Raw genomic sequence first — 115343 nt, 5'->3', positions numbered from 1 at the left:
CATCAACGTGAAAATGGAGTCCACTCTTCCTGGAAGCGGGAATGCTTATGTTTCCGGATGGATTTTTTATCCGAAACTGGAAATCATCGAAGTGAAAAAATTAGGCGGCCCTGATGAAGGAAAGTATTCCAACATAAACAAAGGAAAACACCAAAACTTGTTCAATCCTTCCGAAACGGAAAAAAGAAAATCCAAAAAGGAAGAATCGAATTAGGATTTTTAGAGAAACGGTTTTGGTTCTTTGTTTTTAAGTCGGGTGGGATGCCACTCGACGGTTCCTTGTTTGAGAGGAACTTTAGGAATCATCCAATGAAGCCCGCAAAATAAGGGCAAAAACCAAGAAGAAAAACCCATCACTCCCCAAACATCGAAACCTGTGGAAGCTATGACTTTCACTCCCGCATAACCGTCTTTATGAATTCTTCTCATCATCCATAAACCGGAAGTTTGGGTTTCCATAGTCACGTCGGAAACGATCATATCGTAAGTTTTATCCGCAGAATACAATCTCCATCCTTCCGCAGCATCCAAAGCTCTGTCAGAAGCGATTCCTTTTTCCTTAAAAAAAGAGGTCAGATTATTCGCATAACGATCATTATCATCTACAATCAGAACTTTTTTCATATTTGAACCTCTGCATCCGCAAATTGACTGTCATGTAATTTTCGATAAAGACCGTTTTTAGCAAGCAAAGAATCGTGATCTCCCTGTTCCTTAATTTCCCCTTCTTCCACAACCACTATGTTGGGAACTCGGCGAATCGTAGATAGGCGGTGGGCGATGATAAAAGTGGTTCTGTTTTTGAATAATCTTTCCAAGGCTCTGCTCACCAATCTTTCCGACTCAGCATCCAAGGCACTTGTCGCTTCGTCCAAAATCATAATTTCCGGGTTTCTGAGCAAGGCTCTGGCAATGACCAATCTCTGCCTTTGCCCTCCGCTGAGATCCAATCCTCTGACACCGATGACTGTATCGTAACCGTTTTCCATTTTCATGATAAAGTCATGTGCATTGGCCAAACGAGCGGCACGAATCACATCTTTTCTTTTTGCGGTGCCGGTTCCATAAGCGATGTTATCCGCAATGGTTCCGTGGAATAAAAAGATTTCCTGAGTGACGATCCCGATTTTGCTTCTTAAAGATTTAAGGGAAATATCTTGAATATCAATATCATCAATTGTGATTTTACCTTGAGTAGGATCAAAAAATCTAGGAATTAAATCCATAAGTGTGGACTTACCGCTGCCGCTGGTTCCTACGAAGGCATAGGTTTCGCCTAACTTGATATCCAGATTGATTCCTTTCAAAACTTCCTGATTGGTTCCCGGATACGCAAAATGGATGTTGTCGAACTTGATTCCTTTTTTAACGGATTCTAAAGTCACCTGCCCGTGTTCCTCTTCCACTTCAGAGTCACGATCGATGATTTCGAAAATTCTTTTGCCTGCGGCATTTGCCTGAGTGATTTTTCCTACCATTTGGGAAAGTTGAGTCAAAGGTCTGAGTAAAAATAATAAGATAAGCAAGAAGGCCATAAATTCACCTTGAGTGAATTTACCGTCGTAAATATATTTAGCACCTAATGCAAAATAAGCGAGAACCACCACCGAAGATGTGAGCTCTACCAAACTAGGAGCCATCTGCAGATAGAACTGTCCTTTGAAATTTCTTCTATATACCTTATGGTTTATATTTTGAAATTTGACGATCTCCGATTTTTCCTGGCGGAAAGTTCGGATCACTTTGATTCCCGAAATGAATTCCTGAATGTGACTGTTTAGATCGGCCAACCTTTCTTGAAGTCTGGTCGTGGAACTTGAAATCTTACGTGTGAACAGAGTGACAGGCAAAATCACAACAGGTATCGTCAAACAAGCCATCACTAAGAGCTGGGAATTCATATAGATCAAAATCAGCAAATGAGTGACTACATAGAAAAAATTAATGAGGGCGTCCCTGAAATTACTGGAGATGACCGCTGCTACGATCTCAGCGTCATTGATGACGCGGCTCATGATGAGTCCCGTTTTTTCCTTATAAAAATAAGTCAGAGGGAGCCTTTGTACTTTTCGGAACAGCTCCTGCCGAATGTCTCTGACCGCCTTATACCCCGAAGTCGCAATGCAATATACGGAAAGAAGATATGTGATGAGTTTCAATAGATAAAGAGGGAAAACAGCGAAACAAACCGCCCATACCACTTCCTTTGGCTCCATATCCTTAGTAACATCGTTGATTTGAAGTTTGGCGGAGATGATCAGAAGTTTGATTCGATCGAGTCCGTCGATAAAATCTTCGCCCAAATAAACTTCTTCGAACAAAATCGTTTTTTCCGGTCCGGTAAGTTCCAGATGAAATCGTTTGCTTTTATCGCTTCCCAAAGCATCGAATAAGGGAATGAGGGAAGTAAGAGAAATTCCGTTGAGGATAGCGGTTAACAGTGCAAATACCAATCCCAAAACAAAACGGTTTTTGTACCGTAAGGAATAGGACATCAATCTAAGGAAATATTTCATTTAACGAGCGATCTCACAAAAGTTTCGAATTAATTTTTTCCCGAATTCGGTCAGAATGGATTCGGGATGAAATTGAACTCCATATATATTCTCAATGGTTTTATGGCGGATTCCCATAATGACTCCATTCTCTGTCTCTGCTGTCACTTCCAATTCCTTCGGAAAATCGGAGGGAGATACCACCCAAGAGTGGTACCTATTGGCTGAAAAAGGGGATGGGATGTCTCTGAAAATACCTCCTTCTTTATGAAAGACGGAAGAAGGCCTTCCATGAAAGATTTCTCCCGCTTTTTCCAACTTTCCTCCGAAGGATTCCGCCAACGCCTGATGCCCCAAACAAACTCCTAAGATCGGCATCTTACCTATGAGAAAGGAAATATGATCCATAAGTTTGCCTGAAGTTTTAGGAAGACCGGGACCGGGAGAAAGTACCACACCTGAAAATTTCTGCAGAGAATTTGAAGGCAACGGATCCGAATTTTGAATCACTTCTACATCATCCCATTCTCTTAAATACTGATACAGTATATACGTGAAAGAATCGTAGTTATCGATGAGAAGGAGCATGGAAGGATTTAATTTACCGAAGGTTCCGTAGAATGGGAAGGAATTTTCCGCAAGCACCGCAAAGAATGCGATGTGCGGAAAATAGATCGAAGAGACAACAGATAGGCAAACGAACCGAATCTTTGTTATAGATTCGGATTTTCGATTCCTACTCCATCGTTCAAAAATTTAGAAATGATCACTCTTTGGATCTGAGAAGTACCTTCGTAGATTTGGAAGATCTTAGCGTCTCTCATCAATTTTTCTACAGGGTATTCTTCGTTGAATCCGTATCCACCGAAAATCTGGACTGCATCCGTTGTCACTCTCATCGCCATATCCGCACAGAAAGCTTTTGCGATGGATGCTTGGTATGTATTTCTGTGACCGCCGTCGATCAACCATGCAGCTTGCCAGCAAAGAAGCCTTCCCGCTTCGATGTCTCTTGCCATCTCAGCTAATATAAAACTTACACCTTGGTTTACTGAGATCGGTTTTCCGAATGCGTTTCTAGTATTTGCATAACGAACGGAATGATCCAATGCGGCTTTTGCAACACCTACGGCTCCGATCGCAACAGCAGGACGAGTTTGGTCGAAAGCGCCCATAGCGATTTTGAAACCTTCTCCTTCTTTTCCCACCATTTGCCATTTAGGAACTTTTACGTCCTCGAATGTCACCGAACGGGTGTCAGAACAACGTTGTCCCATATTTTTTTCTTTTTTACCTAGAATGATTCCGGGAGTTTTTGCATCTACGATGAAACCGGTCATACCTTTGTGACCTGCGTTTACATCCGTCTTTGCCAAAACAAAGAACCAATCCGCATGACCTGCGTTAGTGATCCACATTTTGGATCCGTTCAAAACGTAATCGTCACCCACTCGTTTCGCAGTGGTGCGGATTCCCGCTACGTCGGAACCTGCGCCCGGCTCGGTTACCGCATAGGCTGCAAGAGTGAAATTTTCACTCATTGGTTGGATGAATTTTTTCAAAATTTCGTCGCTAGCACCTAACAAAACAGGTGCGAGTGCCAAGTTGTTCGCAAGAATCGCAGTAGCAACTCCGGAACATGCGTAAAATAATTCTTCGGAAGCGATAAGTTCGTCCAAAACCCCTAGTCCCGCTCCACCGTATTGAGTAGGGATATGAAGATTCATCAGCCCGATATCGAAGGCTTTCTTCAAAATTTCCTTAGGATACTCACCTGTATGATCGTGGTGTTCCGCTTTGGGAGCTATTTCATTTTTTGCGAAGTCGCGGGCTAAATCCCGGAGAGCTTTTTGTTCGTCGGTTATGGAAAAGTCGATCATGACAGGCCTTATTTCAGTTTTTTTTACAGTACTTTGGATTTTTATCCTACCGTCAAGAAACTAGGCTAAAAGGGAAATCTGTTGAAAAATCCTGGATTTTAAAAAAATTTGCAATGGGAGCAAACTATGTCAGGACATTCGAAGTGGGCCACGATTCGCAGAAAAAAAGGGGCCATTGACGCAAAACGCGGAGCGATCTTTACGAGAATCGCCAAGGAAATTTCCGTTGCCGCAAAAGAAGGCGGTGGAGATCCGGAAGCAAACCCTAGACTCAGACTGGCAGTTACCAAAGCGAAAGCTTCCAATATGCCCAAAGATAATATCGAACGCGCCATCAAAAAAGGAACGGGCGGATTGGAAGGGATGGTTTATGAGGAATGCCTTTACGAATGTTACGCTCCCGGCGGAGTAGCCATTATGGTGGACGTTCTTACGGATAAAAAATCCAGAACGACTCCCGAAATCAAAAGCATTCTCACTAAAATGGGCGGGTCTCTCGCCAACTCGGGTGCAGTTTCCCGACTCTTCGAAAGAAAAGGCCAATTGACTTTGAAAGTGGAACAAATTTCGGAAGAAGCTCTTTTCGATTTAGCTTTGGGTGCGGGCGCAGAAGACATCCAAGTAGAAGAAGGGATTTATACGGTTCTCACTCCTCCAAGCGAATACGAAGCAGTTCAATCCGCACTTACTTCCAAAGGACTGACTATGGAAGAATCCGAAATCAAATACATTCCCATGACCACTGTGGAAGTGAACGATAAGGAAACTGCGGAAAAAATCATGAAGCTCATAGACAATTTGGAAAACAACGACGATGTGCAAAGTGTGAGTTCCAACTTCGAACCAGGGGATGGAATCGATTTGGAATAATTTTTTTCATTTAACCAACGTAAGGGACATAAGCTTACGTTGGTTTGGTTTTTTATTTATCTTTTTTTGATAAACCCTGCTACGAAAATCAAAAGAATCGATCCGACAACTGCCACGATCAGTTCCGCAATGAGGCCGTAAGTATTGAATCCGATCAGGCGGAATAAAAACCCTCCTAAAAAGGAACCGATCACTCCAATTACCAAATTCGCAACCAATCCGTAACCTCTTCCTCGCAAAATTCTTCCTGCGAGCCATCCACCGGCCAAACCGATCAATAAAAATAAAATAATATTCAACATAGATCTGTACTCCTACTTGCAATCCTGACGATTTCCGTTAGAATAAAGCGACTCGTTTCTTTATCAAACCAAATACGCAGGCATGTTTTGAAAAATCAGATTTTCACCGGACCATATTATTATGGAATGAAAGACTTGGATGTTTTTAAAAAAACATTCATCAATGAAAATAGGGGAAAACCTTTATTCCTCATTCGTTTCGAAAATATCACCGGAATAGAAACGCTCGGATTTTTAGATCTGCTTCGTGGCGATTTTTACGGCTGTCTGGATTTAGAGGACATTTCGTTCGGATTCCACTATTTCGAAAAAAAAGGAATTCTTCTTATGGGGATCTCTCCTCTCTTCGAATGGAACATAGAACGATTTCCCAATATAGAAAATGCAGTAGGTAAATTCCAACAGGAATGTATGCGGAACAAAGTAGCATCTTTCCACTTCGGAGTTTCCAGAACACAGTCTAACTTCATTTCGACGAACGACGAAATTTTCGAAGAACTATTTCGTTCCTCAGAAAAAAACCTAAACGACAACCTGGTTCGCTGGAGCTGGACCTACTACAACAAAGCGAACACTTATATCTCAGGATCCGTTCATGAAGCGATGATCCAGCCTACCGTCATTTTTAATCCGAAAGCAAAAACCTATTCCGTAAAAGGAGGAGAGGTTTTCGTAGGAGGAGGAGCTTACATCGGTTATAAGGATCTCATCAACGATATTCCGAACGACCAAGACATCAACCGAATCGAACTTTTGATTTTAGAAAAACTCATCGTAGCCTGCGACGGCGCTCCAGGTTTGCTCAAGTTCAACATCTCCCCTCAATCCCTCATCGATACTTTTTCCGTAAAAGAAAAAGTGGATCGTCTGAATAAACTCATCTATGCTAAAAACTTGAATCCTGAAAACGTAAGATTCGAATTGGTCGAAAAACCTTACGACGACTCCGCCTATCCGTTGAAAGACGTTTGCCAGGCGTTTTATGACCACGGAATGAGTTTTGCAGCGGACGACTTCGGAGTAAAAAGTCAATCCCACCAAATCGTTCTGGATTTGGGGATCATGATCAAGGAATTCAAACTCGATCCGATCAGCTTTAAATTCAAAATAGAAGAAGACCAAATCAAATTTTTGGACAATTTGGCGTTCATAGACTATTGCAAACGATTGGCGGATAACCGGGAAGCTGTGATCACTGCGGAAGCAGTGGAAGATTTCGACACCCTCCGTTTCCTGATGGAGCACCAAGTGTATCAATTCCAAGCCAATATTCTTTTCGGCAAAATGCCGATTTCCGATTATAAACGGGATTTCGATTCTTTGAGTTCTTTACCGGAAGACATCGTCAAAGAAGTATTGACAGATAAAATTTTAGCGGAAAAACAAAAGAGAATCGGGAATGTTTTCCGCGTTGCCACGGAAGCCGGACTCATTTAAACCTTATCCAAACACCATGCATTTTATAATGGCCATCGAAAACGATCCGTATTCCGCATCGGAATTAGAAAATATTTTTCAAGGTTTGCGGCAAAGGGTCGTCATTACAAAGTTCACTCAGACGGTTAAGGAATACGTAAAGTCTTCCAACCCGGACATCATCCTGCTCGGTCTTTCTTTCAAAGACAAAAAGGAATTGGAATTCGTCATCGAGTTGAGAAAGGATGTCATCACTCAAGGGATTCCCATCGTAGCTCTCATCCCCAAAGAAGATGAAAACTTCGTCTTCAATCATAAAATTCTAGGTTTCACGGAATACATGGTGAAACCTCTCTTCAAACAAAATCTTCTCGATCGAATCCAATCTTTGATCGAAGAACATAAGTTCAATGAAAACAGCAAAACAAGAGACAACGTTTCTCTCGTAAACGTGGACCGCAGCCACGGAAAAGTTTTGTTTCAATGCAGAGCCAATCTAAAACGATATATTTTCCCCGAATTCAAAAAGATATTCACTCCTAACTTTCTAAAGTCGATCCAAAACGAGTACATCTGTTTCGATATCAGAGGTGTTCCCGAAGTAGGAAAAGAAGAAGTGGAAGTATTCGAAAGAGTCGTCAAAATCTTTATCGGCCAAGACAAAGTTTCATTCATCGCAGGAAGACACATGGGAGCTTTCATCGAACATGTGCAAGATGATGATAAATTTGCGATCTATATGGCTCCCAACGAATTCGATGATTATTTGAAAATGGAAGAACAAAGAAAGGAAGAGCTAAGGAAAAAAGAGAAAAAGGAAAAATCGACTCCTTCTACTCCGCCAACCGGTGCCCAAACAACTCCTTCCGAAACTCTCCCGGAAAAAGAACCTCAAAAGGAAGATCACATAGAGACATGAGTTACAAAAGAGAAGAAATCACAGTCAGCGGCGGCAATGCGGAAATCATTCATTTTGAAATGAACGATCAAAACTCACTTACCGGCGCCAATATGCGCGAATTAGGTGCTATTTTAAAAGAAATCAATCAAGATCCTTCTAAAAAGGGAGTCATCCTTACATCCGATCACGAAAAATTTTTCTGCAACGGTCTCGATGCGGACAATCTTCTTTCCACATCGAAAGATAAACTATTGGATGAAGTGGGCGGAATCGTAATTCTATTCGGAGAACTCATCAAATTCGACAAACCTTTGATTACGGAAGTGACCGGTTATGCGATGGGCGGAGGTGCCGTCATCACTGTGGCCAGTGACTATAAATATATGTACGATGGAAAAGGCAGAATCGGTTTTACGGAAGTGAATGTGGGCCTTCCTCTTCCAGGAAGTTTCATCGACAGAATCAAAATGTGCGTCGAACCAAGATACTGGTCCGAAGTTTGTTTGGAAGGAAAAGTATACAAAGCGGGAGAAGCTAAAGAAATCGGTTTGATCGATGAAATCACCGCTTCCAGAGAAGACTTGAGAAAACTCGCTTTGAAAAAATTGGATTCTCTTTCTAAAATCCCGATGAGTGCTTATCGTTCCACTAAGAACATGTTAAACGGTCATTTGATCGCAAAATTGGAACAATACCGAAAAGAAACCATCACCGCTTTCCAGCAACCTGGAGTGGTTGATAATCTTTTGGAGGCGATGACCGCCCTCAAGGAAAAACGCAGACCCAATTTGAAATAAAAGAAACGCCGGAGAAACCGTTCTCCGGCAAAATTCTTACTTTGCAGGTACATCTACTAATTCTTCCCCTCCCCTCTTTCCCATGGAAAGTTTCAATCTCCTACCGCCTTATTAGTCTTTTCGAAATCGAAGGCTAAAATAATCTTGAAACGGAATGTCTAGACGTCTTATTTTTTTCTTAACGTTTCTGTTTTTCTATTCAAGTCAGACGTTCTCATCCGATTATCCCCAAGGTTTCGTTCTTACGGAACCTTATGTTTGGCCTGTAAAAGGTTTGAATACGATCACAGGCACGTTCGGTGAATTTAGAACCGGCCATTTTCACATGGGACAAGATTTTTCCACAGCCGGAAAAATCGGTCTTCCTATTTTATCCGTTTCCAAAGGAAAAGTAACCAGAGTTCAAAGAAAATGGACAAGCATCGGTTATGCGGTATTCGTACAACATGACGACGGTATGACTTCCAGATACGGCCATCTGCATAAATTCGCACCGAAAGTCGTTAAACAAATATTAAAGTCAAAACAATCCAGAAGGTTCAAAGACAGAGTCGATTTCGATATCGTGCTTCCGGAACCGGTTCCTGTAGAAAAGGGAGAGATGGTCGCCTATTCGGGAGATACGGGAGTCGGCCCTCCCCACCTTCACTTCGAATTATTCAAAGACGATATCTATTACAACCCGATGCATTTCGGTCTGGGTTACTCGGAAGGAGAAGAAGTAGTTTTCGATTCTCTTCGAATCACTCCTCAAACCTCCAGAAGTTTCATCAACGGAAAACACGAAACGATAGACATTCCTTTTTATCCTGTTGGAGGAAATAGATTCGAACTTTCCGAATCTCCTACGATTTCCATCCAAGGGAAGGTAGGATTTCAAATCGCAATCCATCAAAAATCCAATTCGAACCGATTGGGAATTTTCACATTGGATATGTCTATCGGTGAACAGTTGTTACAAGGTTTTCAGCTCTCTAAAATTTTAAAAAACCATTCCCGCAAAAACGTTCTTCTCTACGACAGCAGCATCAGTAAAGCGAATGGAAATCCTTTTTCCTATTTTTTGCATACGAGAGATGGAAACGATTTGTTGGGAATCCTGAAACCGGAAAGAGAACAAGGGTTAATCGATAGCGAATCCTTAAAAACGGGAGAACCGAAAGAAATACTCATCCGTGCCAAAGGCCAAGGAAACAGACAGGCGATGGCAAGTTTTTACGTAACCAAAGATCAGGGAGACTACAAACATATCATCACCAAGGAATGGACTTATAATGTCCAATTCGACAGATACACCACTTTCAAATCAAAAGATACGAGAGTGGAATTGTTTTTTCCTGTGAACGCCATTTATTCCAAAGGGAATTTCGAAATCGAAGCGAAAGAGAACGTGAAAATCAAAACGGAAGGATTAAATCAACTTTCTTCCGTATATGAAATCGGCCCTGAATTCAAAGATTTCAATCTAGGTTATGACCTTTACGTAAAGGTTCCTAAGTCAAGAGATATCAATTCCGCAGACTTATATGAAGTTCTTCCGGACGGTTCCGTCAAAAAAATCAAAGGATCTTCCTTCAGTTCTTGGGGAACTTTTTTCAAAGTAAGACTCAGAAAAACGGGACTCTTCGTCGTTTTATCCGACCAAACACCGCCTAATATCTATTTGCACGAATCTATGAACAAAACCGTTTTCCCCAAAGAGGATTTCGCTTTGATGCTGAAAGCGGTGGATGTCGGCTCCGGAATCATGCCGGAAGGTTTCGACGTCACAGTAGACGGAGTTCGAGGAAAAGCGGAATACTTTCCTAAAGACGGAAGGGTGGAAGTTTTCGAACCGGAATTATTGTACACTCCAGGTAAACATACATTAACTGCCAGCGTAAGGGATTATGCAGGAAACTGGAGCCAAACGGTTCGATACGATTATGAAATCGAAAGTCCTCCGATCGTTCCTGAGCCAAAAACGATAACCGTAGAACCTGTAAAAAACGTAGTCACCAAAGAAAAGAAAGAAACAAACACACCTAAGGCGACTCAGCAAAAGCAAAAATCGCCTAAGGCTAAAAAATCTACATCCCGATAGCGGCTCCGCCGTCTACTCTGAGGTAGGTTCCTGTGATGTAAGAAGCATCTTCGCTGAGAAAAAATTTCACAGCAGATGCGATCTCGGATTGTTTTCCAGGACGTTTCAAAGGGATCACTGCTGCATCCGTCAATTTTTCCTGAACTTCTTTTGTCAAAGAACCGGTCATCTCCGTTTGCACATAACCGGGACAAACTGCGTTTACAAGAACATTTCTTCCTGAAAATTCTCTGGCGGAAACTTTAGTAAGAGCAATCACACCTGCTTTGGAAGTGGAATAATTCGCCTGACCTGGCTGACCGGTAAGACCTGATACGGAGGAAATGTTTACGATTCTTCCGGAATCAGACTTTAATAAAAGTTTGCTGGCAGATTTGGTCATAAGGAATACACCCTTACAATTCACATCCATTACGAAATCGAATTCCTGCTCAGTCATTCTGATCAGAAGATTGTCTTTCAAAACCCCGGCATTGTTCACCAAAAAGTCCAGTTTGCCGAACACTTCTTTGATTTTGTTGATGGCAGCATCGCAGTCTTCCGGCTTCGTTACGTTCGCAGCGATTCCTATCGCCTTTACACCGTAAGCGGCTTCCACTTCTTTTGCAGCTTCGTCGATTTTTTCCTGATTCAGATCCACCAAAACCAATGTGGCTCCGTGTGATGCGATGCGGTTTGCGATGGCACGTCCCAGTCCGATGGGAGATGCGGCTCCGGTTACTAGCGCAACCTTGCCTTCGAATTCTTTGGACATATCTTCCTCTTTGATTATGATAATATGCACCTAAAAATGGATCTTGAACGTCGTTCTGCAATCGTAAAATTCACAGTTGAAACGAATGTTTGCACTGAAACTCTGCCCTTATGATCGATCGTTACAGCCATCCTGAAATCTCAGCCATTTGGGAATTAGAGAACAAATTTAAAATTTGGACAGATATTGAAATTTATGCCTGCGAAGCTCGCGCCAATAGAGGGGAAGTTCCCAAAGAAGATTTGGAAACAATTAAAGCCAAAGCAAAGTTCAATGTGGATGAGATTTTGGAGATCGAATCCAAAGTACATCATGACGTAATCGCCTATCTCACCAATTTGAATTCTTACATAGGACCGGCAGGAAGACATGTTCACTTCGGACTCACTTCTTCGGATGTAGGAGACACTGCTCTTTGCGTGCAGATGGTACAAGCCATCGACCTTTTGATCAAAAGAGCCAAAGAACTTTTAGCTACCACCAAACAAAAAGCAATCGAATATAAAGACCTTCCTTGTATCGGACGTTCTCACGGAATTCACGCAGAACCCATGACATTGGGATTAAAATTCGCACTCTTCTATTCCGAAATGCAGAGAAACATAGAAAGAATGGAAGATGCCAGATCCCAAATTGCCGTCGGAAAACTTTCCGGTGCGGTAGGAACCTATTCCAACATCGATCCCGAAATCGAAGAATACGTTCTCACAAAACTAGGATTAACCGTTGATCCTATCGCTACGCAAGTCATTTCCAGAGACAGACATGCATTTTATCTTTCCGTGTTGGGAGTCGTTGCTGCAAGTTTGGATCGAATGGCAACGGAAGTGAGACTTCTTCAAAAAACGGAAGGAAGAGAAGTAGAAGAACCTTTTGCCAAAGGCCAAAAAGGATCTTCCGCAATGCCTCATAAAAGAAACCCTGTCGTTTGCGAAAGAATCTCGGGGATCTCAAGAGTGATTCGCTCCAACGTAAACGTAGGTCTGCAAAACGTAGCTCTTTGGCATGAAAGAGACATTTCCCATTCTTCTGCGGAAAGAATCGTTCTTCCCGATTCAACAATCGCTCTCGATTATATATTGGAAAAAATGAATTTCGTATTGAAAGGAATTCATGTTTATCCTGATGCCACAGCACGTACGTTAAACGTAACGAGAGGGCTCATTTTCTCTCAAAAAGTGCTTCTTTGGCTGATCGAAAAAGGGGGAATCACAAGAGAGGACGCTTATGCTATCGTTCAAGAAAACGCAATGGCGGTTTGGGCGGATACGAACGCAAATCTAAGAGACAGACTGAAAGCGGATCCTCGTTGCTCTTCCATCCTGAAAGAATCCGACTTGGATGAGATTTTCCGAATCGAACCTTATCTGGAAAAAATCCCAGCCATCTTCAAAAGATTGGGATTGGAATAAAATTATTTCCACCGGCAACCAACCCCGTCGGTGGAACACTGTTTCCTAATATCATTTTTTATACATTGACTCTATAGACATTTTTTGCATAGTTTATCCGTTTTGGAAAAACTAAAGCTCTATATATTTTCCGTATTTATTTTATCAATTGCTAACCTCCATTGTACGGGAACTTACCAAAACCAGATAGAAGCAAAAAACGGAATTTTAGACCTTACTTCGGCGGATTACGATGCGCAAAACATCATCAAACTTTCCGGAGAATGGAAGTTATATTGGAAACAGTTCGTAACACCTAAAATAATCTCCTTATCGCCCCCAAACTCTGAGCGGAAATTTATTCTCAAACATTCCCCTTCCGTATGGAATGATACTCAATTTTTCGACGAAACGATCGGCAGTTACGGATACGCTAGTTATGTAATCGAGGTTAAGTTAAGGGAAAAAACTTCCAACTTGGCCCTATATATTCCGGACATCGGCACATCTTATGAAATGTATGTAAACGGTGAATTGCTGGCTTCTGCGGGTAAAGTCGGCGTTTCAGAAAACGAATCCGTTGCGAAATACAAACCCCAAATTGTCCTGCTTCCGGAAGGAGAACAATTCGATATTGTAATCCATGTTTCAAATTATACCAATCTATGGGGAGGTTATTGGTACCCCATTCTATTCGGCAAAGCAGAAACCATCATTCAAAGAAAACAAGTTCAATCTGCGATGAGCGTAGCAGTTTGTATTGCTGCGATGCTTATGGCTTGTTACAATCTTATATTCTATTCGTTCCGAAGAAAAGACCCTACACCGCTTCTTTTCGCGATCCATTGTATTTTGATTTTACTGAGGACGTTGACCACAGGGGAAAGGTTGGGACATTTATTGTTCGATTTCATCTCATGGGAAATTCTCAATCGTATCGAATATTTTTCCGTGTTCTGCTCCGGCCCCGTTTTATATGCTTTTTTATACAGATTTGTTCCCAACGAATTCTGGAAACGTTACGGATTATATTTCAATCTTCCCATATATACGATGTGTTTTTTAACCGTTGTGGCACCAAACTATGTATATGCGTCTTTTCTTAATCCGATGCTCGTTTATATCTTTTTTACGGTCATTCCCGGATGGATGATTTTTCTATTAGTGGGGATCGTTAAAAAACAAAAGAGTGCATGGGTTTTACTTATGGGTTATACAGGTTTGATGGCTGCTAATATAAACGATATTCTATTCACATTCGGAATTCTCGATAGTTTTTATATGATTCCTTATGGTCAGATTTTTTTAATCATATCTCATTCCGTTTTGATATCCAAAAGATTTTCGAACTCTCTAAACGAATCGGAAGACCTCTCCAGACAAATGAAGTCCCTAGTCACTTCCACTCAAAAGATCATGTCTTCATCTAACTATACAACTGCGACAAAATCCGATCCGCACTATCAGACTTAAGTAAATAACCATCAGCTCCTAACATTGCCGCTTTTTGGAGATATTCCCAATCTCTATGAATGGTAAAAAAAATAATTTTTAGATTCGGTTGCTTTTTTCGAATATTAGTAAATTCCAAAAGTCCATTTTCATCTTTCAACGAAATATCTACAACCAAGACATCGACCGCCTTGAATCCGATGATCGGCAAAGCATCCTTGATCGAGGAAGCTGATCCTATAAATTTCAAAGTAAGGTCGTTTTCAATCTCGGATTGTAGACCTTTCCGGATCATCGGGTGGTCATCAATTACAAAAACTTGAATCTTAGATCCTAAAGTCATATCATTCCAAGCCCGATTAGATTCGTGTTTAAGTGAAATATAACAACAGTTTGTTTTTAAAATGCGCCTTGTAGGAAACTTCCCTTCCAGGCAGATTTAGCACTCAGCTTGCATTCCGTTACTTCCGAATTGCAAGGAGTGGAGAAAATCTGATCGGTGCAGATTTTCACATCTGCCACCGCATAATAAGGCCCGTTGAACCTTGCTGTCTCCAAAGAATCATTGATGAATAAAACTTGTATGTCCGCATTTCTTCCGCAGGCGGCAAGCCTTGCCAGTTTGGCAGTACGAATTCTTTGTTGTGTGGTCTCTTTAGTCAGAACATCGGGACCGTTGATTCCCGCATCTGCGCAAGAGAGGAGATATAGAAAGGCCATTAAAAATAAATTTTTAGCCAATTGGAAGCTTATTTTTGATTTCGGCAAATCCATAAATCCCTCTTAAAATAACGATGGTTTGTTTTTAAAATTCGCCTTGCAGAAAACTTCCTTTAAAGGCAGATTTTGAACTCAAATTACATGGAGGCACTTCCTGGCCGCATGCAACGGAGAAAATTCGAAGCGTACAATCTGAAACATCTTTTTCGGAGTAAAAAGCTGCAGTGTAACCTGCAAATTCTATTGAATCATTGACGAACAAAGCTTGGACGTTTACGTTACCACCGCAAGCGGCAAGTCTCGCGAGTTTCGCAGAACGGATTCTTTTGATCGTAGTATCTTTAGTTAGAACGTCCGGGCCGTTGATCCCTTCGCTCGAACACGAAATCAAAAACAAAAGCCCGATTAGAAATAATTTTTTAGTCATAAAAACCTAAACCAAAACAGATGGTGTAGGTAAATTATATTTTACCTTTATCGCATCAATCTTTTCTTCCATTTGTTTCCAGAGAGTTTCTTTCTGAGGATGAAAAGTGCAATAAACGCTTTGTTTGACTAAATCGACGATCTCATCGATGGAAAAATCCAAAAAGCGGTACAATTTGAAATATTCGTAAGTTAAGTTCACATTGAAAATTTCAGGATCATCCGTATTGATGCATAAAGTCAAACCTTGGTCGTAGTAGTAACGAACGGGGTGATTTTGTTCTTTTCTTACATACTTTCCGGTAAACACGTTTGAGGTGACGCAAATTTCAATCGGAATTCGATTGTCTTTCATGTATTTGACGAGTTCAGGATCTTGGATGGCAGAAGTACCGTGTCCGATTCTTTCCGCCTTACACAAACTAACTGCATCCCAAATCGCCCAAGGACCGTCGTCTTCTCCGGAGTGAGCTACAGTTCTAAGACCTGCTTCTCTCGCCACCTTGAAAACTTCCGCATAATCTTTGGCAGGACCCATAAGTTCCGCACCGCCAAGTCCGATCCCGATCACTTCTTTTTGTTTGAGACCTAAAACTCGTTTGAGATTGTTCATCGCATTTTCCGGTCCGAAGGAACGGGAAACGTCCACCAAAAGACGAATTGTGATTCCGTCTTTTACTTCGATTTGGCGAATGCGTTCCACCATCACTTCCACCATCTCGTCAAAATCGAGACCGTTCTGGATGAACTTGGAAGGAGCGAAGAACGCCTCACAATAAACGATGTTATTCGAACGTAGGTAGTCGGCTAAACTGTCAATGAAGTAAGCCAAATCGCTTGCTTCTTTCACAGCACCTTGAACGAAGAAGAAAACTTGGATAAAACCCATCAAGTCTTTGAAGTTGTACTTATCTTCAAACTCTTTGTCCGTAACTTCAATTCCGTTCTTTTTGTATAAGAACTTTAAAGTTTCCTTATTTACGCAAGCCTCCAAATGGAGGTGGATTTCCGTTTTGGGAATGTCTCTGATAAAATTAATTACATCTTGTTCGTTGGGATGAGATACGGAAAGATCTCCGGCCAACAGCGCCTTACGTTCCTTAAGGAGAGACGTCTCTTCGGAAACGGAAAGACCCGGTTCCTTAGGAAAAAGCCAGATCGGAGGATTGACGACCGGCAATTCCATAAGCGCCACTCTTTCGTTCAAAAGAGTATTGATCTGCTTATCGAAAGTTAACTGCAGGGAAGGAGAATACGGTCTGTCCGCAGGCAAACGGCCTTTCAACCGATTGAGTTCGGAGATATCTCTGTCTATGACAGAAATACGATCTAAGATTTCGGAAAACTGAACTTCCATGTTCCAGGAAATTTTTTAACAGAAACCGGTCGCTACAAGAATATTTTTCAATAACTCGTGAAATTCCCTATATAGCCGGGAAAAATGCTTCCGATAGTTCCTTTAGGAGCGGAAAAGACTGGAAATTTTTCCGAATTATGTCGTTTAGATGAATATGCTGACCTCGCGCAAAACCTTTCTTCCCTTTGCCTTACCGTCCATCTCCGAAGATGCCATCGAAGAAGTAGCGGGTGTCTTACGCTCCGGCTGGGTCACCTCAGGCCCCAAAGTAAAACAATTCGAAATGGAGTTCGGTGACTTCGTCCGAGCCCCTCATTCTATCGCAGTGAACTCGGCAACTGCGGGACTTCATTTAGCATTGGAAGCGATCGGGCTTACGGAAGAAGATGCGGTCATCACGACTTCCATCACATTCACAGCAACAACGGAAGTTATCTGTTATTTTCACGCAGAACCCATCCTAACGGATGTGGATCCGATCCATAACCTTCTGACTCCTGCCACCTTACAAGAAACTATCGAATCGAAGTGCAAATGGGACGGCAAAGTACTTAGATCCGTAAAAACGAAAAAACAAGTAAAGGCTGTTATCCCGGTTCATTTGGCAGGATACACATGCAATATGGAAGAGATACTATCCATCGCAAAAAAATACAATCTCATCGTCATAGAAGATGCGGCACATGCATTCCCGGCCGTTCATAAAAATAAAATGATAGGAACTTGGGGCGATTACACAGTGTTCAGTTTCTATGCTACGAAAGGGATCACTACCGGGGAAGGCGGAATGATCACCACCTCACATGCAGAAGCTGCAGAAAGGATGAGAAAGATGCGCCTTCATGGAATCAACAGAGACGCATTCAATCGACCTGGTTGGTACTATGAAGTGGTGGATGCAGGATACAAATACAATATGACCGACATCCAAGCGGCGCTAGGAGTGGTTCAATTGAAAGAGTCTCATGCTTTCTGGGAAAGAAGAACCGAAATCGCAAAACATTATAATGAAGAATTCAAGTCCATCAAAGGTCTGACTCTTCCTAAAGAAGACAAAGACGGACAGCACAGTTGGCATCTTTACAGAGTAGAGTTAGATCCTAAAGTCGCAAAACTGGGAAGAGACTCTTTTGTTGAGGAATTGAAGGATAGAAACATAGGAACCAGTCTCCACTTCATTCCTATCTTCGAACATCCTTATTACAAAAAAACGTTCGGATTCAAAAGAGAAGAATATCCGAATGCGTGCAGAATGTACGATCGAACCATCTCACTTCCTCTATTTGCAGGAATGACGGAAAACGATGAAAAAGATGTGATCGATGCAGTGAAGGATCTTCTACTCTAACACTTATTTGCGGCAGAAATCCGATTAAGGTTTTGCCGCTTCCGTTCTTTTTTTATAAAATTCAGGATCGTAGGATTGTATCAAATCCTCGAGTCCTGAATAAAAAGAGTTTTCCGTTCCGTCGATCCGTCTTCGAATCCAAAAACCAACACATTGTTTTACAAGTACTGTGTCCGCATTTTCATCTTCTCTCCATACTTGAAATTTAGCCGACTCGGCTTCTTCTTCTCCATCCGTAAAATCAGGATGTAGAAAGAGATTGTATTTTTCCAAATAATAGGGTTCCAGTTGTTTTTCCGAAATCAGACGGATGTATCTTTCCGTTTCCGATTCGAAATAATTTTGATTAGAAATTAACTTTCGATAGGTGGCAAAAAAGATTCGAGCCGTTTTGGCTACATGCTCATCATAAACTTTCTGTGTTGCCGCACGAAAACCTGCGTTCGTTCTTCCCGGAATCATAAATTTCCGAAGACGAATTGGAAACTCAGGATGATAAAACCCGAAAGAATCAGAGGAATCGAAAACGATCTCATTTCCACGATGAGGCCCGCTGATAAAGACAGGAACACCTAACAACTCTGAAATTTGTTTCGGGGAGGAGAACCCAAGCAAATGACAATAATAGTTTTTGATTCCTTCCGTCTGGAGAGGAGTCTCCTTAAAAACGGTACATTGGGATTTTGTTTTGGGAAGTTGATTCCAAGCGGACTCCACAAGCAACTTCAGTCTGCTTTGGTTTTCAAAGCTTATGGGATAAATCGTGATTTTGTTCCACTCTTCTTGAAAAGAGGAAATACAACTCAAGAAGAGAAAGGAAAGAACAAAGAGACTACTTGATCTTGTAAGTAATCTCCGCAGGCAGATTTTCCCATTCAGAATTGGCATCTTTTTTAAAGTAAACAGGAGATACCGAAGGAGTCGAATTCAAACTTTGATAAAGAATTAAATCCGATTCTTTTTTTTCAAAATACCTTTTGTCGGCAGTCGAACTCGTTCCTATGTCCGCAACGGGAATCCAGCCATATCCTAGCAAAAACAAGGAAATGGAATCTTGAATCGATTTCGCCTTTCCTTTTTCGAAACGGATCATTCTGTAAGGCATCACAGGCACACCCGCTTCCATCATCTTGGATTTAAAATCTTGAAGGGAAGTGGATAGAAGACGATTGGAATGGATAATCTCCAAATAATCTCTGGCGAAAAGTTTTCCGTTTTCTTTCTGTTTATCGTAATAACTCGTAATGTCCGCAGGATAAGAAGTTTCCTTGTTCAAATAATCATCACCTACGTAATATTTGATGAACTGATTTCTGGAAGTAAACTTATACTTTAATACCTGTTCTCCGGGAGAATCCTCAATAGAAAGTTTTTTCAAATGGGCTCGGTTTCTTTGGATGAATGCAGGTTGAAAGCTGGCATCTGTAAATTTAACGGAACGGATACGTTGCTGCTCATTGGAAGGAGGATGCAGAACCGCAATCTGTGCTTTGGAAAGGGACACCGTATCGATTCTGAATTTTAAGGTTACTTCCAAAGTATATTCCTCTTCCCCGGAAGCGATGAAACGTTCCGTTTCGATGAACGGAATATTTTTGATTTCGTGAGCCTCCCGATCCACAACCCAAAGTTTGGAACCGCTGAGAAGAACTCCTCGAATCGCTTTTAAGCTGGTTTTGATGGAACCGGTGATTTTACCCGACTTTGCATCGTATCTATAAACAGTGTTATCTGCCGAATCGGAGATCCATAAGGAATCTCTCCCGAAACAAATATCTCTAGGTCTGCTTCGGTCGGTGAAAAACCCCCCTACTAAAATGGAACTGGCTTGGTCGAAGATCTGTACCTTAGCGTTGTCCAGATCCAACAGATAATAAAAATTTCCCACACTGGCGACCCCTGCCACATTCTGGATCGGAATATTGATTTTATCGGTAATTCCACCCGTGTTAGGATCGATCTTTAATATTTGTTTGGGAGCAACAACAAGTAGTTTTGCTTCTCTGGTGTCGAAGCTGATTCCTCTTAAATTCGCCAAACCAAGGTTATAAATTTCTTGTTCCCCGATTTCATTGATCTTGATCAAAGCTCTTCGGTTCGTATCTATAAACCAAAAGTTGACACCGTCCCAAGCAAGGCCGTATGCCTTGTCCGTAAGTTTATAGTCTTTCGCTTCTTGTGAAAAAAGATAAGATGCGGAAAATAAAATCAAAACATAAAAGAAGGATTGAATTCGTAATTTCATATTATAACTCTCCCAGTCTTTGAAGGAGAATCTCCCAGACGTCGGATAAAACATTGTTCCCCAGAGCCTCTGTCGCCACTACGATCGGCTTAGGGACGAATATAACTGCCAGAGAAATCAGCATAAAGAAACCCAAAGCTCTTCTGAATTTGGAAAGTCCTTCACTAGAATCTTTGACGAATGGATGTTCCACTTTTATCAAATAATAAATGATAAAACCCCAAAGCAGCCATGTGATGCTGAAAAAAGCCAAAAACAAAAACGCAATAAACAGCCAATAAATCCATTTTCTATAAGTTTCACCGAACAAAGAATAAATTACATGTCCTCCGTCCAATTGTCCGAAAGGAAGCATATTGATGGCGGTAATCAAAAGACCGACCCATCCTGCTTTTGCCAAAGGATGGGCTTCGATGTCCATAACGGAAAAATCGACAGGCCCTAAAATCCACTGACTTGTCAGATATGTAAATGCACTGTCTCCGAAAAGAAGGAACTGGGATTTATCCAAATCCGCAGGAAAAGCGACCACATGAGAAAGATGAATTCCGTATATCCATATAACAACCGATAGAATGAGGCTCATCAAAGGCCCGCCTACTCCTATATCGAAAAGAATCTTTTTATCAGGAATGGGGTCCTTGATTTTGATCACAGCACCCATCGTTCCGATCGGCCCGAAAGGAACAGGAATGAAATAGGGAAGGCTGGCTCTGACTCCATAGTACCTTGCAGGAAGATAATGTCCCATTTCATGAAAAAACAAAATGACAATGAGTGCCACGGAATAGGGCCAATTGGAGAAAAAGGCGGCGGAATATACTTCCCAAGTCTGGGGATACCTCGGATCTAAAAAAACATCGCAGAAGGTGATCGAAAGAAAAGTAAGTATAAAAAGGGAAATGTGAAGCGGATAGTTAGGTTTCAAGTGTAAAGCTTTCTATTTGGAAATTTGCTATCCTAGACGGTGCGTGAAAATTAGCCTGGAATCAATTCAATTTTAAAATAAATTTTTTATGAATCGTGTTCTCTCTCAATTCAGCGTCAAACTCAAGATTTATGGCTCCAATGCGATAAATCAAATATTAGTACTTATCATAACAATACTGGGTATTTACGGATTGAACCAGCTAGAAGAAGACCTCAATTCTTTAAAAACAATCTATGAAGATTCTTATGAAAAATCAGTTAAGATAGGCTACAATCTTGCAAAGATTCGAAATCTAACCGTTAAAATCATCAATGCGGAAGAAATTGACGATTTGGAAGAAACAAATTCCGAAATCGATCCTATCATAAAAAATACAAAACAACTATTAGGTGAAATTGAAAACTTTCTCAATATAGCGTTCTATGAAGCTACCGTCGAATTGGATAAAACAAAAGAAGCTCTTCAGGCAAATTTGAAAATCGAAGAGGAATTTGAAAAATCTCTGGAGACATTGGAACAACTCAAAACGGAAAAAGAGAAGTTTCTGCGAACCAAATCTCCTGCGGCAGCAAAGGCAGCAATTCAACTTCAGTTAGATTTGGTTCCAACCAACAAACAATTATTAAATGATATTTCCAACTTTGACGAAATGATGGGAGAACTCATCAAACTCAGAAAAGATAGATCCGAAAAGACGGCTCAAAATGTAAAAATACTTTTAATCGCAGGTTATGTAGTTTCTTTCGCAATCGTAATGATCCTTTCCTTTTTTATGGGAAGAAGTATAGCCAACCCGATCAAAAAAGCGGAACTCATCGCCAATCGTTTTGCGGAAGGTGATTTGACAGCAGAGGAAAATTTTCAATCCAACGATGAAATAGGAAGACTCATCAAAGCATTGAATCATGCATCCGTCAACTTACGATCTCTCATCTCGCAAATCAATTCCACTTCGGATCATGTAGCTTCTTCTGCGGATGAAATCTCAGCAACGGCACAATCTCTTGCGGACGGCTCCTCCAACCAAGCCGCTTCTTTGGAAGAAACATCAGCCGCAATCTCCGAAATTACTGAATCGATCAATCAAGTGGCGAAAACGGCAAAAGATCAGTCCATAGAAACGACTGCCACCATCCAAGAAATGACTTCTTTGTCCGATTCCATCCTAACAGTTACCAACAAGTCGAAGTTAGTAAACGACGGTTCCCAAGCAATGTTGAAAGAAGCGGAATCCGGCCAAATCAAAGTGGATGAAGCTTCCCGCAGAATGGGAGCGATCGAAGATAGTTCCAACGAAATCAAAGAAATCATCAATGTAATCAACGAAATCTCCGACCAAACCAACTTACTTGCATTAAATGCTGCAATCGAAGCCGCCAGAGCGGGGGAATCAGGAAGAGGGTTTGCCGTCGTTGCAGAAGAAATTTCCAAACTTGCGGGAAGATCCCAAGAGGCCACGAAACAAATCGAATCCTTAATTCAAGATTCCATCCAAAAGGTAAACGACGGGAAAGTAATTATTGAGCAATTGGTTGATGGTTTTAAAAGAATTTTAAACAAATCAAGAGAAGCCGCAACCTTAACAGAAGAGATTTCCTATGCAACAATGACTCAAAACCAACAGAGTCAAAAAGTAATGACTTCCGTATCGAATCTTACGAATCTTTCCAACTTCATTGCAGAAGCGACCAACGAACAGGAGACTTCTTCCCATGAAGTTGCGGGTGCCATCGAACAAGTGAATTCGATCTCTCAATCAAGTGCCGCTTCCGCAGAGGAACTTGCAGGATCAACGGTAAGTCTTGCACAATTATCCGAAAAACTCAACAGTCTAATCTCTAACTTCAGGATTCATTAAATATCATGTTCGAAAACATAAGAGTCATCCGAAAATTCGATCCGGCTGCCAAATCCTATTTGGAAATTATCCTCTGTTATCCGGGGCTTCATGCGATTTGGCTGCATAAAATCGCACATTTTCTTTATAAAATCAAATTTCCTTTATTCCCCAGAATGCTGAACTACTTCTCCCGATTTCTTACCGGAATCGACATCCATCCAGGCGCTCAAATCGCCAATGGAGTTTTTATCGATCACGGTACAGGAGTGGTGATCGGAGAAACAGCGATCGTAGGTTCGGGAAGTCTCATCTTTCAAGGTGTGACTCTGGGAGGAACAGGAAAGGAATCGGGAAAACGACATCCTACCATCGGCAAGAACGTGGTGATCGGAGCGGGTGCAAAGGTGTTGGGAAATATATTGATCGAAGATCATGTCCGCGTGGGTGCCGGATCCGTAGTGATGAGAAACGTCCCTGCTGGAAGCACCGTTGTGGGGATTCCCGGGAAAGTTGTGAAATCGGGAGAAGCATCCGATTCCGTAGAACAAATGTTAGAACACAATCAAATGCCGGATCCGATTGCGAAAGTGTTCTCCGTCCTTTTGGAAAAAGTGGAAACCCAACAGCAGTTGATCAATCAGTTGTATGAAAAACAAAGAGTCTTCGAAAAACAAAATTCAAACGTTTCATCAACAGAGACCAAAACGGAAAACGATTTGTTCATACAGGAATTCATTCACGGAGACGGAATCTAAAGTTCTTTCAGAAGTTCCTGTTTCTTTTTCTCGAAATCCTGCTCTGAAATAATTTTTTTCTTTCTCAACTCTTCCAAAGCTTCCAGTCGTTCAGGAACCGATCTCCATTTTTGATTCTGCAAGGCCTGGACTTCATCCTCTTCCGGAACTTTCAAAATCAAATCCTTAGGTAAAAGTTTCGGATCTTCCGAAACTATGATCCTTCCGTATATTTGAATTTTATCTTTCATTTCCGTTCTAAAAAAACTCATAGGAGGATTGTTCGGCCGAATCTTTAACTCTTGTTTGTAGGATGGATTCAATCTTCCTAATTTAAAAATCGCCCAGTCATCGAATTTATATTGGGATGGAAATGTAATGTTTTGTTTCAAATCGGTGAACCCGAACACCAAACCGGATCGAGTATGACCTACTAAAATGCTCGTTCGGAAAATTTTAGTCAGAGGAGATAAAGGATCGTCCTTTTTCACAAGAATCAAATACACTTTGGAAGATTGTTTCATTACGGCGGCGTTTAATAACTGTTCCATATCCGCAGTGACACGATCTTGTAATAAAACTTCCCAAGTATCACTGGAAAGAATACTGAGTCTAAGTTGGACTCGATCCAAAAGATTTTTAACGGTGATTTCTTTCCCCGAAGGAACAGGAACGAACTCGGAAACAAGAGATTCGGGAAAAATATCACCTAATATCGATTCGGATACAGAGAAAACGGCGATGTCTTCCGAAGAAGAAAGAAGTTGATAATGTGAAGCGAAAATCGGAATACTTTGGCATCTGCAAAAGGAAATGAAAAACAGATAAAATAAAAATGAACTTGCAGAATGGAGTTTCATGGATTAATCTTTAAGGGTGAGGATTTCCTTTTGTAGTCTTTTTTCCGGACTCGTTTTGTTTTTTTTCCTAACTCCCATTCTCGCAAACACCATTCCTAAATTTTCCATCGAAGACCAATACGGCAAAACCTTCACCCATCAATCGCAAAAAGGAAAACCAGTCCTCATATTAGGATGTGAATTGAAGGATATCGAACTTTGCAGAAAATTAGGAAGAAAGATCTACTGGAAAATGCAAAATTTACTCTGGAAAGATTCAAACAAAGTCAGCTTTTTATTCTATCTCAATCTTAAAGAAACCAACTCCCTTGTGGAAAAATATCTGGAAGATGCAAAATCAAAAGAGTTCGAAAGCGTTCTCCTCGACCGAAAAGGAGAACTCGCCGAAGGACTGCAGAGAGAAAAAGCATATCTGCGGATTTTCGATAAAAAGGGAAAACAAATTCATAGAGAATATCTATCGGAAGTCGATGAAACCAAAATCAAAGAAATACATTCCATTCTTAAAGAAGAAATCTAAACTTTTAAGAATCACATTCGTATGTTTGCTGTTTTTCTCAGCATGCACAAAGCCAAATCAAAACCATTATCAATTTTGGAAAAATTACGACTCTTTCCAAAAATCATACAGAACCCACTCATCCGGCAATGAAACGTATTTTTCCGCATTAGCGGGTTTATTATCCGATGAAAAGGAAAAAGAACTGAAACGAACCGAGTCGGGAAATCTATATGTTGAGTTAGGTGGCAAACAATCGGGAAACGGAACATGGTCTTTGCAATGGTATCCCGAACAAAAAGGAAATTACGACTATTATGCAAGAAGTGAATTTTCTCCCAAACTTTGGGGAGAGAAAGAGATCTATACGGTTGAAAGATCCCAAATTTCGCATTGGAAAGGTTTTTTACCCAGAGACTATTTTGTTTGGCTGAATGAATTCGCATTCATCGTAAACGATCCGAAATCTTTCGAAGCCTTAAAATCGAAATCGCAAAATCTAAAATTTTTATGTGAAACGATGACATGTTCCCTCAAACAAGAAGGGGGCTCCATCCTACTGGAATTCTCGATCGACGATATCACCAAAAAAAAATTTCCAGGCTTCTACAATCGGACGGGAGTTCGTTTAGAAAAAACGAAAATGACAATCGATATTTGGGATAAAACGAATCCTGAAGACAAAATCAAAATCACAAACTTGGGAAAAACCATTCAGTTCCATTTTCCAAGTCATCCTAGAAAACAGTTCTTTTTGAAACCGGGAGAGATTCGTTTTTTAGGGGATATAGAAATCAAATCCTTCGGAATCACTGCGATCATTTCCGATTTGGAATATAAACTCAATTACACCAGTTCGGCTAATGAAGATAAGTTGGTAGGAAAATACGTAAGAGTGGGGAAAAAAGAAATCACCGGAAGGTTTCTATATTTCATTCCTACGGGAGTGATCGACTTTTTTATTCCGGGGAATATAGACGAATTTTTTTCCGATATGATGACTTTGCAGGTTTACGGAACTCAAGGAAGAGGAGGAGCCGGTTTGCAAGCTGTCTATTCCTTACAAGGAAATACTCAAACCAATAAAATCACCACCTATAGCGAAATTATGCGAAAAAAATTCTCTCTATACGGAGCGGACGATTCCCAAAAAGCAAATCAAGATTTTGATTTTTACGCTTCTTGGGAAGAGGCCATGATGAAAGATTTCAAAGGAAACTGATCAATTCGTCAGAAAGTTTTTCAATAGAAGTTTGCCTTCTTCGGAACCGAACGATTCCGGGTGGAACTGAACTCCTTCTATTTTCAAAGACTTATGGCGAAGCCCCATAATTTCCCCTTTCCCTGTTCCGTCGCTCACTCTCGCAGTCACAAGCAAATCCGCCGGTAGAGATTTTTCCTCTGCCACCAAAGAATGGTATCTCATAATTTCTATATTCTGTGTTAGGTTGCGAAACACTCCTTCACCGTCATGAGAGATCGGGGAAAGTTTTCCGTGCATTGCGATTTGAGCCCGAACCACTTCACCGCCGAATGTAGTCGCCATGCCTTGCATCCCAAGACAGATTCCTAAAATGGAAGTTTTTTTCCCCAAATGGAGCAGAATGTCACTGGAGATTCCGAAGTACGCTTTGTCCGCAGGATGGCCCGGACCGGGAGAAATAATGATTCGATCGTATCCGGCGGATTCGATTTCCTTAAATTCTTTTTCATCGTTTCGAAAGACATCCAACTGGAAAGGTTTGCCGGTTTCCTCCAAAATCTCTCCTACGAGCTGATATAAATTGAATGTGAACGAATCGTAATTATCTAAAATTAGAACTTTCATAGTTTCGCCTACTTCTCCAAATGATCGTTTAAAGCTCGTTTTACGGAGGCCATTTTATTTACGATTTCCTGATATTCGGATTCCGCCAAAGAATCGTAAACGATTCCTCCGGAAGCTCTGGCGAAACCGTTTTCCCCACTCACAAAAAAAGTTCGAATCGGAATAGCAAACGTACAGTCCCCGTTAAATCCGAAAGTACCTACCGCACCTCCGTAAGGACCTCTAGGACTTTTCTCCGTTTTTTCGATGATTTTCATCGATTCGATCTTAGGTGCTCCGGAAAGAGTCCCTGCCGGAAAAGAAGCGGCAAGTCCCGAAAACATATCTTCGTTCGATTTTAGAATCCCTACTACTTCGCTGGAAATATGTTGCACATGACTGAATCTTTTCACATCGAAACGTCTTCTGACTTTTACGGTTCCGAATTTCGCCACCCTTCCTATATCGTTTCTGTGTAAATCGATGAGCATATTGTGTTCAGCGATTTCTTTAGGATCGGTTAAAAGTTTACGAGCCAATTCGGTATCTTCCGAGGGATTTGCTCCTCTTTTTGTGGTACCTGCCAAAGGAAAAGATTCCATTTCTCCTTGTCTGAGACGGAAAAGAAGTTCAGGGCTTGCGCCTAAAATGATTTTTTCTTTGAACTTCACATAATACATATGAGGTGAAGGATTGATTTTACGAAGAGATTCGTAGATGGCAAGAGGATTGCCTTTGACTGTGAACGTTTCTTCAAAACCGATTTGGCATTGAAAAGTATTGCCAGCTTTTACTTCTTCCAGAGTAAGCCGAACCATCTCTTTGTGCAGTTCTTTTGAAAAAACTTCGCTTTTGGCTTTTACTTTTACACTGGGAGCCAAAGTATCTTTCTCTTCCTTCACTTTGGAAAGAAGGGATTTCACTTCCGAAGAACGATCCTTTCCATTATTGAAATAAATCAGTTCGCCTGTGAATTTATCGTAGATCAAACCGTCCAAATACATCCCAAACTGCATGGATGGAAAATCAGGATGCGGCTCTATTTTCAATTTAGGCTCGAAAAACTGCATCGAGTTGTAACTTAGAAATCCTACAAGTCCTCCCGCATAACTGATGCTGAGTGAATTATAATCGGTAAGATCTCTTAAAGCATAATAAGGATTTTGAACTTTGTATTCTCTTCCGTCGAAAACCAAAGAGCCGGGATTTCCAACGATCAAATGTTCGGGGTCGAATCCTATGACCGAATAACGAGAGTCATATTGATTGTCTCCTGCGGATTCCAATAAAAAACAGGTGTCGTATTTTTTTTCGAAACTTCGAAACAATTCCCAAAATTCCAAACCGGAGGGAAGCTCGAGCTGAGTGTATTTGGGTTTTTTGGGGATCGTTATTTTAGGAAGACTCATTCATTACACCTTTCACTGGCAACAAAGCCAAGATTCTATATTCGTTTGTTTCTGAAATAAAAAAGGCAGGCTCGCTTTCGCTAACCTGCCTTTACTTTTCAGTAATTTGCGAAAACTTATTTGAAGTTTTGGTTAGCAAACTCCCAATTTACAAGGTTCCAGAAAGCTTCCACGTATTTAGGGCGAGCATTTCTGAAATCGATGTAATAAGCGTGTTCCCAAACGTCGATGGTGATCAAAGACTGAAGACCGTCTTTCAAAGGGGAACCTGCGTTGCTTGTGTTTACGATTTCAACGGAATCGCCTTTTTTCACGAGCCAAGTCCATCCGGAACCGAAATTGGTCACTGCAGATTGAGTGAATTTTTCTTTGAAGGCATCAAAAGACCCGAAAGCCTTATTGATTGCATCACCTACAGCTCCCGTAGCAGGACCGCCGCCTTTCGGAGAAAGGGAATGCCAATAGAAAGTATGATTCCAGATTTGAGCTGCGTTGTTGAAAATACCGCCGCTTGATTTTTTTACGATTTCTTCGAGAGTGGAATTTTCGAATTCGGTTCCCTTGATCAAATTGTTTAGATTAGTAACGTAAGTTTGGTGGTGCTTTCCGTAGTGGAACTCTAAAGTTTCTGCAGAAATATGAGGGGCAAGGGCGTCCTTTGCATAAGGAAGTTCGGGAAGTTTATGTTCCATGTGAATCGATCTCCAAGTGGATGTAAGTGTTATCTATTTTTCTATAAGCTTAAAAGAGAAAAGAGAATCGTAAACTAAAAAATATTCTGGAATGATTCTAATTTAGAAAGAGTCTCGATATTAATTTCTGCTTACGGAAGCACGAACCGTTTTTAAAAGGTTCAGTATCTCTTCATGTATCATTCCGTTAGAGGCAATGAGTTCGGGAAGCCCTGTAAAATAATGTTTTCCGTTGAGATCCGTCATCTTTCCGCCGGACTCTCCCAAAATTACGGAGATGGCGGAGACGTCCCAATGTTTCACATTTTTTTCCCAGATCGCATCCATCAAACCTTCCGCAATCCAACAACAGTCTAAGATAAAGGAGCCGGTTCTTCGGAATGACCTAGCGTATGTTAGAAAGCCAGAAAGATCCGCCATAATCTCTTGGATCATATGAGCTCTCTTCGTAGGCAGATTCGGGCTAAAAATCGCACGATTCAATTCGGAAACGGAAGAAGTGAATATGGTCTCTCCGTTTTTAGAAGCGCCCTCTCCTAATACTGCGGAATAAACCGAGTCTTGTGGAGGAACGATCACCACTCCCCCAACAGGTGTTTCACGGTGTTCCAATCCGAAAGAGACGGCATACAAAGGCAGTCCTCTCACAAAATTCATGGAGCCATCTACAGGATCCAGCACCCATCTGAAATCGTTGGAACCATCGATAGGATCTTTGTCTTCACAAAGGATACCGTCTTTAGGAAAAGCTTTCTGAAGAAACTTAGTGAATATATCACCTAATATGCTGTCGGCGGCGTGGATTCTGTCTTTTTCTTCCGCATCCGTTTTGGAGCGAATTCCTGACATTTCTTTTTGAATTTTTTTCGCTTCATGGATGATTCCAGTAGCATTTGATTTGATGAATTCGATTCTTTTGATCGTTTCATCAACAGGAAAGTTGATCGTAGGGGAAGAAATGCTCATGGCTAACCTTAATGCTAATGATGGTTGTTTTCAGTAAAGTTGATTTTCCAAAGCATATTGCCCGAAATAGATTGGGTTCTCTCGGTAGTATGTTTGGACAAGTAAGAATGATAGGCCTTTCTTGCTTCATCAGGAACTCCTGCATCGCCAGGATCCAAAACCTGATAAAATTTTCGAAATTCAGGGATGATTTTGGGAATGGAAGGAGTTAGAAAACGCAAAGACAATGCCAGATAATCGATTCCGATGGGATGGAACACTCTGCCCAAGCTCCAAACTTGAGGAGTGATTTCCAACTCTTCTTTGATTTTAATTTCCACATCCGAAAAATCGATTTCATCAAAGATCTCGGAAAAACGACGGACAGGTTTATCCATCTCTCTGTCTGATTCCACTCGAAACACTCCTCCTTTAAATCTTCTGGATTTAAAATCGGTGATGTGATCTCCTTCCCCGGTGACGGATTCGATCGGAACGATTTTCGTTTTGAAATAAATTCTATCGGTAAGAATGCTGGGAGTGAGATTTTGTGCGGCAGGTTTTTTGATCTGCTCGGGCGCCGCACCGCCTAAGTATTGCATATCGGCAGAAAATACATATAAGAATTGTTTGTTGCTGAAAGTCACCTGTCTTACGAAAAACAGTTTTCCTGTTTCCCTCTTCGGCCTCGCTTCGGGGAGAAGGCAAGTTCCTTCGATCGCCTCCGGCAAATATTTGATCAGAATATTTACGAATTCCCTCACTACTGAACTTTCCGGATGAGTGACGGAAGAGCCGGAGATCAGAAACTTTTCCTGAAAACGGATGTAAGGAGTATGCAGGTTATCTACATAGATATCTCCGGGAACGTTTTTCCCCGGAAGATCGGATAACATTTTATTGATACTTTTATAGTCTTTGATCAGCATTATTTGTTAATTTTAGTTATGCGAAACTCAAAAGGTTTCAAACGAGTGAACCCTGCCCATCTCGGTTTTCCGGAATGGTTCATAAGAATCTCATAATTATATTTTCGACCGATCCGGAAATGTTTTTCAATGGTTTTACCCAAAAATCCGAAAGGAACCTTCGCTTCCTTCAAAACCTTTCGATAAAAAAGCACAAAACTTTCAGGAGTTAGGGAAGTTCCCACATAATACACTTTCCCCTTCCCGTAAGAATTGACAGTGATGGCAGGTTTTCCCTTATAAAATTTATTTTTATCCGTATATTTGGCCACGACGGAAGCGGTAGTCGGCTCTAAAATCTCACAAAATTTATTTCCTTTCAGAGGAAAAATCCCCATCCCCACGGAAACCCTATCTTCTCCGACTGCTTCGAATTGATAACTTTCCACTCCTGCCATTTCTCGGAATCTTCCCGGAACAGGTTCTTCCACGATCCACTGGTTTTGGTCTTTGATTCCCGACCTGTATCCGATCACCAAAGTCCCTCCTTGTTTTACGTAATTGGACAATCTTTCCACTACTGCATCGTCAAACACAGTATAGAGGGGAAGAGAGATCACTTTATAACGGTTCCAATCCACATCCTTTGAAGCGGGAAAAGAATGAGTGTTTACGTTCAAAACGTTTGTTCCTGCGAACCAAGTTGCGATTTCGATATCATATCCTACTTGTGCAAAGGGTACCGGAGAAAATTTCAAACCGTCACTCAAAGGTTGATGTTTATAATTTCGTGCATTTTCAATGTCATGTAGGATTGCCACTTCCGCAGGATAGTTTTGATCCGAAATATCTTCCGCATACTCTTTGATTTCGGAAATGGTTTTCTGAAGTTCGAAATATTTTTGAGTGAGCCTTTTGCCATGATCTAAAATTCCATAACAAAGTTGTTCTTGCCCGAAACGCGCAGTTCTATATCTGAAAAAATAAATTTGATTGGCTCCGTTGGTGACCGCTTGTGTCAGCCAAAGACCGATTTGTCCGGGAGGAGGAAGATAACCTAAAGTATCGTGCCCTTGCACTCCTGAAAATTGTTCCATGACGGTGAAGTTTTGATCCTTCAAACCTCGGATGTACTGTTGAGTTGCGGAAACTAAAGGATGAGGATAAGGTTCTTTTTGATTTCCCCAAACAGGATAATTGTCCCAAGAAACATAGTCCATGTGACCGAATAACTCGTGCATATCGGTAATCGGCAGAAAAGGAGAAGGATAAAGATTTGTAGTGAGAGCTCTTCCAGGAGAATATTTGCGAACGATATCGATTTGCAATTTTAGATAAGAGATGAGTTCGTCCGATTGAAATCTATGATAGTCTTGGATCATGGAAGGACTGAAATCGCTGGCGACGTGCGCTCCCGGAACGGGAATCTCATTCCAATCCGAATACATGACTCCCCAAAAAACGTTTCCCCAACTTTCGTTTAACTTCTTTAAGGTTTTATATTTGTCTTTCAACCACTTCCGAAAATTAATCCCGGCTAAAGGAGAATAGTCGAGATCGGAACCTTCATGACCTGGTTCGTTGTCGATTTGCCAGCCCGTCACAACTGGATGTTTTCCGAAATGTTTGGCCATAGCGGTGACTATTTTTTCCGTCGCCTTTCGATAAGCAGGGGAAGAAAAACAAGCTTGGCGTCTTGTTCCTACGACTCTTACGATTCCTTCTTTTGAAATTTGGGAAATTTCAGGATGTTTTTTGAAAAGCCAAGGAGGGCAGGTCGCAGTAGGAGTTCCTAAAATAGCGGTCATTCCCGCTTTTCCGACTTTTTCCAGAACGGCATCAAACAAAGAAAAGTCGAACTTACCTTCTTTGGGTTCCATAAGTCCCCAGGCAAATTCTGCGAGTCGGACGGAAGTCAGTCCCATATCTTTCATGATACCAAGGTCTTCTTCCCAATCCTTCGGGCTCCATTGTTCCGGATAATAATCAACACCAAAGATCATAAATTTCCTTTTTCCGATTGCAGAATCTTTCTTGTGACAAAGACTGAATCTGAAAACACCCCTTTCAATCAAATAATGACAGATACAGTTATTTTAGGGATTCTTCCCGAATATCATTTTCGATTTTCCATAGTGGATCTTACAGAAACGGCGAAAGAAGTCGCTCTTTTGCACGAGCTAAACTCAGATATGTCCGTGTTTTTATCCAAAACGATGATGGGTGCGCTTTTTCTTGCGGAAATGACAAAGAACCAGCAGAGAGTGAGCATCCAATGGAAGGATGAAACGAATAAATCCGCTCTTGCATATAGCGACCGTTATGGCAAAATGAAAGCGGTAGGATACGGCGCCGAATTGGAAAAAGGCGATATACGAAACGAATTCATTTTAGGCCAAGGGATTATGAAAGTGATCCGTTGGGAAGTGGAATCCGATTTCTATCAATCCTACACGAATTTGGTAGAAGATACTTTTGAATTTAATTTTTTAAAATATCTAACCGAATCGGAACAAGTCAGAGCCATCGTAGGCATGGATGTGAATCCTTTGTTCCAAACAGACAGCGAATTCAAAGCGAAAGCGATTATGTTTCAAGCTTTGCCGGAAGCGGCGGAATCCGATTACAAGTACCTTTCAGAAAAGATCAATCCTGTCATAGCAAAGGAATCCTTCTGGGATTTAAGCATCGAAGAGATGAAGTCCGAACTTACGATTGCCATTGCATCCGAGTTAGTCGTTCTTTCCACGGAAGAACCTGAATTTTTATGCGATTGTTCTCGGTTTAAGGTTTCGGAGATCATTCTTTCTTTGGGAAGAATCGAAGCCGACTCCATCGTAGATGAAGTGGGACAAGTCGAAATTACCTGTGAGTTTTGCAAAAAGGCATATCAATTCAATAAGGAAGAAGTGGAGCATCTATTCAATCAATGAAAGATACTTTTTTAGGTCTGAAGGAATCGGAGTTGATCCGCCTTTTTGCCGTTTTGGATCATAAGATAGACACTCTTCTCAAAAATAATATATTCCCTTGCATTCTGCTTTCCGGAGATTTAGGAACAGGAAAAACCACTTTCGTACGAAAATGGATGCATCATAGAGGTTCCTCCGACCTAGTTAATTCTCCCACATTCGCCTTACAAAACGAATACGAATTGAACGGTCAACCTGTCCATCATTTCGATTTATACAGGCTCAAATCCGCAGAAGAATTGGAAGAACTGGGATTCTCCGAGATTTGGGGAAAAGAAGGAATCTCTTTCATCGAATGGTGGAAAATCGCAGATTCTTTCCTTCCCGAACAAGGGAGAATCTACCTTCAAATTTTCCATTCCGATTTCGAATCGAGAGACTACGAATTAAAGACCGACTCAGAATGAACCTACTTTATTTCGACACAACTCAAGATTGGATCCATGTTTCCTTAGCATCGTTAGAAGAGGGGAAACCTATAAAAATCATATATGAGTTATGCGAACACTCTCCGAAAGAATCTTCTTTTCGTTTGGTGGAAGAAATTCAAAAAGCACTTACATCTGCTTCCGTCTCCAAACCGGATCGTATTTTCGTTTTGGTCGGACCTGGTTCGTTTACGGGAATCCGAATCACAGTGACTACTGCTAGAAATCTTTCCCAACTTTGGAACATTCCTTGTTTGGGAATGGACAGCGTAGAAGCTTATTCCCGTTATTATCATTCACTGCATGGAAAGAGAACGGTCGTTTGTCTCGACGGCAAACAAAACAAATACTATTTCGGGACCTTTTCCGGAATAGATCCCTATACCGAAACGGTAGACGCCAAACAGGAATATATAGAGGAATGCCTAAAGGGAATCGATTTAACCGATGCGAAATTTTATCATTCGGGGAAAATTCCAGGCTTCTTTCCTTCCGATTCCGTAAAAATTGAAGAGACTTTACCGAAATCTATGCCTATGATAGAGGCTGTTAGGTCGGATTTGATTCGATCAAGTATGGAAAAAAATAATTATTCCTCCCTATTACCAAACTACATTCGGGGTACTTACTTAGAAACTAACAAGCAATAATGGATACTTATAAACTACAAAAAAAAATCATTGATTACTTAGATGCGAAGGCCGGTAAAGAGGTCAGCAAAGAAGAAATCAAAAAAAAATTCATCGACTCTGTCGAATCCAGAAAAAGGGAACCTTCCCAACAAAAAGATAAAAAGAAATCGAAAGGCAAAGTTAGAACTCCCAGAAGAGAAATCGAATCCGTCATAGACAATCTGCTTTTTTCCTTGGAAAGAGAAGGCCTTCTCAATACTCACAAAAAATCGATTTTAGTCGCTAAACCGTTTCGTTTCATGGGGAGAATTTCCATTTCCAGAAGAGGGGACGGGTTTCTCACCTTACCAAGTAAAAGCGAAGTTTTCATTCCTGGCCCGATGACGAACACCGCCATCACAGGAGACAAAGTAGAAGTTCTTCCTTTGGGAATCGGAAAAAAAGATAGATTCGAAGGTGAAGTCCTCGAAATCACAAAACGAGGCCGCCAATTCTATCGACTGAAAGTTAAGGAAAAAACCACCAAGTTCATATTCGGAAAATTCTTAGACATGTTAGGTGAAGAGAAGGAAGGAGTCATCCACACAAAATCTCTTCTCAAAGACACGATAGAAAATATCCAAATTGATGACGTGCTAGTCGTTAAATTGAAAGAAGGTTCTCGTCCGGACGATAATCTTTATGAAGTTTCTTTTATCAGATTCGAATCGGATACGAAAGAAGATCCCGATCTGCTGAGAATCTTAATGAAATACAATTACGATCCTCAGCATCCGGATGATGTGAAAATCGATTATCCTGAGGAAGTGGAAGAAAAAACAGTTTCCGATTGGAATTCACGCACCGATCTAAGAGATCTTTACAGTGTTACAATCGACGGAGCAACAGCGAAGGATTTCGACGACGCAATCAGTTTTACCGACGAAGGGAACCGAATTCGTTTTTGGGTTCATATTGCTGACGTTTCTCATTACGTGATCAAAGATACTGCGCTAGATGATGAAGCCTACCAAAGAGCAACCTCCGTTTATCTTTCCAACAGAGTTGTGCCAATGCTTCCTCCTGTTCTTTCGGAGAATCTTTGCAGTTTGGTTGCGAACAAAAACAGGCTCGCATTTACGGTAGAGATGGAGGCCAGTCATTCCGGTGAAATTTACAATGCTAAATTTTACAAGTCCGTGATCAAAGTCGCCAAACGTTACACATACGAAATGGCGGAAGATGAAATCAAATCCGCGAATCCGAAACTTTGGATGGTGCAGGTCGCCAAATTCACCGAAAGTCTTCGGAAAAAACGAATCGAAAGCGGCCGGGTCGATCTCAATATCAAAGAAACCACCATCTCTTGGGATAAGGATAAAAAACCTTCCGGTATCGAAACCAGAGAGAGGCTCACAAGTCACATTCTCATCGAAGAACTGATGCTTTCCGCCAATACGAAAGTGGATGAATTTCTAAGAAAGAAAAACGCTCCCACATTACATCGAATTCACGAACCGATGGATGAAGAGAAGTTGGAAACACTCAATCAATTCCTACAACTCAACGGACACAATTTCAGAATCAAAGATACAAGTTATCCGGAGATCATGAAAGCGGTGAAAACGATCGGAGACGATTCCGTAGGTAAAATTTTCAATTATCTTCTATTGAGAAGTTTTATGCAGGCATATTACGGAGGAGAAGCTTTGGGCCACTGGGGACTCGGCTTCAAGGACTATTGCCACTTTACATCGCCTATACGAAGATACCCCGATTTGGTTGTTCATAGAGTGCTTCATTCCGTGCTTTTGGGAGAAAAACTTCCTTATGACAAAGGAACCATTTCTTCTATGGGTCTTCATTGTTCCGATGAGGAAAGAAGAGCGGCCGATGCGGAAAGAGACATCATCAAAATCAAATCTTTCCGTTATTTGGAATCCACAGGGATCAAAGAATTCAAAGGTTTCATCGTGGGAATTCGCCCTTCGCAAGTATATGTAGAATTAGAAGATTCTAATTTGGAAGGTGTATTGGATAAGAGTCAATTTACGGACGAACTGGAAATCGTTTTGAAAAACGATTTTTCATTTTTATCCAAAAAGTATTCGAAGATATTTTTTATAGGAGACCCTGTCACAGTCTCCTTAGATCGAATCGATTACGAAGAGATAAAAGTTTATTTGAAATTAAAGGACTTCAAAAAAGCGACTTAGTCAGTAACCTCTTTTCTAGTCCAAACCTTACGAAAAAAAGGCTTATCGTTTACGGTGAGCCTTTTTATTTTTTCGATAACTTGTTCTTCCGAAATTCCGTTTTCCTTCATTACATCTCTGTTCAAACTCAACTGAGAATGAGTGATCCATTTCACAACGGATTGGTTTTTTCGTTTTTCTTCAGGTAGAAGTGTTCCCAGTTCTTGAAAGAAAGTTTCATGGCCTAAAAACGAGGAGAGAGAAATTTCAGGCATAGGAGCAGCTCCGTGATCGGCAGTAATCACTAAGATAAAATCCTCTCCGAAATTTTTTTCTAAAAAGCCGTAGATTTTTTCCACTTCCTCATCTGTCTTTTTTAAAATGTTTCTAGCTTCTTCCGATTCCCAACCGAACAAATGACCGACCGCATCCGTAGCTTTTAAAGTCACGTAAACCATATCCGTTTTTTCGTCTAAATGTTTGTTTTTAGAAAGAATTTCGGATTCTATCGCCTTACGAATACTTTCCCCATCTAACAATACTTGGTATTCGGAAGCTTGAAAGTGATGAAGTTTCGCTTGAAGATCCAAACGATCTCTCACTTGAAACTCCGCTCCCGCAGTCGCCTTGTTTGCGAGATAAAAATTATATAGATCGTATTGTTTTACAGAATCCGGAACGGAATAGGCGGCAGAGTACGTATCCCACTTCAAAGACTTTCCGTTTTCCCAATATACGAAATCGGAATCGGGTTCTTTGCCTTTCGAAAATTCTTTCGGAAGAGCCTTCCCATGACCCGCCATACCGATACTCGCCCTTGCCGCATAACATTGACTAATGATAACCGGTTCGTTGTTATGAAAAAGATCCCAATCATCAGCCAAACTCATTCGGTTCAATTCTTCCAAAGCGAGTGTTTGTCCTTCGCCTTGGTAAATCGGTCTAGAGATAAGTTTTCCTTCTTTCCAAGTATAAATCTCATTGGAGAAAGCATGTGTTTCCGCAGGATATGCACCCGTTCCGATGGCAGCATGTCCCACAGCAGTATGCGCTTCCAAATGTCCTACTTTTGCATTTTTAAAATAAGCGGATTTCTCCTTTAAGGATTTAAGAAAAGGAAAAGATTGAGGATGAGCATTATAAAGCTGAAGACCTCCCTGATCGATCACAATCGTCACAATCAATTTCGGTTTTTCTTCCGTAGTTCGAAAGATTTTATCGAATTTTCGAATATCGATTTGATTGGCGAAAGAAAAATCCAAAATCCTTGCCAACAAAGAAGGTATATGTTGTTGGTGAATGCGGTCTGGATAAATTCCATTGCGAAACCATTTGTTTCCGATCAGCCAAATAGGAATTGATGTATCATACGAGTATTGCGTGTAATGCGAGGTATAGTTGACTTCCTTTTGAAAGGATTTTTCATCTTCCTTCCAATTCCAACTTTGCTTCAACTCATCCCAAGAAAGATCGTGTTCTTTTAGAATGTTCTTGATTTCTTCCTGCGAATAGTGAGAAAGAGTAATAGCATCTCTGGATTCTTTATCGAAGATATTGAACGGATAAGGAACTAAAACTATATCCGTATCCTGCTGTAGGGATCTCTTTGCAGCCGATTTATATTCCGTTTCCCAAGAGCAGGAGATCAGTGAATAAATGAACAAAATCAATATTGGTAAACTAACTTTCATTCCAGTTCTTTTTTTTGCTTTTTTCATAATAGATCTATGTTCAAGCTTACCTTTGAAGAACGGAAAAAAGCAAGTTAGAATTGCAGTGGTCGGTGACATTATGTGTCACAGTTCCCAAATAACAAGTTATTGGAATCCCAAAACCAAGGAGTACTCCGCAGACAAAAGTTTCGAACATATCAAATCTTCATTACAAGGTTATGATTTAGTTCTGGGAAATTTGGAAACGACGATTCCTGTCAATCAGCAAGACTATTCCGGTTATCCTAGATTCGGAGCACCTCCGGCACTCGTAAAAGGACTTGCCAACTCAGGTTTTCATATTCTTTCCACAGCGAACAATCATTCCGCAGACAAAGGTTCTTCCGCAATCGATCATACCATTTCCACAGTCTTTAAAGAAGGATTAATCCCTATAGGAACATATTCTTCACCGGAAGACTACGAAAATCGTAGAAACTTATTTCTGGAAAAAAACGGAATTAAAATCGCAATTTATAACTACACATATTCTACGAATGGAATCAAAGTTCCCGGAAATAAAATCGTACGATTGTTAGATGAAAAATTGATTCAAGCAGATATCGAATTCGCAAAATCTCAAAATTCCGATTTTATCATCGTCTGGTATCATTTCGGAACGGAATATGGCGCCGAACCGGATCAAAACCAAAAAAAATGGGCGGAGTTCGCTTTGAATTCCGGCGCAGATTTAGTATTAGGCGGACATCCCCATGTAGTTCAAAGATACGAAAAATTATATAGGCCCGAAGGAGATATTTTCCCTCAGGAACAACTCATCGTATATTCTTTGGGAAATTTTTTATCCGCACAGAAGGAACCTTTCACAGACGGAGGAATCATATTCTATTTCGATTTGATTTTGGAAGAAAAAAAGAGGAAACGAATTGCGAATGTTTCTTATGAAGCAGTTTGGGTGAATCCTGAAACTTATGCGGTGGTTCCTATCGAAAAATATTTCAACCAAGATCTAAATTTAAAACTTCCCTCTAAATCGGAAAAAAAGATGAAACTTTACCACGAACAATTGCTCAAAGTGATGGAAAAAAGTAAAAACTAACGACCGTTCATAATCCTAGTTCGATTTGAACTTGCTCAAACCCTTTCCCTTCACGAACGATTTTAATTTCATCCTCAGTACAATCGAGTATGGTGGAAGGTTCCGCCTTGACGATCCCTCCATCAATGATTGCTGCAACGGACTTTCCGTACATAGATTCCAAATCATCGATATCGATGATGAATTCATCATTCGTAAATGCGGAAGTAGAAGTGAGAGTAGAATCGTGGATCTTCAATAACTCTTCCAAATAGATATGCCCCGGAATTCTAATTCCTATATGTCTATCCTTGTGATTGGCAAAAGAAGGTTTAGGTAAGTTTTTATTGGCTTTTAAGATAAAAGTGTAAGGACCGGGAGTGATCTTCTTCATCAATTTATAAGTTGGATTAGGAAGATATTCGATCATATTCGAAGCTGCGGAAATATCCTTACAAAGCAAAGAAAGAGGTTTGTCTTTGGGAAGTTTCCTCAGGGAATAAATGGCTTCCACTCCTTTTTTGGAGTGGGAATCTGCCACGATCGCATAAACAGTATCAGTCGGGAATATGAAGATCTCTCCGTTCTTCAATCTTTCCGAAATTTGTTTCAGCTTTCGAACTTCCGGATTTTCAGGATGGAGATAATCGATCATATACTGTTTACTATTGGGCGATCATTCCGCCGTCTACGATGATCTCTTGTCCGGTCACATAAGAAGAAGCATCGGAAGCCAAATAAATCGCAGCTCCTAAAATTTCTTCCGGTTTTCCCAATCGACCCATCGGAATGGCGGATACTACCTGGCTTAGGATGTAATCTTTGCTTTTGATCATTTCCGTCATATCGGTATCGATGAGTCCGGGACAGATCACATTTACTCTATAACCGGAGTTACACCATTCGATGGCAAGCGCCTTGGAAAGAGTGATCACCGCACCTTTGGTTCCAGAATATACCGAAGCTAATTTGGAGCCTACGATTCCCAGAACGGAAGCGACATTGATGATATTTCCTCCGTCCTTTTTATGATGTTTATAATATGCCTGACAATTTCTGAAAACACCTGCGTAATTCGTTTGAATGATATTTTGCAGTTCGTCTTCCTTAAAACCGGAAGCGGGAGTATTTGTCGCAATACCAGCGTTATTGATAAGGCAGTTCAATTTACCGTGTTTTTCACGAATCTTTCCGATTTCATTATAAGCGTCTTTTTCGGAACGAACATCAATAACAACTCCATTGATCCCTTCCTTTGCCATCCATTCCACGGATTCAGGTCGGGAACCGGCTCCGTAAACGATCGCTCCTGCATCTCTGAATCCTAACGCCAAAGTTTTTCCGATCCCTCTGCTTGCTCCCGTAATTAGAACGGTTTTTCCCTTTACATCGAATAAATTCATTTTACCTCATGATTGGACGGATAACATTCGCTAGCTTGCGGTTTGGTATCTTCCAAAAGTTTTTTATAATCCAAGGTTCCGTCATCCTGAACCAAATCCCTGCGTATATAATGAGTTCCTTTATCATAATAATCCGCAATTGGGTTGCAGTCTTGGATATCTTCCGAATATCCTCTTTTACAACCGAAAGCAAGATGGGAGAAGGCGAGAAATAGAAGGATGAGAAGTCTTAGCTTCATTGAAATGATTATGATTTGTTCCGTAAGAAAGGCAAGAATTTGTTTATCCTAAAAAGCCGTTCCCCTCGCAGAATTCAGATTTTAAAAGATCTGGGAATCTGCTTCACTACGGATCCTTCCGACATAGACGAATCCGAACGAACAAATGAAACGCCCCTTTCTTATCTGGAAAGGATGGCTAGGTCCAAACTGGGTGAGATCCCTTCCGACCGGAAAGAGTTCCTACATCTTTCTTGCGATACCATCGTTGTGAACTCGGGGAAAATACTGCATAAACCTGTCGATGAAGAGGATTCGTTTCGCATTTTAAAGGATTTGAATGGAAAAGAACATTCCGTTTTTTCAGGGGCCTGCCTCTATCGAAACGATCGATTCGACTTTTTTTATGAGGAAACGAAAATCCTATTCTATGATTGGTCCGATTCTGAAATTCGAAATTATATTTCTGAAGCCAAACCTTTCGACAAAGCAGGATCTTACGGCATCCAAGACAAAGGAAGTCCTGTAAAAACTAGAAGCGGTTCGTACCACAATGTGATGGGTTTTCCATTGCGGTCTTTTTTAGAAAGATGGGAGGATTGGGTCGATTTTTGGGAAGGGAAACTTAGACCTTAAGCGTAAAGATTTACCAAATCCCCTGGTTTGTATTGGGATTTCATCTCTTGATTTCCTTGGATTGCTTCCGCTTGCGCAGATGTATCTTCGGAAGGATATTTAGGACGATAACTTTTTGCCTGCACCGGCTCCACTTTTTCAATCGCTTGCGTATTGAAAGTCGGAGACGCATACATAACCGGCTCACCTAAACCTGAAACTCTTGCCACACCGCTTGCTATATCCATATTGTGATTATCGCTCTTTTTCTACCTAGAGATTAGAGCAAGTTTGAGAAAATGGAAACAAAAAAAAACGGAAACGAACTCATTTCCCTTTTCCAATTGTTCAAAAACGGGGGAAAAAACCTTCCCCAAATCTTCACATTCGTCGGGGAAGATTCCTACGAATTCGAAATCGCAGTCGATTTTTACAAAGAACAGCTCAACCAACAAGGCGAACCGTTCGAAATTTTGGTGATTGTTCCGGAAGGCGGAGAACAATCCAAACTATTTGCAGAACTATTCACCCCCGATATGTTTTTCCCTAAAAAGCTGATCATCGTAAAACACGGTGCTTCGTTTTTTAAGTCCATCATCGATCCGAAAGCAACGAACGAAAACAGGGACTACCAGGTAGGATTCAAAAAAAACATCACATCCGTTTCCGAAAAAATCAATCTATTAGTACATTATGATGCGAAAGATCTTCCAGCAGGATACACTTCCTTATTCCAGGGAAATTTTTCATATTACAAACCTAAGGTGTTGTATCAATCAGATATATCCAGAGCACTGAAAGAAGTATTGGACCAAGAACATGTGCAATTGGAACAGGACGCTTGGGACGAATTCGTTCATAGAACTCCTGCCAACGTGGGGGCCTACTTAAAAGGAATCCGCAAACTCAAACAATATCTAAACAAATCCAAATTCGGTTTGGAAGATATCAATTCCATCCTATTCAATCAGAACGAATTGAATCCTTCCACACTTGTGGATTGTTTGGTGCAAATTCGAAAGGCCGAATTTTTCAAAGAATTCACAAAATATGCGGATGATAACGGAGACGTTCTTTCTTTTCTCACAAGGCTTTTGTACAAATTGGATGAAATTCGAAAATTCAGAATCATAAGGGCCAAACACAACGGAGAAGTTCCGATTCCTGTGATGGATGAAATTCTAAAGACGGGAAATTTTTCCGACGGAAGAAAAAACTTTATGAGAAAGCAACTCGCTTCCGATTCGAAACATTTCAATGAAAAATCTTTGAACGAATTTTATGAACTACTGATTGAAATGAATATTAAATATAAATCGGGATTGAGAGACGAAGAAGGAAGAATTTATTTCATCCAAAAAATGATGGATGCTTTTCGAATCCTTCATGGAACATCTTCCAATTGATATTCACCTATTTTTCTGTATAAATTTCTTTCCGAAATACCCAGCAGCTTCGCAGTTTTTTCCCTGTTTCCTTTCGTATAAATCAAATTCGCTTTGATGATTTCTTTTTCATAAACTTCCATATTGATCCCCGGACGAATTCCTAAGGAGTCGGAATCGTTTTCCAAAAAATGAATCGGAAGATTTTTAAATATGACTTTTTTGGAAGAAGTGAAAGCCACAATCGAATGAATTAGATCTTTTAACTCTTGTAAGTTGTTTTTAAAAACTTTTTTTGCGAAAAAAGAAAAAAAACCTTCGTCAAAGGTGGAAATTTTTTTCTTGAGACTTGCATTTGCTTCTTCCAGAAAACACTGCACGAAATAAGGAATTTCCGATTTTCTTTCCTTAAAGGAAGGCAGTTTAAATTGAAACGGTTTCAACTGATCGAATAGATCTTTCGCAAACTCGGATTGTTCGTTTTCTAATTCTTCGGTTCCGATTTCCCAGTACAAAAAGTAATCGGTTTCCTCGGAATACTTTTCCTCTTTCCACCACTGAAGAAGCTCTAAAATGAACGATTTTTCGGCGGAAAAAACATTTTCCCACCAAATAACTTCAATTTTACGAGATTGAATTTTTCTTTTAAGAATCTCTATGGAAACAGGCCGATTCGCATAATCGATGCGAAGCACTCGATCCTGCGAAATTTTTCTATGTAGGATGGATTCTTCAATCCAGTACGATTTACCGGTTCCTCTTTCTCCTACAATCAGCATAGGCACATTGGTTTCGGAACTTTGCAGCCATTGGCTTTTTATCTTTTTAATTTCGGAAGAGGCGGCGATCCATTCTCCTCTTTCCTTATTTCTTTTTAACGGCACTGATCACACCTTGCAGATATCCGGAAAACTGTTTGATCTTATTCGTTTCGATAAACTTGCGAGCTTGAGAAGGCAGAATGGAAAGAGACTTCGGATAAGAACTGTTTGTTTTTAAAAGATATGTTTCATTCGGAAGATTTTTAATTCCCCAAGTGGACATAGAATCCAGAAAAAAAGTGGTTTGTACCACATATTCCTTTCCGGGAATAATATTGATTTCACTAGGAACTTTGATCCAAATCGCTTCTCCTTTCGTTTCCAAAAGAGCGGTTTGATATCTTTCCGAGTTTGTATCATCACGAACGAATTCAGCACCTAATATGGATTCTATATCCGTTTTAACTTCCGATTTTTCCAAAACTCTTTTTTCAGTGATTTTCTCATAGGCTTGGAACATATTATAAGGAGTCACGGTATCCACTGCCGCTCTCACCACGGACGCATCCCATTTTTTAAAACTTCCTGAATTCAATTCGAAAGGAGGAATCACTTCCGCACTGGAAACGTACAAATTGAACTGATTCAGAAAAATTTGACTGTATCCTTCTTCGGTCCCTAATTTTTGATAATCAGTGATTCCCAAAATCTTTGCGGAACAGGAACGAGCAATTCTTTGTAAATCACGGATGACGGTCAATTCGGTATGATTCGGAAGAACAAGAAACAATTCGAATCCGGACTGCCTTAATTCATTTAACGCAAGTATGATGGCATTACTTTTGGATTTGGTCGCTCCCGATAGCAGCAAAAACATTTTACGGGAAGACTTTTTTCCTCCAGAGATTTTCAATCGAAGATTTTGGAGAGCTTGCAGGATGGTATCCGGCGAATTGGAACCGGACCAGGAAGTTTCCGAAATGACAGTTTTAAATTCGGAATGATCCGTCGAGGAAGAGATATTTAGAATTTTGTCCTTTCGAATGAGAGTGAGCCCGAGAAATAAATTGGGAGTATCGATCAGCCCGGAAACTGCTTGGATAAAATCTTTTCTATAGTACGAATACGACGCATTCGTATCGAAAACGAAATATGCTTCGTGATAAACGTTATCCAACTTTTGTTTTTTGTCGTAAACCTTAGGCGGAAGAAAACGAAAACTTTTTTCTACATGTTTCTCAATCGCAAGAAGGAAGTTGGAAATTAATTTCGACTGTACGGTCTGTAAGGATTTGCTTTTGCAATTATAAATTTCCGTTTGGATGAGAACAGGATTTCCGAAGTCTATGGAATCTTTCGTTATAAAATGACTGTCCCATTCCAAACAAAGAAGATTCAGTTGGGTTTCCGTAATTTTGGAATCTATGGAAAAACCTTCTTCGCTCAAGAACCCGTCCACAATTTTGGGTTCCGTTACTTCTGTGAAATAATTTCTTTTTAAGTAATGTCTCGTTACTTTTGCAATTTCTTTCGAAGCTTCTTCCTTAGTTCCCAAATAGGCTGGTACTTCCCCTGATAACGCCGCAGGCAGGATGCTGATCTCTTTTGCTGTTATTGCAGATTGTGTAAAAAAAATGCAAAAAAAGAAAACAATGCGAACGTCGTTCAAACGAAAGGGGAGAGACATAAATTTAAAAATATTTCTAGTTTTGTTCACTGTAAAGAGGTTTCCTAGCTGGTTCTCTCTCAATTCTTCTGAGAAAAGATTGACAACCTTATTTCGCATCTATCTAATCTATCGGAAAGGAGTAGATTCTTTATGAAGAAATCGCTTATCGTATGCGCGTCTTTACTAGCTTTTGTTGTAGCTTGCGGTTCCAATGACGCTAGAAGAGATGCCACAACTGTTGGTAAAAACGGTTGGATTTTTGAAGGTTGGGCTTGTGCCCCTGACGCAGCTGCTGCAAAAAGAGGCGAAAGCCCTGCAGAATACTGCAAAGGCAAAGAAAAGGAATATGATTATCTATACATGAAATTTTCCGCTCGTGCTTCTGACAAAGCTATCAAAGCTAATTCAGTTGCTATGAAGCAATCCACTTGCCGTGAAGCTGCTCGTCTCCAAGTTGCTGGTGACGGTTTGAAGAAAATTCTTGGTGAATACCTAGAACAAGCTTCCGGAGTATCCGATGGTCAATCTACAGGTTCAGTAATCGTTTCTGAATCCAAAGGTTTAATCAAAGGAATCGGGGTTTATGACTGCTGCTCACTTAACAATGAGACAGGAATCTGTGCAAATGTTGGCGAGCCTGAAACATGGGAAGAATGCCAATGTGTTGGTTACATGAAGTATGCAGGCGGACAAAAAGCTTTGGAAACAAAAGCTCAAGCTGCTCAATAAACATAAGACCTAGCTGAAACAAAAACCTCCTTGGGATTCCTAAGGAGGTTTTTTTATGCCTACATGTTTTTTCTTAAACTCTCAATGAAGCAAAAAACTAACGATATAATTGCGATCGGTCTTTTATTTCTTTGCTTTGGGATCGAAGTAATGTTTGTGAATGTATTCTTGGATGATATTGTGCGTATCGGAAGAAATTTCCGCAAAGACAACGGATGTTGTTTTTCCTGAAGTTCTTTGAACTGTTCCTACAATTTCCGTTTTCACTCGATTGATCACAAAACCAATCTTAACTGCATCGCCAGGATAAAACGTAGATGTAGTTTGCAAAGAAAGTCCTCCTGTTCCCAAATCGGACATTTGTGCCATAATGGGAGAAGACTTCGAATTCACTAAACTTACTTCGCAAGGAATGTCCAGTTTCACTCTGGCCTTTTTCCTTTTTTGTTTCGCTCCTCCGTACATGGAATAAGAGTCTGAAAAAATTGACTTACTTTGATCTGCCATTAAATTTTTGCCTTTCTATCTATGTGCCAGATAGGTTTCACAATTCATATTTTCGCTGTATTCCACAGTTTCTATGATAGTTCTATTTTGGTCGGGTTCATAATCTGAAAACAATTTTAAAAACGTTGTCAGTGATTTCGTTTGAAGTAGTTCCGATTTTAGTTCGGAGGGAAAAGAAATGCCGTCCATATACTTGGAAAAATGTTTTCTAAATAAAATTAGGCCGTAGTCGTCTTCACTCGGATAAAAATCCAAAATCCCTAACAAATGTTCTATGACAACTTTCCGAATCTCAGAAAAAGGAAGATCTTGTTTTTCCCTCTCGGAAAAAATCCAAGGGTTACCGATCGCTTTTCTTCCTATTAAAACCAAATCTACACCATAGGTTTTGATTTTATCCTGCGCTTCCTGAAAACTTGCCACATCTCCGTTACCAAAGATCGGAACTTTTGCAAAAGACTTTATATCTCCGATCGCATTCCAATCCGCCTTTCCCGTATATGCCATCGCTTTTGTTCTTCCATGAACGGAAATAGCGGACACTCCGGATTCTTGTAGAATATGAACGGATTCTTTATAATTCAAAGAATCTGCATCCCAGCCCAATCTGATTTTGGCAGTGATGGGAAGATTAACGGCCTTTTTCATTCCTTCGATCATTTGACCGGCTAACTTTAAATTACGAAGTAGTCCTGCACCGGATCCGTGGTGAGAAACCTTGGAAACGGAACAGCCCATATTCAAATCGATTACATCCGGTTTTAAAGGTGCGATTCGTTTGGAAGCTTCCACGACAGTATTTAAATCCGAACCGAAGATTTGAAAAAAAATAGGTCGTTCCATTTCTTCGAAACGAAACATATCGATTGATTTTTGATTTCCAAGTAATATTTGTTCGGTGGAGACGAATTCGGTATAAGCAAATGCGGAACCGAATCGTCTGGCGATCTTGCGATAAGGACTATCGGAGATTCCCGCCATCGGGGAAAGGGCGACCTTTCCCGAAATTTGAATCTCTCCTATCTTTGTCATAAGAATATGCTCTTACTCGGTATCCCGAACGATTGCGAAATCTTTTACAAAGTCATCATCTTTCGTGTTCACGATCTTCACTCCCATTGCGGAGCGACCCACCATGGAAATTTCTTTCGCTTCGACACGAATTGCCATTCCGGATTGAGTGATGATGAGTAACTCATCTTCTTCCTTAATGGTTGCGATACCTACGGATCGGCCGTTTTTCTCACCTATCTTCAGATAGGTCATTCCTTTACCGGCGCGGCCTTTGGTGGAGAACTCTTCAAAATCGGTTCTTTTTCCGAAACCATTCTCAGAAATGGTAAATAAAGATGTGTTAGGTTCTACTTTAGTGATACCGGCAATTTGATCTTTCTCTTCCAAACGCATCGCAGTCACACCGGAAGCGGTTCTACCTTGGGATCTCAATTCATTGAGATTCATTCGGATGGCAAGACCGTCTTTGCTGGCAATGAATACATCGTAGTTTTCGGGATTAGAAAGTACGTCGATGAGTTCATCTCCCTCTCTAAGACCGATGGCAATGATTCCCGATTTTTTCGTATTTGAAAATTCGTTGAGTTGGATTTTTTTCACGAATCCGTCTCTAGTGACCATCAACAGGTATGATTCATCAAACAATCTAAAAGCGAATAGAGATGTAATGACTTCGTCTTCCGCAAGATTGATGATCGCCTTCAGCGATTTTCCTCTCGCTTCTTTGGAACTAATCGGAATTTCATAAACTTTAAGAAGGAAGGCTCTACCTTTATTGGAGAAAAGCATCAGATGATCGTGTGTCATCGCAATGCTTAACTTTTTGATAAAATCTTCTCGTTTTGTAGAGATCCCTTGTACTCCTTTTCCGCCTCGTTTCTGTTTGCGGAAAGTGTCCATAGGAAGTCTCTTGATGAACATATCTTCGGAGATTTGAACGACTACTTCTTCGTCTGCAATGAGGTCTTCCGCATTGAATGTAGAGGACTCTAAAGATTCCAAACTGATTTCCGTAGTACGATTCGAACCGAAAGATTCGGAAACCTTAGTGAGTTCATCACAGATGATTTTTTTCACTCTCTCCGGTTTCGCTAAAATATCTTCAAGGTCAAGAATGATGAGCCGCACTTGTTCCAATTCCTCAATGATCTTTTGAACTTCCAAAGAAGTTAATCTTTGCAGTCTCATTTCCAAAATCGCATCGGCTTGGACTTCGGAAAGTCCGAACGTACTCATCAATTTGCTTTGTGCATCCTTAGGATCTTTCGATGCACGAATGATTCTGATCACCTCATCGATATTATCTAGGGCGATCTTCAAACCTTCTAAGATATGAGCTCTTTTTTTAGCCTTATCCAAATCGAATTCAGTTCGTTTAACAACGACTTCATTTCTGTGATTTGCATACGCCTGAAGAATTTGTTTTAAAGAAAAAACCTTAGGACGATTGTCCAAAATGGCAAGCATCGTAATCCCGAAACTCACCTGCAATTGAGTGAGTTTAAAGAGTTGGTTGAGAATGACTTGCGCGTTGAAATCTTTTTTGATATGGAGTTCGACTCGAATTCCTTTTCTATCGGATAGATCTAAAATTTCGGTGATTCCTTCGATGATTTTCTCATTCACCAAATCACCGATTTTTTCCAAGAGGTTCTTTTTATTTACTTGGTAAGGGATCTCATTAATAACAATGATTTCACGACCTTTTGAGTTTTCGATGATGTCCACTTTGGAACGAATTCGAATGGAACCTTTTCCGGTAGAATAAGCCTGATAAAGACCCTCTCCTCCGATGATGGTTCCTCCCGTAGGGAAATCCGGACCTGGAATGATTTTCATCAAATCGTAAAGAGAAATATCGGGGTTCTGGATGAGAGCAACGACGGCATTCACCGATTCTCTTAAGTTATGCGGAGGAATGTTCGTCGCCATACCCACGGCGATCCCGGAAGACCCGTTGACTAAAATATTCGGGAAATTTGCAGGAAGGACGTCCGGTTGCTGTCTCGTATCATCGAAGTTCGGTGAAAAAGAAACGGTATTTTTTTCGATGTCTTTTAAAAGTTCTTCCGCAAGTTTAGTAAGTCTTGCTTCGGTATAACGATAGGCAGCTGCATTATCTCCGTCGACAGATCCGAAGTTTCCTTGTCCGTCGATGAGAGGCTCTCTCATGGAGAAAGTTTGCACCATACGAACCATCGTTTCATAAACGGGAGCATCACCGTGAGGGTGATAGTTACCGATTACTTCCCCTACGATCTTCGCAGATTTCACATAAGGGCGGTCACTTCTCCAAGCTCTTTCGTTCATCGCATGAAGAACCCTTCTGTGAACCGGTTTTAATCCGTCTCTTACATCAGGAAGCGCTCTACCTACGATTACGCTCATCGCATAATCAAGGTAAGCTTCTTTCATTTGATCTTCAATCTCGACAGGAATGACTCTCACTCCTGATTTCAAAGCTCCCGCAACGTCAGGTCGCCCTGATACGTTTAAAGCTAAGGTTTTGGAGGATTCATTTTCTGGTTGGCCGTTCGTTTCGGTCATTCTAATTTTCCGTATTCAATTATAGGTCTAGGTTTGCGACTTTATACGAATTTTCTTCGATAAAACGTCTTCGAGGGGAAACATCGTCGCCCATTAAAATATTAAACGTATCTTCCGCTTCTACGAAGTCGGCTAACTTCACTTGCAGCATCACTCTTTCTTTCGGATCCATAGTGGTATCCCAAAGTTGTTCGGGGTTCATCTCCCCGAGACCTTTATAGCGTTGGATGGTCACTTTGTCGTTCGGTCTTGCTTTTAAGATCTCTTCCTTTTCGCGGTCGGAATAAACATAAACATGCTCTCTACCGAATTTCAATTGATAGAGAGGAGGTTGTGCAACGAAGAGAGAACCTCTTTCAATCACAGGTTTCATATATCGGAAAAAGAAAGTAAGTAAAAGCGTTCGGATGTGAGAACCGTCAACGTCTGCATCCGTCATGATGATGATTTTACGATAACGAAGTTTATCGATATTAAATTCGTCGTCACCTATTCCTGTTCCCATAACAGTGATTAAAGTTCGAATTTCCTCGTTAGAAAGGATTTTATCCAAACGAGCTTTTTCTACGTTCAAAATTTTACCTTTCAAAGGAAGAATGGCTTGGATATTTCTATCTCTTCCTTGTTTCGCAGAACCACCCGCAGAGTCTCCCTCGACAAGAAACAGTTCGCAGTTTTCAGGATCTCTTTCGGAGCAATCCGCCAATTTCCCGGGAAGACCGCCTCCTTCCAAAACCGTTTTTCTTCTAGTGAGATCTCTAGCACGTCTCGCCGCCTCACGAGCTTTAGATGCCAAAATACATTTTTCAAGGATCTTTTTGATGACGGAAGGATTCTCTTCGAAAAAGAGATTCAAACCTTCTCCTGAGATGGTCTGCATCAGACCTTTCACTTCCGCATTTACCAGTTTTTCTTTCGTTTGTGAATTGAATTGAGGCTGAGGGATTTTGATAGAGATGACCGCACAAAGACCTTCTTTAATGTCGTCCCCTTGCAGACCGTTAGGTTGTTTTTTAAAAAGGGTTTGGTCTTTTTTTAGATGGTCGTTTAAAGTTCTGGTAAGTGCGGTTCTGAAACCTTCTAAGTGGGTTCCCCCCAAATTGTTGTTAATTGCATTCGTAAAACAAAAAACGTTTTCTGAATAGGTATCGCAGTATTGCAGAGCGATCTCTGCCCAAACGTTTTCTTTTTCTCCCGTAAAATGAAGAACCTTGTGAAGAGGATGTTTCGCATCTGTCAGATATTCAACGAAGGAGATGATTCCTCCTTCAAACTTAAACTCATGTTTTGCGGTCTCTTCTTTTCTTACGTCTTCGATTCGAATAAGTAGACCTTTGTTCAAAAAGGCGATCTCTCTGAACCTTGCAGAGAGAGTTTCGAAGAAAAATTCCGTAGTAGTGAAAATCGTATTGTCCGGTAAAAATCGAACGGTGGTTCCGGTGCTGGTAGTGTCCCCGATGACTTTTACGTCTTCTACAGGGACTCCTGTTTGGTATTTTTGATAATGAACTTTTCCTGCTTGGTGAACTTCCACTTCTAACCAGGTAGAAAGAGCATTTACAACGGAAACCCCCACACCATGCAAACCACCTGACACTTTATAGGCGTCGTTTTCGAATTTACCGCCTGCGTGTAAGATGGTAAGTACCACTTCAATGGTGGATTTTCCTTTGTCCGGATGGATCCCAGTAGGAATTCCCCTTCCGTTATCTTTGACTTCAATGATATTGCCGGGTAATATTTTGACGTCGATCTCGGAACAATGCCCTGCCATCGCTTCGTCGACGGAATTGTCCACAACCTCATAAACCATCTTATGAAGACCGGACTCATCTTGAGTACCGATGTACATTCCGGGCCGTTTTCTAACGGCTTCCAAGCCTTCTAAAATCTTAATTTTCGAGGCAGAATAAGAGGACGGAGAGGTTTCGTTTGTCATGAGAAAATCTTATATCCTATAGGAAGTATCCTGAGAGAACCCCCTTAGGGCAAGTGAAAACATCCTTTAGGCAAGGAAGTTGATTTTAGAAACGGGGAATAATTCCTGTTTTAAGAACGATTTTTGAGATTGTATTGGGGACATTTTTGGAAGCTATTTTTCGGAGGATTTCCTGCTTTTGGAATTCCATTTCCTGGGAAATCAGAGAGTGTTTGCATATAACAACCAATCTACCTTCCTTCAAGGAATCGGGAAAAGACTGGTCGGCAAAAAAATCCCCAACCAAATTTTTCCATTCTCTTTGGATGATTTTCAAACTTTGATCTTGGAAAAGTTCCTCTCTGGACATTCCCAATTTTTCGAGGCTTTGAAAAAGTTCGGAAATATCAATTTTTTTCATACGTCTTTTCCTCTGGAAACTTTTCCGTTTTCTACAACGAAAATTTCCTTATCCATTTCCAAGGATCCGATGTAATCTTTGATTCCTTCTAAATCGGTTGTAGTGAAAAAAGCCTGGCCGCACTCGGAAATCAGATTCACAAAATATTCCCTTCTTTTAACATCTAACTCCCGTATGATGTCGTCAATCAAAAGAACGGGAGCTTCCCCCGTATCTTCCAAAATCATTTGAAAGGAAGCTGTTTTGAGAGCGATCACGGCGCTTCTTTTTTGACCTTGGGAACCGAAGGAGCTCAGATCTTTGTCTTCAAAACCGATGGGAATTTCATCCCTGTGATTTCCGCAGCTAGTGTAACCGATTGCTATGTCTTTTCTCAGATTTCTAGCCAATCTTTCTCTGTGTTCCTCTTTCGAAGAAACATTCGGTTTGTATGTGATTCGAAAAGGATCCTTTCCTTGGCTCAGAAGATTCAGGTTTTTTTCGAAATAGGAAGTCAATCTTGCAACTGTTTGTTCCCTGATCTGCCGGATCTCGAAATCTCTCTCAATCAGAGGTTCGTTCCAAATAACGATTTCTCTTTCAGGAATATTCTCTCTTTTTAAAGCTGAGTTTCTTTGTTTAAGAAGGCGATTGTATTCGATGAGTTGATTCAAATAATATTTGTTAGTAGAAGAGATAAACGAATCTAAAAATCTTCTTCTTTCCACATTTCCGAATTCGATGATTTGGATGTCGGGAGGACTCAAAATCACGGAACGAAAGTATCCTACGGAATCGGAAACCTTTTTGATCACCTCTCCGTTGATTTTTATTTTTTTACGTTTGAATTGGGATTTTTCAATTCCGTATTCGAAAACAAAATCTTCTCCTCCCGCTTCGAACTCAGCTCGAACGAAAGTAAAAGGAGAGTCCCATTTCAGTAATTGATTTTCATCCGACTCGCGGAAACTTTTCAGATAAGAAAGTAAGGAGATGGATTCAAGAAGATTTGTTTTACCTTCTCCATTGTTTCCAATGAAGAAGATAAGACGAGAGCGAAATTCTAACGAGGTTTGATCGTGGTTGCGAAAGTTTTGAAGAGATATCCGCCTAAGATACATTAAAGTTTCATCGGCATAATTACGGAAACGAAATCGCTGTCCGACGGATCCTTAAACAATACAGGAGCGCTGGACGAAGAGAATTCCAAAATCACTTCAGGATCATCCACAGCTTTTACCACATCACTTAAATAGTCTCCCTTGAAAGCGATTGTGATCGGTTCTCCAGTGTATTCAATGCTCATATTATGATCGAACATCATAGTTCCAGGATTCGAAGAACTGATGTTTACGTTTCCTTTTGTAAAAGCCAAACGAATTTGTTTGGAAGGTTCTTCTGCAGAAATAAGAGCTTGTTTTAGGAAAGTGAGGAAATCGGCTTTTACGATTCTTACGGATTCGGCCGCTTGTTTCGGAATCACTTGTTCGTAGTCCGGGAAATTTCCATCGATGAGTTTGAAAAGAAGTTCGATGTTTCCGGAAGATACGTAAATTTGTTCTTCCACAAAACCGATCTTAGCTGTATCTTTCCCTTCCATCATTTTCAACATTTCTCTTACGGCTTTGTGAGGAATGATCACTCCGTTTTTGAAAGGAAATTGTTTCGGAAATTTTCTTACGATTTTAGAAAGTCTTCGTCCGTCGGTTCCAACTACGATCAAATCGGTATTGTCCGGTTTTAAAAACAAACCGTTGAAAACAAAACGGGTTTCTTCGATCGCCATAGCATAAGATGTTTTTCTAAACATTTCTCTGATCGTCTGACAAGGAAATTCGACCACACTGGATTCGTCTACTTTAGGAATGGTTTTGATTTCTTCCGAATCGATTCCGTTGATTTTGAACTTAGTATCCATTTTGCCGGAAGCATCCGTGATCAAAGTTTCGGAAGAATCGTTTCCTTCGTTTGTGGAAAGTAAGGTGCTATCAAAATTCAAATTCTTGAAAATGTTAGAAAGTTGTTTTGCAGGAAGAGATGCATTTCCTTTGGTACCTACCACAGAGGCCACGGAAGTTTTGATCGCTATTTCCAAGTCTGTGGCGGAAAGATAAACGATGTTATCCTCCGCTTGGATTTTCAAATTAGAAAGAGCGGATTTAATTTCTCTTACGGAGATAACTCCATCCACTGAGTTGATTGCTTTTAAGAAGTCTGTAGTATTGACAGTGAATTTCATTCTTTCCTCTTTTCTTATTTATATATTTAATTTATATATATTATGTCGTCTTTGTTGTTTCTGTCAGTATGTTCATAAAGCCCCGAAACATCAATTTTTATTGGATTATGTCGGATATTTTGCTTTCATTTTCTGTTCATATTTATGTCACTTTCTCGAACGAACTGACAACTCAAAAATAAAATCCCTTATTTATGTCTTATACACAAGTTATGAACAGCTTATCTACTGATAAACTGACAGATTATTGGAAGGAAATTTGGTGTTTGATGGATTGGTAGAGATCGAAAAGATTTTTGTCTTCAGAAAACTTCTCTTTGATCTTGGTGATCCCATGAATGACAGTTGTATGTTGGGCCGAGAAAATACGTCCGATTTGCGCCTTAGGCAGTCCTAAAATTTCGTGCAAAAGCAACATACAAAGATGTCTTGGCAGGATAAAATCTACCTTTCTGCTTTTCCCTAAAATATCTTTTCGAGCGACATTTAATTTTTCACAAACCAGGTCGATCACCTGATCCGGGTTAAAACCGATTCTTTTTCGATTGGTTTGTAGCCTGGAATTTGCGATTTCTCTGATTTTTTCATCGGAAAGTAGAAAGAACTGGTAGGCCTTTTTGTACAAAACTAGGTCGTTTACGATCCCGATCAAAGCTCTGGAATCCCCGTCACAGTTTTGTGCCAGCCATTCGAGGGTTTCTTCGGAAATAGGTATATTGTACTGAATGGTATAAGAGCGGAGGAGTTCCTTTCGGAGGGATAAATCGTGTTCTTTGACGTCTGCTTGAAGGCCGTGTACGAATCTGGATTTGAGACGATCGTGTAACGGAAGTTCATAGCTAGGACGGTCGGATGCGATTACTATTTGTCTTTTTCTTTCATAAAGAAAATTGAAGAGAGCGAAAAATTCTTCTTGGGTTTTTTCCGCACCACCGTTTAAAAATTGAATATCATCGAATAACAAAACGTTATAGGATTGATATCTCATTTTAAATGACTCCAAAGAATCTCTATTGTTTTGTCTGACTGTAAATATGAATTCGTTGAGAAAGGAAATACTGTCTACATAACGGATCGTTTTCCAAGGATCTTTCTTTTTGATTTCGTTTCCGATGGCGTGAAGTAGATGAGTTTTTCCCACACCGACAGGTCCGAATAAATAGAGAGGATTGTATTTCCCAGGGTGTTCACAAATACTTTTCGCAGCAGTGAATGCCAAACGATTGCAATCGGACACAATGTAAGTTTCGAAATTGTATTCTGAATTGAGTTCCGGTTCTGAATTTTGAAAACGATTTTCGATTGCATCCTTCATGTGGGATGTCGACTCTTCTTTGTCTGTCAGAAGAACGAGTCGGAATGAATCGCCTTTGATTTGATAGGCGGCATTTTCAAGGAAATTTGCGTATTTTGCTTCTACGTGGCTTTTTATGATTTGAGAAGGTGCAGAGACAACCATTTGATTTCCTTCCCAACGAACGAAATGCAAAGGTGCAATGAAATTAGTAAAATATTTCGGAGGAATTTGTTTTGATACCTCTTCTAAAATTTCTTCCCAGCTAGTTTCCAAATGAATTAAACCCTTTCCTAAACCGGGTACTATACTTCTATTCAGTAGGTAGAATTCAAATGAAAATTCAAATACGTGCCCCGAATCCGAAAATTCTGGGATAAGAATAAGAAAATTATGTCACCTTATCTGGTTGACTTAAATTTATTCGACTAATTTATGTTAACGAAGAGAACTTCCCAGTTTTAGGAACAATTGGGAGATTAAATAGTATTCCAAAGCTGGGATGTTGTAATGAAGTTTGGATTTGAATTCAATGATCGCATAGATTTTTCTTATGTTGTCTTCGAAATTTTCTCTTCTATATTCATATAACAAAAGTAATGAGATTGTTTCCAAGAAATCGATATTAGAAATTTTTTCTTTTGCCTTGGAATCGGACATTTTATCCCGAATCCAATTTTCTAATTTCAAAAGCAAGATAGGATCATGGCAGTGATTTTTCACCACTTCATGCCATTCTTCGATCCATTGATCCGAAACATCGAAAGGATTGAGAGATCCTCCGAAGTATTCTTTGAAATTTCGATCTTGTTCTCTAGTGATCGAACGGATTGTATCCTGCGGAAGATAATAAAAAGGAATACATACAGATCTGGAGATGATCGTTTTTTTGAGCTTCGTAAGATCGTTCACAATCAGAATAAACTTAGTATGAGGAGGAGGTTCTTCCAAAGTTTTCAAAAGAGTTGTTTCCGCTTCATTGTTGATTCGATGTGCTTCTGGAAACAGTACGACTCTTTTGGAAGAAAGATGAGGTCTATAGATGATTCGATTTCCTAAAAGCCATCGAATGGTAAATTCTTCAGGATCTTTATCTTTCCCGATGGCGATGTTTTTGTTTTTAGGAAATTGAATGAAATCGGGATGTTCTCCTCTCATAAAGGCACGGCAGGAGTCGCAAGTACCACAAGAGTTTCCGTTCAAACAAAGTAGATGACGGGCGAATCTTTCCGCAGCATTCCATTTTCCTACACCGTCCGGCCCGTGGAAAATTAGAACACCTGGAATTCTTTCTTTTTCTCTGAGAAAGGAATGTAAAAAAGTAAGAGCCACTTCCTGGCCCTTCACTTCATCTACTTGAAAGAAATTTTCCGTCATCTGTGAGGATCAATAAACCGGTGTTAACCAATTTTTATATTGATCTTCTTCTCCTCGAACGATGTTGAAAAATAAGGATTGGATTTGTTTGGTAATCGGACCCATTTGTCCGTTCCCGATGATCCTTCTATCTACTTCTTTCACCCAAGCAACTTGCACTCCCGTTCCGGAAAAAAAGATTTCATCGGAGATGTAGAGTTCGGAACGAGCGATGTCCCTTTCCACTACTTTGATTTTTAAATCTTCCGCAATTTTCAAAAGAGTTCTGCGAGTGATCCCTTCCAAAATGGAAGAAGGAATGGTTGGAGTGTAAATCACTCCGTCTCTGACGATGAAAATGTTTTCCGCAGATCCTTCCGAAACAAGTCCTCTTGCATCCAAGAAGATGGCTTCATCCATTCCGTTTTGAACGGCTTCTGATTTCGCAAGAGCAGAGTTCACATAACCACCGCTCACTTTAGAAAGAGTCGGGATTTGGTTGTCGGAAAATCTTGTCCAAGTGGAGACCATAGTCTTCAAACCGTTTTGAGTATCTAGGTAGTCGTTCAGTTTCAAAACATAAATGGCAATGTCCGTCTTTACATCGTGGAACCTAGGAGAGAGTTGCAATGCGGATGTGTAAACGATAGGTCGAAGATAAACGTTTTCTTTGAGATTGGATTCTTTCAAAAGCTGCAAAGTGATCTCTACCAATTGTTCGGGAGTTTTATCGAATTGAAGCTGCATGATTTTGGTGGAGTTCACCAGGCGTTTGTAGTGATCCAAAAGACGAAATACGAATAAGTTATTTTTTTTAGAGTTATAGTAACCTCTGATCCCGCCGAAGACAGCAGTGCCGTATTGAAACGCATGAGTTTGGATGCTGATCTTTGCATCTGAAGAAGGAACAATTTTTCCTTCGAAATAAGAGAGGTCTTTCGATTCAGCTGACATATAAAAATCCTATGCTTCCAGGATTTAATAGAATCGTTTTTAGAAAATGAATTTTATCTTTTTTTATCTAGAAGGTATAACGTTCCGAATTGTTATCGTCCTAAAGGATAGGTTTACCGCTTCTCCTTTATAAATTTAAGTAATGTTAGAAGACATAATATGAATTCATCTTTTTATCCAGATCGTTTCGATTGTATCGTAGTAGGTGCCGGCCATGCAGGTACCGAGGCAGCCTATATTTCTTCCACTGGCGGTCTTCGCACTTTGCTCATCACTATGAATTTGGATACGATCGGACAGATGAGTTGTAATCCTGCCATTGGTGGAATAGCGAAAGGACATATGGTTCGAGAAGTGGATGCACTTGGAGGATTGATGGGAAGAACCATCGATGCCACAGGAATCCAATTCAAAATGTTGAATACTTCCAAAGGTCCGTCCGTGTGGGCTCCTCGTGCACAGGCAGAAAAAAAACAATATCAATTAGCAATCAAACATCAGTTGGAAAAAATCAAAAACCTTTCCATCCGACAAGATACGGTGGAGGATTTGATCGTTGAAGGGAATCAAGTCGTAGGTGTTGTTACAGGAAGAGGTTTTGAATTTAAAACCAATCATGTGATCTTAACGACAGGAACTTTTTTATCCAGCGTCATTCATATAGGAACTTATCAAAAAGAATCCGGCAGGATCGGTGAGCCTACTACGAAAGGTTTATCACAAACTTTAGCTCGCTTTCAATTTCGATTGGGAAGATTGAAAACAGGAACACCTGCACGCGTTCATAAAAACTCAATCGATGTATCCATCTTAGAAGAGCAACATGGAGATGAAGATCCTAAACCTTTTTCTTTCTCAACCGCTAAGATTGATCGCAGACAAATTCCTTGTTACATCACATATACGAATGATAAAACTCATGAGTTCATCAAAGAGAACTTGGAGTTCTCTCCTATGTATTCGGGTCAGATCAAAAGTGTCGGCCCACGTTATTGTCCTTCGATCGAAGACAAAGTAGTTCGTTTCGCAGAAAGAGATCGTCATCAGATTTTTATCGAACCGGAAGGATATGAAACGAATGAGATGTATCTCAATGGGGTTTCCACAAGTCTTCCTGAAGAAGTGCAATGGAAGTTTCTTCGTACGATCAAAGGTTTGGAAGAAGTGGAATTGATGCGTCCCGGTTATGCAATTGAATATGACTTTGTGGATCCGACAGAATTGCATCCTACTTTGGAAACCAAGAAAGTAAAAGGTTTGTATCATGCAGGTCAGATCAACGGAACTACAGGATATGAAGAAGCTGCCGCACAAGGATTGGTTGCTGCTTATAATGTGATCCGATCCCTTCGAAAAGAAGAACCGATTTTATTTCCTAGAAGTGAATCTTACATCGGAGTGCTTGTGGATGATTTGGTTCACAAAGGAGTGGAAGATCCATATCGAATGTTCACAAGTCGTGCTGAATATCGATTGCTTCTTCGCCAAGACAATGCGGATCAAAGATTGATGAAGTATGGATATGAGATGGGTCTTGTATCCGGTGAAGTATTCGATCGAATGAAGGAACGTTATGGAAAGATAGATTCACTTCGTTCCAAAATGTTTTCTCTCCCCATGAAACCTTCCGAAGAGCTCACTCAAGTGCTGCAAGAAAGAGGAATCGAAAATTATAAATTCGGGCATACTGTTTCCGCATTTCTAAAACGTTCCGATGTCACCATTCATGATATCGAAACATTTTTACCTGACTTAAAGGATCTTACGGAAGAAGAAAAGGCCGTATTGGAAATGGAAATCAAATATGAAGGATACTTGAAGAGAGAATTGGAGACGATCGAATACCGTAAGAAGTTTCTTACCTTTCCGATTCCTGCCGACTTCAATTATGCAAACGTGAAAGGTTTGAAGACAGAGGCAGTCTTGAAATTGGAAAAACACAGACCTATGAATTTAGAAAAAGCAGCTCATATCTCCGGAGTGGATCCTTCCGATGTGGATTTACTTTTGTTTCATCTCGTGGAGAAAAGATAAGATTAGTTGAAGATGAGTTTGTGGTACCTGCGTCTGTAGCGGGTGTGTGGTACCTCTTACATCCAACCAAACTTTTACAATCTTCTTCTGATGTTTGCCATTCGAAATGTGTGGTAGTTACCACACTCTAAAAGTTTATCTCCCCTCATCGCCGATCTAGCTTGCTGTTAAAGATGAGAGACTTTTGCAGTTTTTATGTAGTACCTCTTACGGATTTATTTTGATCTGAAATTGGGTAGTGCCCCATCAAAGATCTAATCTCAATCTTTCCGGCTGACTTTTTTTATTCAGCATCCGGACATACATCGTACATCTATTGAAAGCTTTGGCTGGGTTGCTTTCTTGTGTTCTTTCTTTGAAGGAGGTACTACAAAATTCAGAATCATCACAAACAGGATGTTCATTCTTCAGCCAATGTAGTACCTACAACTAGGACAAAGACATTTCTTTTGAATACAAATCAAACATAGTAAGGAGAAAACAGAGGGATCATTCATTTGTCACTTTGTGGTACCTCCGACAAAGCTCCTTATTCATCTCGTCCTTCTGCTTTCCAAAGAAACCAAGATAGAATGGATCGTTGTTAAATAGGTAATTGATTGTTTTGAAATTCAGATTAGAGATGCTGAGGTGCGAGTCACTTAAAGCATTCTGCAAGAGGTACTACATTTTATTTAAGGGAATCTGCAGGCTGATGGGCTAGATTCACTTCCTCCACCACCAATTCCTACAAAGCAGAAATCCAATTCTCCCTTAAACAAAGAAGAGGAGATACCACACATTCTGTTTCACGTGAAACAAAAAAGCACCACCTCTTTTCTTACTAATTTAATTGGAAATGATCTATTAATCTATTTTAGAAACTCTTCCTCGAGGAGACTCATCATAGACAAGAAAATGAGTTTTCTCAATCATCCAACTATCTCCTTGTTTCACATGAAACGAATAGCTTTCTAAACTTCCGTCGGCTCTATATTTGAACTTATTTACTCTGTGAAATTCACCCTGAAAGAATTCTCTTTCTACCAAGCTTCCTTTGGAATCATACTTATAGTGAATCTCACCTTGTTTCTTTTTCTTATCATCTAGTAAGAGTTGGATTTGAACATTTGGACGTTTAGGGTCTTGAATGAATTTGAACGAATCAATGTCATTGAACTCAGAGTTTTTTCCTTCACCTGCAACAATGTTTCCATCTTTATCTGTCTCAAGTGAATACTGAATTTGAACTTTACCTGTCGCATCTTTCACAACGACTTTCTTTAGATTCCTACCTTTGTAAGCGAAATCCTTTTTCTCCAACAAGACATCATTCTGTCCGTAGACTTCCTCGGAAGTAATCAACCCGTCCACATATTTAAAGATTGTTTTGCCATCGGAGTTACCTTCTTTATCGGAATACTTCTCTTGAACTAGATGACCGTCATCATCATAGAGATACTCTGCAACATAGATAACGGTCCCTTCTGAGTTACGAACGATCTCTTTCGAAGGTCCTTTCTTTCCTTTATGTAAAACAAATTGATCTTTGTAAGACCACTTACCTGGTGTGAATCCGAAGACCGGGAAGCTAAGAATGAGGGTGAAAACCAAAAAGCGTTTCATGGAAAAAGATTCTCCTAGAATATGCTTCGACTATTTTCAGAAATTAAGTAACCAATTTATGTCAGAAATCAACTCGCAAGAGAGAACCAAATCCTACATTCCCAACCTATACTCTGAGCTAGACAAAAAGTTCGATTGGGATCGTGTGAATCGTTTTTATAAGTTTTTATTCAAAGAGAATGAGCGAGGCGGATTCTTTTCTAAGAATGATTCTTCTCAGATCTTTGAAAGACATATTATCGATTGCATGGTCTTTGTTTGGAAGCTTTCCGAACTCGGGTATGTTTCACGTGAAACAAAAATTGCAGATATTGGAACTGGCCCAGGACTTCCGGGATTCCTTTTCGCTTGCTTGAAAGATGTTCCGAAAATCACACTCATTGATTCACAAAGAAGAAAATTGGCTCTTTTGGAAGAAGAAGTAAGGAACGGAAATTTGTCCGAGGTGAGCGATAGAATCTCTTTTGATTATATGAGGGCAGAAGAAGAGAAAAGAAATTTTGATTTAGTCACTTCACGCGCTGTAGTTCCCTACCCTTTTCTTGTAGAGGTAGCTTCACAACTTGTGAAAAAATTCGGTTTATTATGTCCCTATCTGGGGCAAAGGAACTTTGATTCGAAACAAGAAGCAAAGGTACTGCAATACTCTGGGTTCAAAATCAAAAAAGAAATCGAACTTACTGAATTAGACTTTGTGGGAAAGAGACATATCAAAATACTGCTAAAGGATTCGGAACCAAAACCCGGATATCCAAGAGCTTGGAAAGAAATAGTAAAGGAGACGAAAGAAGGAAATGGGTAAAATTGTTTCGATCAGCAATCAGAAAGGAGGAGTTGGTAAAACAACTACTGCTATCAATTTGGCTTCCAACCTGGTTGAGTTAGGAAAGAAAATCTTACTCGTAGATATCGATCCTCAAGGCAATTCAGGATCCGGTTTCGGTATGGAAGTTCAATCTCTCAGTAAAACAACTTATGAAGTTTTGATTGGAGAACTATCCGCAAGAGAAGCCATCCAAAAAACTTTCGTAGCTAACTTGGATATCATTCCTTCCAACATCAACTTATCCGGATTGGAAGTGGATTTTTTAGGAACCGAAAAGAAAGAATTTAAACTCAAAGATGCATTAGCGAGCGTGAAAGAAGATTACGATTATATCTTGATCGATTGCCCTCCTTCTTTAGGTGTTTTAACGATCAATGCACTTTGCGCTTCTCAATCAGTGATGATTACTTTGCAAACGGAATACTTTGCATTGGAAGGTTTGTCTCAATTGATGAGAATTATTTCTCTCGTGCAGTCACAGTGGAACCCTAGTTTAGAATTGGAGGGAGTTCTTCTGACTATGTACGATAAAAGAACTAATCTTGCGAACCAAGTGGCGGAAGATGTCCGTAACTATTTCAAAGAGAAGGTATATCAAACCATCATTCCAAGAAATATCAAACTGTCGGAAGCTCCTTCTTTTGGAAAGCCGATCAACTATTATGATCCGGAAGGCGTCGGTGCAAAAAGTTATAAAAGTCTCGCAGAAGAAATTATAGGACAAGGGTAGAGACATGGCTTTAGGAAAAGGAAAAGTATTAGGAAGAGGTTTAAGTAACCTAATTCCTGTTAATGAAAAAAATGTCGAAGTAACGAAAGATGATATGTCAGGTCTGCGAGAAATTAAAATCTCGGAGATCCAACCGAATCCTCATCAACCTCGAAAATATTTTTCCGATGCTGCCATTCAGGAATTGTCTCAGACAATCCAACAGCATGGGGTCATTCAACCCATTACCGTACAAAAAAATTCTTCCGGTGCAGGTTTCATTTTAATTGCAGGTGAGAGAAGACTCCGCGCTTGCAAACTGGCGGGTTTTCAAAAAATTCCTGCAGTTGTAAAAGATGTTTCCGAAGCAGACATGATGGAAATAGCTCTCATCGAAAATCTTCAAAGAGAAGATTTGAACCCTATCGAAGAAGCACAAGCATATCAGAATCTTATCGACAAACGAGGATTAAAGGTGACCGATTTGGCAACAAGAGTCGGGAAAAACAGATCCACAATTGCAAATTTAATCCGACTTCTCGGCCTTCCTAAACCTGTGCAAGATTGGGTGAAGGAAGGTAAATTAACGGAAGGACAAACCCGCCCTCTTCTTTCTTTACCTGAGACAAAGAAACAAATCGATGTAGCTGCTAAGGTGATCGAAGAAAATTGGACTGCTAGAGAAGTTGAGAATTATGTTTCTAATCTGCTCCATCCTGATAAAAAATCCAAATCACAAAGTTCCGGTGCAGATAAAGATGCAAGCATCGTAAAAATAGAAAGCAAACTTAGAAATAAGTACAGTGCGAAAGTGGAAATCTCTCACAACGACTCCAATGGAAAAGGAAAGATCACATTTTCTTATGCGAATCTTTCCGATATGGAAAGAATCTTAGACCAGTTCGGTTTGAAATTGTAACTTAGCTAATCGGGAATATAAATCGCTCTTCTTTAAAAGTTCTTCATGAGTTCCTATCGAATCGATAGAACCTTGATGAACTACTACAATCTGATCCGAACGAATGATGGTTGCCAATCGATGCGCAATCATCAAAGTTGTTCTTCCTTGCATCAAATGATCCAAAGCTTTTTGTACCATTCGTTCCGATTCGGAATCCAATGCTGAAGTAGCTTCATCCAATAATAATATTTTCGGATTTCTCAAAATCGCTCGAGCAATCGCAATTCTCTGTTTTTGTCCCCCGGAGAGCCTTGTTCCTAAATGTCCTAAGTCTGTATCCCATCCGTCTTTCAGATGATTCAAAAATTCAGTCACATACGCTTGTTCGGCGGCTTTCTCTATTTCCTCGAAACTTGCATCAGGTTTTCCATAGGCAATGTTTTCCCGAAGTGTGCCCGTGAATAGAACAGGTTGTTGGGGAACGAATCCGATTTGAGACCGGAGTTCTTTCAATGTCAGGGAACGGATATCAATTTCATCGATTGTGATTTTGCCTGATTGAGGATCATAGAAGCGTAAGATCAATTCGAATAGAGTAGACTTTCCTCCTCCCGAAGGTCCGATGAGTGCGGTTGTTTTTTGCGAAGGAAGGATCAAATCGAAACGATCAATTGCATTTCTTTCGGGTCGAGACGGATAATGAAAGGAAAGATTTTCAAAACGAATTTCTCCTTTGCTGGATATGGGAAGAGATATTGGTGATAAGGGATTCGTAATATTCGATTGCGAATTTAGTAACTCCATCAATCGTTCTGTGGCACCGGCCGCTCTTTGCAAATCCCCGATGACTTCGGAAATCGCACCGACAGAATTTGCTACCATAATGGCATAAAAAGAAAATGCGATTAGTTCTCCTCCTGTGATCTTTCCTTCCAAAACATCGATTCCACCTACCCACAACATAAAACTGATTCCTGCCAGAATGAGTAAAATCACGGAAGCGATGAGAGCCGACCTTTGTTTGATGCGGAGTACGGAAACTGAAAATGCATCTTCTACAGTTTCGCCAAACTTTTGTTTATCAATCTCCTGATGGAAAAAACTTTGAACGATCTTGATGTTATAAAGTGATTCGCTTACGTAAGATCCTACATTCGCGATTTTATCCTGTGTGTCTCTGGAAAGTTTTCTTACCCTTCTTCCGTAAAACAAAATGGGAAAGAGGACAAAAGGAACACTGAGCAAAACGATCGCAGTGAGTTTTACATTCGTGATGAAAAGAAAAATCATCCCTCCTAAAAACAGGAGGAAATTTCTGAGGGCGATAGAAGCGGAAGATCCAATGACCGTCTGAAGCAACGTGGTATCTGTTGTGATTCTGGATTGGATTTCTCCGGGCGAATTAGTTTCGAAAAAATGGGGATGAAGATCTACCACATGGGCAAATACGTCTTTTCGAATGTCGGATGAAACTCTTTCTCCGATCCAAGAAACAAGATAATGACGAAGGTAGGTACCACCAGCTAACAAAAGGCCAATGAAAATGATTACGAACAAGGAAAGGGTCAGCTGTTCTTGGGAGCGAGCGCTGAATCCTGCATCCACTAAATGTTTCAATCCTTGGCCTAGAGAAAGGGTGACAGCGGTGGTAAAAAGCAAAGCGGCGGAAGAGACTGTAAGTTGGAAACGGTATGGGCGGAGGTAAGCAAGGGTTTTGGTAAGAACTCTGAGATTCTTGCTTGTGGGTCGGTTCGCGGTTTGCAAATGTTATCCTTTTATATCAATCAATAGACCCCTGATATCATCCAATTGTTTCAAAATTGCGAAGGCGGAATTGTTAGGAGAGAACATAGTCCTTGCCAAAAGATCCAATTTTTCATCCAAAACTTTTACATAACGAATGTCTTTATTATCGTTTCTTCCTCGAGTAGGAGCTTGCATCACTTTATGATTTTTCTTCATAATGAGCTGAGCTATTTGTTTTATGTGTTCTTTGTATTCTTTTAAGTTGGAATGATTCGGATTTGCAATGAGGGCTTTTTCCAAATCAGGAAGATCCTTCCATAGTTCATTGAGTTCTTTTGTGTTTTCTTGATCGGAAGGAACGATCGATTCCAGAATCTCTAAAAAACTGAGATTGGAAGAATCGGGAGAGGAGGTTTTTAATTTATCGGATGAAGACTTACGCTGCGGAGAATTGGAAACCGCTTTATTGTTTGTGTTTTGAACGAACATAATACCACTCTAGTGGCGAGTGGGATTAATGGTGCATTTTCCGTGAAACACAACTCCTTCCTCAACTATGAGTCTGGGAGTTACAATGTCTCCTTCCAATCTGCAGCTGGAAAGTAGAGTGACTCTTTCCGTAGCATAGATATTGCCACGAATTTCTCCACCAGCTACCACAACTCTCGCCTTAATATCTGTATCGACGATTCCTGTTTTTCCTATAAGAACCTTTCCGTCTGTTTCGAGCACTCCTCGAAATTTTCCGTCGATTCGGATCAAACCGGAAAATTTGAATTCTCCGGTAAATTCGGCTCCTTCGCCGATGACGCTGTTAACTAAAAATTCTTCTTCGGTTGTTGTTTGAGACATTATTCTTGAATTTGATTGAGAAAGGAAAATGGATTCAGTGCTTGTGTTCCCACATGAACTTCGTAATGCAAATGATAGACAGGATTTTCGGGAGTTTTTCCGACATACCCGATGATGTCTCCTTTGGAGATCTTTTCGTTTTTCTTTACTTTAACACGGTCTAGGTTGGAATAGATGGTTTTCCATCCGAAACGATGTGCTAATTTGATGTAGTAACCTGTAGCAGGAGAAAAACCGGAATCGAATACGATGCCTGGAGCGGTTGCTTGCACTTCTGCACCTGGGAAAGAACCGATGTCCAAGCCTTTGTTGATCTCTTCTTTTCCTGTGATCGGAGAAAGATATTTTCCGAAAGGGAAAAGAACATATCCTTTTGTAGGCCAAATGGAAGGAGTATTGCGGATGATGCTTTTTCTTTTTTTGATGAGTTTGATGATTTCGTCGGACAATTCGGAAGAAAGTTTTAAATTGTGAATGTCTTCTTTGATGCGGAACGATTCGTCCGTAATATCCGTTTGCGGACTACCTTGCAAAGCAAGGTATTGGTTCATTTTATCATTACCACCCATACCTTTCGAAACTCTAGAAGGGTCTCCGCCTAATTTAATATAAAGGCCTGAAATTCTTTCATAGTAGTATTGAATGGTTTCGTGAAGGGAACTCACCTCTTCCTTCATTTTGGAGGATTGGCGGATAAAGTCTTTGTTTGTAAGATTTAGTTCTGTTAGCTGATGAACGGAGCCGCTGTGAGAAAGAACATTCACTGCGCTGATCACAAGTAGGATCACTACGATCCCTATGAAAATGGAAATTGCCTTATAGGAAATGACAAAGTTTAAAGTTTTGCGATCCGTATGAGGAATGACCATGATGGTCAGCCTTTCCCTGCCTTTTTTGTCTAAATCTTCATACCTTTGGGATAACTTCAGCTTCCATTCCTGGAATTTGTATCTGAGTCGGTAGAAGGTAAGGTGCAGTCGGTTCTTGAAATCCACGGGAATATTCGCTTTTTGTCAGTTTTATCAAAACTTATTGATTACACTATTACTTTCGATTGAATTTTCATTTTCAGTCAATCTTATTTGCAAAACCTGCACTATATGGCCTATTCAATCATCGATACTCACTGCCACTTAGACATAATTCAGGAGCAGGGGCAGGATATCTCCGAGTCTCTCAAGAAGTCGAAAGAGGCGGGAGTGAAAAAGATCGTTCAGATAGGAATCGATTTACCCAGCTCTCAGAAAGCCAAAGAGATAGCAGAAACGTATTCTACCGATGATTTGAAAATTCACTACACAATCGGATGTCATCCTACGGAAACTCACGAGTTTCCCAATGCGGATGCCATTTTAAAATTAGCGGAAGAAAATTTAATTCATCCTCTATTTACAGGCATCGGCGAAATCGGAATGGACCTTTATCATGATGCGTCCACAAGAGAGCTACAAAAAGAGATCCTTCGTAAGTTTTTGGATTTTTCCGCAAAACACACTCTTCCTGTAGTCATTCATTCCAGAGATGCTTTTGAGGATACTTACGAAGCGCTCGCTGAATACAAAGGAAAGGCATTCGGTGTGATCCATTGTTTTACCTACGATTACGAGATGGGAAAGAAGTTTGTAGACTTAGGATATTACGTTTCTTTCTCGGGGATCGTTGCTTTTAAAAATGCAACGGATATACATGAAGCCGCTAAAAAACTTCCCCTAACTTCCGTTTTAATCGAAACGGATGCTCCTTTTTTAGCTCCTCCTCCTCACAGAGGAAAAAGAAACGATTCCTCGAATATGCCGTACATTTTAGAGAGAATGTTTTCTTTAAGAGAAGAAACTAACGCCACAATCACAGAACAGTTATTTATTAATTCCGAAAAATTCATCAATAGAAAGGCTTATTACCATGCTTGATATCAACCGCATCCTTCAAAACCCTGAAGAACTCCTTAATTCCCTTAAAAAAAGAGGAGTGAATATTTCCGATATCGAATCCAAAATCAAAGAAGTTGCTACCAAACAAAAGCAATTGAAGCAAGAAGCGGAAGATCTTCGCGCGGAAAGAAATAAGGTCTCTAAAGAAATCGGAATCTTAAAATCGCAAGGGAAAGATATCGCTGAAATTTCCGCATCCGTGAAAGGAGTCGGTGATCGGATCAAAGAAATAGAGGAAGAATTGACCAAACAGGAAGATTCTCTCCTAGAACTGAATATAGGTCTTCCCAACATTTTGGATGAAACGGTTCCGGAAGGGAAAAGTGAAGAAGACAATGTTCAAGTTAAAACTTGGGGAGATATACCTAAGTTCTCCTTTGCTCCGAAGACTCATTATGATATCGGTGAAGCGATGAAAATTTTCGATTTTGAAAGAGGAGTGAAATTATCCGGCGCCCGCTTTTATACTTACATCGGTTTAGCGGCGAAATTGGAAAGAGCATTGATGAACTTGATGCTCGATACTCATACTTCTCAAAACGGATATAACGAAATGTGGGTTCCTGTTTTGGTAAATGATGAGTCGATGACTGCTACCGGACAACTTCCTAAATTCGCAGAAGATTTTTATCGTTTGGAAAAAGACGGTCTCAATTTGATCCCTACTGCGGAAGTACCGCTTACCAATTTCTACAGAGATGAAATCATAAACGAAAAAGACCTTCCGATTTCCGTTTGTGCCCATACTTCCTGTTTTAGAAGAGAGGCCGGTTCTTACGGAAGAGACACGAGGGGAATCATTCGAGTGCATCAATTTCAGAAAGTGGAATTGGTAAAATTTACAACTCAGGAAAATTCCAAAGAAGAACATGAAAAGATGCTGAGTGATGCAGAGTCGATTCTTCAAAAGTTAGGATTGCCTTACCGGGTAATGCTTCTTTGCAGTCGTGACATTTCTAGCGCTTCATCCAAAACGTACGATATAGAAGTTTGGATGCCCGGATTAAATCGATTTATGGAAATTTCCTCCGTTTCTAACTTCAAGGACTATCAAGCAAGACGCGGAAAAATTCGATACAAAAGCAAGGAAGGAAAAAACCTGCTCGTCCATACTCTAAACGGTTCGGGACTCGCCATCGGTAGAACTTTGGCAGCTGTTATCGAAAATTACCAATTAGAGGACGGAACCTTCTCGATACCGGAAGCTTTAAAACCTTACTTCCGATAAAAAAAGAGCAGAAGACAAAGAGAGCCGAATTCGGCGGAGGTCTTATGCTCGCACAATTTCGATCCAAATCTGTATTTAAACTGTCTGTCTCGCGTTCAGCGAGACGGTTCCTAACAGTTCTGCAGATATCTTTCCTAATTTCTTTCTCTCTGGCCGCTCAAGAGAACTCGCCTAATCCTATTTTAGTGGAACCCATCCGGGGAAATGTTAATACCAACTTCCAGGAATTCGGACCTGCTTTGTCACCGGATGCAAAAACTTTGTATTTTTATTCCAAAAGAAGTAATGGAAGTTATACGGAAATATTCAAAAGCCAATTGGAAAAAGACGGCACCTGGGGATTCCCGGAAGAGGTAGATGAACTCAATTCGGAGTTCGACGATCAAAGCCCGTTTTTATCCAGAGATGGAAAAACGATGCTGCTTTCTTCCAATCGGGATGGTTCTGTAGAAGTGGAACTTTCTCCCGGAAAGGTAGGTGTTTCCAGAGATCTTTATATATCCACATGGAACGGTAAACAATGGTCGAAACCGGAAGCTTTACCCTCCTCTATCAATACGGAAGAAATCGAAGAAAACCCTCATTTGTTAGGCGATCAACTTCTTTTCACAAGATATCCTTTCGGGAAACCGAATTTAGCAAGAATCTATTCTTCCAAAAGAACCGGCAATGCTTGGTCGAAACCGATTCCTCTTCCTGCACCGATCAATGATGCACATGCCACTATTGCGGCTGCTTGGAACGACGAAGGAACTATCTTATTTTTTGCCTCAAATCGTCCGGGAGGATTCGGAGGATTCGATCTTTATATGATGAAACATGAAAACGGTAAATTCTCTGATTTGGAGAATTTGGGGGAAGGGATCAATTCCGAATCGGATGAGGCTTATATGGTCTACCAGCAGGTGAAAAAAACATTCGTATTTTGCAGAAGAGTGGAAGGGCGATCATTCGATATATTCACAGCTTCCGTTCCTAAGAAAGAGAATATCATTGAAGAAACGTTAGTTGAGAAGAAAAAAATATCCTTAGATAACGTATATTTTGAAAGAGCCTCCGCCAAACTTAAAAACGAATCTCATATTCCCTTGGACAGTATTGTAGATTACCTACATGAGAATCCTAAAGTCAGGATGAAAATCATAGGCCATACCGATTTAACAGGTACTTTCGAGGATAATATGGTGCTTTCCAAAGACAGAGCGAAGTCCGTAAAAGAGTATTTAGTCGCCAAAGGAGTTGATAGGAATCGTCTGGAAACGGATGGAAAAGGGCCAACAGAACCGATGATCAACAAAACGGATGAGGAATCCTCCAGGAAAAACCGCAGAACTGAATTTGTATTGATTCAAAACTAATTTTTCCTTGATTCCCACTTCCTTTAGAAGAGAAGTTTAGGGAGTGTCTCCTTTCGTTTTTCATTTCAAATATGGCAAAGAAACTCTGTTAGTGTTTCTTTGCTGCTTTCTTGGTTTTCCCATATTTTCTCAGTCCAGCCCCACTCTGGATAAAATCAAAAAAACGAAATTACTCACAGTTTCGGTAAACGAATTTTACGATCCTTTTTACATTGAGAATCCTGTTCCGGAATATCCAGGTTTGGATGTGGATTTGAGAATCATCCCTCTTCGTACTTTTGATCAACATGCAAGAATGTTGGAAAAAGGTGACACTCAAATTGCACTGGCAGGGTTATCTTCTTCTATCCTTAGATTTAAGGATGTATATTTTACGGATCCTTATTTGATCTCCACTCCCGCAGCTTTGGTTACAAGGTCTTCTTTACCTCCTGAGCCGGAAGGTCAAATTGTTACCGTACAATTATTCCGTAATCTAAGCGATCTTCAAAATATTTCCGGAATTTCATATTCGGTTCTTTCCAACAGTTCCAATCATTTTTACCTCAAAGAAGCTTTTCCGAAAGCCCAAATCTATTCCTATTTCACTAGTGAGGCAGCTTTCAACGAACTGAAAAAGAACAATGTGAATTGTTTTGTGGCCGATTCTTACTATATTCAGGCCTTGTTGCAAAAAGAACCTTCTCTTAGAGCCAATTATTTGCCGATCTTAGGAATAGTTCAGGAAGATCATATCAGTATGGCAGTGGCGAAAAAAGACATAGAATTCATTTATCACCTGAATTTTTTCATCAAAGAATACAAACGAACAGGCAAGATCCAAAGGTTAATTACAAAATACTTTAAATCCAATGCCTGGGTGAAAAAAGAACCAGAGAAATGAAGAACCTTCTCTTTGTTTTGTTTTTGATTTCTGTTTGCGCCCCTCTTTTTTCACAGGAAGAGGAGTCTCAAAAAACCTCCTTAAATTTCAGCGGGTCTTTTCGTGTACGTGCTACGAATGTAGGAAGAGATGTTTTATTAAGCAGACAAACTCCTGTTACACCTGTAATAAATCCAGAACAGGAATATCAGAACAAAGTAAATTCGGATGCGAATCTGATCGCCGAAGACGTTGAAAGAAGGAAATTAGGACAGCCTTCCCAACTAACTCCGAAAAAAGAAGATGTGAGTTATTACGATACTCGTTTCCTCTATAACATGAGCTTTTCCACGGGTAAATATGTGGAAGGAATTTGGGGAATGCAAGTTGGAGATATTCCTTTCGGAGGAAAAGGTCTGCGATCGACCGGTCCGGACGGTTTTGATCCTGGGCTCATCGGACCTGGATCCGGAGGGGAAAGAGGTAGAACTTCAGCGGTAAACGTACAAACTAACTTTCTTTATATTAATTTTAGAATTCCTGAATCGGCTCTGTTCATTAAAGTAGGCCAACAGTTGTTTTCTTCAGCGCAAGGTAGGGTTTTATTTTCAACTGGAACAGGTGTTAGTATTTTAAAGAATTTTCAGTTCCTTCGACTTTCCTGGGAAGGAGGAGTTTTGCGAGCTAAGGATCAAAGTTTCCTGGATGTGGATAAAAACGGTTTCGCAGATAAAAACTATCAAAATTCGAATATATTCTATAGCAAAACCAAGATGGAATATTTTAGAAACGTAAGAAACGAATTGTATGCTTATTTTCTGGATGATAACGATAAAACCGACGGAGAAACTTCCCGTTTAGCTTGGTATGGTTCGCATAACGAATTCAACTATCAGTCTTTTTCGTTCGTTGTGCACGGTATCTTCAATACGGGCACTGTAAAGAAGCTGACTCCTTTGATCGACGGAGCAGGTACCACATACTACAATACTACCAGAAGGCATTCCATCAAAGGTGCCATGTACGATTTTCAATTTACCTATCGCTGGAACGAATCTCTAAACTTCAATTTCATTGCACTTGGAACCACCGGAAGACCGGGCTATGACAAGGATGGGCAAGAAGCCAACTTGAAAGGAAACGGATACAGAACTCTTGCTCCGGGATTCTCCATTTCCAACATCGCAACGGACTTTACAGGGGGTTATGCGCTCTTTAACGGTTCCAGTTTTTCAGGATTAAACGAATACGGTCTTTATTCCAATATCATCGCTTTCGGTCCTTATCAGTTTACCTTGGGGTATTATCAGCTCTGGGCTACTCGGTCCCCTGAAATTAAAATCAATCGTGAATTTTCGGAATGGGCCGGATATAAAACATCTACATATATGGGGATGGAATATAACTTTAATATTCGCTATAACGTTACTTCGGATTTTCAGATCATTTTTCGTTCGGGCTACTTCGTAGCGGGGGATGCTTTGTTTGTTCTTTTGGATTCAAAGTATGGACGAGTGCTGCGAGAAGCATTCGTCACTTTCGAACATCGATTCTAAATCACAAAGTTAATCTGGACTTAATCGCTTTTCCTAATGTGTATTGATCGGAGTACTCGATCGTACCTCCGATGGTAATTCCATGAGCGATACGAGTGACTCGAATTCCTTTTTCTTTAATTAAATGAGAAAGGTAAGATGCGGTCGCATCTCCTTCTAAGGTAGGATTTGTTGCGACTAAAACTTCACCGATCGAACCTTCTTCGATGCGATGCATAAGCGATTTGATTCTTAATTGGTCGGGACCGATTCCGTCCAAAGGAGAAATGGCTCCGTTCAACACGTGATACTTTCCGAAATATTCTTTTGTATTTTCGATGAAAAAGATGTCTTCCGGTTGTTCTACTACGCACACAATAGATTCGTCTCTTTTCGGAGATTCACAGATATTACAGATGGTTTCTTCCGTAAGTCCGCCGCAGATTTCGCAAAAATGTAATCTCTCTCTGGCTTCTTTGATTCCATTCAGCCAAGTTTGAAAACTAGATTCATCCATTCTAAGTACGTGAAATCCGATTCTAGTAGCGCTTTTTTTTCCGATCCCAGGTAGGGCGGAAAAACTGGAGACTAATTTCTGAAATTGATTTTCAGACAGAAGGATTTCCTCCCCCGCCTGGGTTCATTTGATTCATCATAGCTTCAATGTCTTTCGGATTGAATCCTAGAACGTTCTTTACTTCATGAGCCATAGCCTCTTTGGCCTTTCGTAAAGCCTCATTAGATGCCGAGATGATTAGATCTTCCAACATTTTGGAATCGTCCGAGCTGAACATGATAGGATTGATTTTAATATTTACGATGGTTCCTTCCGCACTCGCAGTGACTTCGACCATCCCTGCTCCTGCAGAACCAACAACTCTAATTTGTGCTAGGCGCTTTTGAAGCTCGGCTTGTTTTTCCTGCATATTTCCCAATTGAGAAAAAGCGTCCTTCATTTGTTTGACTTGATCAAAAATTCCCATATAAACCTGTACTTATTAGATCTAAATATTTTTGAATTGGTCGGGATCTACTTCCATACCCGAAAACTTTTCTTTCAAAAGTTTTTCCATTTCCATGGGAGAAGTATTTTGTTTCGGTTCTTCCCTATTTGGATTTGTTGCTCCAGTAGAATGAGACGAATCGATCGACTTCGATTCTTTCTTTTCTGGAGGTAGATCGAAAGGGTTTTCTAAAGCGGTAGTTTCTTTTTTCACTTCAGGAGGTTTTGCAGCAGCAACGGATTGTTTTTGTTCCGGTGCCGGTTTTGCGGGAGCAGAAGCAGGGATAGATTCATTTCCATGCAAGTTTCCAATATCACCTTGAATTTGCTTGGTGAGATCGGAAAGACGAGCAAGTAAACCGGAGACAGAAGGTTTTTCCCTCTCCAAAAGAAGTTTTCTATACTGAATTTCCAAATAAACTTTTACTTCGTAAGAAGTACGAAGTTTCATTTGATTTAGTTTTTCATGAATGAGGAAGATGTTTTCTGCAAGCAGAACCAAAGTTTCCCTGTCCAACTCACGATATTGAGTTTTTAGTTTTTGTAAATCTTCCTGAGGAATATTTAAAGATTCTCTGTCCGCTAAATTGTCTTTAATCAGTAGGAGAGAATTTAGGAACTCTAAAAAATCCCAAGTGAACTTGATGAGATCGATCCCCTCTTGAAAGAAGTTTTCAAGCTTTTCGAAGATTTTAGCGGATCGGGAAGAATCCAATATGTCGGAAAGAAGTTCGCTGAAGGTATCGATTCCATGATACCCTATCATCTTTCTTAGTTTGGCTCCAGTCAAGTTTCCATCTGTGAAAACAACCGCTTGTTCCATAAAGGAAAGAGTATCCCTTACGGAACCGTCTCCTTTTTTAGCGATCCAGAATAAACCTTCAGCGTCGAATTTGAAATTCTCCTTCACGCAGAGAGATTCCACATATTGTTGCAACACGTTTACTGGAACTTTTTTGAAATGAAAGTCTTGGCAGCGAGAAAGAATGGTTTCCGGAATTTTATGATATTCGGTAGTCGCTAGGATAAAAACGACATGAGGAGGAGGTTCTTCCAAAGTTTTTAGAAGTGCATTGAACGCAGCTCCACTTAACATGTGTACCTCGTCCAGAATGTACACTCTGTAACGTCCGCCCATCGCGTTGAACTTTACGTTTTCTCTTAGTTCTCTTACGTTATCCACTCCGCTGTTGGATGCCGCATCTATTTCAAGGACGTCGTTCGATATACCTTTCGTAATTTCAGTGCAAGACAAACATTCGTTGCAAGGTTCTACTCCGTCGGGGCGCTCGCAGTTTAATCTTTTCGCAAGAATTCGTGCGATTGTGGTTTTTCCCACACCTCTTGGCCCGATGAAGATATAGGCATGGCCTATTTTTTTGGATTTAAAGGCGTTAGAGAGAGATCCGACTGCTAGGTCTTGGTAGATAACGTCTCTGAAAAATTGGGGGCGGTATTTACGAAAGAGGACTTGGTGGTTTTCGTTCATTTAGGAACCATTCGGAGAAGCCGGGATTCGAACCCGGGGTGCTTTTGGCACACATGCTTTCCAAGCATGCACAATAGACCGCTCTGACACTTCTCCAATGATTCTACGAACTTCCATAAAAAGAAATGGTCAATAGAATTCTACCTTTTCTCTCTGAAAAACTCACGAAATTTATTTTTTATCACATCTTTTTCAATTAAAGTAAGTTTGGGAAAATGGTTCAACAGATAGATAGATTCTGTGGAATAAGAAGAGATTCCTTCTCCCGGTTTGGCTGGAACAAAATAAACGATTTCAGGTATTTTGACCCTTAGAATCGCACCAGCACATTGGAGACAAGGCTCCAAAGCGGTAATCAGTATCGTTTCCATTAAATACTTTTCGGAACGCAGAGTTAATGCCTTTTCGATGGCAAGAATCTCACTATGAAGTGTAGCATTTAATGAATGTTCTACGAGATTGAAGGATTCTGAGAGAAGTTCGGAGTTCGTATCGTAGATTTGAGTGAAAGAAGGGATTTCGTCGGGATGAGAATTGATTCGGTCAAACCAGCGAGTTTGGAATTTTTCAAGGATATCCAACGCGCGCCCAAGAGGATTTGAACCTCTAACCTTCTGATCCGTAGTCAGATACTCTATCCAGTTGAGCTATGGGCGCAAAAAAGCTCGAAAGCCTTCGTTCCCCATCCGTAAGAATGGGTAAATCAATGGTTTTTTTCAAGCGGATGGAGTAAATCAAAAATCCCGAAATGCCAAGATAAAGTAAGACAGAAATGAGATGAATGAAATTGGAAAGGTAGGGGCCCACGAACGGAAGGATAGAAAGAATTTGGGCGGAAAACAAAAGAAAAAAGAATGAACCTGTGTTAATTGCTGAAAAAAAACAGGTTTTGCGGATAGAAGGATGGTTTCTGTTCCAAGTTAGAATCGGAACCCAGGAAAAATAGAGAGGAAGTGAAGAAAATATAAGCTTAGCTTCTTCTGTTTTGAGATAAGCAACCGTTTTATAATAATATGTTCTTAGGTTGGCAAGTATCATCTCTATCTAAGTTTCGGAGACGCAGGGATTCGAACCCTGGGTACGCTTTAACACGTACGACGGTTTAGCAAACCGCTCCTTTCGGCCACTCAGGCACGTCTCCTTCTATACTCGGAGAAGGTAGGATTCGAACCCACGGTGGGATTACCACGACGGTTTTCAAGACCGCTGCTTTAGACCACTCAGCCACTTCTCCAATGGTACCTATCCGTTATGGTAAATACGAGTGCGGTGTCAAATGAATAATCGTTTCATGGACTAAACCAATGAAAAAGATTCGGGTAAATATTGAAAAATGGGTGCATGGAGGGTATTCGATCACTCATTCGGAAGGCCGGCCAATCTTTATTACGGGAGGGATTCCCGGTGAAGAAGTAGACATAACTATTGAAAAGGACGGAAAAAAAGAAAGATTCGGAAGAGTGGACCAAGTCCATAAAGTTTCCCCTGATAGAATCGATCTCGATTGTTCTGTGTTTGGTGAATGCGGGGGATGTTCCTACCGCCATATTTCTTATGAAGATGAGCTTAGTCTGAAAAGGGAGCTTCTCTCGGAACTTCTTTCTTATGAATTAGGAAAAATCAAAACGATCCAGGGATCTCCTACACATTACAGAAATAATGTGCAATGGCAGATTCGGAATGGAAAACCCGGTTTTTTTTCCCGCTTTTCTCATTCGATCGTGGATGTTCCCGAACAAGGTTGTCTGAATTTGGATGAACGTCTGCAATGGGAGAATCTTGCTCCTGAAATAAGAACATCATCTACCCGCAGAAGTGGGGACCGCAATTCTAACACAAAGACGAAAGGAGATTCTATTGAAGTGAGAATTTCCAACGAAGAAGCTGTGGATTATTCCCGTAATAGATCCGTGTTTTTCATAAAAGGAAAAACCATTCATTGCCCTCCTAAAGGTTTTTTCCAAATCAATACTTTCCTCATTCCTAATTGGTTGGATGAGATCGAGTCGATGCTCGGAGATAAAAATGAAGACGTATTGGAATTGTTTTGCGGAGCCGGATTGATCGGAGTCAGTCTGAGCGCAAAAATTCCTAAATTATTGGGATTGGAAGGTCATCCTAAAAGCATCCAGTTTGCAAAAACCAATGCAGTGAAAAATCAGATTAAAAATTTTGAATATAAAGTTTCCGATTTATATCAGGATCTTCTGCCAGAACAAACGAAAAACTTTCCTACTTGGATCGTCAATCCCCCAAGATCGGGATTAAGTTCTCATCTGGTGGAAGAGGTTCGGAAATATCTGCCTAAAAAAATCATTTATTCCAGCTGCAATGCGAATACTTTACAAAGGGATGTGAAAGAACTTTTGAAATCCGATTATAAGATAAGTCATGTTTGTTTGGTGGATTTTTTTCCAAGAACCGCTCATTATGAGGTTTTGGTTTTGTTAGAAAAGAATGAAAGTGAATCTAAGCTTATTCTTTGAATTCGGCGACAAATGCACCTCGTAGATCCCCCGTTTTATAACCGATTGCCTTATCATTAGGATAAATTTCTAAAATTTTACTTCTTACCTTAGAATCGATTTCCGTATCGTTTCCGTGGCATACGACACAATTCGGTGCGAGTAAAATCGGCTTCATAACCAAGAAACTGCTTCCTTCTTTTGAAATGAAAACTTCAGGTTTTTTTCCTTCTTGTAAAACGGTTTCCCATTGTTTGAGAACGGCAAGTTGTCTAACATCGGGGAAATGATGAGGGTTTCTATTTTTTTGGGATATACGTTTTATATTCCATCCGGAGTGGGAAAGTTTGTTCTCTAACTCTGGAGAAATTTTAGAACAATGTGTGATCGAAGCTTCTATTCCTTTGGTTTGTATTGATTCCGTTAGGTTGGTGAGTAATTCTTTCTGCATTTCGCCGATTAAAGAAACCGCTTGTTTCTCTTTTTCCGAATCGGAAATGTTTCCCTTACATTGTAAAGAAAACAAGACTAAGGAAAGAATCAAAAATCGAATCATACTAACCCTTTGTTTTGGTAGTTAAATCAAACGGCAGATAAAACGGGCAAAATCCGATCGCCGCTGTCGAAACCAAAAGAAGTCCTACCAATGCTACTATGATAGCTACACTTCCTTCGATAAGTCCAGTAAAATACAATCCTCCGATTACGACTGCTACTGTACCGCGAATGATACGATCGTATATTCCCATATTGGTGTACATTCCATTGATCTCCTGTAATATTAGGAGACGATGAAATGGGGGATTATATTTTATTTTTCTTCACCCAAGAGATTATATTTTCCGCCACTTCCTCGGGCTTCTCCCAATGTAGGAAGTGACCGGACGATTCGAACGCTACTTTTTTCAAACCTCTGGAGAAATCGGATTCTTTTAAAATCTGCTCATAAAGGTTTCTATGGAAACATCCGTCTTCGGTTCCGTAGAGAACTTGAGTAGGAGATCCTACAACCGCATCTAAAATTCCTAATATACTTTCTCTACCGGACTCAGTCAAAAGATCGTTCAAATTTCTATAATAGGAAAGAGCAGAGGATAAAACTCCCGGATTTTGGAAATTAGATTTAATTTCTGCTAAATGATCGCTGTTGGGAATGAGTTCCGGAGACCAATCCTTCCAAAGATAATCGATCAATCCGAAATGATTCGAGCGTAGGGTCAATTCTGCAAGTAGAGGAATTTGAAACAACAGAAGATACCAGGAATGAAAGGATTGCTGAGGAGCCCAAAGAAGGGTCTGCTGGTAATTTTTCAGAAGAGGTACACCGATGGAAGTGATGGAAGAAATACGCATCGGGTAATAGATACCACAAGCATAGGCGATCACTGCTCCCCAATTGTGTCCGACCAAATGAACATGATCCCATCCTCTATCGTCCATCCATCCTAGGATGTCTAAAACCAAATCGTTGATATGAAGTTTGGTCCAATGAGAAATAGTTCCTGGTTCGTATCCTCGCATTACCGGCGCTACGCAATGATAACCTTGCCTTGCGATCGGTTCCATAATGTGGGCAAAAGTCTTATTTTGATCCGGGAAACCGTGAAGAAAGAGGATCGGTTCTCCACTCCCTACCTCTAAAGTGGAGAAAACAGTTTGTTTATTTCGAATTTCAGAATAAAACATTTACGGATCAATCTCCTTTGCGTCTGCCAGTTTCTTTGAAAAAATTTAAAATTACGGAAGATGCATCCAGATCATCGGAAAGGTAACCGTATTTTTTTTCACTTTGATAATAAAAACCGTGAGGCCAAACATGTCCGCCGCTTTCGATCAGATGAGCTTGCAGTTTGTTTTTTGCATCACAACTTTGGTATCGGTATTCCAATATATCTCTCTTGAGAGAAGAAGAAAGTCTTGCGATGTATTTCTCCTGGATCAAATCACATTTTAGTTTTTCTTTCCAAAACTGCAGACTGTCCATAAAGGAAAGACTTTCTCCTGCGGCGATTCGATCCTTCTGGTTTTCTTGGCTGATCGGAATGTAAATGGTACCACCTTTGAAAGGGATGATATCGTCTTTTTTACCGAAGATGAATCCCATCGAGAGAGGTTCCGTCAGATTGCAATTGTTCGCAACATAACGGGATGTGGTAGCTGCCACAGAGTAACCGGAAGCGAAAATTTCGGAAGCTTCGCAGGCTAATCTTTGCGCCATAAATCCTCCGTTGGAAAGACCTACCACATGGATTCTTTTTTCATCGATCGTATATTTTTTACGAAAGTACTGCACCATATCTTTGAAGAATAAAACATCATTTGTGTTCTTCTGGTCGGTAATGGAATGTTTTACTCCTCTTCCGTCATTCCATCGGTTCGCATAACCATCCGGATACACTACAATGAATCCGTCCTTTTCCGCTCTCTCCGAAAGCCGGGTGAGATAGATCATTCCTTCTCCCGAACTCCCTCCTCCATGCAGAACAAAGATCAAAGGCATCTGGCCTTCTTTTTTGTTTTTGGGAATATAATAGCGGAAGCTTCGATCGATTCCGTTGCTTATGATTTTATCCGACATGTGTTCATGTACAGGCACGAAATCGGGTAAGGATTTACATTGAAAAAAAGAAAACATAAGTATGATGAATAAAACTTGTTTCACGTGAAAACTTTCTTCCACATCTCATTTGTTTGGCGGCAATCTTCGTGACCTTCCATAGGATATAAAGAATGGAATTCCTTATCCACTGTTTCGATGTACGGCCCCGACTTTCCTTCGAAGCAGACAGCTACTGAACTCAAACAAACCAAATTATGCCACACTCCCGGTTGAATGTCTATCCCGTAAACAGGCCCTTCCGAAGAGAGGATGTGTTTTTCTGAAATACTTCCATCTTCATTATAGATCAAAAAACCCACCTTGCCTTGTAGGATGACGAAGGTTTCCGGTTTAGGATCTGTTAGGTGGCGATGGACCGCAATGTACGTATCTTCCGTAAGGACATTGAGAAAACGCTGATAGACTTCTGTCAGTTGGTGGAAATTGTGATTTTTTCTTTTACGAGGAGAAGCTTGCGCTTCCGAAATGACTTTTTGGATGAGATTCTGATCAATAAGTTGAGTTGCTGCCGGCAAGACTGAGGTCCTCTAGTTTGTTCTGAATGAACTGAAGCATATCGCATACGCATGCCGTGCATGTATCTGCTGCTCCCATTTCATTCGCAACTTCTAGTATAGGCCGATTTGTTTCTTTGACAACATTTAAGATATCTTCAAAGAAAACTTCTGCGCAGTGACATTTGATCATGGTGTTACTGAGAATCAGTCTCGATAGATTCCCATGGTACTGCAAGAATTTTTTTAAGAATTCAAAATCTCTTTTCGGTAAAAATCCCCTAATTTTTGGATTTGATCCTTCCAAAGGAATCTTTCCGAGTTTTTTTTCCCCAATTTAGAAAGGCGAGCTAGTTCCGTTTGGTTTTTAAGCACAGTGAGAAGTTTTGATTCGAAATCGGAAGAATTCGCCGGATCAAAATAAAGAGCTGAATCTTCCAAAATTTCAGGCAATACGGTCGCCTCAGAGGAAAGGACAGGAGTTCCTACTGCCTGCGCTTCCAAAACGGGAAATCCGAATCCTTCGAATAGGGAAGGATATACAAACAAAACGGCAGCTTGGTAAGCCAAAGGAAGCGCTTCGTAAGGAATGTGAGGGAGTAGAAATATTTTTCCAGGAGAGGTTTCTATTGCCGATTTTAGAAAATCGGGAATTTCCTTGCTAATGCCTGCGATGACCAAAGGGATTTCCAATTGTTTCGACGACCAAAGTTGAGTAAGAGAATTCAACAAAAATTCGAAATTTTTATGTGCCTTCCCGATTCCGGAAGTAAAAAGATATTCTTTCGGAAGTTTTCTATCTCCTCGAAAAGAATTTACTTCGCCTAATGTATGTTTATAAAAAATATCTTTGGAGAAACCGTTATAAATGACTCTTATCCTTTCCGATTCTGTAAGGAAGTGTTTTTGAAAGTCTTTTTTGGTGTATTCGGAAACCGTAATGATTTGTGCCGCAAACTTGGCAATGGAACGTAGAGTGATTTGGAGATAAATTCTTTTCAGCAGGGATCCGTGAGCGGATTTGAAATGGAAAGGGATTAGGTCATGAACGGTTACGATGCATTTCTTCAGATATCTAAGAGGTACATTGAAGTGAGGAATGTCCAAGACATCCATATTTTTCATTTCAGGATGGCCTGAAAATTCTTTCAGAGAATAAATTCCTGTGAGATAAGGAACGATCTTCGCTTTTTTAGGAAGAGAATGTTTTTTTAAGACGGCAGGATCACCAAATATATGTAACTCGGCTTCTCCATGACTCAAAGGCCAATATTTTAGTATGTGCTGAATTCTTACGCCGATCCCGGAATGTTCGATCATCCTTGCGTCGTAGCCGATTTTGAATGCCATAGTCTGAATGTTTTTCCTTTGTTTGGAAGAAATTTTACCGAAGATCGTCGATTTGAATTCGAAAAACGTCCAAAAGAAAGCGGGGATTTTATCCTTTCCTTCTGAATGGAATGATTATCTTTATCCCTACGCAATCATAATTCTCTTTTAGGTAAACGTATGGAAGATTTAATCGAAGGAATCATCAAACAAATCGGGGAAGATCCTCAAAGAGAAGGTCTTGTGAAGACTCCTAATCGAGTCAAAAAGGCTTACGAGTTTTTGACCAGCGGCTATAAGGCGGATATGAATTCTCTTGTGAATGGAGCCATCTTCGAAGAAAGCACAACCGGAATGGTTCTCGTCAGAGATATAGAAATGTATTCTCTTTGCGAACACCACCTTCTTCCTTTTTACGGAAGAGCTCACGTTGCCTACATCCCTAATAAAAAAATTATTGGAATCAGTAAAATTCCACGCATCGTAGATGTGTTTGCCCGCAGGCTGCAAGTGCAAGAGAGACTCACGGATCAAATCGCACAGGCCATCCAGGAAACTTTAGATCCTTTAGGTGTGGGAGTCGTCATCAAAGCCAAACATCTATGTATGATGATGAGAGGAGTTGAGAAACAAAACTCTGAACTATTCACCTCCAGCCTTTTAGGAGTTTTCAAAAGCGATCCTACGACTCGCAGTGAGTTTTTGGATTTGATCCGAACCGGATCACATTGATATTTTACGTTTCCCTACGGGATTCGTCGAAACTCGCTAGACAATCTTTTTCCGATGCTGTTCCTTTTGTAGAGAGAGGGACGGTATGCCTAAGGAAAGAGTAGTAGCTCCAAGTAAAGAATTTGCCAAACAAGCAAACGTTAGTTTAAAAGATTATAAAACTTTATACAAACAATCGATTGAAAAACCGGAGAAGTTTTGGGCGGATCAGGCGAAACGACTCACTTGGTTTAAAAAATGGAAAAAAGTTCTTAGCCACGATTTCACGAATGCAAAAGTGAAATGGTTCGAAGGCGGGAAGTTGAACGTTTCCTATAATTGTTTGGACAGACACTTGGACTCCCCTCTCAAAAACAAAGCAGCTCTCATCTGGGAAGGAGACAGTCCTGATGAAAGCAGAACTCTTACCTACTACGACCTCTATAGAGAAGTAAATAAATTCGCAAACGTTCTCAAAAGTCTCAATGTGAAAAAAGGGGATAGAGTTCTTATCTATCTTCCTATGATTCCCGAACTAGCGATTTCAGCTCTGGCTTGCACTCGCATCGGAGCAGTACATTCCATTGTTTTTGGTGGCTTTTCTCCTGAGGCTCTTGTGGGAAGAATAGAAGATTGCAAACCGACTCTTGTGATTACCGCAGATGGAGGATACAGGGGAGGCAAACCTATCGATTTGAAAAAGAACGTAGATACCGCACTGGATCAGTCGAAAATCAAAATCGATAGTGTAATCGTTGTAAAGCGAACAGGCGATGAAGGAAATCTGAATTGGAAAGAAGGAAGAGACCGCTGGTATCATTTTCTAATGAAAGACCCTGCCATCAAAGCGGAATGCCCTCCTGCGGAAATGGATGCGGAAGATCCTCTCTTTATTCTTTACACTTCCGGATCTACCGGGAAACCGAAAGGAGTCCTTCATACTACCGCCGGATATCTATTAGGCGCAAATCTTACTTTTCAGACTATTTTCGATTACAAAGATACGGATACCTATTGGTGTACGGCAGACATCGGGTGGATCACAGGACACAGTTACATTTTGTACGGACCTTTGTCCAACGGGGCCACTTCTTTGATGTTCGAAGGAGTTCCTAGTTTCCCTGACAACGGTCGTTTTTGGGATGTGATCGACAAATACAGAGTGAGTGTATTTTATACGGCTCCTACTGCAATTCGCGCTTTGATGAGAGAAGGACTGGATCCGATTCAAAAGAGATCACTTAAATCTTTACGGCTTCTTGGTTCTGTAGGAGAACCGATCAATCCGGAAGCTTGGGAATGGTATTATAAAAACATAGGTAAATCCAAATGTCCGATCGTCGATACTTGGTGGCAGACAGAAACAGGTTCCATTATGATCTCAGGATTGCCGGGAGCGATCCCTCAAAAACCGGGATCGGCCAGTTGGCCTTTTTTCGGAATCAAACCGGTTCTTGTGGACAATGACGGAAAGGAGATCACGGACAAGGGAGAAATTTCGGGTAACCTTTGTATTGCGAAACCTTGGCCTTCCATGATGAGAGGGGTTTACGGCGATCCGAAGCGTTTTTTTGACACTTATTTCTCTCAGTTTAAGGGATACTATTTCACAGGAGACGGTGCTACCAGAGACAAGGAAGGATACTTTCGCATAACAGGAAGAGTCGATGATGTTCTGAATGTTTCAGGTCACAGAATCGGATCTGCGGAAGTGGAAAGTGCTCTTGTGGAACACAAATCCATCGCGGAAGCTGCGGTAGTCGGTTTTCCTCATGACATCAAAGGCCAGGGAATTTACGCCTATGTCACTGTGAAACAAGGAATCAATACGAACGATGAGCTTAAGAAAGAATTAATTTCTATGGTAGAAAAAGTGATCGGGAAGATCGCCCGTCCGGATGTGATTCACTGGGCACCTGGTTTGCCAAAGACCAGATCCGGAAAAATCATGAGAAGAATTCTTCGCAAAATCGCCTGCAACGAATTTGATACTTTGGGAGATATTTCCACTTTGGCGGATCCTTCCGTCGTTCAATCCTTGATTGAAGACAAGAAGAAATACCACAGCAACTAGAGTTCCAGATTCTCCAAAGCAAAGGGACCGATGACGAATAAAAATTCTTTTACTTCGTTTTCTCGGTCCCTTTCGTTCAGTAACTTTTTATACAATTCCGATTTATTTCGATCTTTGGTTTTGAACCAATAAGAGGCGAATAAAAGATACTCCCTGTTCTTTCTATGGGTTTGGATGTGGTTTTCTAAAACTTCATCCTGCAATTGGGCTTTGTTTTTGAGATCCTTCACCAAAAGATCTATAGCTAAAGTTTCCTTTTCCCATCCTAGATTCGCATAACTTTGCCTAAGTAAAAATAGAATCTCTCCCCAATCTCCTTTGGCTTCGTATTTAAGCGCATTGAAGAAAGCCCTTCGGAATGAGGAAAGGGCTTCTTGGTATCTTGCCTTTTCCTGAAGATACACTCCGTATCTTACGAAGTATCTGGTTTCCTCTTTGAAAATCACACAGGCATATACATAGGCTTCTTCGATCAAAGGGGATTGTCTGCCTCTTCTGGCAAGAATCAGGGATTCGTACATCCCTTCGATTCTAGGGAAATAAGGAAGATAACGAACTGCTAAATCTTCTGCCTCTTTCCATTTTTTATTTTTAATATTACGGGAAAGGCTCGTTTGGAGTGCATCTTGTTCGGAAAGAAAAGAGGTATCACTTTCCAATAATTTAATGTACTTTAAGTAAAAATCTTCCTTTCCGATCCTTCTGGATAGAATGGTGGCTTTGTACAATCTGTTCTTATCCGTGGGAACCAATTCCAGATACTTTTCAGTGTACAATAGCGCTTTATCCGGCTTTCTTTCTTTCTCATAATAGTCTGCGATTTTTAAGAAAAGAGGGAATTGGTTTTTGTTGAGGGAGACGGACATTTCGAAAGCTTCCATCGCTTCGTATTCCTGACCCAATTTGGAATGCGCCTCTCCTAGCAGATTGTAGTACCTGTAATCGGGTTCCGGATGCAGTTCTTTCGCCTTCGCCAAGAATGCAAAAGCTTTGCTGGGTGTCTCCGTGATGATTTTCTCTTCTGCAATGTTCAAAAGGTGGTCATAAGTGAAGAAAACTTTCACCGGATTGACTGTTTCCGCTAAAATTGCAAACGAGAATAGAAATAGAGTTGTGGCGAAAACCCTCAATTGCCATAGTCTCCTTGACCGTGATGCCATCTATGGTTTCTCATCGGTCATCTTCTAAAATATCTTAGAAAATCAAAATAATCCATTCTAAAAGAGGATCTTCATGAATGCAGAGCTGATCATTATCGTCCTAGGCTTGTTGTCTATAGCCACGGCGATTTTCTACGCTGGCCGGGTCGTACGGATTCAAGTCGGTGCAGAGGGCGGCAACGTCGAACAAAACAACCGCTTGAAAGAAATTGCGGCGGCGATCTCCGAAGGCGCTATGGCCTTCCTTCTCCGTGAATACCGCGTCATATTACTTTTCATTAGTTTCATGACAGTTTTAATCTTCCTTCTTTTGGATAACCCAAAAACCGATTTCAACGAAGGAATTTACACTGCGGTTGCATTCATCAGTGGTGCTTTGATTTCCTGTCTTTCCGGTTTCATCGGAATGAAAATTGCGACTGCAGGAAACGTAAGAACAGCACAAGCTGCTAAGACCTCTCTTTCCAAAGCATTCCGAGTTGCTTACGATTCCGGTGCCGTAATGGGCTTCGGTTTGGTGGGTCTTGCGACTTTGGGTTTGATCGGACTTTTCCTCGCTTTCACCGGCTTTAACGTCGGAGTGGAAAAACACATCCTTATGGAATCTCTCGCAGGTTTCGGGTTAGGTGGTTCTTCCGTGGCTCTTTTCGGTCGTGTGGGTGGAGGTATTTATACCAAAGCTGCTGACGTGGGTGCCGACTTAGTTGGTAAAGTGGAAAAAGGAATTCCAGAAGATGATCCTCGTAACCCGGCAACCATTGCCGACAACGTGGGAGACAACGTAGGAGACATCGCAGGTATGGGTGCCGATCTTTTCGGTTCCGCTGCAGAAGCAACTTGTGCGGCTTTGGTGATCGGAGCGACAGCTTCCGCACTTGCCGACAATAATACGGCTCTTCTTTATCCTTTATTGATTCTTGCGATCGGAATCCCGGCTTCTCTTATCACTTCCTTTTTTGCCAGAGTAAAAGAGACAGGAAGCGTAGAGTTCTCTCTTAAACTTCAGCTATGGATTTCCACTGCCATCGTAGCAGTCGCTCTTTATTTCGTAACCGACCTATTCATGGTAGATAGTTTCCAAATCGCAGACAAAACGATCACTAAGTGGAACGTATTCACTGCGGTAACTTTAGGATTGTTTGCAGGTATGTTCATCGGTTGGATCACTGAAGTTTACACATCCCATTCTTACAAGCCTGTAAGAGACGTTGTGGAATCTTGTGAAACCGGTGCGGCAACTAACATCATTTACGGTCTTGCTCTAGGATACCAATCCTCGGTGATTCCTGTGATTTTACTCGTGATCACTATCGTGCTTTCCAACATCCTTGCAGGAATGTACGGAATCGCGATCGCAGCGATCGGTATGATCTCCACAATCGCAATCGGTTTGACCATCGATGCTTACGGTCCTGTTTCCGACAATGCCGGCGGGATTGCGGAAATGGCGGAACTAGGTAAAGAAGTAAGAGACAGAACGGACAACTTGGATGCTGCAGGAAACACTACTGCCGCAGTCGGAAAAGGTTTTGCCATCGGTTCTGCGGCACTCACTTCATTGGCGCTTTTTGCTGCGTTCATCACCCGCACTCAACTCGCTTCTAAAGAGTTAGGCGAAGGTGCGATCGATCTCACTTCCATCGAACTTTTGGATCCTTGGGTGTTCGGAGGACTTCTTTTCGGAGCTATGCTTCCTTTCGTTTTCTCTGCGATGACGATGAAATCCGTAGGTAAAGCCGCTTTGGATATGGTGAAAGAAGTAAGACGCCAGTTTAAAGAAATTCCTGGTCTTATGGAAGGAAAAGCGAAACCCGAGTATGCAAAATGTGTGGACATCTCCACATCTGCTGCTCTTAGAGAAATGATTCCTCCAGGTCTTCTTGTTCTTCTTAGCCCGATCGTAGTCGGTTATTTATTTGGTGTTAAATCTTTGGCTGGTCTTTTGGCCGGTGCCTTGGTTTCCGGTGTGGTTCTTGCGATTTCTTCCGCTAACTCAGGTGGAGCTTGGGACAACGCTAAAAAATACATCGAGAAAAAAGCAGGTGGTAAAGGTTCAGACCTTCACAAAGCTGCTGTTGTGGGAGATACCGTAGGAGATCCTTTGAAGGATACTTCCGGTCCTGCAATCAACATCTTGATCAAGTTGATGGCGATCACCTCACTTGTGTTTGCTGAATTTTTCGTTCTCAAAGGCGGGATCATCCTAAACTTATTCAAATAAAATTAGGATCTTATCTTTGTAGATTGGGAAAAGCCGGGTTTTATCGCCCGGCTTTTTTTATTGTGTGGTGAATGTGAAAACGTATTCTTCGGAAAGAGTTTCCCCGGTAGATGATTTGATTCCCGTTTTGATGGTGAATGTATAACTACTGGCTGCGGAAAAAATGGTGTTGGGTCGAATGGTGACCGTACGGCTGCTGGTACTTGCGGACAAACTGCTGATTGTGTTGGCAGAAGGCTGAGTGAAACCTATGTTTCCGTTTACCGTGGAACTATCCACCACCTTACTGAAAATAATCGATACATTGGTATTGGTATTCACTCCTGTTTCGTTTTTAGCGGGAGCAGAAGACTCCACTTTGAAAACGCTGGATGTGTCTCCCGTAGGAAGCACCAATAGACCGAGCAAAAACGGTTCCGGCTTAGGCGTGCAATGAACAAACCAGCTGACGGAGGCCATCAGTAAAATCGCTGGGTTTAGGATTCTGGGCAGTGGGCGGAACATTTTGGTCTCTTATATAATTACGACTAATTTCCCTTTGTTACCGTGCAAACTTTCGCGTAGCAACCTAAAATACTGAAAGAAACCTGCTCAATCGTATTTATTTTATAAATTAGACCTTGGGATTGGGATTTTCGAACGCTTGCGTCCCCCCAAGCCAAAAGCCCGAATGCGGAATAAGCACAGGCTTCCCCTTCCTTTTTGGACTCTTGTCCGTTGGAATAAAAACCGACGGTTTGGTCCGTGTAAATGCTTCCTTGCATTCCGTAATTTACAGAAGCACAAGAAAGGGAAATGCAGGATAAAAGACAGAATAGAAAAAGTGAGGATTTATTTCTTAGGAGGGTTTTTGAGTTCCTGATCCAAAAGAGAGGAAAGTTGATTTTGTAAATGAATGATTTCACCGAATAGTTTCTGGATTTCAGCTTCCTTAGATTCAATTTTTTTCTGTATGGATTCTATGGATTTATCTTTTTTATTCGATTTTCGATTTTGGTATTCAGAAAGTTTGGAGATAAGATCTTCGTACAACTCTCCCGATTTGATTTGGTGAGAAAGTTCCTTGAGTCTCTCCAGATCTTCCTTCATAGTCCATAAACTAAAGTGCAGAATTCCTGAAGAAAGAAGTATTGTGTTTTATAAACATGATTGATGGAATAAATATCCTTAATCTTGGAAGCTCTTGCCGCAGATTCCACACTGGCATCTCCGATGCTGATGAGTCCTGCATAACTGCTTACACAGGCTTCTCCCATTTTATATTCGTCTTTCCAGGAAACGGATTTTCCGAAGATGCCTTGGCTTCCGTTGTTTTTGAAAACGGTTAAAGAAGGATTTCCCTGTTGGATGGAGATACACCCAACAGTTGTTAATAATAAGGAAAGAAATTTTTTTCTCATGAAAGAATTCTAATTTGTTTCCGTCGTTTTATCTTTGGCCGGCGCTGCTGTAGGATTAGAAGGAGCGGATTCCGTATCGAAGAAATAAAAGTAGGAAAATCGAACTCCGTGGTCCATTGCATTTTCGTTCTTCGCCAAACCTGCGAACTGTGCGGACAGACTGAAGGTTCCTAAACTTTCCGTCTTATAAGAAAAGCCGGGATAAAAATTGAAATATCTAGTTCTTGTATCGACTGTTTTATCAAAAGGCTCTCTGTATTCCAACTCGGCAAAGATGCGCACCGATGGACTCACTCCGTAAGAAGGAGCGATTCCCACTTGGTAGTATCTTCTAAATTCTTCCAAATTGGATTCTCGTCCTTTGCTGTTGGTTTCCGTTTGAAAACGAAGTTCCGACATGATCTCGAAAGGACCTCTTTTGAATCCGAATCCTACATTAGGACGAACCAAATAATACTCAGGATTTTCTCTTTCTTTGAGATCTCCTCCTCTTTTTTTATCATAGAGGCGAAGACCTGCTCCGAATAAAAATTGAGAAGTTCCCGTGTCCCAGATTTTTCCGTATTTCAAACCTACATTCCAACGATCCCAAGTGTTTTCCGGTTCCGAATTGGTGTATGAATATCTGTTTTTTCCGATGGAAGAGATAACGGAGAAGTTTTGCCAGAAACGAAATTCACCTTCTATGTTGATGTTTTTGTTTTCTTCGTAAACTCCGTTCTGTCTTTTATCCCAATAACTTATGTTACCTCTTACTTTAGTATAAACTGCAACCGGTTCCACTTGCAATGGATGGGCGAAAACGGAAGAGGTATTGGTGTTCGGTTCGTCCGCAGAGATTGTTCCGACGGCGAAAAAGAAAAGAAATGTGAAAAGGAAAATGTTTCGGAACATGTTAGTTACTTACTCCTGTAAGCGGGCTGATTTGGGTCGCAAGTTTATCGCCTAAAAATTGAAATCCCAGACTGTTCGGGTGAATGCAATCTAACATCAATTGTGCGTTGGAAATAGGAGGGCCTCCTAAGGTTCTGCGCAGATCCACATAATAAAAATTCGGCTCTTCACTGGTGATGCTTCTCAATAATTCGTTGAAAGCATCCAATTGTTGGGAAGTGAATGCGGCTACGTCTGGAAGATTGAAACCTGCGGATGCGAATTTTGTGCTGCATCCTTCGTCCGCTCCCGGAATAACCGCCCCTTTATAAGGATTAGGGTAGTCGTATCCGTGAATGATCCATTTCAGAGGCTGTCCTCCGTATTTGGAGATTTTGTAACTGTTTCCCGTAAGAATCATCGTTTTGATTCTGAACTTAATGTCCGCAAATCGAGCGGCTTGGACTGAATTTTCATTTCCTACATAGGCACTCAAATTAGCTTGGAGATCATTTCCGCCTAAGGAAAGTATCATGGTGTGGATGTCTGCTCCCGCTTGTTCGATCACTTGGAACTGCAATCCTTGATCGCTAGCTTGAGACAGAGTTTTTCCGCCCAGAGTCGCACCAGTGATTTTATATCCGTGATTTTTTTCCAATTGGACTCTTAGGGTATCCACTGCGGGGTATCCGATAAGAAGATCCGTCCAGCTGTCTCCGATCATTCCTACTGTGGTCGCTCTAGACTGATTGCAGGCCGCAAGCGTATAACACAGTACATTCGCTGTGACGTCTTTCTGGTAGTCTTTCTTTGTATCGCAGTTTATAATCATCAAAGCTGCGATGAAGAGAAGAGAGAATCGATTCCATACTGACATTTATTTGTTTTCCTTCCAAAGATGGTTCATGATTACTGATGCGGTTAAATCTCCGCTTAGATTTACAGATGTTCTGCACATGTCCAGGAAACGGTCAACCCCAAAAAGGATTGCGATTCCTTCTACGGGGATTTGAAAGCTGTAGAGGATGGATGCTAGGATGACGATCCCTACTCCCGGTGTGGCCGCAGTACCGATGGATGCGCCTGTGACTGTGAATACTAAAAGTATAAGTTGAAAGAAAGTAAAATCGATATTGTAGATTTGACTGAGAAAAATTGTAGCGACCGCTTGGTACAAAGCCGTTCCATCCATATTCACAGTAGCACCTAAGGGAAGCACGAAGTCGGCGATTTTAGGTTGAATCTTTAATTCTTCTTTGGCGATTTTCAAGGAGATAGGAAGCACCGAACTTGAGCTGGATGTGGAGAAACCGAGTATCTGAACTTCTCTGATTTGTTTTAGAAACACGAAAGGATTTTTTTTCCCCAATAGTTTCACAAGGACCATATAGAAGATCAATACCAAAACTAATCCGAGTAATACGGTGAATATATAGTAGAATAATCCTGCAAGAAGAGAAACTCCGATTTGAGTGAGTGCGAACGCCATTAAACCGAATACCGCGAAAGGAGCCATCTTCATTGCGATCCCTACCATCCAAATACAAAACGATTCCAAAGATTGAACGAACTTTCGCAGCGGTTCGGATGAATCGTTTTTAGCGGACAAAAAGAAAATTCCTAAAAAAATTCCCAAAAGAACCAAAGACAACATCTGTTGTTCGCTCATAGCGTTGATGATATTTTTGGGAATGATCTCAGAGATGATTTTTGCGGCAGGTTCACTTTCTCTTGTGAGTGAGGAAGGATTCTGTGTGACAGCGATTTCCGATGTTTGGATTTTTGAGCCAGGATTGATTAGAATGGCAAGACTGACCCCGATGGAGATTGCCACCATAGTGGTGAATACGAAATAAACGAAAACTTTGGTTCCTAATTTATAGAGTTCGTTCATATTGCTGAGACTTGAAACGCCTAATGCAACTGAGGCGATCACAAGAGGCACCATGATCATTTGGAGCAGATTGAGAAAAATATCCCCTGGAAATTTCAACCAAGGAAGAAGAATCGAAAGAGTGGACTCGGAAATTTGTTTCGAATCGGGATGCAGATAAACTCCGATCCCGATCCCTAATATCAAGCCGATAAAGATTCTAGCCCAGAAGGGAATCTTAGTTAAGAACATGAACAAATTAGAATCTTTTCAGATTCGATGTAAATGAAAATTAAAGAGCGATATAGGTTTGAAAGAGTTCCAGCTTATGGAAGATTTTCGCCCCGTTTTTAATTTTTCTAATTTCGATCTCGAATTCTTCTTTGGCTCTTTGAATTTCCTTCATCGTTTTGTGAAGAACCGCTTTTTTCTCCGGTCTGGCGTCCCATTTATAAGCGGCTTCTTGTCTCATCAGTTTTTCCTCCAACTGGCGGATCATTTTTTGATGAGACAATTCCACTTTGTATTCCTCTTTTTGGAAGATCGAAAGAGTCTCTTTTCTGAGAGTTTCTTTTCTCGCTTCCAATTCCTGCTCTATCATCGGATAACTTTCTATAAACGCTTCTTCCAATCGGGAAAGTGAGATTTCCGTTTCAGGCACATAGGTTTTTGCGTCTTCCCATTCTTTCCCTTTTTCTTTTACGATCTTGAGATTTTTGGTTTTGAGATTGTATTCCGCAAAAAACAGTTCCGTGCGTTTGAGAGAGAATTTATATTCCACAAGATATACGAACAAAACCTTGTTCTTCAGGCTGTCGGAATATACGTATTTTTTCTTATGACCAATGTTAGATGAAGTAAGAAGTTCTGTGACTTTCTCCACATAAGGATGTCCGAAGGCCAAAAATTCAACGGAATCGTTGGTTAAAGCATGATCGGAATCAAAGGTAGCAATTTTCGTTTTTCCGTCAGGATGAGTGTAGTCGTATCTTCCTTTGGATTTTAATTCCAAAGTTCCGGGAAGTTGTCCGTAGAAGAACTTGGAACCGACAGTTACTACTTCTTCCAAGTGTTGGTTGTTCCAATCTCTTTCTTCCAAAGTGTGATCGTAGTAATCTTTGAGATTGAAATCCAAAAGTTTAGGAGTAACAAGAGCGTTTAATTTTTGAAACCCTTTTTGAGCCACTTGGATGCGAAGATCGAATTCCGTTTCCAACTCTTCTTTAGTTTTCGTTCCGGTGATGAACTTCATAAAACTAGAGTTAAAATCGAGTTCTTCTTCGATGGTTCCCAGAAGTTCATCGGAGGCTCCGATGGATTCTTCGAACAATTTGATTTTGTTCGTCAATACTTCCAAAATTCTTTCTGCAACAGTGTCTTTGGATGCGAAGTTAAAAATATAAACATTGTCTTTCTGGCCGAATCTGTGAATCCTTCCGATTCTCTGTTCGATTTTCAGAGGACTCCAAGGAAGATCGTAGTTGAACAATATATTGGCGAACTGAAGATTCCTTCCTTCTCCTCCCGCCTCCGTACAAATGAGAACTTCGTAGTCTTCCTTAAATTTTTGGATGGCTCTTTCTTTGTCGTCCATACTTAGAGATCCGTGGAAAGGGGACACTTTGAACTCAGGCTCTAGAAGGGATTGAAGATGATCTTGAGTCGTTCGGAACTGAGTGAAGATGATGAATTTTTTATGGCCTTCTTTTTTGAGTCGGGAAAGTGTTTCTCTCAGTTTGATCGTTTTTTTATCTTCTTTGATTTGTTTTCCCAAATGAACCAATCGATTGAGGGTGAATAACTCTCGTTTCACTCTTTGGAAATTGGACATTTCTGATTCATCCAGTTCGGTGAGGAAGTCCTCCACACCTTCCGTTTCGTCCAAATCCCAATCGTCTACGGTGACTTCATTTTCTTTCATGTAGTGGAACTTGGATTCCAACATGAACTTTCTTTTTTGAAGTGCGGACAAAAGAGCTACGACGGAAGAATCGAGAAGTTTTTGGAAAACGATCATTACGAATCCTACAGCGCGGTTTTTGGTTCCCATCGCCAGATTGTATTCTCTTCTCACATATTCCGTCGTTTCATCATAAAACTGTCGTTCAATGGGAGAAAGATCGATTCTTACCGTTTTTGCGAAACGTTTCGTGAACCCGCCTACTTCGACCTTTCTTCTACGTAGAAGAACTTTGGAGATTTTTTCTTTTAGATCCCCTTTTTGGCCCAGGATGTAATCGTTCACAAAACTATGATAAGGTCCTAGAATGTTCGGATCGATGAGGTGAAGCAGATAAAAAAGTTCTTCCAGTTTGCCGCGAAATGGTGTTGCAGTCAGCAAAAGAAGGCATTCCGTTTTTCTGGATACTTTTTCGGCAAAAAGATAACTGCGTGTGACTTTGGAATAGTCTCTTCTGAGTCTGTGCGCTTCGTCGAAAACGACTATGTCCCATTTTACTTTGAGGATTTCTTCCGCATAACGAGGGTTTTTGATGAAATCGATGGAAGTGATTACCTTATTGAAATTTCTCCAATGATCTTCTCCGTTCGTTACGAAGTTTCTGCGGCGGATGATGGCGAAGTCTTCGTTGAACTTATTTTTCATCTCTTGCTGCCATTGCACCAAAAGAGGAGATGGAGCAACGACTAATACCCGTTTGAGTCCTCTACGGAACATCAATTCCTTCACGGCAAGACCGGCTTCGATGGTTTTTCCCAAACCGACTTCATCCGCAAGTACGAAGCGTGGTTTTAAGCTGTTGGCTACGATGAAAGTGGATTCGATCTGATGAGGAAGAAGTCTAGTTCTGGAATTGGATAGGGAGGAGAGTTTATCGAAATTATGAGTGAGTTTTAATTGGTGAGCGATTAGGGAAATTTCCATCGCTTTGGGATATTCTTCCCATTCTCTGAGAGAACCTGGATATTTTTTCAAATATCTGAGAGACGAATCGGTTTTGTTCACCGTTCTGAATATTTCTTTCGATGCGAAGAATAAATCTACGGATGTATTTGTCTCTTTCGTGATTTTAGCGAAACCTAATTCGGGTTCGTCGATTAAAAAAGCATACTCATTGGTTTGTTTCGTCTCTTGAATCGATTCGAAATCTAAACTAAGTTGCGTAGGAAGATCCATCAAACTCCTTTTTTATTTCCCCAGAGAACCTTGTGAATTTGTAAAGACAAACGTGCCTTAGGTGGATTTTCTATTTTGATCCAATCCACAAGTTCTTTTGCATCCAATTCGTCATGAACGGGAGAATACAATATGTTTGTATTAGGTTTTTTCTCGTGAAGAATTTCCAAACTTCTTTGAAAATCGTATCTATCACGAACTACGAACTTGATTTCGTCAAGAGAATTATGTCTCTTTTTAAGAATCTCGAAATTCTCTAAGTTCATTTTTTCTTCCATCCCTGAACCGGGCAGTTTATAGTCCATCGTGAAAACTCGGTCCGCATCCAAACTCAATGTTTCCTTTCCATTCGTTTCGATTCTAGGTGCAGGATAAGGATGATTCGATTCGCTTCTTTCGTGGAACAACGTTCGACAGATCGTATCTGTATGTTCTCCGTTTTTTCCTTCCAGAGGCTCTCCTCCTGTCAGAAGAATTTGTGCAGAACTCTTAGGATCTAAGGCTTGGATTTCTTTAAAAATTTCAGAGATAGAAATCGATTTGCCTTGATTGGGACCGAGTGCATAAGCAGTGTCGCACCAAAGTTTACGATCTTCCGTTTTTCCACAGCGAAGAGAGCAGCCTGCAAAACGAACAAAGACTGTAGGAATTCCTTGCGATATGCCTTCTCCCGATACAGAATAATATATTTCATGAATGTTTCCTAACATGACGGATTGTCCACCTGATGACAGGAAATCATAAATTGTTCTTGCGGAAAGTGAAAATAAGGAATTCTTCTAATGCGTATGCAAGTGGAAGGGAAATTAGAATACCCGCACATAGTGACGGGTGAAACTCAGGAAAACCATTTACTGTTACGGTTGAGGACTCCTCCGAACCCAGGATTGGCTGAGAGACAGCCGTTAGTGATAGGTCTGGCCATTGATAAAAGTTGGTCCATGAAAGGGGAAAAGATCGAAGCAGTGGTTGAAGCCGCTTGTTCTCTTGTGAACTGGCTCACTCGCCACGATTCTTTAGCTATCATCGCTTATTCTGCGGATGTGCAGCTGATTCAGGCCGTGACTCACCTAACAGAAAAATTATCTGTGACAGATCGATTGAGAAGCATCCAAGTAGGCACTTCTACGAACTTAAGCGGAGGATGGTTGTCCGCACTCAAAGCGGTCGAAAATGCGAACGTTCCCAATGCATACAAAAGAGTGATTCTCCTTACGGATGGAAATCCTACTTCCGGAATCAAAGAAGCCGAAACACTCATCCAAATCGCAAAAGACCACCTAACTAGAGGAATTTCCACTACTACCATCGGTGTGGGAAGTGATTTCAACGAAACAATGTTAATGGAAATCGCAAGAGCAGGAGGAGGTAATTTTTACTTCGTAGACAATCCTGAACTTGCTTCCGATATTTTTTTCCAAGAGTTCGGCGATATAGGCGCATTGTATGCGCAGGCAATCGATGTGGGGATCGAATTTGCTCCCGGTGTAAAGTTTAAACAATTGTTAAATGACTATTCGTTTCAATTCAATGAGGAAATAGACGAATTTCATGGAGATGCGAAAAGTTTCGGCCAGCAGAAAGTGAATATCCAAGCAGGGGATATTCGTGCCGATGACATCAGGAATGTGGTTTTAAAAATCGAAATCGATGAGTCTGTGAAAAAAATCGAAGTACCTATCTTCAAAGCGGACATCACATACTATAATCTTTTGAATCAGATGAAATTGGAATCCGTCAGTACGGAACTTCCTATCTCTCATGCCGCTGCAAAAGGAAAACAAGATCCGGATGTTCTAGTGGAGATGTTAGTCGCCAATGCCGGAAAAGGAATGGCAAAGATCACTGAATATGTCCAACAAGGAAATTTGGAAGACGCAAGAGTGATTCTTTTCGGTCTCATGCAGGATATCGATTCCAACAAACACTATTCTCCCAATGCACTTGGTTCTCTACTGCACCGTCTTCAAGCGATGGATGCCAAAATCCAAGAAAAGTCGAACGATCTCACCAAACATCTATTTGCGGGATCATCTTATTTTTCCAGAGGCCCGGAAAAGATCGATTTGAAAGGAGTCCAAGTCCACGATCGGATCTATGAATACCAAACCACAGGAGACATCGATCTTTATAAATGTCCCGAAATCAAATCCATTGTGGAAAGAAAATTGGAAGAAGGGTTTCGTTATGTGATTTTCGATTTTTCGGAAACATCTCATATCGATTCTTCCGCGATAGGAACATTGATTCAGATCGTGGGATGGTTGAGAAGAAGAGGCGGGGAATTTATCGCTTCGAATATCAGGGATTCGGTGAAGAAAGTCTTCGAGATCACTCGTCTATACAACCACATTCGGGTAGCAGAGACGATGACCTCGGCAAGAGAAAATTTACAGAGAATTATTTATGCGAATCAGGGGGAAGAGGCGGATTAAGCTAACCAGCGTTCTGCTTCTTCCAAAGCCTCTTTTAATTCTCCTACGATCGAAGGGGACAATGCCACCCCTTTTTGAGTGGGTTTGAATTCCCCATTGGCATCTTGGTACCAAATACGGATGTTAAACAGAGTTTGTCCTTTGTATTCGGAAATTTCCACTCGAACCACTTCTCCGCGGCCTTTATCGATATCTTTGATGATTCCTGTTTTTGCCATTTTAATATGTCTCCACAAACAATTGGTCTTTGGTTTCTAAGTCTTTCTTAAATTCTTCGTAAGACAAAGTACTTTTTGACGCAGCTATCATTTCTTCTATGACTCCCTTTTCCATACCTTTGGGTCCTCCGCAGATATAAAATTTTCCGTTTCCTTCGACTGCGGATTTCACTTGAGGAGCCAGTTCTCTCAATCTATGGGTGATGTATTGTTTTCCCCCGTCGAAAGAGTTTTTTTCTTCTCGGCTAACAGCAGTAATGAATTTAAAATTCGGATGTTTTTTTGCAATCGATTCGAAATAGTCTCGAAGAACGATTTCATCCGAATAAGGCGCCCCGTAGATTACATAAACATTTCCTTGGTATTGGATGAGTTTGTGTTCCAGAAGTTCTTCTATCATTCCCAGATAAGGAGCGATTCCCGTTCCAGTCGCACAGAAAAAAATATCTCCTTGGTAATCGGTCTGAGGAAGAAGAAATTTTTTCCCGGCAGGTCCAGTCATTGTAACGGAATCCCCAGGCTTCAAATCACAGATGTAATTCGAACAAACTCCTTTGTATAGTAGGTTGCCGGATTCATCGTACACATCGTCTCTTTTGATGATGAATTCGATTGTATCTTTCGTTTTTCCGAAGCTGTAAGAAGGAGAAGCGATGGAATACAATCGGATCGTATAAGCAGGATCAGCTGATCCTTTTGCCAGTTTTTCCGGATCTTCTCCTGGTGGAATCACCCCTGCGCTTTGGCCGATCAAGTAAGGATAAACATTATGATCTACGGAAAGTGTAATTCTGTGAATGGCAGAATCTCCTTCTGCAAAAGGACGCTTTCCTTTTCCTCTTTCAGGGGTAAGCCTAAGATTAGAAAGGACTTTCACGATGAGTGGATTGGATTTTTTGAAAAGATTGATCTGTGGAGTTAACAAGGTCTTCCTCAGAAGATAGCGTTTTTCGTCAAGCTCCGTCCGTCAATGAAAGCCTAAAATGTGAGACTGAAGATCCTTCTTTTCTATTTTAATATTATGTCTCTTGATTGACTCAAATTCGGATGATTTTAGGCTTTAGTCAATCGGGTTCCCCTGCCGATTTTTAGAACATCCTGGAAAAAAGAGTTACCACATGCTTTCACTAGACCCGCATAACTTAAGCCCCGAATCTTCCGTGGTCCCTTCTAAAAATTTAAGCAAAAAGCTGGAAACTTTCACCAACAACCTTCTATTTTCCATGCACTCTAAAGAGGAACAGGAAAGGACTTGGGCTGTGGTAACTCTGAAAGGGGAAATTCTCGCTTCCGGTGTTCCTCAATACCTTCCAGAAAACGATTACCTTTTTAAGGAAGGTTGATATGAATCGTTTTTTCATCGTTTTAGTTTCTTCTTTGATTTTGTTTTCTTCCGCATCCCTTTCCGCAGGGAATTATGGTATGGCTGGATGTGGACTTGGTTCTATGGTTCCCGCATGGAAAAACGACATCGCTCAGGTTCTAGCAGCTACCACAAACGGATCTTTTTCCAGCCAAACATTCGGAATCACTTCCGGGACTTCCAATTGTACAAATGACGGAATCGTGAAGGCGGAAAAAGCTCAGGAAATTTTTGTTCATTACAACCAAACCGGTTTGGAAACGGAGATGGCGGCAGGATCGGGAGAAAGAATCGATGCCATCGCATCTTTGTTAGGCTGCCCTACTCATTCCAAACAGATCGGCCTCCTTTCCAAAAAGAATTTCGAAAAGATCGTAAACGAAACTACTAGAAAAGATTCCAATTTGATCCTCTCCGCTTTGAAGAAAGAAATAGGATTGGATCCTGAATTGAAGGAAGCTTGCCACTACTAAGCGAAAGTGTTTCCTCGTTTTGTTTTAGTTTGTTTTCTACTCACATTCGGTTCCGTTTCTTTGTTTTCTCAGTCGGGAAATGAAAGTCACGGAACATCCAGAGCTTCCGGCAGTATCGGCACTTCCTCCATCGGTAATTTTTTAGAATTTCAATTCCGCCCTAAGACCCGTGATCTTTTGAATCGGGAAACAGGATTCGTTCCTAATTCAGAATCTCAAATGATGAATGCGGCGGTTCGTTATTACCAAGACAGCGGACGTTTAGAACTCACTCGACTGAATGCGATTCGAATGTTTTCCTTAAATCCGTATAATTCAGTTTCTAAGTCGAAAAGTTACGGATTCGATTTGGGAGCGGAATCGATTACGATGAGAACCTTATCCAGTTGGGAAGGTTTTATATTCGATTCTCCTAAAAAGGAATATCACCGCATTACACCGATTCATGGGGAAGCGATGGCAGGATACACATTTCAACCGGGATCGGAAAAAGGAGGTTCTCCTCTTTTGATTTCTTTGATGGCGGGAGTGAAGTCTCATATCCATCCGGAATTCAAACATAATTTTCGTTTAGGCCCGGAAGCTGTTTTGAACGTTTTGTACGGAATCGGTGATTTTAAATTTCAATTTTATTATGCGTATCATTATTATCAATGGCTGCAGAATGAAAACGATTTCACCGCAAATTTAAAGTTGAGATATTCCGTTTCTCTCAATCAGGAATTGAGATTGGAGTTTTTGCAACATAGGGTTTATCAAGAAACCCTATTGTCTTATCACTATTTGTTTTAATCGTTTTCCAGAATTCTGGATATTTCTGAATTATATCTGTAAGCGGTTTCCGCTTGAGACAAATAACCGTAAGCACCTAACTCGAAGATAAAAGAAGCGGTAACGCCGTATCCTCCGTCTTCTTTGGAGTCACATCCCTTTTTCCCGGAAGGATGGATTTTCAAATCTCTAGTATTCAAATAACGGAAATTATCAGGGCATGTGACGTGAGAGTATTCTTTCCCGTCCGCATGTCTTGCTTCATGAAGGATCACCAAACAACGATCTAACTTAGAAAGCAGGAAAAACTGTTTTCCTAAAACCACTTCCCCGTTGTTATAATAGGCGATAAAATCTCCCGTGGAGCCCATGGAATAGTTTTTGATTCTGGATTGAATCCATTTTGTTATTTTTTTTCCTGAAAAGGAAAAATGGAATATGTTTTCAAAATTCGAATAACGGGAATAAGTTTGTTTGTCTAACTTTAGTTTTTTGGCTTCGAGTGCATCCAAGTATTGAAAAGTTTCTTTTAATACTTTCGATTCTTTTGCGGATAGTTTATTTTCTTGGGGATACAAAGAGTACGCAGGGAAACATGCAATAGCTAGTATTAGTACTAGATATTGCAGCAAGACATTAAAACTGTGCTTGGATTCCCCCATAATAGAACCTTGGCCTGATTGGATTGTAGGTAAGCTCGTATTGATTGAGTGCGTTGTCCACACCTAAAAAAGCGGACATCCTTCCTTCGAAGAATTTTTTTTCCAAACGGAAGTTGAGAAGTGTGAACGCCTTTCCATAGATCACTTTATTGTTCTGATTATAGAAGGGATCGTTCGCTTGATCGATCAATGCCGTGCTGGAACCGGAAAAATCACTCGTGTTGGAATAAAAAGGTCTTCGATCCAATCGTTTTCCTCTCATTGCAAACTCCCATCCTCCGGGAGCATTGACGAAGAAATTGAAGTTTCCTTGATGCAAAGCTCTTCCTTCCAAAGGTCTGTCGGTAGTCAGGTCTTTTGTATCTGTATGATTGTAACCTAATTCCAAAGCGAAGTATTTGAGAAAACGAACTCTGGTTCCCAATTCCACACCTCTGGTATAGGCTCGTTGAATGTTCATTAACTGGAAACTTGCGAATTCGGAAGCTCCTCGATTCGCATAATTGTATTGGATTAAATTGGTGATATCGTTTCTAAAAACGCTGAAAGACATAGACCAGTTTTTAAAAGGGGAATATTCTACATCCGCATTTGCAGTTCTGGATTTTTCAGGTTTGAGTTGATCGTTTCCATCCACCACATAACCGACACCTGGGTTTTCGAATCTCAGATAAAGTTCTCTAAAAGAAGGAGGTCTAAAACCCAAACCGTAACTGGCTCTCACAGCCAAATTGGAAGTAATGTCTACTTTAGTTGCGATTTTGGGAGTGGTTTGTCCTCCGAATTGGGAATCCAAATCGTGGCGAACTCCCGGAACGATTCTCCATATAACACCTGTCTTAGTTACCAACCATTCGTCTTGTAAGAAGGCTGCCTTTCTGGTTCGAAAAGCGAATCTTTGGCGAAGACGATCCGATTCCAGTTCTTCCGAGAAGGTTTCTAATCCTGCGGTAACCATATGTCTGTCGTTGATTTCGTGATCCAACTGCAAAGTTCCTTGGGAGGATACTTCGTTCGTAAGTTCCTTCGTATCCAATTCGTCGGAACCTCTTTGGTCCAATTTGTATTTGTTTTCCCAACGGGAAAAGTTTCCTCGAAAAGAGATTAAATTCTTTTTTCCGTAAGAATATTCCAAAGCACCTAACGCTAGAAAATCGTTCGTTGCATTTGAACGGTCGAAGGTTCCTCCGGTCGTTCTTGAGTCTACACCTTGTTGGTGTCTGTTTAGGTAGTTGAATCCTGTTTTTACTCGGAACTGACCATCCGGATTGAAGTTCATATTTCCACCGATACTTGCATCTTGAAATGCGTTCCCGGTAGTGCTCGGGGTTTTGGGATCCAAATCGTATCCGCCGGATTGGTTGAAACCTCCCGTGAAGTTTGCCGCAACGAAGGAGTTTCTAAAACCCACATCTGCGATCATGTTTTTTTCACCTTGTGTCCCGAAGTTGCTTTGTTTTCCGTTTCCGTAGGTAGCTCTGAATTGATAATGTTCCGGTTTTTCGGCCTGTCTTGTGATGATGTTGATCACACCTCCGATGGCATCGGCTCCGTAGAGTGCGGAAGAAGAACCTTTTACGATTTCGATTCTTTCTATGTTTTGTACTTTAAATCTTGTTAGGTCGACAGTATTATTTGTTCTTCCTGCGATCCTTTGTCCGTCCACGAGAAACAATACGTATTTGGAATCAAGACCTAACATCTGTACTTGGGAACCGGAAAAGGTAGGAGAAGGAGTCACGTTAACTCCCAGTTGAGTTTCCAAAACTTCTCCTAGGTTTCTCGCTCCCGTTTGTTCGATCCTTTTCCTGGAAATCACTTCCGTAGGTACTGCCGAATCTTTCAGTCTTCTTTCTCCGCGAGAACCTGTGACTACGATTCCATTTTTATTATCGATGTCTTGGAATCGATCGACCTCTTCCTGAGCGGGAGGTTTTTCCGAAACCTGTCCTTCTTCGGTAGGAGGCGGCGGTGTTTCTTCCTTTACCTCAACTTGATTTTGCTGAGGAGGATTTGTATCTTTTTTGGGTGTTTTGGTTTTACTTTGCGGGTAAAGTCCAGAACAAACCAGCAATGAAGATATTACTATGGTTAGTCTTTGTTTTTGGGACAAGGTGTGGATCATTTATTTTTATTTGTTTTTTCAAGGGAGTTTTTTCCAACGAAAGGTCGGATAAGCCGAAGTTCCGGCATCACTATAATAATTTTCAATTTTAAAGGCGAAATTAGAACTGCTTCCCGCACCGGATCGGACGATATAAATCAAGCCTTTCGTAGTAAGGTTGCCGATTTGATAATTGAACCAATCTGTAAGCAATGCATTTCCGATAAATTCGGCGCCTACTCCTCCGATGCCTTGTGTGGAGGTTTTAGCATCTATTACGAAGTTAGTGGATGGAGTATCGGAACAATTTTGAGAAGATCTGTCGATGGAAGCCGCAGCTGTTACGGTAGTTTGATTGCTTAAACAAGCTCCGCCTAACCCGAACGAATTAGATGTTCCGCTGTTTGTGGCCAGCTTGTAGCGATTGAACGCAATATCCCAATTCGTAGTATTTACGGAAGAAAAAGGAATTTGGGAATTCGTTCTGAAACTGAAGTAAATATAAAAGTCCATATTCGTGGCGTTGATACGAGTGAGTGTAGTTCCATCCGTTTCCGCTCTGGAGTACACAACCTTATCAAGTGAATTCGGATCATTCGCTTTGAGCAAATCCGCCACTAATTGATTTATAAACAATTGTTGCTCGGAAACACTTTCATGTTTCCGAGCACAGTTGATTAATAGAAAAATTACAATGAACCCAAATGTAATTTTTTTATTCACAGTTTTATAGGTTGGTTACTGCGTAAGTTACAGTAGCTGCTTGTCCTCTGCTTGGAATCGCATAGAAGAAGTAGTAGTGAGTTCCCGCTTGAGCGAAAGTCAAAGTAGAAGTTCCGTTGATCTCGTGAGAGTTTGTGAATTGTGAGCTGGAGTCCGTTGCATTTCCAGCATAAGTGAAAGTAGTAACGGTTTGCGCAACTGCAGTAGTAAGAGGGCAATTTTCCGATTTGTAAACGATACCGAAAGCTTTTCCTGTTACTGCAACGGTAGTTCCTACTTTAGCAGTGATTTTCAAAACAGATGTTTGGTGACCTACGATAGGCACTGTCCCTACTTGAGTGATGACTCCGCTTTTTGCGGAAGATGCAGTAGTAAGATCCGTAGTGAATGTGTTTGTAGTACGAGTTCCTGCAGTTACTGCGCAATCGCCCGGATTATTTAATGCAGCTGCTAGCAATACAAGAGTGTTTTGTGTGTCGTCGTTCTTTTCTTCTTTTTTACATCCTGCGAAAGCAAGAGAAGTAACGAGTAGGAGGGAGATTCCGAAACTGATTTTTTTTAAGTGCGTCATATTTTTGTCTTATCCTTGTCGATATATCCAGCTTTTATCCTTGGAAATGAGAATCAAATTCAATTTCTTTTCTTGTATTTTTTTTTGAAAACTAGGAATTTTAAGGGACAAAACTGCATCTTTTTTGGTAAAAACCGTTTCGGAAAATTTTTGACCAATTCTAAATTCCTAAGAGAAAGCTTTGTTTGGGGACAAAAAATCAATTGTAAGGAAAGATAAATATTGTTCATTATACCTAGCTCATGTCGTTACATCATCTCAGAATTTGTCTGGAACAAAATCCAAGTGATTTCACTCAAATTCTAATTAGCGACATAAACAAGATTTCCAATGTAAGTTTGAGCTCTTTTGCGAATGTATCCGAGCTGGATTCTCTTTCTTCCGAAACACCCTCAGTCGTTTTTCTCTGGAAAGATTCTCAAATATTAGAAAAACAGAAATTACTGTTTGAAAAACTTCCGTCCGTTCCTTATATTCTTCTGTCCGATTCCGAAATCACCAAACAAGAATTGAACGATTTCGCGCATCCTACTCGTTTGTACCTTTGTAAGGAAAGTTATTCCGAAAAACTGTTATCTTTGATGCTCGATTTTGCAGAACGTTTCGTTTCGGACATGACTCGTTCTTTCGAATTCGATAGAATGAAAGAAAGAATCGCCATCCTCGAAAACGTTTTCGAGGAATCGTTGGACATTTTGATCCAGGTGGATCCCTCTACAAAGCACATCATAGGAATCAATAAACAGGCATTAAGTGCTCTCGGTTATGAAAAAGAAGAAATCATTGGGAAAGATTTTTCCTTTCTTATTCCTCCCGTTTCGGATGATGAGGATACCGAGTTTCAGGGCAGTTTGATCGCAGGAAGCGCACTGATCACTAAAACCGGAGACATTATTCCTACTGAGTCCTCCTTTCGTTTGTTTACTGCGAGCGGTAAAATGGCGATTTGGGCCACTTTCAGAGATATTTCGGAACGTAAAAAAGCCCAAGAACAAGTGAAAACTCAGAAAGCTTTTTATGAATTCATTTTGGACAATATTGACTCGGATATTTCCGTGTTGGACTCTTCGTTTAATTATGAGTATTTGAATCCTGTCTTGATTGCAGATGAAGAGATTCGCAAATGGATTTATCAAAAAAACGATAAGGATGTCGCTCTTAAACTGAATCTTCCTGATGAATTCTCGGAAAAGAGAAAAAAGTTTTTGGAGATCGCTTTATCTAAAAACGAAAATGTTCAGTTCGAAGAATTGATCCAAGATGTAAGTGATACCAAAAAATATCTTCTTCGTAAATACATTCCTATCGAAGATTCCGAATCCGGAAAAAGAAGAATCATCAGTTACGGAGTCGATATCACCGACAGGAAGATCGCAGAGGAAAGAATTTCTTATTTAGCCTACTACGATTCCTTAACCGGTCTTGCCAATAGAACTTTATTCATCGATCATTCCAATCAGGCTTTGAAGAACCATAAAACTTCTCAAACCTTGCTCGCTTTTTATTTTTTCGACATAGACAATTTTAAATTCATCAACGATTCCTTGGGCCACACGAAAGGCGATATGTTATTGCAGATGGTAGGCGCCAGATTAAAACGATTGTTAACCGAAGTTGATACGGTCGCAAGATTCGGCGGAGACGAATTTGCGATCCTAAAAGTCGATATAGAGAACAAAGGAAAGGCGGCAGAATTCGCCCAAAAGGTTTTCGATATTTTGAGCCAACCTTTTCATATCACTGGAAGGGATTTATATACTACAATCAGTATGGGGATCGCACTTTCACCTAATGATGGTATTTCCGCATTGGAACTTTTGAAGAATGCGGATATGGCTATGTATAAAGCCAAAGAGTTGGGAAGAAGCAACTTCAAGTTCTATACGAACGAGCTCATATTAAGATCTGAAAAACGTCTTTATATAGAAAACTCCCTTAGAAAGGCGCTTCAAAACAACGAGCTTTGTCTTTTTTTTCAACCGCAGATTTCCATGGAAACGGATAAAGTCTGCGGAGCCGAAGCTCTCATTCGTTGGAAACATCCGGAAAGAGGTTGGGTTCCTCCTGTGGAATTCATTCCTGTTGCAGAAGATACCGGAATGATCGAAAGCATCGGGGAATGGGTTTTGGAAGAAGCATGCCGCTTGAAAAAATCCTGGAACGAAAATAATTTGAACGGCTTTAACGTGAGCATCAATGTGAGCGGCAAACAATTGATGAAAAACAATTGGGCTCATAAGGTTCAAAGTACGATCGAAAACTTCAATCTAAAAGCGGAAGAAATCGAACTGGAACTTACGGAAAGTTCGATTATGGAAAATCCGGAAAGAAGCATTGAGTCTTTCCGTTATCTTTCCGGTTTAGGGATTAAGGTTTCTATCGATGATTTCGGGACAGGCTATTCTTCATTGAGTTATCTTAAAAAAATCGATGCGGATGTTTTAAAAATCGATCGCTCTTTTGTTATGGATTTAGAGCAGAATGAGGATGATCAAGCGATCTGTAGAGCGATCATCAATATGGCTGTTTCCCTTGGTATGGAAGTGATTGCGGAAGGAGTAGAGAATGAAGTACAAAGAAATGTTCTTAAAAATTTCGGATGTCATATCATTCAGGGATACTACTATAGCAAACCTTTGCCCACGGAAGATTTTGTCGAATTTGTAAAAAAAATTAACCACTCAACATAGAAGAGTTTCCGATTCTTATGTTAATGAAGTCTGTATTTTTCCCTATTCTTTTTTTGATCGTCACTCTGTCTTTGCCGGCAGAATCGAAAGATGTTGCAAAGAAAAAAAAAGAACCTGTTTCTTCTTCCTCCAATTACTTCGTAAAGAAAGACGAAAAAAACTTTTCATTGGTATTGGAAGCAAGACGATTCGGAAGAGGGGAAGCCGTTTTTTTTCGACTAACACCTAAAAATAAAAAATGGATTAACGAATCTTTCAAAGCATTTTGGATGGGCAAGGAAATTTTCCTCACCAAACAAGGAGACAGTTTCATTTCTTTTTTCGGGATTTCTCCAGACACTGCCCCAGGGCCGATGACTTTGGAGATACAATCTAAGATTCTCTTTGTGAAAAGAGGAACAAAACAATATCAGATCATCCTAGAACCTACCAAGTTTCAAGTGATTAAAAAACAATCGATCGTAGTCGACAATAAGTTCGTCGTTAAGGAATTACCCAAAGAGACTTTGGATTTTATCAAAGAATGTAAGGAAGCCAAAGAAGCTGCGTTCGGAAAAATATCTGGGCTTCAGTTTTCGGATCAGTTCCGAAACCCTTTGGAATCCATCTATATCACAAGTAAATTTTATGTTAGGCGAGACTATAATAATAAAATCGGACGCCCTCATGGGGGGGTCGATTTTAGAGGAAAGATAGGTACACCTATTTTTGCGATTCAGGATGGAACTGTCGTTTTAGCTCGTAAGATGTATTATGAGGGAAATTTCACCATTCTCGATCATGGAAATAAGATTTTTTCCTTCTATATGCATCAGGATGAGATCGGAGTGAAAGTAGGGGATAAGGTGAAGAAGGGCCAAGAGATCGGCAAAGTGGGAACGACTGGTATGTCCACCGGCCCTCATCTTCATTTGGGCGCTAAGATTGCGGATACTTTGATCGACCCGCTTTCACTCATTGCCCTCAGTGAAATCACCGAACCTAAATGAACTGAGCACCGATTCGATTCCCGGTTCGTGGGTTTTTCCCTTTTCTAGATTTTCAGTGATGTGCATCAGAATTTTATCTCCGGTAGGAGTTTCCAATAGTACGAATCCCGTTTTCGCATAACGGGGTCTTAACGAATCATAGAAAGTCCAATATCCGCTTCCTATATTAGGCAGTGCTTTTTCTTCCGGTGAGATTTCTTGTACGTCTTCTATCTCTTGGCGGCTGACTTGGATTTTTAAATATTCACCCACTTCCTTTGCCGCCAAGGATTTGTCGAAAGGTATGTAGGATGGAAAATAGAACATTCGAATAAAAGGATATTGATTCGGATCTATATCACTTGATGCGATGAGCCCCGCAATCTGTCCCGCTCCCGTTTTTTGTTCCAAGCTTAAATCTTTCGGCTGATAGAATGAGAATTCTTCCGTCAGCTTGAATCCGATTTTTAGATTTTCATTCCAATAACTATCGCCGTTTTGTTTCCACGAATTGAGATCCAATTCCTCGAAGTCGAATTTATTTTTGAACAAAATATAAGAGGAAAGAATTTCCATTCCTTGCAGAGCGCGGAAAGATAACAGTCCGTTCGCCATGATAAGAATAGCAGCTAAACAAAGTTTTGCGTAGAAGTCTATTTTTAATGTTCTAATAAGAAGGAGAAAGACTGCGATGAAAAAGAAAAAAACTTTTCCAGCCCGGAAGTGGAACACTTCCGAAAGCCAAAGAGAAAACAGGAATATCACTCCTACAATGATTTCAATCAAAGGATGATAAGGGTTGTTCCAATATTCCTGGATGGCGTAGAGTGTTCCGTAAGTGAGAAGTAAGCCGGTGATGAGTGCGAAAACTGCGAGGGCGGCGATATAATGAGCGGGTAGATGCCATTCATGAAATACGAAAAAGGGCAATGCGATCAATGCGTAAGTGTAGAGTAGGAGATAGGTTTGTGAACCTTTCGTTATTTTGTGCAAGAATTCTCTTGCCTGATTCAATAAATTATCTATGAATTGACTCATGTCAGGTGTATTTGAGTTCTTTGAAAAAATCCAAAAGCAAATTCTTGATTTGCAAAATTCCATCCATCAATTCCAAGAAAGCTGGGATCGCTTTCAGAAATTCTGGGATTTTTTTCTCGGAATCGTTCCTTGGGAAGTTCTCCTTCTGCTTGCCTTTTCTGTCATCCTCCTTTCCTTATTCAACTCGGTTTCCCCGTCGACCCCTAAGCTGAATTTGAGTTTGGCCGTTTTGGGTTTGGCTTTTCTTTGGGGTTACTTTTGGGGTCTTTTCAGTGAATCGGTCAATTATTGGACGATTGTGAAAGCCGCTCTTTATATTCTTCTACCTTTACATGCGATCGGTTTAGGAACTTGGGGGTATCGATTTTATAGGCAAAGGACTTTTACAAATCGAAGAATCAAACCGAGGGATTGGGAAGAAAGTCTCGGTTCTATTTCAAAGGATTACAATAGTTTGATGGCAGCAGCTTATTCTAAGAATGATGCCCTATTGGAAAACCAAACAGAGATTAAGAATAAAATCGCCGATTTGGAAAAATCCATTTCCGGATTGAAGGGTCTTTTTCCTTGAAGGAAAACAAAGTATATTCCGTTTCTATTGTGGAAGATAACGACCACACCTCTAGAAACATACAGTCCTTGTTATTGCAGGATCCACAATTTCAGTTTTCTAATCGTTATGAGACGGCGGATGCCGCCATTCAATCTTTTTCAAAAGAACCGGTGGATATCGTGATTTTGGATATAGGGCTTCCTGGTAAATCGGGACTGGAATGTTTGCGTGCCTTGAAGCCTAATTTTCCGGAATCTAAATTTGTAGTGTATACAGTGTTTGAAGATGAAGATAAGATCGTGGATGCGATTCGAAGCGGTGCTTCCGGTTATCTTTTGAAAGATACACCTCCCGATTTGTTTTTAGCGGAGTTGAAAGTGATCGTTTTGGGAGGAGCTCCATTGACTCCCAGAATTGCGGATAAAATCATTCGAGAGTTATCTATGCGTAATTCCGGCTTTATCGATCCTGAAGCGAATAGCGTCGGTTTAACGGATAGAGAATTGCAGATATTGAATTTCGTCGCTTTAGGTATGACTTTTCCCGATATTGCGGATGAGTTGGATATTTCTTCCCATACGGTCAGCAGGCATGTGGAAAAAATTTATAAAAAGATGGAAGTCCATTCCAAATCGGAAGCTATCATTAGAGGTCGCAGAATGGGAATTATACGAAATGTTCCCGGTTACCCATGATCGCACGGCGTTTTATTTTAGGGATCATTCTATCCTTTTTCTTTTTTTGTTCGAATTGCAATACGAAGGTGAAACCTGTGTTTTTGCCGACTGCGAAGGAAGGTAAAATCGATCTTTCTTCGTTTGATTTTAGGGATAATATTCTTCCGTTGAACGGAGAATGGGCTTTTTTTTGGGGTCCGAACTTACAGGTTCATTCTTTGGATGGAACTCCTGTTTATGAAAATGTTCCCAGCATTTGGAGAACATATTCGGTCACCAATCATACATTAGAAGGTATGGGTGTTTATCGATTGAATGTCGTTTGCCTGCCTCTTTGTTCCGAACTGAAACTTAAAATCCCTAGAATTCCGGGTATTTACGATGTGTATTTGGATGAGGAAAGAATATTTTCAAACGGGAATGTCAGCGGGATAGATGAAGAGAGTTTATTATCTTCCCATCCATTGAATACGATTTACGATCTGCCGGATAAAAATTTCACGATTACAGTAGCGATTTCGGTGTTTCGAGGAAATACTTTGAAAGGCGGAATGCGAAGCCCGTTAGAGGTTGGTTTTGATGGACATTTGAGTGAAGTGGATCGGTTTCAGGAATGGGCGGATATATTTTTAATCACTGTTATCTTCTCTTTTGGAATCTACCATTTGGTATTTTTCTTTGCATATAAAAAAGATTTTGCTCCTCTTTACTTCGGTCTTTTTTGTTTTAGCGTTTCCATCTATACTTTCATAACTTCTGAGATTCAATTCATGGTTGTTCCTAAAATGAGTTTGGATTTTAGGATACGCAGTGAGTTTTTTTGTGAGATTATATTTTTTCCGATTACTTACTGTTTGTTGAGAGTCATGTTTCCGAATCAATTCCGTCGGAAGTGGATTCTTTATCCTATGTTAAGTACTTCCTTATTTGTTCTAGGGGTAATTTTTCTTCCCGAGAAAGGAATTGTGAGTTTGTACAAACTGTTCCTTTATTTTCCTCTTATTTATGCGTTTGTGATTTTGATCGGCTTGGTATATGCCGTTCTGGCTCGGGAGCCCAAAGCGAAGATGATTTGTTTCACTTCAATCATTCTGGGTCTTGCGATGATCAACGATGTGATTTATGGTTTGTATGAGGTTTATATCTTTCTGCCCTATAGTTTTCCTATTGGTTTGGTGAGTTTTGTCGCTTTGAATTCGTATATTATTTCTCATCGTTTTACGAATGATTTAGAGCGTACGAAAGAATTTGCCAACTTACAGATGAGATATAATGAGCAGTTAAAGATTCAAACGGAGGAAAGGAGCAGGATCGCATCCGACATTCATGATTCCATCGGTTCTGAGTTAACAGCGATTTTGTTTGAATTGGAATCTAAAGACAAATCGGATCCTACTTTAGTAAAGCTGAAGAAGGAAATGAATCAGTTGATTTCTAATGTGAGAGATATCGTATTTTTGATGCATCATCAAGGAAGTAAGAGGGATCTAGTCGAAGAAGTGATGCAAAGGTATTGCAAACGAATTAAGGATACCGGCAAGATTCATATTACTTTTAAAATCAAGGAAGCCTCGCATTACTTAAAGATAGACGAATGTTTGCATGTGCAGAAGATCTTTTTGGAGATTATGGCAAATATTCTGCGTCATGGAGGGTCCAGGATCATCGAAGTGATTTGGGAAAAAGACGGGCAGAATCTTGTGCTGAGGATTCTCAATGATGGGAAGAAATTTGATCCTTTTTTGCGTTCTGGTTCTGATGCGGCAGGAGGGTTAGGGTTGGAAAACATTCGTATTCGTTCGGAAAAATTGAAAGCTTCCCTTCAATATGAATATCTTGTCAAAAAAAATACTACACAACTCGTCATCCCTCTTTGAAAGGCTGGCGAATTGATTTGGCAGGTGGTAGCGGGATATTGTGTGGGATAGGGCAAATCCCCCTATGATTCGTTTCTTCAAATCAATAGACGATTTGAATTAGATCGTTAAGTTTTAGAGATAGAATGCGATTTGTGAAGACTAAGCTTTCTAAATAATTTTGGGAGGTGCTACTTTAGCTCAGGCTGACCTAAGGAATGCCCTCCCATCTTTTTAAGGACTTTCATGAATGTTAGATCTATAGCTTTTCTCGTTTTTCTTTCTCCAGTTTTCAATGGCTGTTTTGGGGAAAAGGAGCGTGAGATGGTAAGACATTTTGCAAATGCGTATGGCGAGAGTATTTGTCTCATTGATCGTCTTCATAAAACTGGCATTAAAGAGAATTCAGAAACATATATTTCCGCTTTGAATGATAAATTTGTGAATAGAATGAAGTTTGAGGCAACTTTAGATAACGGGGATCGCTATAAAGAGTTTGGGAAATTATTGATTCGTGAATATATCGGAACCAATTGTAAAGATAATACTTATTTAGATAGTGATGATTTGCTACAATTATCATTGCAGCCTTAAGATATAAGATTTATACCCTGTAGCTCATTTTGATTTTATATTGTTGGAATTTTTCTGACGGAAATAAATAGGACGTGAGTGTGAGTGAGGGGAAAGATGCGATAGATTGTACAAATATAGTATTCGCCAGTCACACTCTTCTAACTTTTATTAGGTTAAATGATTTCTTCCTGATCTAATTTTG

113 protein-coding genes and 4 tRNA genes (1 of these 117 running past the window's edge) are annotated in these 115343 nt (G+C 40.6%); 44 read left to right on the top strand and 73 right to left on the bottom strand.

What is annotated here, in order from left to right; all coding sequences use genetic code 11:
* Window positions 1-214, top strand: partial view of a HEAT repeat domain-containing protein gene (locus tag EHS15_RS03945; RefSeq protein ID WP_246051882.1) — the 3' portion only. Its footprint begins 1694 nt before the window's first position; 214 of the gene's 1908 nt are visible here — the last part of the coding sequence; its start codon lies beyond the left edge, outside the window; the stop codon is at window positions 212-214.
* 5 nt (window positions 215-219) lie between these two features.
* On the opposite strand, the gene EHS15_RS03940 is transcribed toward EHS15_RS03945, so the two are convergent.
* From EHS15_RS03940 to EHS15_RS03925, 4 genes are all read right to left on the bottom strand, one after another.
* Window positions 220-624, bottom strand: coding sequence for a response regulator (locus tag EHS15_RS03940; protein ID WP_135759235.1), 405 nt, complete (start codon window positions 622-624; stop codon window positions 220-222).
* Window positions 621-2516, bottom strand: a complete 1896-nt coding sequence (locus tag EHS15_RS03935; RefSeq protein WP_135759234.1) for an ABC transporter ATP-binding protein — start codon at window positions 2514-2516, stop codon at window positions 621-623. Before EHS15_RS03935 ends, EHS15_RS03940 begins: the two co-directional genes overlap by 4 nt.
* Entirely contained in the window at window positions 2517-3083 is a 567-nt protein-coding gene (locus tag EHS15_RS03930; RefSeq protein WP_135759233.1) for an anthranilate synthase component II, read from the bottom strand.
* Window positions 3084-3208: 125 nt separating this feature from the next.
* Window positions 3209-4375 carry an acyl-CoA dehydrogenase family protein gene (locus EHS15_RS03925; RefSeq protein WP_135759232.1) on the bottom strand — a complete coding sequence of 389 codons (1167 nt, stop codon included), beginning with the start codon at window positions 4373-4375 and terminating at the stop codon, window positions 3209-3211.
* A 126-nt stretch (window positions 4376-4501) separates the two neighbouring features.
* On the opposite strand from EHS15_RS03925, the gene EHS15_RS03920 reads away from it, so the two are divergent.
* On the top strand, window positions 4502-5245 hold the full coding sequence (locus EHS15_RS03920) for a YebC/PmpR family DNA-binding transcriptional regulator (RefSeq protein WP_135759231.1): 744 nt from the start codon (window positions 4502-4504) through the stop codon (window positions 5243-5245).
* A gap of 56 nt (window positions 5246-5301) precedes the next feature.
* Here EHS15_RS03920 and EHS15_RS03915 read toward each other — a convergent pair whose 3' ends face one another.
* Entirely contained in the window at window positions 5302-5547 is a 246-nt protein-coding gene (locus EHS15_RS03915) for a GlsB/YeaQ/YmgE family stress response membrane protein (RefSeq protein WP_135759230.1), read from the bottom strand.
* Window positions 5548-5673: 126 nt separating this feature from the next.
* On the opposite strand from EHS15_RS03915, the gene EHS15_RS03910 reads away from it, so the two are divergent.
* From EHS15_RS03910 to EHS15_RS03895, 4 genes are all read left to right on the top strand, one after another.
* Window positions 5674-6984 (top strand): EAL domain-containing protein, encoded by a 1311-nt coding sequence (locus EHS15_RS03910; protein WP_210416289.1) that lies wholly within the window; start codon window positions 5674-5676, stop codon window positions 6982-6984.
* Window positions 6985-7012: 28 nt separating this feature from the next.
* Window positions 7013-7882: a response regulator gene (locus EHS15_RS03905; RefSeq protein ID WP_135759228.1), complete on the top strand. Its 870-nt coding sequence runs from the start codon at window positions 7013-7015 to the stop codon at window positions 7880-7882.
* Window positions 7879-8661 (top strand): enoyl-CoA hydratase/isomerase family protein, encoded by a 783-nt coding sequence (locus tag EHS15_RS03900; protein WP_135759227.1) that lies wholly within the window; start codon window positions 7879-7881, stop codon window positions 8659-8661. Before EHS15_RS03905 ends, EHS15_RS03900 begins: the two co-directional genes overlap by 4 nt.
* A gap of 154 nt (window positions 8662-8815) precedes the next feature.
* Complete coding sequence (locus tag EHS15_RS03895; protein ID WP_135759226.1) at window positions 8816-10744, top strand: M23 family metallopeptidase; 1929 nt, start codon at window positions 8816-8818, stop codon at window positions 10742-10744.
* Here EHS15_RS03895 and EHS15_RS03890 read toward each other — a convergent pair.
* The gene (locus EHS15_RS03890; RefSeq protein ID WP_135759225.1) at window positions 10731-11498 is read right to left on the bottom strand and encodes a glucose 1-dehydrogenase; all 768 of its coding nucleotides are present in this window, start codon (window positions 11496-11498) and stop codon (window positions 10731-10733) included. The genes EHS15_RS03895 and EHS15_RS03890 overlap by 14 nt on opposite strands.
* A 110-nt stretch (window positions 11499-11608) precedes the next feature.
* Between EHS15_RS03890 and purB the strand changes: the two genes are divergently transcribed.
* Window positions 11609-12910, top strand: coding sequence for an adenylosuccinate lyase (gene purB / locus EHS15_RS03885; protein WP_135759224.1), 1302 nt, complete (start codon window positions 11609-11611; stop codon window positions 12908-12910).
* 84 nt (window positions 12911-12994) lie between these two features.
* The gene (locus EHS15_RS03880; RefSeq protein WP_135759223.1) at window positions 12995-14362 is read left to right on the top strand and encodes a 7TM-DISM domain-containing protein; all 1368 of its coding nucleotides are present in this window, start codon (window positions 12995-12997) and stop codon (window positions 14360-14362) included.
* Here the strand turns inward: EHS15_RS03880 and EHS15_RS03875 are convergent.
* From EHS15_RS03875 to add, 4 genes are read right to left on the bottom strand one after another with little or no spacing between them, the layout of a single operon-like run.
* Window positions 14316-14684, bottom strand: a complete 369-nt coding sequence (locus EHS15_RS03875) for a response regulator (protein ID WP_135759222.1) — start codon at window positions 14682-14684, stop codon at window positions 14316-14318. The two genes, EHS15_RS03880 and EHS15_RS03875, sit on opposite strands and share 47 nt — an antisense overlap.
* A 56-nt stretch (window positions 14685-14740) precedes the next feature.
* Window positions 14741-15115 (bottom strand): hypothetical protein, encoded by a 375-nt coding sequence (locus EHS15_RS03870; protein ID WP_135759221.1) that lies wholly within the window; start codon window positions 15113-15115, stop codon window positions 14741-14743.
* 31 nt (window positions 15116-15146) lie between these two features.
* Complete coding sequence (locus EHS15_RS03865; protein ID WP_135759220.1) at window positions 15147-15488, bottom strand: hypothetical protein; 342 nt, start codon at window positions 15486-15488, stop codon at window positions 15147-15149.
* A 6-nt stretch (window positions 15489-15494) separates the two neighbouring features.
* A complete protein-coding gene (gene add, locus EHS15_RS03860; RefSeq protein ID WP_135759219.1) occupies window positions 15495-16844 on the bottom strand; it encodes an adenosine deaminase in 1350 nt (449 codons plus the stop codon).
* Window positions 16845-16998: 154 nt separating this feature from the next.
* Between add and EHS15_RS03855 the strand changes: the two genes are divergently transcribed.
* Window positions 16999-18192 carry a DegT/DnrJ/EryC1/StrS family aminotransferase gene (locus EHS15_RS03855; protein WP_135759218.1) on the top strand — a complete coding sequence of 398 codons (1194 nt, stop codon included), beginning with the start codon at window positions 16999-17001 and terminating at the stop codon, window positions 18190-18192.
* A 24-nt stretch (window positions 18193-18216) separates the two neighbouring features.
* On the opposite strand, the gene EHS15_RS03850 is transcribed toward EHS15_RS03855, so the two are convergent.
* From EHS15_RS03850 to EHS15_RS03840, 3 genes are read right to left on the bottom strand one after another with little or no spacing between them, the layout of a single operon-like run.
* Complete coding sequence (locus EHS15_RS03850; protein WP_167884147.1) at window positions 18217-18999, bottom strand: hypothetical protein; 783 nt, start codon at window positions 18997-18999, stop codon at window positions 18217-18219.
* Window positions 19000-19024: 25 nt separating this feature from the next.
* Window positions 19025-20437, bottom strand: a complete 1413-nt coding sequence (locus EHS15_RS03845) for a YncE family protein (RefSeq protein WP_246051881.1) — start codon at window positions 20435-20437, stop codon at window positions 19025-19027.
* A 1-nt stretch (window position 20438) separates the two neighbouring features.
* Window positions 20439-21365: a site-2 protease family protein gene (locus tag EHS15_RS03840; RefSeq protein WP_135759216.1), complete on the bottom strand. Its 927-nt coding sequence runs from the start codon at window positions 21363-21365 to the stop codon at window positions 20439-20441.
* Between the two features lie 88 nt (window positions 21366-21453).
* Here EHS15_RS03840 and EHS15_RS03835 point away from each other — a divergent pair, with 88 nt between their 5' ends.
* Window positions 21454-23226: a methyl-accepting chemotaxis protein gene (locus EHS15_RS03835; RefSeq protein ID WP_135759215.1), complete on the top strand. Its 1773-nt coding sequence runs from the start codon at window positions 21454-21456 to the stop codon at window positions 23224-23226.
* A gap of 5 nt (window positions 23227-23231) precedes the next feature.
* Complete coding sequence (gene cysE, locus EHS15_RS03830; protein ID WP_135759214.1) at window positions 23232-23963, top strand: serine O-acetyltransferase; 732 nt, start codon at window positions 23232-23234, stop codon at window positions 23961-23963.
* Here the strand turns inward: cysE and EHS15_RS03825 are convergent.
* Window positions 23960-24802: an SHOCT domain-containing protein gene (locus EHS15_RS03825; RefSeq protein ID WP_135759213.1), complete on the bottom strand. Its 843-nt coding sequence runs from the start codon at window positions 24800-24802 to the stop codon at window positions 23960-23962. The two genes, cysE and EHS15_RS03825, sit on opposite strands and share 4 nt — an antisense overlap.
* A 55-nt stretch (window positions 24803-24857) precedes the next feature.
* Between EHS15_RS03825 and EHS15_RS03820 the strand changes: the two genes are divergently transcribed.
* Both EHS15_RS03820 and EHS15_RS03815 read left to right on the top strand, forming a co-directional pair.
* The gene (locus tag EHS15_RS03820) at window positions 24858-25322 is read left to right on the top strand and encodes a TlpA family protein disulfide reductase (protein WP_246051880.1); all 465 of its coding nucleotides are present in this window, start codon (window positions 24858-24860) and stop codon (window positions 25320-25322) included.
* Window positions 25273-26523, top strand: a complete 1251-nt coding sequence (locus tag EHS15_RS03815; RefSeq protein WP_246051879.1) for an LIC10025 family lipoprotein — start codon at window positions 25273-25275, stop codon at window positions 26521-26523. The genes EHS15_RS03820 and EHS15_RS03815 overlap by 50 nt, the downstream gene beginning before the upstream one ends.
* Here EHS15_RS03815 and EHS15_RS03810 read toward each other — a convergent pair whose 3' ends face one another.
* The 6 genes from EHS15_RS03810 to EHS15_RS03785 all read right to left on the bottom strand — a co-directional run bounded on the left by EHS15_RS03810 (window position 26524) and on the right by EHS15_RS03785 (window position 33065).
* Window positions 26524-27129 (bottom strand): anthranilate synthase component II, encoded by a 606-nt coding sequence (locus EHS15_RS03810; protein WP_135759212.1) that lies wholly within the window; start codon window positions 27127-27129, stop codon window positions 26524-26526. It lies immediately after the preceding gene.
* An 8-nt stretch (window positions 27130-27137) separates the two neighbouring features.
* The gene (locus EHS15_RS03805) at window positions 27138-28517 is read right to left on the bottom strand and encodes an anthranilate synthase component I family protein (protein ID WP_135759211.1); all 1380 of its coding nucleotides are present in this window, start codon (window positions 28515-28517) and stop codon (window positions 27138-27140) included.
* Window positions 28518-28633: 116 nt separating this feature from the next.
* Window positions 28634-29209, bottom strand: coding sequence for a superoxide dismutase (locus EHS15_RS03800; RefSeq protein ID WP_135759210.1), 576 nt, complete (start codon window positions 29207-29209; stop codon window positions 28634-28636).
* 120 nt (window positions 29210-29329) lie between these two features.
* Window positions 29330-30175, bottom strand: a complete 846-nt coding sequence (locus EHS15_RS03795; RefSeq protein WP_135759209.1) for an inositol monophosphatase family protein — start codon at window positions 30173-30175, stop codon at window positions 29330-29332.
* Window positions 30176-30189: 14 nt separating this feature from the next.
* Window positions 30190-31083, bottom strand: a complete 894-nt coding sequence (locus tag EHS15_RS03790) for an LIC_10030 family protein (RefSeq protein ID WP_135759208.1) — start codon at window positions 31081-31083, stop codon at window positions 30190-30192.
* Entirely contained in the window at window positions 31083-33065 is a 1983-nt protein-coding gene (locus tag EHS15_RS03785) for a beta-galactosidase (RefSeq protein WP_135759207.1), read from the bottom strand. Before EHS15_RS03785 ends, EHS15_RS03790 begins: the two co-directional genes overlap by 1 nt.
* Before the next feature lie 75 nt (window positions 33066-33140).
* Here EHS15_RS03785 and hslO point away from each other — a divergent pair, with 75 nt between their 5' ends.
* From hslO to EHS15_RS03765, 4 genes are read left to right on the top strand one after another with little or no spacing between them, the layout of a single operon-like run.
* The gene (gene hslO / locus EHS15_RS03780) at window positions 33141-33995 is read left to right on the top strand and encodes an Hsp33 family molecular chaperone HslO (protein ID WP_135759363.1); all 855 of its coding nucleotides are present in this window, start codon (window positions 33141-33143) and stop codon (window positions 33993-33995) included.
* The gene (gene tsaE / locus EHS15_RS03775; protein ID WP_135759206.1) at window positions 33992-34441 is read left to right on the top strand and encodes a tRNA (adenosine(37)-N6)-threonylcarbamoyltransferase complex ATPase subunit type 1 TsaE; all 450 of its coding nucleotides are present in this window, start codon (window positions 33992-33994) and stop codon (window positions 34439-34441) included. Before hslO ends, tsaE begins: the two co-directional genes overlap by 4 nt.
* Window positions 34438-35112 (top strand): tRNA (adenosine(37)-N6)-threonylcarbamoyltransferase complex dimerization subunit type 1 TsaB, encoded by a 675-nt coding sequence (gene tsaB, locus EHS15_RS03770; RefSeq protein ID WP_167884146.1) that lies wholly within the window; start codon window positions 34438-34440, stop codon window positions 35110-35112. The genes tsaE and tsaB overlap by 4 nt, the downstream gene beginning before the upstream one ends.
* On the top strand, window positions 35112-37289 hold the full coding sequence (locus tag EHS15_RS03765) for a ribonuclease R family protein (RefSeq protein ID WP_135759204.1): 2178 nt from the start codon (window positions 35112-35114) through the stop codon (window positions 37287-37289). Before tsaB ends, EHS15_RS03765 begins: the two co-directional genes overlap by 1 nt.
* Here EHS15_RS03765 and EHS15_RS03760 read toward each other — a convergent pair.
* A complete protein-coding gene (locus EHS15_RS03760) occupies window positions 37286-38959 on the bottom strand; it encodes an alkaline phosphatase family protein (protein WP_135759203.1) in 1674 nt (557 codons plus the stop codon). The genes EHS15_RS03765 and EHS15_RS03760 overlap by 4 nt on opposite strands.
* On the opposite strand from EHS15_RS03760, the gene EHS15_RS03755 reads away from it, so the two are divergent.
* On the top strand, window positions 38925-40040 hold the full coding sequence (locus tag EHS15_RS03755; RefSeq protein WP_135759202.1) for a CapA family protein: 1116 nt from the start codon (window positions 38925-38927) through the stop codon (window positions 40038-40040). The two genes, EHS15_RS03760 and EHS15_RS03755, sit on opposite strands and share 35 nt — an antisense overlap.
* A gap of 7 nt (window positions 40041-40047) precedes the next feature.
* On the opposite strand, the gene EHS15_RS03750 is transcribed toward EHS15_RS03755, so the two are convergent.
* From EHS15_RS03750 to EHS15_RS03740, 3 genes are read right to left on the bottom strand one after another with little or no spacing between them, the layout of a single operon-like run.
* Window positions 40048-40674 carry an L-threonylcarbamoyladenylate synthase gene (locus EHS15_RS03750; RefSeq protein WP_135759201.1) on the bottom strand — a complete coding sequence of 209 codons (627 nt, stop codon included), beginning with the start codon at window positions 40672-40674 and terminating at the stop codon, window positions 40048-40050.
* Window positions 40675-40684: 10 nt separating this feature from the next.
* Window positions 40685-41422: an SDR family NAD(P)-dependent oxidoreductase gene (locus EHS15_RS03745; RefSeq protein ID WP_135759200.1), complete on the bottom strand. Its 738-nt coding sequence runs from the start codon at window positions 41420-41422 to the stop codon at window positions 40685-40687.
* Window positions 41419-41661, bottom strand: a complete 243-nt coding sequence (locus EHS15_RS03740; RefSeq protein WP_135759199.1) for a hypothetical protein — start codon at window positions 41659-41661, stop codon at window positions 41419-41421. Before EHS15_RS03740 ends, EHS15_RS03745 begins: the two co-directional genes overlap by 4 nt.
* A gap of 39 nt (window positions 41662-41700) precedes the next feature.
* Here EHS15_RS03740 and EHS15_RS03735 point away from each other — a divergent pair, with 39 nt between their 5' ends.
* Window positions 41701-42276, top strand: coding sequence for a Maf family protein (locus EHS15_RS03735; RefSeq protein WP_135759198.1), 576 nt, complete (start codon window positions 41701-41703; stop codon window positions 42274-42276).
* On the opposite strand, the gene EHS15_RS03730 is transcribed toward EHS15_RS03735, so the two are convergent.
* Window positions 42273-42503 (bottom strand): hypothetical protein, encoded by a 231-nt coding sequence (locus tag EHS15_RS03730; RefSeq protein ID WP_135759197.1) that lies wholly within the window; start codon window positions 42501-42503, stop codon window positions 42273-42275. The genes EHS15_RS03735 and EHS15_RS03730 overlap by 4 nt on opposite strands.
* Window positions 42504-42554: 51 nt before the next feature.
* On the opposite strand from EHS15_RS03730, the gene holA reads away from it, so the two are divergent.
* Entirely contained in the window at window positions 42555-43661 is a 1107-nt protein-coding gene (gene holA / locus EHS15_RS03725; protein ID WP_135759196.1) for a DNA polymerase III subunit delta, read from the top strand.
* Here holA and EHS15_RS03720 read toward each other — a convergent pair.
* Together EHS15_RS03720 and EHS15_RS03715 are read right to left on the bottom strand one after the other, a co-directional pair.
* Window positions 43640-44524, bottom strand: coding sequence for a helix-turn-helix domain-containing protein (locus EHS15_RS03720; RefSeq protein WP_135759195.1), 885 nt, complete (start codon window positions 44522-44524; stop codon window positions 43640-43642). The two genes, holA and EHS15_RS03720, sit on opposite strands and share 22 nt — an antisense overlap.
* Window positions 44505-46088 (bottom strand): LIC10012 family protein, encoded by a 1584-nt coding sequence (locus EHS15_RS03715; RefSeq protein WP_135759362.1) that lies wholly within the window; start codon window positions 46086-46088, stop codon window positions 44505-44507. The genes EHS15_RS03720 and EHS15_RS03715 overlap by 20 nt, the downstream gene beginning before the upstream one ends.
* Window positions 46089-46220: 132 nt before the next feature.
* Here EHS15_RS03715 and EHS15_RS03710 point away from each other — a divergent pair, with 132 nt between their 5' ends.
* Entirely contained in the window at window positions 46221-46799 is a 579-nt protein-coding gene (locus tag EHS15_RS03710; RefSeq protein WP_135759194.1) for a lipoprotein LipL21, read from the top strand.
* A 123-nt stretch (window positions 46800-46922) separates the two neighbouring features.
* Here the strand turns inward: EHS15_RS03710 and EHS15_RS03705 are convergent, their stop codons facing one another.
* The 10 genes from EHS15_RS03705 to EHS15_RS03660 form a co-directional block, all read right to left on the bottom strand.
* Entirely contained in the window at window positions 46923-47306 is a 384-nt protein-coding gene (locus tag EHS15_RS03705; RefSeq protein WP_135759193.1) for a PilZ domain-containing protein, read from the bottom strand.
* A 15-nt stretch (window positions 47307-47321) separates the two neighbouring features.
* Window positions 47322-48338, bottom strand: coding sequence for a tRNA dihydrouridine synthase (locus EHS15_RS03700; protein ID WP_135759192.1), 1017 nt, complete (start codon window positions 48336-48338; stop codon window positions 47322-47324).
* A gap of 12 nt (window positions 48339-48350) precedes the next feature.
* Window positions 48351-50867: a DNA gyrase subunit A gene (gyrA, locus tag EHS15_RS03695; RefSeq protein ID WP_135759191.1), complete on the bottom strand. Its 2517-nt coding sequence runs from the start codon at window positions 50865-50867 to the stop codon at window positions 48351-48353.
* 19 nt (window positions 50868-50886) lie between these two features.
* A complete protein-coding gene (gene gyrB / locus EHS15_RS03690; RefSeq protein ID WP_135759190.1) occupies window positions 50887-52806 on the bottom strand; it encodes a DNA topoisomerase (ATP-hydrolyzing) subunit B in 1920 nt (639 codons plus the stop codon).
* Between the two features lie 85 nt (window positions 52807-52891).
* Window positions 52892-53206 carry a DciA family protein gene (locus EHS15_RS03685; protein WP_135759189.1) on the bottom strand — a complete coding sequence of 105 codons (315 nt, stop codon included), beginning with the start codon at window positions 53204-53206 and terminating at the stop codon, window positions 52892-52894.
* Entirely contained in the window at window positions 53203-54306 is a 1104-nt protein-coding gene (recF, locus tag EHS15_RS03680; protein ID WP_135759188.1) for a DNA replication/repair protein RecF, read from the bottom strand. Before recF ends, EHS15_RS03685 begins: the two co-directional genes overlap by 4 nt.
* Entirely contained in the window at window positions 54306-55424 is a 1119-nt protein-coding gene (gene dnaN, locus EHS15_RS03675; protein WP_135759187.1) for a DNA polymerase III subunit beta, read from the bottom strand. Before dnaN ends, recF begins: the two co-directional genes overlap by 1 nt.
* 244 nt (window positions 55425-55668) lie before the next feature.
* The gene (gene dnaA / locus EHS15_RS03670) at window positions 55669-56994 is read right to left on the bottom strand and encodes a chromosomal replication initiator protein DnaA (RefSeq protein WP_135759186.1); all 1326 of its coding nucleotides are present in this window, start codon (window positions 56992-56994) and stop codon (window positions 55669-55671) included.
* A gap of 162 nt (window positions 56995-57156) precedes the next feature.
* A complete protein-coding gene (locus EHS15_RS03665) occupies window positions 57157-58095 on the bottom strand; it encodes a hypothetical protein (protein ID WP_135759185.1) in 939 nt (312 codons plus the stop codon).
* 9 nt (window positions 58096-58104) lie between these two features.
* Window positions 58105-59028: a branched-chain amino acid transaminase gene (locus EHS15_RS03660; RefSeq protein WP_135759184.1), complete on the bottom strand. Its 924-nt coding sequence runs from the start codon at window positions 59026-59028 to the stop codon at window positions 58105-58107.
* Window positions 59029-59187: 159 nt separating this feature from the next.
* Between EHS15_RS03660 and mnmG the strand changes: the two genes are divergently transcribed.
* Complete coding sequence (gene mnmG / locus EHS15_RS03655; protein ID WP_135759183.1) at window positions 59188-61062, top strand: tRNA uridine-5-carboxymethylaminomethyl(34) synthesis enzyme MnmG; 1875 nt, start codon at window positions 59188-59190, stop codon at window positions 61060-61062.
* Between the two features lie 846 nt (window positions 61063-61908).
* Here mnmG and EHS15_RS03650 read toward each other — a convergent pair.
* Window positions 61909-62667: a hypothetical protein gene (locus EHS15_RS03650; RefSeq protein ID WP_135759182.1), complete on the bottom strand. Its 759-nt coding sequence runs from the start codon at window positions 62665-62667 to the stop codon at window positions 61909-61911.
* Window positions 62668-62725: 58 nt separating this feature from the next.
* Here EHS15_RS03650 and EHS15_RS03645 point away from each other — a divergent pair, with 58 nt between their 5' ends.
* Genes EHS15_RS03645 through EHS15_RS03635 form a run of 3 tightly spaced genes read left to right on the top strand, consistent with a single transcriptional unit; the run spans window position 62726 to window position 65121 of the window.
* Window positions 62726-63469, top strand: a complete 744-nt coding sequence (locus EHS15_RS03645) for an RsmG family class I SAM-dependent methyltransferase (protein ID WP_135759181.1) — start codon at window positions 62726-62728, stop codon at window positions 63467-63469.
* Window positions 63462-64223, top strand: coding sequence for a ParA family protein (locus EHS15_RS03640; protein WP_135759180.1), 762 nt, complete (start codon window positions 63462-63464; stop codon window positions 64221-64223). Before EHS15_RS03645 ends, EHS15_RS03640 begins: the two co-directional genes overlap by 8 nt.
* 4 nt (window positions 64224-64227) lie before the next feature.
* A complete protein-coding gene (locus EHS15_RS03635; RefSeq protein WP_135759179.1) occupies window positions 64228-65121 on the top strand; it encodes a ParB/RepB/Spo0J family partition protein in 894 nt (297 codons plus the stop codon).
* On the opposite strand, the gene EHS15_RS03630 is transcribed toward EHS15_RS03635, so the two are convergent.
* From EHS15_RS03630 to EHS15_RS03615, 4 genes are read right to left on the bottom strand one after another with little or no spacing between them, the layout of a single operon-like run.
* The gene (locus EHS15_RS03630) at window positions 65095-66867 is read right to left on the bottom strand and encodes an ABC transporter transmembrane domain-containing protein (protein ID WP_135759178.1); all 1773 of its coding nucleotides are present in this window, start codon (window positions 66865-66867) and stop codon (window positions 65095-65097) included. The genes EHS15_RS03635 and EHS15_RS03630 overlap by 27 nt on opposite strands.
* A 3-nt stretch (window positions 66868-66870) precedes the next feature.
* Window positions 66871-67338 (bottom strand): YaaR family protein, encoded by a 468-nt coding sequence (locus tag EHS15_RS03625; RefSeq protein ID WP_135759177.1) that lies wholly within the window; start codon window positions 67336-67338, stop codon window positions 66871-66873.
* A 9-nt stretch (window positions 67339-67347) separates the two neighbouring features.
* On the bottom strand, window positions 67348-67701 hold the full coding sequence (locus EHS15_RS03620) for a bactofilin family protein (protein ID WP_135759176.1): 354 nt from the start codon (window positions 67699-67701) through the stop codon (window positions 67348-67350).
* Window positions 67701-68696 (bottom strand): M23 family metallopeptidase, encoded by a 996-nt coding sequence (locus tag EHS15_RS03615; protein WP_135759175.1) that lies wholly within the window; start codon window positions 68694-68696, stop codon window positions 67701-67703. The genes EHS15_RS03620 and EHS15_RS03615 overlap by 1 nt, the downstream gene beginning before the upstream one ends.
* A 105-nt stretch (window positions 68697-68801) precedes the next feature.
* Here EHS15_RS03615 and EHS15_RS03610 point away from each other — a divergent pair, with 105 nt between their 5' ends.
* From EHS15_RS03610 to EHS15_RS03590, 5 genes are all read left to right on the top strand, one after another.
* Entirely contained in the window at window positions 68802-69611 is an 810-nt protein-coding gene (locus tag EHS15_RS03610; protein WP_135759174.1) for a TatD family hydrolase, read from the top strand.
* Window positions 69604-70860 (top strand): serine--tRNA ligase, encoded by a 1257-nt coding sequence (serS, locus tag EHS15_RS03605; RefSeq protein ID WP_135759173.1) that lies wholly within the window; start codon window positions 69604-69606, stop codon window positions 70858-70860. The genes EHS15_RS03610 and serS overlap by 8 nt, the downstream gene beginning before the upstream one ends.
* Before the next feature lie 44 nt (window positions 70861-70904).
* Window positions 70905-72218 carry an OmpA family protein gene (locus EHS15_RS03600; RefSeq protein WP_135759172.1) on the top strand — a complete coding sequence of 438 codons (1314 nt, stop codon included), beginning with the start codon at window positions 70905-70907 and terminating at the stop codon, window positions 72216-72218.
* 85 nt (window positions 72219-72303) lie between these two features.
* Window positions 72304-73101 (top strand): substrate-binding periplasmic protein, encoded by a 798-nt coding sequence (locus EHS15_RS03595; RefSeq protein ID WP_135759361.1) that lies wholly within the window; start codon window positions 72304-72306, stop codon window positions 73099-73101.
* Window positions 73098-74636: an alginate export family protein gene (locus EHS15_RS03590; protein ID WP_135759171.1), complete on the top strand. Its 1539-nt coding sequence runs from the start codon at window positions 73098-73100 to the stop codon at window positions 74634-74636. Before EHS15_RS03595 ends, EHS15_RS03590 begins: the two co-directional genes overlap by 4 nt.
* 1 nt (window position 74637) lies before the next feature.
* Here EHS15_RS03590 and recR read toward each other — a convergent pair whose 3' ends face one another.
* From recR to EHS15_RS03550, 8 genes are all read right to left on the bottom strand, one after another.
* The gene (gene recR / locus EHS15_RS03585; protein ID WP_135759170.1) at window positions 74638-75231 is read right to left on the bottom strand and encodes a recombination mediator RecR; all 594 of its coding nucleotides are present in this window, start codon (window positions 75229-75231) and stop codon (window positions 74638-74640) included.
* On the bottom strand, window positions 75224-75592 hold the full coding sequence (locus EHS15_RS03580; RefSeq protein WP_210416287.1) for a YbaB/EbfC family nucleoid-associated protein: 369 nt from the start codon (window positions 75590-75592) through the stop codon (window positions 75224-75226). Before EHS15_RS03580 ends, recR begins: the two co-directional genes overlap by 8 nt.
* Window positions 75593-75619: 27 nt before the next feature.
* On the bottom strand, window positions 75620-77107 hold the full coding sequence (gene dnaX, locus EHS15_RS03575) for a DNA polymerase III subunit gamma/tau (protein WP_135759168.1): 1488 nt from the start codon (window positions 77105-77107) through the stop codon (window positions 75620-75622).
* Between the two features lie 12 nt (window positions 77108-77119).
* Window positions 77120-77203, bottom strand: a tRNA-Ser gene (locus EHS15_RS03570).
* A gap of 44 nt (window positions 77204-77247) precedes the next feature.
* Window positions 77248-77688 carry a nucleoside deaminase gene (locus EHS15_RS03565; protein WP_135759167.1) on the bottom strand — a complete coding sequence of 147 codons (441 nt, stop codon included), beginning with the start codon at window positions 77686-77688 and terminating at the stop codon, window positions 77248-77250.
* A gap of 2 nt (window positions 77689-77690) precedes the next feature.
* Window positions 77691-77764, bottom strand: a tRNA-Arg gene (locus EHS15_RS03560).
* 395 nt (window positions 77765-78159) lie between these two features.
* Window positions 78160-78248 (bottom strand) — tRNA-Ser (locus EHS15_RS03555).
* A gap of 9 nt (window positions 78249-78257) precedes the next feature.
* A tRNA-Ser gene (locus EHS15_RS03550) sits at window positions 78258-78341 on the bottom strand.
* A gap of 70 nt (window positions 78342-78411) precedes the next feature.
* On the opposite strand from EHS15_RS03550, the gene EHS15_RS03545 reads away from it, so the two are divergent.
* Complete coding sequence (locus EHS15_RS03545) at window positions 78412-79593, top strand: class I SAM-dependent RNA methyltransferase (RefSeq protein ID WP_135759166.1); 1182 nt, start codon at window positions 78412-78414, stop codon at window positions 79591-79593.
* On the opposite strand, the gene EHS15_RS03540 is transcribed toward EHS15_RS03545, so the two are convergent.
* From EHS15_RS03540 to EHS15_RS03510, 6 genes are all read right to left on the bottom strand, one after another.
* Window positions 79583-80128 carry a Tll0287-like domain-containing protein gene (locus EHS15_RS03540; RefSeq protein ID WP_135759165.1) on the bottom strand — a complete coding sequence of 182 codons (546 nt, stop codon included), beginning with the start codon at window positions 80126-80128 and terminating at the stop codon, window positions 79583-79585. The two genes, EHS15_RS03545 and EHS15_RS03540, sit on opposite strands and share 11 nt — an antisense overlap.
* 1 nt (window position 80129) lies before the next feature.
* The gene (locus tag EHS15_RS03535) at window positions 80130-80333 is read right to left on the bottom strand and encodes a YgaP family membrane protein (protein ID WP_135759164.1); all 204 of its coding nucleotides are present in this window, start codon (window positions 80331-80333) and stop codon (window positions 80130-80132) included.
* A gap of 43 nt (window positions 80334-80376) precedes the next feature.
* Window positions 80377-81258 carry an alpha/beta fold hydrolase gene (locus EHS15_RS03530; protein ID WP_135759163.1) on the bottom strand — a complete coding sequence of 294 codons (882 nt, stop codon included), beginning with the start codon at window positions 81256-81258 and terminating at the stop codon, window positions 80377-80379.
* Window positions 81259-81265: 7 nt separating this feature from the next.
* Window positions 81266-82234 carry a CE1 family esterase gene (locus EHS15_RS03525; protein WP_246051876.1) on the bottom strand — a complete coding sequence of 323 codons (969 nt, stop codon included), beginning with the start codon at window positions 82232-82234 and terminating at the stop codon, window positions 81266-81268.
* Window positions 82231-82707 carry a WbuC family cupin fold metalloprotein gene (locus EHS15_RS03520; RefSeq protein ID WP_135759162.1) on the bottom strand — a complete coding sequence of 159 codons (477 nt, stop codon included), beginning with the start codon at window positions 82705-82707 and terminating at the stop codon, window positions 82231-82233. The genes EHS15_RS03525 and EHS15_RS03520 overlap by 4 nt, the downstream gene beginning before the upstream one ends.
* Before the next feature lie 225 nt (window positions 82708-82932).
* The gene (locus EHS15_RS03510; RefSeq protein ID WP_246051875.1) at window positions 82933-84036 is read right to left on the bottom strand and encodes a glycosyltransferase family 4 protein; all 1104 of its coding nucleotides are present in this window, start codon (window positions 84034-84036) and stop codon (window positions 82933-82935) included.
* Between the two features lie 159 nt (window positions 84037-84195).
* Between EHS15_RS03510 and folE the strand changes: the two genes are divergently transcribed.
* Window positions 84196-84747: a GTP cyclohydrolase I FolE gene (gene folE / locus EHS15_RS03505; RefSeq protein ID WP_135759161.1), complete on the top strand. Its 552-nt coding sequence runs from the start codon at window positions 84196-84198 to the stop codon at window positions 84745-84747.
* An 85-nt stretch (window positions 84748-84832) separates the two neighbouring features.
* A complete protein-coding gene (gene acs / locus EHS15_RS03500) occupies window positions 84833-86800 on the top strand; it encodes an acetate--CoA ligase (RefSeq protein WP_135759160.1) in 1968 nt (655 codons plus the stop codon).
* On the opposite strand, the gene EHS15_RS03495 is transcribed toward acs, so the two are convergent.
* Window positions 86797-87930: a tetratricopeptide repeat protein gene (locus EHS15_RS03495; protein WP_246051874.1), complete on the bottom strand. Its 1134-nt coding sequence runs from the start codon at window positions 87928-87930 to the stop codon at window positions 86797-86799. The genes acs and EHS15_RS03495 overlap by 4 nt on opposite strands.
* 103 nt (window positions 87931-88033) lie before the next feature.
* On the opposite strand from EHS15_RS03495, the gene EHS15_RS03490 reads away from it, so the two are divergent.
* Entirely contained in the window at window positions 88034-90181 is a 2148-nt protein-coding gene (locus EHS15_RS03490) for a sodium-translocating pyrophosphatase (RefSeq protein ID WP_135759158.1), read from the top strand.
* 57 nt (window positions 90182-90238) lie between these two features.
* Here EHS15_RS03490 and EHS15_RS03485 read toward each other — a convergent pair whose 3' ends face one another.
* From EHS15_RS03485 to EHS15_RS03445, 9 genes are all read right to left on the bottom strand, one after another.
* On the bottom strand, window positions 90239-90685 hold the full coding sequence (locus EHS15_RS03485) for an Ig-like domain-containing domain (RefSeq protein ID WP_135759157.1): 447 nt from the start codon (window positions 90683-90685) through the stop codon (window positions 90239-90241).
* Window positions 90686-90708: 23 nt separating this feature from the next.
* Complete coding sequence (locus EHS15_RS03480) at window positions 90709-90945, bottom strand: TRL domain-containing protein (protein ID WP_135759156.1); 237 nt, start codon at window positions 90943-90945, stop codon at window positions 90709-90711.
* A 67-nt stretch (window positions 90946-91012) separates the two neighbouring features.
* On the bottom strand, window positions 91013-91270 hold the full coding sequence (locus tag EHS15_RS03475) for a hypothetical protein (RefSeq protein ID WP_135759155.1): 258 nt from the start codon (window positions 91268-91270) through the stop codon (window positions 91013-91015).
* Window positions 91267-91581, bottom strand: a complete 315-nt coding sequence (locus EHS15_RS03470; RefSeq protein WP_135759154.1) for a TRL domain-containing protein — start codon at window positions 91579-91581, stop codon at window positions 91267-91269. The genes EHS15_RS03475 and EHS15_RS03470 overlap by 4 nt, the downstream gene beginning before the upstream one ends.
* Before the next feature lie 9 nt (window positions 91582-91590).
* A complete protein-coding gene (locus EHS15_RS03465) occupies window positions 91591-92475 on the bottom strand; it encodes a hypothetical protein (RefSeq protein WP_210416283.1) in 885 nt (294 codons plus the stop codon).
* A gap of 1 nt (window position 92476) precedes the next feature.
* The gene (locus EHS15_RS03460) at window positions 92477-93331 is read right to left on the bottom strand and encodes an SGNH/GDSL hydrolase family protein (protein ID WP_135759153.1); all 855 of its coding nucleotides are present in this window, start codon (window positions 93329-93331) and stop codon (window positions 92477-92479) included.
* Entirely contained in the window at window positions 93332-94579 is a 1248-nt protein-coding gene (locus EHS15_RS03455) for a dicarboxylate/amino acid:cation symporter (RefSeq protein ID WP_135759152.1), read from the bottom strand.
* A gap of 40 nt (window positions 94580-94619) precedes the next feature.
* Window positions 94620-97463 carry a DEAD/DEAH box helicase gene (locus EHS15_RS03450; RefSeq protein ID WP_135759151.1) on the bottom strand — a complete coding sequence of 948 codons (2844 nt, stop codon included), beginning with the start codon at window positions 97461-97463 and terminating at the stop codon, window positions 94620-94622.
* The gene (locus tag EHS15_RS03445) at window positions 97463-98173 is read right to left on the bottom strand and encodes a 7-carboxy-7-deazaguanine synthase QueE (protein WP_135759150.1); all 711 of its coding nucleotides are present in this window, start codon (window positions 98171-98173) and stop codon (window positions 97463-97465) included. Before EHS15_RS03445 ends, EHS15_RS03450 begins: the two co-directional genes overlap by 1 nt.
* A 72-nt stretch (window positions 98174-98245) precedes the next feature.
* Between EHS15_RS03445 and EHS15_RS03440 the strand changes: the two genes are divergently transcribed.
* The gene (locus tag EHS15_RS03440; RefSeq protein WP_135759149.1) at window positions 98246-99898 is read left to right on the top strand and encodes a VWA domain-containing protein; all 1653 of its coding nucleotides are present in this window, start codon (window positions 98246-98248) and stop codon (window positions 99896-99898) included.
* Here EHS15_RS03440 and EHS15_RS03435 read toward each other — a convergent pair.
* Both EHS15_RS03435 and EHS15_RS03430 read right to left on the bottom strand, forming a co-directional pair.
* Entirely contained in the window at window positions 99895-100116 is a 222-nt protein-coding gene (locus EHS15_RS03435; protein ID WP_135759148.1) for a transcriptional coactivator p15/PC4 family protein, read from the bottom strand. The two genes, EHS15_RS03440 and EHS15_RS03435, sit on opposite strands and share 4 nt — an antisense overlap.
* A gap of 1 nt (window position 100117) precedes the next feature.
* Window positions 100118-101053: a ferredoxin reductase domain-containing protein gene (locus EHS15_RS03430; protein WP_425460621.1), complete on the bottom strand. Its 936-nt coding sequence runs from the start codon at window positions 101051-101053 to the stop codon at window positions 100118-100120.
* A 181-nt stretch (window positions 101054-101234) separates the two neighbouring features.
* Here EHS15_RS03430 and EHS15_RS03425 point away from each other — a divergent pair, with 181 nt between their 5' ends.
* Genes EHS15_RS03425 through EHS15_RS03415 form a run of 3 tightly spaced genes read left to right on the top strand, consistent with a single transcriptional unit; the run spans window position 101235 to window position 102744 of the window.
* Complete coding sequence (locus EHS15_RS03425) at window positions 101235-101459, top strand: hypothetical protein (protein WP_135759146.1); 225 nt, start codon at window positions 101235-101237, stop codon at window positions 101457-101459.
* Window position 101460: 1 nt separating this feature from the next.
* Window positions 101461-101952 carry a DUF3015 domain-containing protein gene (locus tag EHS15_RS03420; RefSeq protein WP_167884145.1) on the top strand — a complete coding sequence of 164 codons (492 nt, stop codon included), beginning with the start codon at window positions 101461-101463 and terminating at the stop codon, window positions 101950-101952.
* 6 nt (window positions 101953-101958) lie between these two features.
* Window positions 101959-102744, top strand: coding sequence for a DUF7840 domain-containing protein (locus EHS15_RS03415; protein WP_135759145.1), 786 nt, complete (start codon window positions 101959-101961; stop codon window positions 102742-102744).
* Here the strand turns inward: EHS15_RS03415 and EHS15_RS03410 are convergent.
* The 4 genes from EHS15_RS03410 to EHS15_RS03395 all read right to left on the bottom strand — a co-directional run bounded on the left by EHS15_RS03410 (window position 102741) and on the right by EHS15_RS03395 (window position 106783).
* Window positions 102741-103301, bottom strand: a complete 561-nt coding sequence (locus EHS15_RS03410) for a hypothetical protein (RefSeq protein WP_342775497.1) — start codon at window positions 103299-103301, stop codon at window positions 102741-102743. The two genes, EHS15_RS03415 and EHS15_RS03410, sit on opposite strands and share 4 nt — an antisense overlap.
* A 58-nt stretch (window positions 103302-103359) precedes the next feature.
* A complete protein-coding gene (locus tag EHS15_RS03405; protein ID WP_135759143.1) occupies window positions 103360-105510 on the bottom strand; it encodes a TonB-dependent receptor plug domain-containing protein in 2151 nt (716 codons plus the stop codon).
* A gap of 18 nt (window positions 105511-105528) precedes the next feature.
* On the bottom strand, window positions 105529-106125 hold the full coding sequence (locus tag EHS15_RS03400) for an HmuY family protein (RefSeq protein ID WP_246051873.1): 597 nt from the start codon (window positions 106123-106125) through the stop codon (window positions 105529-105531).
* A 91-nt stretch (window positions 106126-106216) separates the two neighbouring features.
* A complete protein-coding gene (locus tag EHS15_RS03395; RefSeq protein ID WP_135759142.1) occupies window positions 106217-106783 on the bottom strand; it encodes an LIC20153 family lipoprotein in 567 nt (188 codons plus the stop codon).
* Window positions 106784-107025: 242 nt separating this feature from the next.
* Between EHS15_RS03395 and EHS15_RS03390 the strand changes: the two genes are divergently transcribed.
* Both EHS15_RS03390 and EHS15_RS03385 read left to right on the top strand, forming a co-directional pair.
* Window positions 107026-109473 (top strand): sensor domain-containing protein, encoded by a 2448-nt coding sequence (locus tag EHS15_RS03390; RefSeq protein ID WP_135759141.1) that lies wholly within the window; start codon window positions 107026-107028, stop codon window positions 109471-109473.
* Window positions 109474-109490: 17 nt separating this feature from the next.
* The gene (locus EHS15_RS03385; protein ID WP_246051872.1) at window positions 109491-110462 is read left to right on the top strand and encodes a M23 family metallopeptidase; all 972 of its coding nucleotides are present in this window, start codon (window positions 109491-109493) and stop codon (window positions 110460-110462) included.
* On the opposite strand, the gene EHS15_RS03380 is transcribed toward EHS15_RS03385, so the two are convergent.
* Window positions 110424-111479, bottom strand: a complete 1056-nt coding sequence (locus EHS15_RS03380; protein WP_135759140.1) for a hypothetical protein — start codon at window positions 111477-111479, stop codon at window positions 110424-110426. The genes EHS15_RS03385 and EHS15_RS03380 overlap by 39 nt on opposite strands.
* On the opposite strand from EHS15_RS03380, the gene EHS15_RS03375 reads away from it, so the two are divergent.
* The 4 genes from EHS15_RS03375 (at window position 111478) to EHS15_RS03360 (ending at window position 115159) form a co-directional block, all read left to right on the top strand.
* Window positions 111478-112050 (top strand): hypothetical protein, encoded by a 573-nt coding sequence (locus tag EHS15_RS03375; RefSeq protein ID WP_135759139.1) that lies wholly within the window; start codon window positions 111478-111480, stop codon window positions 112048-112050. The genes EHS15_RS03380 and EHS15_RS03375 overlap by 2 nt on opposite strands.
* Window positions 112029-112727, top strand: a complete 699-nt coding sequence (locus EHS15_RS03370; RefSeq protein WP_135759138.1) for a response regulator — start codon at window positions 112029-112031, stop codon at window positions 112725-112727. Before EHS15_RS03375 ends, EHS15_RS03370 begins: the two co-directional genes overlap by 22 nt.
* Window positions 112724-114586, top strand: a complete 1863-nt coding sequence (locus EHS15_RS03365; protein WP_135759137.1) for a sensor histidine kinase — start codon at window positions 112724-112726, stop codon at window positions 114584-114586. Before EHS15_RS03370 ends, EHS15_RS03365 begins: the two co-directional genes overlap by 4 nt.
* A 225-nt stretch (window positions 114587-114811) precedes the next feature.
* Window positions 114812-115159: a hypothetical protein gene (locus EHS15_RS03360; RefSeq protein ID WP_135759136.1), complete on the top strand. Its 348-nt coding sequence runs from the start codon at window positions 114812-114814 to the stop codon at window positions 115157-115159.
* The last annotated feature ends 184 nt before the right edge of the window (window positions 115160-115343 follow it).

Origin of the sequence: Leptospira idonii (assembly GCF_004770995.1) — a bacterium.
Lineage (GTDB): Bacteria > Spirochaetota > Leptospiria > Leptospirales > Leptospiraceae > Leptospira_A > Leptospira_A idonii.
Note: the sequence above shows the minus strand (reverse complement) of the source record. Positions and strands in the feature narration are given on the sequence as shown.

Excerpts from the sequence above, each read along its gene's own strand:
- EHS15_RS03940 (WP_135759235.1), bottom strand. The coding sequence starts at position 624 with ATGAAAAAAGTTCTGATTGTAGATGATAATGATCGTTATGCGAATAAT.
- EHS15_RS03935 (WP_135759234.1), bottom strand. The coding sequence starts at position 2,516 with ATGAAATATTTCCTTAGATTGATGTCCTATTCCTTACGGTACAAAAAC.
- EHS15_RS03930 (WP_135759233.1), bottom strand. The coding sequence starts at position 3,083 with ATGCTCCTTCTCATCGATAACTACGATTCTTTCACGTATATACTGTAT.
- EHS15_RS03925 (WP_135759232.1), bottom strand. The coding sequence starts at position 4,375 with ATGATCGACTTTTCCATAACCGACGAACAAAAAGCTCTCCGGGATTTA.
- EHS15_RS03920 (WP_135759231.1), top strand. The coding sequence starts at position 4,502 with ATGTCAGGACATTCGAAGTGGGCCACGATTCGCAGAAAAAAAGGGGCC.
- EHS15_RS03915 (WP_135759230.1), bottom strand. The coding sequence starts at position 5,547 with ATGTTGAATATTATTTTATTTTTATTGATCGGTTTGGCCGGTGGATGG.
- EHS15_RS03910 (WP_210416289.1), top strand. The coding sequence starts at position 5,674 with ATGAAAGACTTGGATGTTTTTAAAAAAACATTCATCAATGAAAATAGG.
- EHS15_RS03905 (WP_135759228.1), top strand. The coding sequence starts at position 7,013 with ATGGCCATCGAAAACGATCCGTATTCCGCATCGGAATTAGAAAATATT.
- EHS15_RS03900 (WP_135759227.1), top strand. The coding sequence starts at position 7,879 with ATGAGTTACAAAAGAGAAGAAATCACAGTCAGCGGCGGCAATGCGGAA.
- EHS15_RS03895 (WP_135759226.1), top strand. The coding sequence starts at position 8,816 with ATGTCTAGACGTCTTATTTTTTTCTTAACGTTTCTGTTTTTCTATTCA.
- EHS15_RS03890 (WP_135759225.1), bottom strand. The coding sequence starts at position 11,498 with ATGTCCAAAGAATTCGAAGGCAAGGTTGCGCTAGTAACCGGAGCCGCA.
- purB (WP_135759224.1), top strand. The coding sequence starts at position 11,609 with ATGATCGATCGTTACAGCCATCCTGAAATCTCAGCCATTTGGGAATTA.
- EHS15_RS03875 (WP_135759222.1), bottom strand. The coding sequence starts at position 14,684 with ATGACTTTAGGATCTAAGATTCAAGTTTTTGTAATTGATGACCACCCG.
- EHS15_RS03870 (WP_135759221.1), bottom strand. The coding sequence starts at position 15,115 with ATGGATTTGCCGAAATCAAAAATAAGCTTCCAATTGGCTAAAAATTTA.
- EHS15_RS03865 (WP_135759220.1), bottom strand. The coding sequence starts at position 15,488 with ATGACTAAAAAATTATTTCTAATCGGGCTTTTGTTTTTGATTTCGTGT.
- add (WP_135759219.1), bottom strand. The coding sequence starts at position 16,844 with ATGGAAGTTCAGTTTTCCGAAATCTTAGATCGTATTTCTGTCATAGAC.
- EHS15_RS03855 (WP_135759218.1), top strand. The coding sequence starts at position 16,999 with ATGCTGACCTCGCGCAAAACCTTTCTTCCCTTTGCCTTACCGTCCATC.
- EHS15_RS03845 (WP_246051881.1), bottom strand. The coding sequence starts at position 20,437 with ATGAAATTACGAATTCAATCCTTCTTTTATGTTTTGATTTTATTTTCC.
- EHS15_RS03835 (WP_135759215.1), top strand. The coding sequence starts at position 21,454 with ATGAATCGTGTTCTCTCTCAATTCAGCGTCAAACTCAAGATTTATGGC.
- cysE (WP_135759214.1), top strand. The coding sequence starts at position 23,232 with ATGTTCGAAAACATAAGAGTCATCCGAAAATTCGATCCGGCTGCCAAA.
- EHS15_RS03825 (WP_135759213.1), bottom strand. The coding sequence starts at position 24,802 with ATGAAACTCCATTCTGCAAGTTCATTTTTATTTTATCTGTTTTTCATT.
- EHS15_RS03815 (WP_246051879.1), top strand. The coding sequence starts at position 25,273 with ATGAAACCAAAATCAAAGAAATACATTCCATTCTTAAAGAAGAAATCT.
- EHS15_RS03810 (WP_135759212.1), bottom strand. The coding sequence starts at position 27,129 with ATGAAAGTTCTAATTTTAGATAATTACGATTCGTTCACATTCAATTTA.
- EHS15_RS03805 (WP_135759211.1), bottom strand. The coding sequence starts at position 28,517 with ATGAGTCTTCCTAAAATAACGATCCCCAAAAAACCCAAATACACTCAG.
- EHS15_RS03800 (WP_135759210.1), bottom strand. The coding sequence starts at position 29,209 with ATGGAACATAAACTTCCCGAACTTCCTTATGCAAAGGACGCCCTTGCC.
- EHS15_RS03795 (WP_135759209.1), bottom strand. The coding sequence starts at position 30,175 with ATGAGCATTTCTTCCCCTACGATCAACTTTCCTGTTGATGAAACGATC.
- EHS15_RS03790 (WP_135759208.1), bottom strand. The coding sequence starts at position 31,083 with ATGCTGATCAAAGACTATAAAAGTATCAATAAAATGTTATCCGATCTT.
- EHS15_RS03785 (WP_135759207.1), bottom strand. The coding sequence starts at position 33,065 with ATGATCTTTGGTGTTGATTATTATCCGGAACAATGGAGCCCGAAGGAT.
- hslO (WP_135759363.1), top strand. The coding sequence starts at position 33,141 with ATGACAGATACAGTTATTTTAGGGATTCTTCCCGAATATCATTTTCGA.
- tsaE (WP_135759206.1), top strand. The coding sequence starts at position 33,992 with ATGAAAGATACTTTTTTAGGTCTGAAGGAATCGGAGTTGATCCGCCTT.
- tsaB (WP_167884146.1), top strand. The coding sequence starts at position 34,438 with ATGAACCTACTTTATTTCGACACAACTCAAGATTGGATCCATGTTTCC.
- EHS15_RS03765 (WP_135759204.1), top strand. The coding sequence starts at position 35,112 with ATGGATACTTATAAACTACAAAAAAAAATCATTGATTACTTAGATGCG.
- EHS15_RS03755 (WP_135759202.1), top strand. The coding sequence starts at position 38,925 with ATGAACAAAATCAATATTGGTAAACTAACTTTCATTCCAGTTCTTTTT.
- EHS15_RS03760 (WP_135759203.1), bottom strand. The coding sequence starts at position 38,959 with ATGAAAGTTAGTTTACCAATATTGATTTTGTTCATTTATTCACTGATC.
- EHS15_RS03750 (WP_135759201.1), bottom strand. The coding sequence starts at position 40,674 with ATGATCGATTATCTCCATCCTGAAAATCCGGAAGTTCGAAAGCTGAAA.
- EHS15_RS03745 (WP_135759200.1), bottom strand. The coding sequence starts at position 41,422 with ATGAATTTATTCGATGTAAAGGGAAAAACCGTTCTAATTACGGGAGCA.
- EHS15_RS03740 (WP_135759199.1), bottom strand. The coding sequence starts at position 41,661 with ATGAAGCTAAGACTTCTCATCCTTCTATTTCTCGCCTTCTCCCATCTT.
- EHS15_RS03730 (WP_135759197.1), bottom strand. The coding sequence starts at position 42,503 with ATGGATATAGCAAGCGGTGTGGCAAGAGTTTCAGGTTTAGGTGAGCCG.
- holA (WP_135759196.1), top strand. The coding sequence starts at position 42,555 with ATGGAAACAAAAAAAAACGGAAACGAACTCATTTCCCTTTTCCAATTG.
- EHS15_RS03715 (WP_135759362.1), bottom strand. The coding sequence starts at position 46,088 with ATGTCTCTCCCCTTTCGTTTGAACGACGTTCGCATTGTTTTCTTTTTT.
- EHS15_RS03710 (WP_135759194.1), top strand. The coding sequence starts at position 46,221 with ATGAAGAAATCGCTTATCGTATGCGCGTCTTTACTAGCTTTTGTTGTA.
- EHS15_RS03705 (WP_135759193.1), bottom strand. The coding sequence starts at position 47,306 with ATGGCAGATCAAAGTAAGTCAATTTTTTCAGACTCTTATTCCATGTAC.
- EHS15_RS03700 (WP_135759192.1), bottom strand. The coding sequence starts at position 48,338 with ATGACAAAGATAGGAGAGATTCAAATTTCGGGAAAGGTCGCCCTTTCC.
- gyrA (WP_135759191.1), bottom strand. The coding sequence starts at position 50,867 with ATGACCGAAACGAACGGCCAACCAGAAAATGAATCCTCCAAAACCTTA.
- gyrB (WP_135759190.1), bottom strand. The coding sequence starts at position 52,806 with ATGACAAACGAAACCTCTCCGTCCTCTTATTCTGCCTCGAAAATTAAG.
- EHS15_RS03685 (WP_135759189.1), bottom strand. The coding sequence starts at position 53,206 with ATGAAAAAAATTGATATTTCCGAACTTTTTCAAAGCCTCGAAAAATTG.
- recF (WP_135759188.1), bottom strand. The coding sequence starts at position 54,306 with ATGTATCTTAGGCGGATATCTCTTCAAAACTTTCGCAACCACGATCAA.
- dnaN (WP_135759187.1), bottom strand. The coding sequence starts at position 55,424 with ATGAAATTCACTGTCAATACTACAGACTTCTTAAAAGCAATCAACTCA.
- EHS15_RS03665 (WP_135759185.1), bottom strand. The coding sequence starts at position 58,095 with ATGACGGAAAATTTCTTTCAAGTAGATGAAGTGAAGGGCCAGGAAGTG.
- EHS15_RS03660 (WP_135759184.1), bottom strand. The coding sequence starts at position 59,028 with ATGTCAGCTGAATCGAAAGACCTCTCTTATTTCGAAGGAAAAATTGTT.
- mnmG (WP_135759183.1), top strand. The coding sequence starts at position 59,188 with ATGAATTCATCTTTTTATCCAGATCGTTTCGATTGTATCGTAGTAGGT.
- EHS15_RS03650 (WP_135759182.1), bottom strand. The coding sequence starts at position 62,667 with ATGAAACGCTTTTTGGTTTTCACCCTCATTCTTAGCTTCCCGGTCTTC.
- EHS15_RS03645 (WP_135759181.1), top strand. The coding sequence starts at position 62,726 with ATGTCAGAAATCAACTCGCAAGAGAGAACCAAATCCTACATTCCCAAC.
- EHS15_RS03640 (WP_135759180.1), top strand. The coding sequence starts at position 63,462 with ATGGGTAAAATTGTTTCGATCAGCAATCAGAAAGGAGGAGTTGGTAAA.
- EHS15_RS03635 (WP_135759179.1), top strand. The coding sequence starts at position 64,228 with ATGGCTTTAGGAAAAGGAAAAGTATTAGGAAGAGGTTTAAGTAACCTA.
- EHS15_RS03625 (WP_135759177.1), bottom strand. The coding sequence starts at position 67,338 with ATGTTCGTTCAAAACACAAACAATAAAGCGGTTTCCAATTCTCCGCAG.
- EHS15_RS03620 (WP_135759176.1), bottom strand. The coding sequence starts at position 67,701 with ATGTCTCAAACAACAACCGAAGAAGAATTTTTAGTTAACAGCGTCATC.
- EHS15_RS03610 (WP_135759174.1), top strand. The coding sequence starts at position 68,802 with ATGGCCTATTCAATCATCGATACTCACTGCCACTTAGACATAATTCAG.
- serS (WP_135759173.1), top strand. The coding sequence starts at position 69,604 with ATGCTTGATATCAACCGCATCCTTCAAAACCCTGAAGAACTCCTTAAT.
- EHS15_RS03600 (WP_135759172.1), top strand. The coding sequence starts at position 70,905 with ATGCTCGCACAATTTCGATCCAAATCTGTATTTAAACTGTCTGTCTCG.
- EHS15_RS03590 (WP_135759171.1), top strand. The coding sequence starts at position 73,098 with ATGAAGAACCTTCTCTTTGTTTTGTTTTTGATTTCTGTTTGCGCCCCT.
- dnaX (WP_135759168.1), bottom strand. The coding sequence starts at position 77,107 with ATGAACGAAAACCACCAAGTCCTCTTTCGTAAATACCGCCCCCAATTT.
- EHS15_RS03545 (WP_135759166.1), top strand. The coding sequence starts at position 78,412 with ATGAAAAAGATTCGGGTAAATATTGAAAAATGGGTGCATGGAGGGTAT.
- EHS15_RS03540 (WP_135759165.1), bottom strand. The coding sequence starts at position 80,128 with ATGATTCGATTTTTGATTCTTTCCTTAGTCTTGTTTTCTTTACAATGT.
- EHS15_RS03535 (WP_135759164.1), bottom strand. The coding sequence starts at position 80,333 with ATGTACACCAATATGGGAATATACGATCGTATCATTCGCGGTACAGTA.
- EHS15_RS03530 (WP_135759163.1), bottom strand. The coding sequence starts at position 81,258 with ATGTTTTATTCTGAAATTCGAAATAAACAAACTGTTTTCTCCACTTTA.
- EHS15_RS03510 (WP_246051875.1), bottom strand. The coding sequence starts at position 84,036 with ATGGCATTCAAAATCGGCTACGACGCAAGGATGATCGAACATTCCGGG.
- folE (WP_135759161.1), top strand. The coding sequence starts at position 84,196 with ATGGAAGATTTAATCGAAGGAATCATCAAACAAATCGGGGAAGATCCT.
- acs (WP_135759160.1), top strand. The coding sequence starts at position 84,833 with ATGCCTAAGGAAAGAGTAGTAGCTCCAAGTAAAGAATTTGCCAAACAA.
- EHS15_RS03490 (WP_135759158.1), top strand. The coding sequence starts at position 88,034 with ATGAATGCAGAGCTGATCATTATCGTCCTAGGCTTGTTGTCTATAGCC.
- EHS15_RS03485 (WP_135759157.1), bottom strand. The coding sequence starts at position 90,685 with ATGTTCCGCCCACTGCCCAGAATCCTAAACCCAGCGATTTTACTGATG.
- EHS15_RS03480 (WP_135759156.1), bottom strand. The coding sequence starts at position 90,945 with ATGCAAGGAAGCATTTACACGGACCAAACCGTCGGTTTTTATTCCAAC.
- EHS15_RS03475 (WP_135759155.1), bottom strand. The coding sequence starts at position 91,270 with ATGAAGGAAGATCTGGAGAGACTCAAGGAACTTTCTCACCAAATCAAA.
- EHS15_RS03470 (WP_135759154.1), bottom strand. The coding sequence starts at position 91,581 with ATGAGAAAAAAATTTCTTTCCTTATTATTAACAACTGTTGGGTGTATC.
- EHS15_RS03465 (WP_210416283.1), bottom strand. The coding sequence starts at position 92,475 with ATGTTCCGAAACATTTTCCTTTTCACATTTCTTTTCTTTTTCGCCGTC.
- EHS15_RS03460 (WP_135759153.1), bottom strand. The coding sequence starts at position 93,331 with ATGTCAGTATGGAATCGATTCTCTCTTCTCTTCATCGCAGCTTTGATG.
- EHS15_RS03455 (WP_135759152.1), bottom strand. The coding sequence starts at position 94,579 with ATGTTCTTAACTAAGATTCCCTTCTGGGCTAGAATCTTTATCGGCTTG.
- EHS15_RS03450 (WP_135759151.1), bottom strand. The coding sequence starts at position 97,463 with ATGGATCTTCCTACGCAACTTAGTTTAGATTTCGAATCGATTCAAGAG.
- EHS15_RS03445 (WP_135759150.1), bottom strand. The coding sequence starts at position 98,173 with ATGTTAGGAAACATTCATGAAATATATTATTCTGTATCGGGAGAAGGC.
- EHS15_RS03440 (WP_135759149.1), top strand. The coding sequence starts at position 98,246 with ATGCGTATGCAAGTGGAAGGGAAATTAGAATACCCGCACATAGTGACG.
- EHS15_RS03435 (WP_135759148.1), bottom strand. The coding sequence starts at position 100,116 with ATGGCAAAAACAGGAATCATCAAAGATATCGATAAAGGCCGCGGAGAA.
- EHS15_RS03425 (WP_135759146.1), top strand. The coding sequence starts at position 101,235 with ATGCTTTCACTAGACCCGCATAACTTAAGCCCCGAATCTTCCGTGGTC.
- EHS15_RS03420 (WP_167884145.1), top strand. The coding sequence starts at position 101,461 with ATGAATCGTTTTTTCATCGTTTTAGTTTCTTCTTTGATTTTGTTTTCT.
- EHS15_RS03405 (WP_135759143.1), bottom strand. The coding sequence starts at position 105,510 with ATGATCCACACCTTGTCCCAAAAACAAAGACTAACCATAGTAATATCT.
- EHS15_RS03395 (WP_135759142.1), bottom strand. The coding sequence starts at position 106,783 with ATGACGCACTTAAAAAAAATCAGTTTCGGAATCTCCCTCCTACTCGTT.
- EHS15_RS03390 (WP_135759141.1), top strand. The coding sequence starts at position 107,026 with ATGTCGTTACATCATCTCAGAATTTGTCTGGAACAAAATCCAAGTGAT.
- EHS15_RS03385 (WP_246051872.1), top strand. The coding sequence starts at position 109,491 with ATGTTAATGAAGTCTGTATTTTTCCCTATTCTTTTTTTGATCGTCACT.
- EHS15_RS03375 (WP_135759139.1), top strand. The coding sequence starts at position 111,478 with ATGTCAGGTGTATTTGAGTTCTTTGAAAAAATCCAAAAGCAAATTCTT.
- EHS15_RS03380 (WP_135759140.1), bottom strand. The coding sequence starts at position 111,479 with ATGAGTCAATTCATAGATAATTTATTGAATCAGGCAAGAGAATTCTTG.
- EHS15_RS03365 (WP_135759137.1), top strand. The coding sequence starts at position 112,724 with ATGATCGCACGGCGTTTTATTTTAGGGATCATTCTATCCTTTTTCTTT.
- EHS15_RS03360 (WP_135759136.1), top strand. The coding sequence starts at position 114,812 with ATGAATGTTAGATCTATAGCTTTTCTCGTTTTTCTTTCTCCAGTTTTC.